The organism is Flavobacterium sp. (assembly GCF_027531705.1).
In the GTDB taxonomy this organism is placed as follows: domain Bacteria; phylum Bacteroidota; class Bacteroidia; order Flavobacteriales; family Flavobacteriaceae; genus Flavobacterium.
Window position 1 is genome coordinate 115,343 of sequence record NZ_JAPZSP010000008.1, and the last position, 81,024, is coordinate 196,366.

General features: G+C 31.6%; 64 protein-coding genes and 8 tRNA genes (1 of these 72 running past the window's edge). 43 read left to right on the top strand and 29 right to left on the bottom strand.

Annotated features, from left to right (window positions below):
* Positions 1-1,380 carry the 5' portion of an SBBP repeat-containing protein gene (locus O9267_RS03700; protein WP_298176109.1) on the bottom strand. 1,710 nt of this gene lie to the left of the window's left edge, so only the first 1,380 of its 3,090 coding nucleotides appear in the window; the start codon lies at positions 1,378-1,380; its stop codon lies off the left edge, out of view.
* A gap of 156 nt (positions 1,381-1,536) precedes the next feature.
* Between O9267_RS03700 and O9267_RS03705 the strand changes: the two genes are divergently transcribed.
* The 6 genes from O9267_RS03705 to cmk all read left to right on the top strand — a co-directional run bounded on the left by O9267_RS03705 (position 1,537) and on the right by cmk (position 6,782).
* Complete coding sequence (locus O9267_RS03705) at positions 1,537-2,190, top strand: TatD family hydrolase (protein ID WP_298176112.1); 654 nt, start codon at positions 1,537-1,539, stop codon at positions 2,188-2,190.
* A gap of 22 nt (positions 2,191-2,212) precedes the next feature.
* Positions 2,213-2,929, top strand: coding sequence for a tRNA threonylcarbamoyladenosine dehydratase (locus tag O9267_RS03710; RefSeq protein ID WP_298176116.1), 717 nt, complete (start codon positions 2,213-2,215; stop codon positions 2,927-2,929).
* Positions 2,930-3,001: 72 nt separating this feature from the next.
* Positions 3,002-3,907 carry a ribonuclease Z gene (locus tag O9267_RS03715; protein ID WP_298176119.1) on the top strand — a complete coding sequence of 302 codons (906 nt, stop codon included), beginning with the start codon at positions 3,002-3,004 and terminating at the stop codon, positions 3,905-3,907.
* An 11-nt stretch (positions 3,908-3,918) separates the two neighbouring features.
* Positions 3,919-4,563: a pyridoxamine 5'-phosphate oxidase gene (gene pdxH / locus O9267_RS03720; RefSeq protein WP_298176121.1), complete on the top strand. Its 645-nt coding sequence runs from the start codon at positions 3,919-3,921 to the stop codon at positions 4,561-4,563.
* Positions 4,564-4,922: 359 nt separating this feature from the next.
* The gene (gene porQ / locus O9267_RS03725; RefSeq protein WP_298176126.1) at positions 4,923-5,948 is read left to right on the top strand and encodes a type IX secretion system protein PorQ; all 1,026 of its coding nucleotides are present in this window, start codon (positions 4,923-4,925) and stop codon (positions 5,946-5,948) included.
* 147 nt (positions 5,949-6,095) lie between these two features.
* Positions 6,096-6,782, top strand: coding sequence for a (d)CMP kinase (gene cmk / locus O9267_RS03730; RefSeq protein ID WP_298176129.1), 687 nt, complete (start codon positions 6,096-6,098; stop codon positions 6,780-6,782).
* Here cmk and O9267_RS03735 read toward each other — a convergent pair.
* The gene (locus O9267_RS03735; protein ID WP_298176132.1) at positions 6,779-9,241 is read right to left on the bottom strand and encodes an FG-GAP-like repeat-containing protein; all 2,463 of its coding nucleotides are present in this window, start codon (positions 9,239-9,241) and stop codon (positions 6,779-6,781) included. The two genes, cmk and O9267_RS03735, sit on opposite strands and share 4 nt — an antisense overlap.
* A gap of 290 nt (positions 9,242-9,531) precedes the next feature.
* Here O9267_RS03735 and O9267_RS03740 point away from each other — a divergent pair, with 290 nt between their 5' ends.
* The 3 genes from O9267_RS03740 (at position 9,532) to rpsA (ending at position 14,233) form a co-directional block, all read left to right on the top strand.
* Positions 9,532-10,785 (top strand): nucleoside permease, encoded by a 1,254-nt coding sequence (locus tag O9267_RS03740; protein ID WP_298176135.1) that lies wholly within the window; start codon positions 9,532-9,534, stop codon positions 10,783-10,785.
* Positions 10,786-10,877: 92 nt separating this feature from the next.
* The gene (locus O9267_RS03745) at positions 10,878-12,242 is read left to right on the top strand and encodes a T9SS type A sorting domain-containing protein (RefSeq protein ID WP_298176138.1); all 1,365 of its coding nucleotides are present in this window, start codon (positions 10,878-10,880) and stop codon (positions 12,240-12,242) included.
* 218 nt (positions 12,243-12,460) lie between these two features.
* Positions 12,461-14,233 carry a 30S ribosomal protein S1 gene (rpsA, locus tag O9267_RS03750; RefSeq protein WP_298176142.1) on the top strand — a complete coding sequence of 591 codons (1,773 nt, stop codon included), beginning with the start codon at positions 12,461-12,463 and terminating at the stop codon, positions 14,231-14,233.
* Between the two features lie 54 nt (positions 14,234-14,287).
* On the opposite strand, the gene O9267_RS03755 is transcribed toward rpsA, so the two are convergent.
* The 3 genes from O9267_RS03755 to O9267_RS03765 all read right to left on the bottom strand — a co-directional run bounded on the left by O9267_RS03755 (position 14,288) and on the right by O9267_RS03765 (position 16,464).
* On the bottom strand, positions 14,288-15,004 hold the full coding sequence (locus O9267_RS03755) for a hypothetical protein (RefSeq protein WP_298176145.1): 717 nt from the start codon (positions 15,002-15,004) through the stop codon (positions 14,288-14,290).
* A 96-nt stretch (positions 15,005-15,100) separates the two neighbouring features.
* Entirely contained in the window at positions 15,101-15,802 is a 702-nt protein-coding gene (locus O9267_RS03760; protein WP_298176147.1) for a potassium channel family protein, read from the bottom strand.
* A complete protein-coding gene (locus O9267_RS03765; RefSeq protein ID WP_298176149.1) occupies positions 15,802-16,464 on the bottom strand; it encodes a fused MFS/spermidine synthase in 663 nt (220 codons plus the stop codon). Before O9267_RS03765 ends, O9267_RS03760 begins: the two co-directional genes overlap by 1 nt.
* Positions 16,465-16,524: 60 nt before the next feature.
* Between O9267_RS03765 and O9267_RS03770 the strand changes: the two genes are divergently transcribed.
* The 4 genes from O9267_RS03770 (at position 16,525) to O9267_RS03785 (ending at position 19,944) form a co-directional block, all read left to right on the top strand.
* Complete coding sequence (locus tag O9267_RS03770) at positions 16,525-17,076, top strand: 1-acyl-sn-glycerol-3-phosphate acyltransferase (RefSeq protein ID WP_298176151.1); 552 nt, start codon at positions 16,525-16,527, stop codon at positions 17,074-17,076.
* A 56-nt stretch (positions 17,077-17,132) separates the two neighbouring features.
* Positions 17,133-18,143: a hypothetical protein gene (locus tag O9267_RS03775; RefSeq protein WP_298176153.1), complete on the top strand. Its 1,011-nt coding sequence runs from the start codon at positions 17,133-17,135 to the stop codon at positions 18,141-18,143.
* Positions 18,144-18,248: 105 nt separating this feature from the next.
* Complete coding sequence (locus O9267_RS03780) at positions 18,249-19,388, top strand: M14 metallopeptidase family protein (RefSeq protein WP_298176156.1); 1,140 nt, start codon at positions 18,249-18,251, stop codon at positions 19,386-19,388.
* Positions 19,389-19,464: 76 nt separating this feature from the next.
* Complete coding sequence (locus O9267_RS03785; RefSeq protein WP_035127172.1) at positions 19,465-19,944, top strand: winged helix-turn-helix transcriptional regulator; 480 nt, start codon at positions 19,465-19,467, stop codon at positions 19,942-19,944.
* 66 nt (positions 19,945-20,010) lie between these two features.
* On the opposite strand, the gene O9267_RS03790 is transcribed toward O9267_RS03785, so the two are convergent.
* Positions 20,011-20,655: an endonuclease III gene (locus O9267_RS03790; RefSeq protein ID WP_298176159.1), complete on the bottom strand. Its 645-nt coding sequence runs from the start codon at positions 20,653-20,655 to the stop codon at positions 20,011-20,013.
* 2 nt (positions 20,656-20,657) lie between these two features.
* Positions 20,658-21,521 carry an alpha/beta hydrolase gene (locus O9267_RS03795; protein WP_298176162.1) on the bottom strand — a complete coding sequence of 288 codons (864 nt, stop codon included), beginning with the start codon at positions 21,519-21,521 and terminating at the stop codon, positions 20,658-20,660.
* A 75-nt stretch (positions 21,522-21,596) separates the two neighbouring features.
* Between O9267_RS03795 and O9267_RS03800 the strand changes: the two genes are divergently transcribed.
* From O9267_RS03800 to O9267_RS03845, 10 genes are all read left to right on the top strand, one after another.
* Positions 21,597-23,537 (top strand): alpha-1,4-glucan--maltose-1-phosphate maltosyltransferase, encoded by a 1,941-nt coding sequence (locus tag O9267_RS03800; RefSeq protein ID WP_298176164.1) that lies wholly within the window; start codon positions 21,597-21,599, stop codon positions 23,535-23,537.
* 23 nt (positions 23,538-23,560) lie between these two features.
* Entirely contained in the window at positions 23,561-25,183 is a 1,623-nt protein-coding gene (locus tag O9267_RS03805) for a trehalose synthase (protein ID WP_298176166.1), read from the top strand.
* 143 nt (positions 25,184-25,326) lie between these two features.
* Positions 25,327-26,199: a hypothetical protein gene (locus O9267_RS03810; RefSeq protein ID WP_298176169.1), complete on the top strand. Its 873-nt coding sequence runs from the start codon at positions 25,327-25,329 to the stop codon at positions 26,197-26,199.
* Positions 26,200-26,384: 185 nt separating this feature from the next.
* Positions 26,385-28,289: a 1,4-alpha-glucan branching protein GlgB gene (gene glgB / locus O9267_RS03815; RefSeq protein ID WP_298176172.1), complete on the top strand. Its 1,905-nt coding sequence runs from the start codon at positions 26,385-26,387 to the stop codon at positions 28,287-28,289.
* Positions 28,290-28,441: 152 nt separating this feature from the next.
* A complete protein-coding gene (locus O9267_RS03820) occupies positions 28,442-30,835 on the top strand; it encodes a glycoside hydrolase family 31 protein (RefSeq protein ID WP_298176175.1) in 2,394 nt (797 codons plus the stop codon).
* A gap of 34 nt (positions 30,836-30,869) precedes the next feature.
* A complete protein-coding gene (locus O9267_RS03825) occupies positions 30,870-31,688 on the top strand; it encodes a M48 family metallopeptidase (RefSeq protein ID WP_298176178.1) in 819 nt (272 codons plus the stop codon).
* Positions 31,689-31,761: 73 nt separating this feature from the next.
* Positions 31,762-33,075: an MFS transporter gene (locus tag O9267_RS03830; RefSeq protein WP_298176180.1), complete on the top strand. Its 1,314-nt coding sequence runs from the start codon at positions 31,762-31,764 to the stop codon at positions 33,073-33,075.
* 67 nt (positions 33,076-33,142) lie between these two features.
* Complete coding sequence (locus tag O9267_RS03835) at positions 33,143-34,267, top strand: fibronectin type III domain-containing protein (protein ID WP_298176183.1); 1,125 nt, start codon at positions 33,143-33,145, stop codon at positions 34,265-34,267.
* 186 nt (positions 34,268-34,453) lie between these two features.
* Positions 34,454-36,907, top strand: coding sequence for an endopeptidase La (lon, locus tag O9267_RS03840; protein WP_298176184.1), 2,454 nt, complete (start codon positions 34,454-34,456; stop codon positions 36,905-36,907).
* 117 nt (positions 36,908-37,024) lie between these two features.
* Complete coding sequence (locus O9267_RS03845) at positions 37,025-39,823, top strand: T9SS type A sorting domain-containing protein (RefSeq protein ID WP_298176186.1); 2,799 nt, start codon at positions 37,025-37,027, stop codon at positions 39,821-39,823.
* 88 nt (positions 39,824-39,911) lie between these two features.
* Here O9267_RS03845 and lpxD read toward each other — a convergent pair whose 3' ends face one another.
* Together lpxD and prfB are read right to left on the bottom strand one after the other, a co-directional pair.
* Entirely contained in the window at positions 39,912-40,910 is a 999-nt protein-coding gene (gene lpxD, locus O9267_RS03850; RefSeq protein ID WP_298176188.1) for a UDP-3-O-(3-hydroxymyristoyl)glucosamine N-acyltransferase, read from the bottom strand.
* A gap of 132 nt (positions 40,911-41,042) precedes the next feature.
* A protein-coding gene (gene prfB, locus O9267_RS03855; protein ID WP_298176189.1) for a peptide chain release factor 2 occupies positions 41,043-42,141 on the bottom strand; the annotation gives its coding sequence in 2 pieces (ribosomal slippage) (positions 41,043-42,077 and positions 42,079-42,141; 1,098 coding nt in all).
* A gap of 197 nt (positions 42,142-42,338) precedes the next feature.
* Here prfB and O9267_RS03860 point away from each other — a divergent pair.
* Positions 42,339-43,367, top strand: a complete 1,029-nt coding sequence (locus tag O9267_RS03860; protein ID WP_298176190.1) for a GntG family PLP-dependent aldolase — start codon at positions 42,339-42,341, stop codon at positions 43,365-43,367.
* An 11-nt stretch (positions 43,368-43,378) separates the two neighbouring features.
* On the opposite strand, the gene O9267_RS03865 is transcribed toward O9267_RS03860, so the two are convergent.
* Positions 43,379-43,702: a YbaB/EbfC family nucleoid-associated protein gene (locus O9267_RS03865; protein WP_298176191.1), complete on the bottom strand. Its 324-nt coding sequence runs from the start codon at positions 43,700-43,702 to the stop codon at positions 43,379-43,381.
* Between the two features lie 146 nt (positions 43,703-43,848).
* Between O9267_RS03865 and O9267_RS03870 the strand changes: the two genes are divergently transcribed.
* Together O9267_RS03870 and O9267_RS03875 are read left to right on the top strand one after the other, a co-directional pair.
* Positions 43,849-45,906: a S9 family peptidase gene (locus O9267_RS03870; RefSeq protein WP_298176269.1), complete on the top strand. Its 2,058-nt coding sequence runs from the start codon at positions 43,849-43,851 to the stop codon at positions 45,904-45,906.
* Positions 45,907-45,983: 77 nt separating this feature from the next.
* The gene (locus tag O9267_RS03875) at positions 45,984-47,024 is read left to right on the top strand and encodes a cysteine synthase family protein (RefSeq protein WP_298176192.1); all 1,041 of its coding nucleotides are present in this window, start codon (positions 45,984-45,986) and stop codon (positions 47,022-47,024) included.
* A 44-nt stretch (positions 47,025-47,068) separates the two neighbouring features.
* On the opposite strand, the gene O9267_RS03880 is transcribed toward O9267_RS03875, so the two are convergent.
* Positions 47,069-48,010 (bottom strand): hydrogen peroxide-inducible genes activator, encoded by a 942-nt coding sequence (locus tag O9267_RS03880; protein WP_298176194.1) that lies wholly within the window; start codon positions 48,008-48,010, stop codon positions 47,069-47,071.
* Positions 48,011-48,173: 163 nt separating this feature from the next.
* On the opposite strand from O9267_RS03880, the gene O9267_RS03885 reads away from it, so the two are divergent.
* The 5 genes from O9267_RS03885 (at position 48,174) to can (ending at position 52,385) form a co-directional block, all read left to right on the top strand.
* Positions 48,174-48,461, top strand: a complete 288-nt coding sequence (locus O9267_RS03885; RefSeq protein ID WP_298176196.1) for a hypothetical protein — start codon at positions 48,174-48,176, stop codon at positions 48,459-48,461.
* A gap of 66 nt (positions 48,462-48,527) precedes the next feature.
* Positions 48,528-50,309, top strand: a complete 1,782-nt coding sequence (locus O9267_RS03890; protein ID WP_298176198.1) for a SulP family inorganic anion transporter — start codon at positions 48,528-48,530, stop codon at positions 50,307-50,309.
* Positions 50,310-50,320: 11 nt separating this feature from the next.
* A complete protein-coding gene (locus O9267_RS03895; protein WP_298176200.1) occupies positions 50,321-50,992 on the top strand; it encodes a DUF2490 domain-containing protein in 672 nt (223 codons plus the stop codon).
* A gap of 25 nt (positions 50,993-51,017) precedes the next feature.
* Complete coding sequence (locus O9267_RS03900) at positions 51,018-51,662, top strand: carbonic anhydrase family protein (protein ID WP_298176201.1); 645 nt, start codon at positions 51,018-51,020, stop codon at positions 51,660-51,662.
* 81 nt (positions 51,663-51,743) lie between these two features.
* Positions 51,744-52,385, top strand: coding sequence for a carbonate dehydratase (gene can / locus O9267_RS03905; RefSeq protein WP_298176203.1), 642 nt, complete (start codon positions 51,744-51,746; stop codon positions 52,383-52,385).
* On the opposite strand, the gene O9267_RS03910 is transcribed toward can, so the two are convergent.
* The 9 genes from O9267_RS03910 to O9267_RS03950 all read right to left on the bottom strand — a co-directional run bounded on the left by O9267_RS03910 (position 52,382) and on the right by O9267_RS03950 (position 67,499).
* Positions 52,382-53,575, bottom strand: a complete 1,194-nt coding sequence (locus tag O9267_RS03910; protein ID WP_298176205.1) for an LETM1-related biofilm-associated protein — start codon at positions 53,573-53,575, stop codon at positions 52,382-52,384. The genes can and O9267_RS03910 overlap by 4 nt on opposite strands.
* A 51-nt stretch (positions 53,576-53,626) precedes the next feature.
* Positions 53,627-54,196, bottom strand: coding sequence for a YdeI/OmpD-associated family protein (locus tag O9267_RS03915; RefSeq protein ID WP_298176207.1), 570 nt, complete (start codon positions 54,194-54,196; stop codon positions 53,627-53,629).
* A 125-nt stretch (positions 54,197-54,321) separates the two neighbouring features.
* Positions 54,322-56,112, bottom strand: coding sequence for an acyl-CoA dehydrogenase family protein (locus O9267_RS03920; protein WP_298176210.1), 1,791 nt, complete (start codon positions 56,110-56,112; stop codon positions 54,322-54,324).
* Between the two features lie 40 nt (positions 56,113-56,152).
* A complete protein-coding gene (locus O9267_RS03925) occupies positions 56,153-56,557 on the bottom strand; it encodes a four helix bundle protein (protein WP_298176213.1) in 405 nt (134 codons plus the stop codon).
* 71 nt (positions 56,558-56,628) lie between these two features.
* A complete protein-coding gene (locus tag O9267_RS03930) occupies positions 56,629-57,810 on the bottom strand; it encodes an acetyl-CoA C-acyltransferase (RefSeq protein ID WP_298176216.1) in 1,182 nt (393 codons plus the stop codon).
* 54 nt (positions 57,811-57,864) lie between these two features.
* Positions 57,865-58,218 carry a four helix bundle protein gene (locus O9267_RS03935; RefSeq protein ID WP_169524909.1) on the bottom strand — a complete coding sequence of 118 codons (354 nt, stop codon included), beginning with the start codon at positions 58,216-58,218 and terminating at the stop codon, positions 57,865-57,867.
* Positions 58,219-58,259: 41 nt separating this feature from the next.
* Positions 58,260-60,650 carry a 3-hydroxyacyl-CoA dehydrogenase/enoyl-CoA hydratase family protein gene (locus tag O9267_RS03940; RefSeq protein WP_298176223.1) on the bottom strand — a complete coding sequence of 797 codons (2,391 nt, stop codon included), beginning with the start codon at positions 60,648-60,650 and terminating at the stop codon, positions 58,260-58,262.
* Positions 60,651-60,802: 152 nt separating this feature from the next.
* On the bottom strand, positions 60,803-61,234 hold the full coding sequence (locus O9267_RS03945) for a MarR family transcriptional regulator (protein ID WP_298176226.1): 432 nt from the start codon (positions 61,232-61,234) through the stop codon (positions 60,803-60,805).
* Positions 61,235-61,607: 373 nt separating this feature from the next.
* A complete protein-coding gene (locus O9267_RS03950; RefSeq protein ID WP_298176229.1) occupies positions 61,608-67,499 on the bottom strand; it encodes an InlB B-repeat-containing protein in 5,892 nt (1,963 codons plus the stop codon).
* Between the two features lie 973 nt (positions 67,500-68,472).
* Between O9267_RS03950 and O9267_RS03955 the strand changes: the two genes are divergently transcribed.
* The 10 genes from O9267_RS03955 (at position 68,473) to O9267_RS04000 (ending at position 71,431) form a co-directional block, all read left to right on the top strand.
* Positions 68,473-68,547, top strand: a tRNA-Asn gene (locus O9267_RS03955).
* Between the two features lie 3 nt (positions 68,548-68,550).
* Positions 68,551-68,623 (top strand) — tRNA-Arg (locus O9267_RS03960).
* A gap of 5 nt (positions 68,624-68,628) precedes the next feature.
* A tRNA-Arg gene (locus O9267_RS03965) sits at positions 68,629-68,702 on the top strand.
* Between the two features lie 24 nt (positions 68,703-68,726).
* Positions 68,727-68,799: transfer RNA gene (locus O9267_RS03970), tRNA-Asp, on the top strand.
* A gap of 87 nt (positions 68,800-68,886) precedes the next feature.
* Positions 68,887-68,958, top strand: a tRNA-Pro gene (locus O9267_RS03975).
* A gap of 97 nt (positions 68,959-69,055) precedes the next feature.
* Positions 69,056-69,128, top strand: a tRNA-Gln gene (locus tag O9267_RS03980).
* A gap of 6 nt (positions 69,129-69,134) precedes the next feature.
* Positions 69,135-69,207 (top strand) — tRNA-Leu (locus O9267_RS03985).
* A gap of 8 nt (positions 69,208-69,215) precedes the next feature.
* Positions 69,216-69,288, top strand: a tRNA-Phe gene (locus O9267_RS03990).
* A gap of 35 nt (positions 69,289-69,323) precedes the next feature.
* On the top strand, positions 69,324-69,659 hold the full coding sequence (locus tag O9267_RS03995) for an HIRAN domain-containing protein (RefSeq protein ID WP_298176232.1): 336 nt from the start codon (positions 69,324-69,326) through the stop codon (positions 69,657-69,659).
* 674 nt (positions 69,660-70,333) lie between these two features.
* Complete coding sequence (locus tag O9267_RS04000; protein WP_298176235.1) at positions 70,334-71,431, top strand: slipin family protein; 1,098 nt, start codon at positions 70,334-70,336, stop codon at positions 71,429-71,431.
* Positions 71,432-71,514: 83 nt separating this feature from the next.
* Here O9267_RS04000 and O9267_RS04005 read toward each other — a convergent pair whose 3' ends face one another.
* From O9267_RS04005 to O9267_RS04045, 9 genes are all read right to left on the bottom strand, one after another.
* Complete coding sequence (locus O9267_RS04005) at positions 71,515-72,027, bottom strand: hypothetical protein (RefSeq protein ID WP_298176237.1); 513 nt, start codon at positions 72,025-72,027, stop codon at positions 71,515-71,517.
* 118 nt (positions 72,028-72,145) lie between these two features.
* Positions 72,146-72,478, bottom strand: a complete 333-nt coding sequence (locus O9267_RS04010) for a nuclear transport factor 2 family protein (RefSeq protein ID WP_298176239.1) — start codon at positions 72,476-72,478, stop codon at positions 72,146-72,148.
* A gap of 6 nt (positions 72,479-72,484) precedes the next feature.
* The gene (locus O9267_RS04015) at positions 72,485-73,339 is read right to left on the bottom strand and encodes a transposase (RefSeq protein WP_298176242.1); all 855 of its coding nucleotides are present in this window, start codon (positions 73,337-73,339) and stop codon (positions 72,485-72,487) included.
* Positions 73,340-73,358: 19 nt separating this feature from the next.
* Entirely contained in the window at positions 73,359-76,418 is a 3,060-nt protein-coding gene (locus O9267_RS04020) for an N-6 DNA methylase (protein ID WP_298176244.1), read from the bottom strand.
* A 135-nt stretch (positions 76,419-76,553) separates the two neighbouring features.
* Positions 76,554-76,991, bottom strand: a complete 438-nt coding sequence (locus O9267_RS04025) for a VOC family protein (protein WP_298176247.1) — start codon at positions 76,989-76,991, stop codon at positions 76,554-76,556.
* Between the two features lie 11 nt (positions 76,992-77,002).
* Positions 77,003-77,443 (bottom strand): SRPBCC family protein, encoded by a 441-nt coding sequence (locus tag O9267_RS04030; protein WP_298176250.1) that lies wholly within the window; start codon positions 77,441-77,443, stop codon positions 77,003-77,005.
* Positions 77,444-77,448: 5 nt separating this feature from the next.
* Positions 77,449-77,907 carry a DUF1569 domain-containing protein gene (locus O9267_RS04035; RefSeq protein WP_366521978.1) on the bottom strand — a complete coding sequence of 153 codons (459 nt, stop codon included), beginning with the start codon at positions 77,905-77,907 and terminating at the stop codon, positions 77,449-77,451.
* Positions 77,908-77,982: 75 nt separating this feature from the next.
* Positions 77,983-78,363: a VOC family protein gene (locus tag O9267_RS04040; protein WP_298176253.1), complete on the bottom strand. Its 381-nt coding sequence runs from the start codon at positions 78,361-78,363 to the stop codon at positions 77,983-77,985.
* Positions 78,364-78,556: 193 nt separating this feature from the next.
* Positions 78,557-78,949 (bottom strand): hypothetical protein, encoded by a 393-nt coding sequence (locus tag O9267_RS04045; protein WP_298176255.1) that lies wholly within the window; start codon positions 78,947-78,949, stop codon positions 78,557-78,559.
* 231 nt (positions 78,950-79,180) lie between these two features.
* Between O9267_RS04045 and O9267_RS04050 the strand changes: the two genes are divergently transcribed.
* Both O9267_RS04050 and O9267_RS04055 read left to right on the top strand, forming a co-directional pair.
* Entirely contained in the window at positions 79,181-79,912 is a 732-nt protein-coding gene (locus tag O9267_RS04050) for a phosphodiester glycosidase family protein (protein WP_298176258.1), read from the top strand.
* Between the two features lie 7 nt (positions 79,913-79,919).
* Positions 79,920-81,024 (top strand): phosphoenolpyruvate carboxylase (locus O9267_RS04055; protein WP_298176262.1); only part of this gene is annotated, 1,105 nt, incomplete at its 3' end.

Here is an 81,024-nt window from a genome sequence, read left to right on the forward strand (position 1 = left end):
GCCAATAAAGGTTGAATAAATTAGAGCCGTTCCTGTTGAATTTAATTTGCTAACAAAAACATCACCGTTTCCGCCAGCATTTACATTTTGAAATACTCCCGAAGTAGTTTGAAAATCTGCTGAATTTGATAAGCCAGTAATGTATGCATTATGCATTGAGTCAATAACAATTGAGTTTCCAAAATCCCAATCAGTTCCTCCTAAATAAGTAGAATATAGTAAAGAAGTACCTGTTGGGTTTAGTTTGCATACAAAAACATCATAGCTACCAAAAAAACCAGCCTTGGTTGTTTGTATAGCATTTGAAGTTACATCAAAATCAAAAGAAGTTGTATTGCCGACAATATAAGCATTACCTAGTTCATCAACTTTAATGCAATTGCTTACATCATCTTCATTTCCGCCAATGTAGGTTGAATATAGTAGTGTAGTTCCGGAAGAATTGAGTTTACTTACAAAGGCATCATAATTTCCGCCATCATTTACTGTTTGAAAAGCTCCTAAAGTAGTGTCATAATTTATAGAAGATGTCCACCCTGTAACATAAACATTATTTGAAGAGTCTATAGTTAATGAAGTTCCAACATCATCATGATTACCACCTATGAAGGTTGAATAGAGTAGTGGGTCAATAATTAATTCTTCATTTTTATTATAATTTTCTAATTTAATTTTCCAATTGTCTTTAATTTTTATAAAGGTTGCTTCAACTTTGTTTTTCTTACTTTTTTGATAGCAATATAAGTCTGAATTTTTCGCTTCTCCAAAACATGTTTCAAATACTAATTCATTTTTTTTATTTAAGTAAGTTTCTTTACTGCTTCCATCAATACTGAATGATATTTGGTTAGGATCAGCATTTGGCTGAACAATATAATCGTAACGCAACAAACCATTGTCAAAATAGTATCTCATATCAATACCATTATAAACTTCTTTTAAAATAATTTCTTTATATAATCCAACATTGGTAGCATGTTTACTCGAATTCTTTCCGATAAAATAGTTGTAATGATTAGTTAGTTTTTGTTTGCCCTCGGTATGATTTGTTTGATTATTTCCTTTGTGTATATACCCGATTCGATGACCAATTTGTTTTTTCTTTTTATAAGTAAGATCATGAGTAGAATAATCTTCATTTAATTCATTTTTATAAAACTCATATTGCATTCCATTTTTTGTAATCCAAACATTCAAGCCGCCCATTTGAGTTAGATACAATACATCGCTAGACCATTGCCCTTTATTTTCTATAAAATAATGGTTATCAATGTTTTTCGAAAAATCCAAAGAAGCATTTATTGTTGAATGTGTTTGACTTTTAGCAGTTGCTATAACTGATAAAAAGAATATATAAAAGATAAGCTCGTTTTTTTTCATATATTTTTGCTTTGTGCTAATTTAACTTTTTTATTTAATGTATGAAATTTTTGACGAGTAAATTTCAAATTATACTGTTTACATACAAATTAATAATATAGTTAAGTTCTAATTTATTGCTATTTTTGCATCAAAAATTAATATTACTTTTTTTTAATGCAATTCATCAATCTTCATACACATCAATTCACGAATGATTCTAGCATTTTAGAGATTGTCAATCAATATCCGTGGGAATTTGACGAAACAATTTCAACATATTCTATTGGAATTCATCCTTGGTATATTAACGAAAATCGATTAGAAAACGATTTGAAATTGATTGATGAAAAGTTAAAATCAAAAGAATGTTTGGCACTTGGAGAATGCGGATTAGACAAACGAATTGAAATACCGCTTGAAATTCAAAAAGAAGTTTTTATAAAACAAATTTTAATAGCCGAAAAGCACCAAAAACCATTAATTTTGCATTGTGTTGCTGCATTTCAAGAAGTAATTGAAATTAAAAAGCAGTTGAAAGTTAAAGTTCCAATGATAATTCACGGATTTTCAAAAAATGAACAAATAGCAAAGCAATTAATTGATAACGGATTTTATATTTCATTTGGAAAATATTTAATGCAAAAACCTGAATTAAAAAGTATTTTTCAATCCATTCCAAATGATAGATTTTTTCTTGAAACAGATACTATTATTGAGCCTTTAAACGAAGTTTATCAATTAGCAGCAGATTACAAAAACATAAAATTAACTGAAATAATAGAAACTGTAAATAACAATTTCACTACAGTTTTTAAATCTAATATCTAATATAAAAATTTACAATTTATAAATGGCAAAGTGGCAAGAAAGAGCAGAACTCTTATTTAAAGAAGAAGGATTAACAAATTTAAAAAAAGCAAATGTTTTAGTGGTTGGACTTGGCGGCGTTGGATCATTTGCAGCCGAATTTTTAGCAAGAGCAGGCGTTGGTTCAATGACGATTGTAGATGGTGATACGGTTGATATCACCAACATTAACAGACAATTACCAGCATTGCATTCAACAGTTGGTTTACCAAAAGTACATGTTGTTGGAGACAGATTGATGGATATAAATCCTGAGTTGAAATTGATTCGTGTGCAAGAATTTCTTTCGCCAGAACGAGCTTTTGAGATTGTATCTGAAGAGTTTAATTATGTTTTAGACTGCATCGACAGTGTTACACCAAAATTAAATTTGATTATCGCTGCCAAAAGAAAACGTGTAAAAATAATTTCATCAATGGGCGCTGGCGGAAAAATGGAAGCTTCAAAAGTAAAAGTTGCCGATATTACCAATACTGTAAATTGTATGTTTGCCAAAACCATTAGAAGAAGGTTAAAAGAACATAAAATTGATAAACTAAAAGTTGTTTTTTCTTCTGAAATTCAAGACGAAACAAGTTTGAAAATGACAGATGGTTCAAATTACAAAAAATCTTTTTACGGAACAAATAGCTATATGCCAGGACTTTTTGGGTTATATGCAGCAGAAACGGTAATTAGATATTTAATAAAGAAAGTTTAGGAGTTTAGAAGGTTAAAGTGTAAACTTTAAATCTTCTAAACTTTTAAACTACTAAACTTTTAAACTTAAAATGTGAAATTAACAATTTTAGGCTGTTATGCAGCTACACCAAGAACGTTTACCAATCCAACTTCGCAAGTTTTAGAAATACGAAACAGATTATTTCTAATTGATTGCGGTGAAGGAACTCAAGTGCAATTGCGAAAAAACAAAGTGAAATTTTCAAAGATTAATCACATTTTCATTTCTCATTTGCATGGTGATCATTTTTATGGGTTAATAGGTTTAGTTTCAACATTTATGCTATTAGGTAGAACTACAGATTTGCATATTTATGGACCAAAAGGAGTTAAAGAAATAATATTATTGCAGTTAAAATTATCTAATTCCTGGACAAATTATGGTTTGTATTTTCACGAGCTTGAATCAACCGAAAGTGAAGTGATTTATGAAGATGAAAAAGTGCTTGTAAAAACAATTCCGCTTCAACATCGTGTTTATACTAATGGGTTTTTATTTCAAGAAAAAATTGGCGATAGAAAGCTAAATATCGATACCATTAATGAATATGGAATTGAAACTTGCTATTATCAAAAGATAAAAAACGGCAAAAATATCACTTTAGATAACGGAACCGAAATTGAAAATGAGTTGTTGACTTTTGATCCAATTCCAACTAAAAGTTACGCATTTTGTTCTGACACGGCATATGATGAACGCATTATTACGATTATAAAAAATGTTGATATTTTATACCACGAATCCACTTTTTTAGATACTGAAGAAGCTTTGGCAAACAAAACAATGCATTCCACTGCTAAACAAGCGGCAACTATTGCTAGAGAAGCCAATGTAAAACAACTTTTGTTGGGACATTATTCGACAAGATACGATTCAATCATTAAATTTGCAGAAGAAGCAACAACGATTTTTCCAAATGTATTATTGGCAGATGATGGAAAAACTTTTGAATTTTAATTTATACTAAAATGGAAGATTTAAGCAATTACCGAAAATCATACGAAAAAAGTCAGTTGATTGAAACCGATATTCCCGAAGATCCAATTAATCTTTTTCACAAATGGTTTTATGAAGTAGAAGATTTTGGTGGTGTTGATGAAGTAAATGCGATGACAGTTTCTACAATTGGTTTAGACGGTTTTCCAAAATCGCGAGTTGTTTTACTTAAAAAATATAATGAAGAAGGCTTTATTTTTTACACCAACTATGATTCCGAAAAAGGTAAAGCAATAACGGCTAATCCTAATGTTTGTTTATCTTTCTTTTGGCATAGTATGGAGCGACAAGTTATTATCAAAGGAATTGCTGAAAAAGCATCCACAATCATTTCTGATAATTATTTTGCCTCTAGACCTGATGGAAGCAAATTAGGCGCAATAGTTTCTAACCAAAGCGAAGTTATTGAATCTAGAGCGATTCTGGAAAATAAATTGAAAGAATTAGAACACCAATTTGAAGGAAAACAAATTGATAGACCCACTAATTGGGGCGGCTTTTTGATAAGACCAATTCAAGTTGAATTTTGGCAAGGAAGACCAAACCGTCTTCATGACAGAATTAGATTTACATTACAAGATGATTACTTTTGGAAAATTGAAAGATTAGCTCCTTAGGTAAGTTTTTTATTTCAAAATAATTAAAATGATGTATTTCATCGATTTTATTTTTACTTTATCGGTTTTTTAATATATATTCGTGTCAGAATTAATAACAATATTTATTGAAATAAAGTTTTAAACAATTTCCCCAAGTTGAATTAAACGTAAACCTACTGCTATTTTGTTAATATTGAAATTAATTTTATGGTTTTAATGTCATAAAACTAAAAATTGGGAAGGATAAAGCATTCATTGTTTTATCCTTTTTTATTTGAATTAACTTTTCAAAAAAAGATTTTTACAATTTGTCTTGTTAGCTTTAAAAATAATATCTTCGCATTTACGTTATCATTAGCATAATGTATAGCAATTGTATGTCAAAAAAAATAATTTTTTCCTTTTTTATACTAATTAACACACTGGTTTTTAGTCAAATTGGTGGTAAAACAACTTACCAATTTCTAAACTTGGTAAATTCTCCTAGACAAGCTGCTTTAGGTGGAAAAACCATCACTATTTATGATTATGATGTAAACCAAGCCAATTTCAATCCTGCAACTATAAATCCTGATATGGATAATAGACTATCAGTTAATTACGGAAGCTATTTTGGTGAAGTTACCTACGGAACTGCTTCGTATGCTTATACCTACGATCGTCACGTGCAAACATTTCAGGCAGGAATTAACTATGTAAATTATGGAAATATAGACGGTTATGACGAAATTGGAAACCCAACTTCATCCTTTACCGGAAGCGAAATTGCTCTTTCATTTGGCTACGCATACAACGTTCCTTTCACTGATTTGCATATTGGCGCAAGCGGAAAATTAATTTCATCAACTTTAGAAAGTTACCAGTCTTATGGTGGTGCGCTCGATATTGGCGCCATATACATCGATGAAAAAAACGATATTAATTATGCGCTTGTTGTTCGTAATATAGGCACACAGTTTAAAGCTTATAATGAAGTAAATGAGAAATTACCATTAGAAATTATGGCAGGAATTTCTCAAGAAGTTGAAAATGTGCCTATACGTTGGCATTTAACTTTAGAAAATCTTCAACAATGGAATCTTGCTTTTTCAAATCCTAACAGAGCGCAAAGCACTTTAGATGGAGAAACCACTCAAGAAAAAGTTTCTTTTTTCAACAATGCACTGCGACATGTGGTTTTTGGTGGCGAATTATTTCCCAGAAAAGGCTTTAATCTTCGCTTAGGCTATAATTTTAGGAGAGGTGAGGAGCTTAAGTTAGAAGAACAACGAAATTTTTCAGGAATTTCACTTGGTTTTGGACTCAAAATGGGACGATTAAAATTTGATTATTCCTATTCCAGATATACTTTGGCAGGAAATACAAGTTTATTCGGATTATCAATTAATTTTGCTGAACAATAATTAGAAACATCACTTTTGGGCATTTTTATAAACCATATTCCCGCTTTCCACAGTATCTCGCCTCATAAAAATGAGACGAGGATACTTGCTGCAATCGGGGTTGTTTTCAATCTTTAGGCATTCTTTATAACTTATACAAAACAACTTTTGAAAAAAATTACAATAGCCATCGACGGATTTTCCTCAACTGGAAAAAGCACATTAGCCAAGCAATTAGCAAAACATTTAGGTTACATTTATGTTGATACTGGTGCCATGTATCGTGCTGTAACTTTTTTTGCTATGCAAAACGGCTATATTTCAAATGAGTTTTTTGACAAAGACACACTAAAAAATAGTTTACCATTTATCAAACTACATTTTCAATTCAATGCCGACTTAGGTTTTGCCGAAATGTATCTAAACGATGTCAATGTCGAAAAAGAAATCCGTACCATCGAAGTTTCCAATTTTGTTAGCAAAGTAGCCGAAGTTTCCGAAGTTCGTTCTAAACTAGTCGAGCAACAACAAGAAATGGGAAAAGACAAAGCAATCGTTATGGACGGTCGTGATATTGGAACCGTAGTTTTTCCCGATGCCGAACTCAAAATTTTCATGACCGCAAGTGCCGAAACTCGTGCACAAAGACGCTTTGACGAACTACAAGCCAAAGGCGATTCAGTTACCTATGAAGAGGTGCTAAAAAACGTTCAAGACCGCGATTATATTGATACTCACAGAGACGATTCGCCATTAGTAATAGCTGAAGACGCCATCGAAATTGACAATTCCTATCTATCAAGAGAAGAACAGTTTCAAGCTGTTTTAGAATTAGTTGAAGAAGTTTTAAATTAGTTCTTAATTATTTTTCGAGAATATTCCTTTGAGTCTGATTTTAATTTAATAACATAAACTCCCTTAGATAGAAAACATAAATCAATAGAAGTTTTGCTTATTTTTTTTTCACAATAAATTAATTTACCAAATTCGTCTAAAATATTTACATCATAATAAAGTGAATTGTCTTTGGGTATTTCCCAATTTAATTTTTCAGTAAAAGGAACAGGGTAGATTACTAGTTCGTCGGGAATTATATTATTAACAATCGATAATGTAGAAGAATTAAGGTAAAAAGAAGTATATTTTGTTGAACCATTATAACCAACAACTATGTCCTTTTTATTATCATCATTTAAATCATCTATTGCTAAAAGACTAAAATAATTCCATGTGTTTTGCAAATCAATTGAAATTTTATTTTCAAAACTAATACCATTATTATTTATTAAATAATATAAATCAGAAATATCGGGTATACCAGAAATTGTGTAAACTCCTATTAAGTCTTTAAATCCATCTTCATTTAAATCTATAAAATTAATATCATCTGCTTTTATATTTTGAATATATAACGGGCTTTCAAATGAAGTTGAGGGCATTCCATTATTTTTAATAAGATAAATACCAGTATAGTTAATTTCTTTAATACCTCCAAAAATATCTTTATCGCCATCATTATCAAAATCTTCAATTTTTATACATTTTAAATTTGATACAGCCGATATCGCGTTTATAGTAAAAATTCCACTTCCATTATTTTGGTGTAAATGAAAGCTACCGTTGACTGAAGAATAACTAACAATATCAATGTCATTGTCATTATCCATATCTTGACATTCTATCAAATAAGGAGTGTAATAATTGCCTATCAGTCCTATTGTGGTTAAACTTCCAAAAGTTGTTCCTGTTAAATTAGGAATCCATGCTAAAGCTATTAAACCAGTTGGACCAGTTTTTCCAAATGTTAAAACAATGTCTTTTAATAAATCATTATTTATATTAACTACTTCAATATTAAATGAATTGTACTGCAGAGGCAAACTATATCCTAGACTAAAATTACCATTGCCATCATTATAATGAACTTCTAGAACAGTTTTTCTAGCGGCAACTACATCTAAATCATTATCATTGTCAACATCAACTACTTCAATATCATATGTTTGCAATGTACTAGTGTAGTTTGATATTTTTTTGTATGAAGTGAATTCTCCATTTCCTTTGTTTTTGTTCCAAACAACTGCATTTAATGAAGAGATAATATCTTTTTTTCCATCATTGTCAATATCTGCAACTTTAACTTTATAAGTAAAACTGTTGTAAAAACTTATAATTGTTTCAGAGTAAGAGTTAGAACTATTATTAATATATGATAAAAGTGTATTGTCATTATCGTTTGGATCGGAGTCATAAGAAGAGATAATAAAATCAGTTTTGGAATCATTATTTAAGTCGTCGGCAATAAAACAGTTTATAGGGGTGACAGATATTAGAGAAATATAGCTTCCAAATGTTCCATCTGAAAATCTTTTTAAATAAGAAATACCAGATGAAGATAAACCAACTAAATCAGTAAGTCCATCTTCATCAATATCTTTAAATTTTATATCAGAAAATGAGCTTGAAAGTATATTAGATTGAGTTATTCCAAAACTATTTCCAAAAGCACTAATTTTTTTTAATAGACTAGTTCCTGAAGTTGAAAGATAATCTTTAAAGCCATCATTATTTATGTCTTCAAATTCAAAAGATATACCTGAGTTTGCATTTGCAAGTTGAGTTTTTATTCCAAAAACACCATTGCCTAAGTTTTTTTGCCAATAAACATTACTATTTTCATCTCCAATTATAACTTCGGGCAGGTTGTCATTATTTAAATCTCTACATACTAATTTAGTAATATTATAGGCATTAGTAGTATATATTATTTGAGGATTCATGAAAGTACCATTTCCATTATTTCTTAACCACACAACTGAATCATTTGCATTTAGATTAAGAACAATATCATTAATTCCGTCATAATCAACATCACATATATAAGAGCGATTTGGACCATTGGTGATATTCATTAATATTGCCATTGGTGAAAAGGTAAAATTGCCTAAATTTCTAAACCAATTTATTTTATTACCAAAATAATTTGAAGTGATAATGTCTTTTAATCCATCGTTATCTATATCAATAACTGACACTCCGCTCGGGTATTCACTTTGGTTTTGTAATATTGATGTAGGAATGCTAAAGGTAAAATCTCCATTTGAATTCTGGTATAATGTTATTAGACCTAGATTTAATGAGATTGAGATTAGGTCTTTTTGATTATCTCCATTTAAATCTTCAATAATAATCTCTGAATTTAAAGATGGCGTTTGATATTGCTCCAATATAACTTTTTCTGATTCAAAATTAATTTGACTAAAGGCTAAATTGCAGAATAATAATGACATACTTAATCTTGCTCTTAAATTCATAATGTAGTTTTATTTATTCTTACAAATTTATCTTTTTTTTTGACATAAGCAAAGTTAGTCATTATTATTAGAAGCATTGTTTAAAAATACTATTGCATTTTTTTTTATAATCATATAATGGTAGTAATTACAAGCATATGAAACTCGCATACAGACATGAGATTTTATCCATCAACGACAATTTTATTAAAGTCATAAAAAGTAAATTTACAACCTGAAACCTTTTTTTTGCATTTCTCATTTTTAATGTTAGTTTTACAATCTATTTACATTAAAAAAACGATTTCGTTATGAGTTTAAAATTTAGATTGACTCTTATGAGTTTTCTCCAGTTTTTTGTTTGGGGAGCGTGGTTGATAACAGTTGCCAATTACTGGTTTGGAACCAAACAATGGAGTGGAGCAGAATTTGGAGCCATTTTTTCAACACTTGGAATTTCTTCTATTTTCATGCCAGCTATTACAGGAATTATTGCTGACAAATGGGTAAATGCCGAAAAATTATATGGTTTTCTTCATATTTTAGGTGGATTGGCGTTGTGTTATATTCCTCAAGTTGAAGATCCAACTACTTTTTATTATGTAATTTTTGCCGCAATGCTTTGTTACATGCCGACAATTTCTCTGTCAAATTCAATTGCTTATAACATTCTTAAAAACAATAATTATGACGTTGTAAAAGTTTTTCCGCCTATTAGAGTTTGGGGAACAATTGGTTTTATTGCCGCCATGTGGATAACCAATCTAACTGGAAATAAAGCTTCATATAATATGTTTTATTTATCAGCTTTAGCAGCTTTTATTCTTGGATTTTATTCTTTTACATTGCCTAAATGTCCACCGCAAAAATTAATTTCAAGCGATGCCTCTTTTGCTGAAAAATTTGGCTTAAGTGCTTTTAAACTGTTTGGAACATACAAAATGGCATTGTTCTTTATCTTTTCAATGTTTTTGGGAGGTGCTTTGCAACTTACAAATATGTATGGAGATGTTTATTTATCTGAATTTTCAAAAGTTCCAGAATATGCCGATTCTATTGTTGTGAAATATTCAACTATTATTATGTCGATTTCTCAAATATCAGAAACCTTGTTTATATTGGCAATTCCTTTCTTCTTAAAACGATTTGGAATTAAGCAAGTGATGCTTATTTCAATGTTGGCTTGGGTTTTACGTTTTGGTTTATTTGCCTACGGAAATCCAGTTGACGGTTTATGGATGATTATTACTTCTTGTATAGTTTACGGAATGGCATTTGATTTTTTCAATATTTCAGGTTCATTATTTGTAGAAACCACAACCGATTCTAAAATTCGTTCATCAGCACAAGGACTATTCATGATGATGTCTAACGGATTCGGAGCCTTTTTTGGCGGAATTATAAGCGGAATAGTTATTGACAACTATTTCACACATGATGGAGCAAGAGATTGGCATGGAATATGGCTTGCTTTTGCAGGTTATGCTTTAGTAGTTGCAGTTCTATTCGCTATTTTCTTCAAACACAAGCACAATCCAGACGAAGTGGCCAACGTGAGTCATTAAAAATATAAATTTTCAAAACCCTTTCAAAATAAACGTGAAAGGGTTTTTTCTTACACATTATTTTGTATATTTGTTTTATTAAATATTTGATTATGAGAAATATCTACTTTATACTTTTTGCATTTTGTTTTGGGTTTTCGTTGAATGCGCAGATTATTAATTTTCCTGATTTGGGTTTTAAAGCAAAATTATTAGAAGCCGATGTAATAAATAATCAAATTGCGATGGATTCAAATAACATTTTTTTAAAAATTGATTCAAATGACGATGGGGAAATTGATGTGAATGAAGCTTTAGAAGTCAATTCATTATATCTTTACGGAAATACTATTTCTTCAATAGAAGGAATTGCTTATTTTTCAAACTTAACTTCTTTATATTGTATAGAAAATCAATTAGTAAATTTGAATTTAACAGGTTTGAATAATTTAACACAGTTTACATGTCAATATAATAATCTCATCACTTCAATTGATTTAAGTAGTTTAACAAATCTTTTAAATGTTTCTTGTACCAATAATAATCAGTTGAATAATTTAAATGTTAATGGATTGGTTAATTTACAAGATTTAAGATGTAGTAGTAATAATTTATCTACTTTAGATGTAAATGATTTAATAAATCTTAAAATATTAATTTTCTACAATAATAATATTAGTTCTATTGATTTGCATAATTTAATTCTTTTAGAATCTTTGGAAACCAGTTTGAATCCTTTATCAAATATAGATGTTTCTCAGAACATAAATTTAGAAGTGTTTTCCTGTGTAAGTAACAATTTATCTCAATTAAATTTTTTACAAAATCAAGACTTAATTGATATTAGATGTGATTATAATAATTTAACAAGTTTAAATGTTACTCAAAATATTGGTCTCACAAACATTAGTTGTAGTTCAAATCAATTAACAGAATTAGATCTTTCACAAAATATTAATTTAATTTCTTTAGATATAGAAACTAACTATATAAATAGTTTGGAATTATCAAATAACAGTTCACTTAATTGGTTAGACTGTGGATCAAATCAATTAACAAACTTATTTATTAAAAATGGTATAACTGAAAGCTTTATTGCTTTGAATAATAACCCGAATTTGCAATATGTTTGTGCCGATACAGCGCAAATAATTCAAGTTCAAGATATAGTAGCCACTTATGGATATACTAATTGTGTTGTTAATTCTAATTGTTCTTTGGCTAACCAAGATTTTGACTTTGTTGATTATTTTTCAATAAATCCAAATCCTGCAAAAGATATTTTGACAATTCAAACCAAAGAAAATGTTGAAGTTTCTTCTATAAACATTTACAATACTTTAGGGCAATTGGTTTTACTAATTCCAAATGCAAAAGATATTTCAACCATTGATGTTTCAAGTTTAAAAAAAGGAAATTATTTTATAAAAGTACTATCTGATAAAGGTGTTTCTAGCACAAAATTTATCAAAGAATAATTATTTAAACATAAATTATAGTAAACCCTTTCTGAAATCAAACTCAATAAGGGTTTTTCTTTGAAAAATATTTTGTAATTAATAAATTATGATTACTTTTGCAGTCCAAAATGCAGAGTAGAGTTTCGTTTGGAAATCAATTATTTAAGTAAAAACACTTTTGTTTTTCTATCGCTTAAAGAAACTCATGAAAAACAAAATACAAATTTTTTATCAGCATGTCTGAATTAAACAAAGAACAACAGGATTTTTTAGCAGGTTTTAACTGGCACAACTACTCAGAAGGAATTGATGCAGTAGACGAAAAAAACTTACAAGAGTTTGAAGATTTAGTATCTAAAACTTTTATTTCTACTGACCAAGAAGAAGTAGTAGAAGGTGTAGTAGTTAGAATTACTGAAAGAGACGCGATTGTTGACATTAACGCAAAATCGGAAGGTGTAATTTCACTTAACGAATTTCGTTACAATCCAAACTTAAAAGTTGGAGACAAAGTAGAAGTATTAATCGACATCCGTGAGGATAAAACAGGTCAATTAGTATTATCTCACAGAAAAGCAAGAACTATCAAATCATGGGATAGAGTTATTGCTGCTAACGAAACTGGAGAAATCGTTCAAGGTTTTGTTAAATGTAGAACTAAAGGTGGTATGATTGTAGATGTTTTCGGAATTGAAGCATTCTTACCAGGTTCACAAATTGATGTGAAACCAATCCGTGATTACGATGTATATGTAAACAAAATGATGGAATTCAAAGTGGTAAAAATTAACCACGAATTCAAAAACGTTGTAGTTTCTCATAAAGCGCTTATCGAAGCAGATATCGAAGTTCAGAAAAAAGAAATCATAGGTCAATTACAAAAAGGACAAGTATTAGAAGGTGTTGTTAAAAACATTACTTCTTATGGTGTGTTCATTGACTTAGGTGGTGTTGATGGATTAATCCACATTACTGACCTTTCTTGGTCTAGAATCAATCACCCAAGTGAAGTTCTTGAACTAGATCAAAAATTAAATGTTGTAATCCTTGATTTTGATGATGAGAAAACAAGAATTCAATTAGGTTTAAAACAATTAAACGCTCACCCATGGGATGCTCTTGGAGCTGACTTAAAAGTTGGTGACAAAGTGAAAGGTAAAGTAGTAGTTATCGCTGATTACGGTGCTTTCATTGAAGTTGCTGAAGGTGTTGAAGGTTTAATTCACGTTTCAGAAATGTCTTGGTCTACTCACTTAAGAAGTGCTCAAGATTTTGTAAAAGTTGGTGATGAAGTAGAAGCTGTTGTTTTAACTTTAGATAGAGATGACCGTAAAATGTCATTAGGTATCAAACAAATGACACAAGATCCATGGACTGATATTACAGCTAAATATCCAGTAGGTTCTAAACATACAGGAACTGTAAGAAACTTTACAAACTTTGGTATTTTCGTAGAATTAGAGGAAGGAATTGATGGATTAATTTACATCTCTGACTTATCTTGGACTAGGAAAATCAAACATCCATCTGAATTTGTAAACGTTGGTGAAAAATTAGACGTTGTAGTCTTAGAATTAGATGTTGATGGACGTAAATTATCTTTGGGTCACAAACAAACTACTGCTAATCCTTGGGATCAATACGAAGATTCTTTCGCTGTAGGAACTATTCACAATGGTGAAATTTCTGAAATCGTTGACAAAGGTGCTACAGTTGAATTTGGTGATGATATCGTTGCTTTTATTCCAACTCGTCACTTAGAAAAAGAAGACGGTAAAAAATTGAAAAAAGGCGATACTGCTGATTTCAAAGTTATCGAATTCAACAAAGAATTCAAAAGAGTTGTAGCTTCTCACACGGCTATCTTCCGTGAAGAAGAGGAAAAAGTAGTAAAAGCTGCTGCAGAAACTGCAACAACTAATGCTCCTGCTCAAACTCTTGGAGATAACAACGAAATTCTTGCTGGTCTTAAAGCCAAAATGGAAAAAGAAAAGAAAGAGAAAAAATAATTTCTCTCGATTTTATAAACAAAAAGCTCTACAGAAATGTAGAGCTTTTTTTTATTAGTTTTCTTTAAACGGACTATTCCAAATAACGGTATTGAAATTTTTACCCATCATAAAAAAGTAATAGGCAATAACCGCTACAATTGACTTAAAGCTAAATATAAAAACGATTAACTGTGCCATTGGTACTGATTTACTCAAATTATTTGTTGGAACCAAAAATGATATGATAGCACTTACTATTAAACAGAACACCGTAAATGTTCCCAAATTTTTAATAGGTAATACAGAATATTTTCTCAAAGGATTTATTTCATTTCCCCATTTATGTATCAAGTAGTAGTAATTAGTATCAATTGGAACAAATAGTAATGGGTCATCGTATTTTTTTAATAAAAAGGCACTGCTAGGAGCCATTATTTTAAAACCTTTTAGTTTTGTATTGTGTTTCTTTTCAAGAAATCTAATCTTAGAAATTGCTTCTTCTGGTATTTCATTGTTAAATAATATACTGTCCAGAAATCGCAAACGATAATCTACACAAACATCTTGAATTGAGTTAATGTGATAAACGTTCTCTTTTTCTAGTTCAAAATAGTTAAAGTTATTAGTAATTGTTTTACTTTCAGTATTCAGCTCATTTTTTATACTATCTCTTTCAATTTCATTTTGATGTAAAATTGAATAAACTTCTTCCAAAGTTTGGTTTTGGGATAGTAATTTCATTCTGCTATCGTCAAGAGCATTCACTAGTGTGCTAGGTTTTTTTGTCATGATTAACAATTATTAGTACTCACACTAAAGTAGTGAATAGTAATTTTTTATCAAAAAATAACAGTTCTTTTTTTGATTAAACTACTGTTAAATAGCTTATTCATTATCAAAATAACCTTTTGTTTTAACTTTTGTAGAAAAGAAATTCAAAAACAAAACCACAAAGGATAAGAAAAACATAGCTTGAATGCTAACTAATATTTTTCCGTAAGTTGTAATTGGATAATAATCGCCAAAACCAATCGAATTTGAACTTACAATGCTAAAATAAACCGAATCAAACCAATGTTCAAAAGGTTTATTCATGTTGTCACCTAATGTGTAAAGCACGCCAAATGCAATCACAATTTCCAAATAATTGAAAAACAAAAGCAACATAGAGCGTTTATAAGAACGAGGTTTTGAGAATAAATCGGATGCAAATATTAAAGTCGGAATGTATAGAACAGTTTCTAAAAGAACATATAACATTATCCAAATTAGAAACTCATTGTTCTGCCAATGATTTCGCAAAATTAAAATCGGGAAAATCATCTTCAAAATAATATAAATATCCATTGCCAAATCTTGGTATTCATACTTGATTTTACATGCTAAATATTTTATATAAACACCAGGAAAAAGCAACTGCGAAACAGAAAGAAATAATCTGACAATCTTTTCAATTCCATTGTCATCTTGATGGTCGTTGTTCCAGATAGATTTTATATTCAAAATTCTCTTTTGAATAGAATTGTATTTGGGTTTGTAATCTCTAGAAACTTTACCAACCAGAAGTTTCCTTAAAATCGATCTCATTATCTAAGTTTTTTTATAGTAAACAGTTCATTGTGAATTTCAACTTTTGGATACATTCGTAAAGAGTATTTTCCGCCAAATTTCTTTTTGTAATCAACGTTTCTAATTCTATCTTTTTCATTGATTACCATTGTATTAAATAGAATGAAACCATTTACTTTTAGCAAAGAATTTACATGATTTATAAAAAAATCTTCAAACAAAAAATTAGGCATTTTGGTATCTTGAAAAATATCTATTACAATCAAATCATATTTTTCTTTGGTTTTCAAAACAAATTCAAATGCATCGTCAACAACCAATTCTAAATTCTTTATTTCATTCAATTTAAAATATTTATTCGCAATTTCAACAACTTGAGCATCAATTTCAATACCTGTTATTTTTCCTTTAAATTTTATTTCGTCAACAATCGTTTTTATAACGCTTCCGCCAGCAACACCAAGAATTAAGATGTTTTCAAATTTTTTAATACGTTCAAAACCAATATATTTCAATCCTTTTCTCAATATTCGTTGCAAACTTCCATAAGAATAATTGGTGTTTTTCGAATCTAAAACTAACTCTCCATTGTTCCATGTAACCTCCAAAGTTTTACTTATAGTGGAGTTTTTCTTAATAACGTTTATTGGAATGAAGTAGCTTAAGAATCTTGATAGCATAAATAAAAATATTTTCTCAAAAATAATAGATTAATGCTAAATTTACGCAAAATATTTGAGATGAAGAAACGACTTTATGAATTTATTTTCTTCCGATTAATGGGATGGAAAATAACTGGCGCTAACAATCTAAATGTAAATAAATGTGTTTTTATGGTTTTGCCTCACACAAGTTGGCACGATTTCTATTTAGGATTATTTACAAGAGGAATTACCGAAGTGCCAATGCATTTTGTAGGTAAAAAAGAATTATTCAAATTCCCTTTTGGTTGGTATTTTAAATGGATGGGCGGAAAACCATTAGACCGAACAGGTGGTCTTAATAAGGTAGATGCCATTGCAAAAACTTTTGATGATTATGACGAATTACGATTAGCAATTGCGCCAGAAGGTACAAGAAAGTTGGTATCAGAATTAAAAACTGGGTTTTATTATATTGCTTTAAAAGCCAATGTGCCAATACTTCCAGTAGCTTTTGATTTTGGTAAAAAAGAAGTCAAAATCGGAGAACCATTTATCGCAACGGGCAATTATTTGGAAGATATGAATCAAGTTTTACCATTTTACGATGGCGTTGTTGGGAAGATTCCACAAAGACAATTTATAAGATAAATCCAAATTCATTTTGTTTTCGTAAATAAAGCTATAAACAAAAAAATATAGTATTTATGAAATCAAATCTTTTCTTTCTTGCAGTTTTTACTGCGTCATTTGTATCATGTAATAATGATGATGATATGCCTTCAACAATTCCTGTTGAATCAGAATTTAAATTAGTAACTGCCAGTAACACTTCGGGCAAAGTAACGTTATCTGACTTATCACAAATAACACCGTCGGTTATGAGTTTTATGATACCTTCAACAGATGCAGACGGTGTTTATTATGATAGTGATTTAGATGAAATAGTTCTAGCTTCTCGAACAAACAATGTATTAGAAGTCTATGGTAATGTTGATAATGCAATAATGAGTGCTTCTTCCTCATTAACTTTAAGTTACTCGAGTACTTCAAATTTTAATAACCCAAGAGAAATTGCAGTTTCTGGAAATAAAGTTGTTGTAACTCAAGATCAAAATGCAGCTAACTCAAATACTAATAAATTATTAGTGTATCAAAAAACATCCAATGGTTTTACATTACTAAATGATTACACAGTTGATTTTAAAAATTGGGGAATATTTTTAGATGGAAATACACTTTATGCAACGGCAGATTTAACTGGTGATATTATTGTATTTGAAAATTTCTTTTCGAATGCAAATGGTACTATAACTCCAACGAAAAGGATAACAATTGAGGGATTAGTTCGAACTCACGGAATTTTTTATTCAGCAAAAGACAACAGAATGATTTTAACAGATGTTGGTTCAGCAACGTCTGACAATGATGGTGGTTTAATTGTAATAAATAACTTTTCATCAATAGTAAGTTCAACTGCCAATTTAGGTACTATTTCAATGTCAAATCAAATGAGAGTTTACGGACCAAATTCCTCGCTTGGAAATCCAGTAGATGTTGCATATGATTATGAAACAAATAACATTTATATAGCCGAAAGATTGAAGGATGGTGGAAAACTTCTCACTTTCTCTATGCCTACAACAAATGCAGATATGATGCCTATCAATTCAAGATTAGAGCCCGGAATAAGCAGTGTATATCTTCTTAGAAAATAAATTTAAAATTAATTTTCTAGCCTTCAATAACTTATTTATTGAAGGCTTTTTTGTTTTCAGATAGTTCAAGTTGTTTACATTTGCATTTAATTATATTTACTAAATATGAATTACATTGAACTACATAAAGAACATAAAGCCAACTCGCTTTTTGGAAGATATATTACATTAAAAGATATTGAACCGATTTTATCGAAGTTTCCATCTGAAATAATTGGAAAATCGGTTTTAGGAAAGCCAATTTATAAATATACTATTGGGACTGGAAAAACAAAAATTTTCATGTGGTCGCAAATGCATGGAAACGAAAGCACAACGACAAAAGCTTTATTTGATTTCTTCAATGTAATTCATTCGCAAGAAGAAATAGGAGTGAAGTTGCTTCAAGAATTTACTTTTTGTTTTATTCCAATGGTGAATCCTGATGGAGCCGAATTATATACTCGTGAAAATGCCAATAAAGTTGATTTAAATAGAGATTCAGTCGATTTGTCTCAACCCGAAAGTCAATTACTTCGTATAACTTTTGAAGATTTTAAACCTGATTTTTGCTACAATCTTCATGATCAAAGAACCATTTTTGGCGCTGGAACTACTGGAAATGTAGCAACCGTTTCTTTTTTAGCACCTTCTTTCAATGAAAATCGCGATGTAAATGAAATTCGTTCCAAAGCTATGAATGTTATTGTGGCAATGAATGAAGAATTGCAAGAGCATATCCCTAATCAAGTTGGACGATTCGACGATGGTTTCAACATCATTTGTATTGGTGATATGTTTACTTTTTTAAATGTTCCTACTATTTTATTTGAAGCGGGTCATTATCAAGATGATTATTATAGAGAATATACGCGCAAAATGATTTTTATTTCATTAATTTCAGGATTAAAGTATATTTACGAAAACGATATAGTTAATAATGAAATCGCAGAATATTTATCAATTCCTCAAAATAATATCGCTTTTTATGATTTTCTTTATAAAAACATCAAAATAAATTATGATGGTAAAGAAATTATCACGAATTTTGCTGCACAATACAAAGAAGAACTTATTGATGGAAAAATCCAGTTTAACGCTTACATAGCTGAAATTGGAGAATTAAAAGGAAAGTTTGGTCATTATCTTTATAATGCTCACAAAATGTTATATTCTGATGAGAATGAGAACATTCCGAAATTAAATCAAAAAGCGAATTTTTGTTTAGGAAAAAATGTTAAAATTGTTAATGGTTTAAAAAAATAGCAATTTTTATTCTTTTTTACTAAATAAAATGCATTAATTTGTAATGTAAAAGATATAATAATATAAATTAGTAGTTATGAGTAAGTTTCGTTTAGATGAAGTAGATCACCAAATCCTTGATATGTTAATTGATAACACAAGAGTACCATTTACTGACATCGCAAAAAAATTATTAATTTCTGCAGGAACTGTTCACGTAAGAGTTAAGAAAATGGAAGATGCAGGAATCATTATGGGTTCTTCATTGACATTAGATTATGAAAAGTTAGGATATTCGTTCATCGCTTACGTTGGTGTTTTCTTGAATAATACATCACAAACTAAATTTGTTTTAGAAAGAATCAACGAAATTCCTTTCGTAACAGTTGCTCATGTAACTACAGGGAAATTCAATATTTTCTGTAAAATAAGAGCTAAAGATACTAAACATGCTAAAGATGTTATCTTCATGATTGATGATATCGAAGGTGTTTACAGAACAGAAACGATGATTTCACTTGAGGAAAGTATCAACGACAAAAAACGTTTGATGCACACCATTTTCAAAGACATTTAATTTTCTAATGAAAATCAATTTATACAAACCTCAAGTTTTTTGCTTGAGGTTTTTTTATTTTGTAATTTATAGATTTTTATGAGGGAAAAGGCAATGCTCGTTTATTGAACATTCTGAGCATCTTGGATTAGTCGGACGACAAGTTTCTCTTCCTAAAAATGAAATTGCCATTCCAATTTCTCCCCAAATTTCCTTTGGTAGTAATTGCATTAACTGTTTTTCAACTTTGTTACCATCTTTAGCTTCATCACAAAGACCAATTCTTGGTGCAACTCTTATAACATGTAAATCTGCAATTATACCTTCTGCTGGTACTTTCATTTCTCGCATTATTACATTTGCAGATTTTCTTCCGATTCCTTTTAAAGCGATTAAATCATTCAGATTAGTTGGAATGTTTTTATCGCTCTTTAATGTTTGAGCAATTTCAATTAACCAACTAGATTTGGTATTGAAGTTTCTAACTTTGCTAACATAAGGAAATAAATCTTCAATTGTTGCAATTGATAATACTTCCAAATTTGGAAATTCTGCAAAAAAAGCAGGAGCAATTTTATTAATATTTGCATCTGAATCTTGAGCAGATAAAATAACGGCTACCATTAATTGATATAAATTTTCATAATCTAAAGGATGCTTTTTATCTTTATATTTATCGATTAGCGGTTGCAATTTTTCAGCCCAACCATTTGTATTTTCAAATAATTCCATAATTATTCTTTTATAAATTCCATAATTCGTTTTATAACTTCCGTATTTCCTAAAATTTTTCGATGACCTAAGTTTTTGGTAATCATCAATTCTGAAATATTTAAGTTTTCTTTAATGTTATAAGCTGCTTTAACATTTACATCCACATCATTTTCATCGTGTATTATTAAAACAGGAATTGAAACTTCTTTAGCAGCATTTGAAGCAGAATAATAATCCATTTTAACTTTATATTTTTTCTCGAAATGATCTCTTAATTTGATTCCAATTTCAGCTTTTAATTTTAACTTCTTAATAAAATCATCAATTATGTCTTGAATAATATCGCCACTTCCAATAATTACTGCTTTTTTAACGTTTAAATTTTCTCTAATCGCATTCAAAATCGACATTCCTCCAAGTGAGTGTCCTATTGCAAATTCAAAAGGGCCATATTGTTTTTCCAATTCTAAAATTGAAGCAATAAATTCAATCATTATTGACGAATTTCCTTTTGATTTCCCGTGTGCAGGAGCATCAAAACTAATTGTCGAATATCCTAATTTTACTAATTCATCTGCAATCTTAACTAATTGAGTTCCTCTGCCAGACCAACCGTGAACTAACAGAATTTTCTTTTCGCTTTTTCCATAATGGTAAACCACAATTTCTTTATTTATCGACGGAATAAAAACGGTTTCTTGAATACTTTCTTTATCCATTTGAAATTCGCGTTTCGGAATTTTATGTTTTATGGGTGTTGTAAATAATTTTGCTGCAAACTTTGTTGCTAATTTTGGTGAAATTGCCTCAAATAATTTAGCGGTTATCAATATTACCTTCGGAATTTTCAATGTTTGGGCTTGTATTTCTTTATTTTTTGACATTTCAATAAATTTTAATGCAAGTTACTTTAATTTGTCTTTTTTTTATACATTAGACATCATTAAATAAAAGTTAAAATGCAAAATCAAAGACGCGTAATAATTGAAAATGTATTGCCTCAATTAGACAATGGGGCATTTTTTATAAAAAGAATTGTTGGACAAAAAGTTACTGTAACTGCCGATATTCTATCAGATGGACACGATGTAATGGAGGCTGTTGTTCAATATAAATATGAAAAGGACAAAAAATGGTCAGAAGTTAGAATGAATGCTTTGCCAAATGATGCTTTCGAAGCTACTTTTTCAGTAGAAAAACAAGGTTATTACTCTTATTTTGTCGAAGCTTGGGTTGATTATGCTCTAAATTGGCAATACGGTATTGGTAAAAAAATAAACGACAACCAACACGTAAAATCGGAATTGTTAGAAGGAGTAGAGTACATCAAACCTTTATTATCAAAAGTTTCAGCTTCAGATAAAAAATATTTGAATGAAGTTGTTGATTTATTTTCAAATGAAGTTAATTATGACAAAGCTATCATTGAAGCAGTTTCTGATAAATTAAAAACGATCTTCAAAGAAAATCCAGCCAAATTTTTAGCCAATCAAACACAAGAATTAAGAGTTTATGTAGATAGACAAAAAGCATTATTCAGCACTTGGTATGAATTTTTTCCACGTTCGGCTTCAAGTGTAGATGGTAAACACGGAACTTTTAAAGATTGTGAGCAGATTTTACCTAAAGTTGCTAAAATGGGATTTGATACTTTGTATTTTCCACCAGTTCACCCAATTGGAGAAGTAAATCGTAAAGGAAAAAATAATGCTACTGACGCTCAACCAGGCGATGTTGGTTCGCCTTGGGGAATTGGTTCGCAATATGGTGGTCACAAATCGATTCATCCTGAATTAGGAACTATTGATGATTTCAAATCATTAGTCAAAAAAGCAAAATCATTAAATATTGAGGTTGCAATGGACTTTGCGCTTCAAGCTGCACCAGATCATCCTTATGTTAAAGAATTTCCACAATGGTTCAAATGGCGTCCAGATGGAACTGTGCAATATGCCGAAAATCCACCAAAAAAATATCAAGATATTCTGCCAATTTACTTTGAAAGTGATGATTGGAAAAACCTTTGGAAAGAGTTATTAGATTGTGCTTTATTTTGGGTTGAAGAATGTGGAATTAGAGTTTTCAGAGTTGATAATCCACACACTAAACCATTTTATTTTTGGGGTTGGCTTATTGCAGAAGTTAAGAAGAAATATCCAGATGTATTGTTTTTAGCAGAAGCTTTTACTCGTCCTAAAATTATGCACGAGTTAGCTAAACAAGGTTTCACCCAATCTTATTCTTATTACACTTGGCGAAATACTAAAGCAGAATTGCAAGAGTATTTAACCGAACTTACTCAAACCAATCAAAAAGAATTCTTCCGTCCAAATTTTTGGCCAAATACTCCAGATATCAATCCGTTTCCATTGCAAGGTGCGAATGAAAGTACGCACTTACAAAAATATTTTTTAGCAGCCACATTGTCTTCATCTGTTGGGATTTACGGACCAATATTTGAATATATGGTTTCAGATGCGATTCCAGGAAAAGAAGAATATATGGATAGTGAAAAATACCAAATTCGTCTTTGGGATTGGCAAAAAGAAAATAAAATCACTATGCTAATTTCTAAAATTAATCAAATTAGAAAAGAGCAATCTTCACTGCAACAAACCAATAATATTGAATTCTGTGATACTGATAACGACCAAGTTATTGCCTATTACAAATTTGATGACAACAAAGAAAATGAAACCTTAATGATTGCAAGTTTAGATGCTTATTATGCTAAACAAGCTTGGATTAAATTGCCATTAAAGTCTCTAGGAATTCAAGAAGGACAATCTATTACAGTTATAGATTTAATTACAGGAAACAGCTATAATTGGGATAAAGAATGGAATTTTGTTGAGTTGCATCCAGTTTTACCTTTTCACTTATTTAAAATTCTGAAGTAATTATTAATAATAAATTTACTGTCATGAAAAACGACAATCAAGATACTTTCACAACCACATTCAAATTTAAAAACGAATGGAAAGATGCTTTCAAAGACGATGAATTCATTAAAATATTTTCGTCTGATATTTTAGAAAACTATATCATCAACAAAAGGTGGTATGGAGGTAAAGCTAGTACTCTAAAGTATATTGAAGTCGTAGATCATTTCAAAATTACTTCTAAAAAGAATACCTATTATGGTGTTTTGCTTGAAGTGAATTTTAAAGAAGCATTTTTCCAACATTATTTTATGCCAGTAGCTTTTATGACTACAGATGAGCTAGATACTAATACCATTATTGCTCCTGCAAAGTTTGGAAATATTGATGGTTATTTGGTTGATGCCTTGCATCAAGATGATTTCAGAAAGTTGTTGTTTGATAATATTGCACAATCTACCGAAAGTAAAGGATTAAAATTGATTTTTCATAAAGGCTCTAATTTGGTTGATAAGGAATATAAGTCTTCCAAATTCATGGGTGTTGAACAAAGTAATACTTCGATTATTTATAACGATGCATTTGTATTGAAAATCTTCAGAAGAATTTATGTTAGCACCAATCCTGATTATGAAATTAGCCGTTTCTTGACAGAAAGAATGCACTATGAAAATACGCCAGCTTATACAGGAAGTATAAATTTGGCTTTGCCAGAAGGAAATATCACTTTAGGTTTGATGCAAGAATTAGTTCCAAATCAAGGCGATGCTTGGAAATTTATGTTAGAACAAATGGATGGTGTTTTTGATAATCTTTCCAGAAAGAAAATAAAAATCGACAAACTTCCAAATGTAGAATTGTTCAAACGATTAAAAATCAACGAAATCCCACCAGAAATTATTGATTGGGTTGGTTTGAGTTTATTTTTAAGAGTACAGACTTTAGCATTGCGAACAGCCGAAATGCATATTGCACTCGGAAGTGATATTCACGAAACTGCATTTACTCCAACTACTTACAATGGTGATTACACCGTTTGGTTAAAAAACAGACTTTTATATCAATTCCAAAACCGATTGAATATTATTGAAAATAGTTTGCATAAACTCGACGGAATGGCACTCGATTTAGCACATCAATTCCTCGAAAACAAAAAGTTAATTCGTAAACATTTTGTAGATTTTGATTGGACTAAAATGAAATCGGAACGCATCAGAATTCACGGAGATTTTCATCTTGGTCAAGTTTTAGTAAATGGCGATGATTTCTATCTGCTTGATTTTGAAGGTGAACCAGAAAGCACCATTCGTGATAGAAAAGTAAAACAGCCACCATTAAAAGACGTTGCCGGAATGTTCCGTTCTTTTCATTACGCGATTTACGCAACCATTTTCAACAACGCCGATAAATATCCTTACGAGCAAGAAGATTTATTCAAAGCAGGAGAATTATTGTTTAAATACTTAGTCGGAGCTTTCCTTGAAACCTACATCGAAAAAGCCCAATCAGGCAACTTAAATATAGGTTACAGCCACGAAATCAACTTTTTACTAAAATATTGCATCCTTGAAAAAGCCGTTTACGAGTTGGGTTACGAACTCAATTCTCGTCCGCGTTGGGCAGTAATTCCTTTGCGTGGAATTCAGACTATTATGGGATATTAGAAGCGAATGGCTTGGGCATTTTCGATAATGGCAATTCCCGCTTTTCGCTCCAATCTTTTCCTTTTTAAAGAAAAAAGGAAAAGGATTTCCACTACAATCGGGGCTAATTTGGTTTTGTATTGAAAGTTAGATAAAAAAAATATATGGAAGAAAAATTAAAAGATGTGTATGAAAATATAAAAGATAGATTATCAAATCCTTTGATTTTTTCTTTTATAAGTTCTTGGTTGATTTGTAATTGGAGAATTCCTGTTGCTCTTATTTGGTATGATAAATCTCAATTTAGTGGTTGTGGTTGTAATACTATTTTTGATTATATTGAATTAACATATGCTAAATATGGAAACACTTGGTTGCCTGTTCTTATTGCTTTTGGGTATACTTTGTTAATTCCTTTTATTAAAAATGCAATAAGAATTGTATCTGCTCAAGCTCAAAAATGGGGCGAAGAGAAAGAAATAAAGATTTTAGATGGAAGTAAGATAGGAATTGATAAATACTTGACATTAAGGGAAAGTTACCTGGAAAAAACGAAAAGATTAGAAGAAATTATTTCAAGTGAGAGTAAATATATTGTAGAATTAGATGCAAAATCAAAAGAAATAGATGAATTAAAATTAAATAATGATTCACTGAATGAAAGAATAAATGAAGCAAATGATTTTTTGTTAAATTATAAAGATGCTAAAGTTTTGAATGGGAAATGGTTTTTTAAAAGGTTTAATGAAAAGAATCAATTAAGTATTGAAGAAAAATATAATATTGTTGAAAATCAAATTCAAGTAAAACAAAAGAATGGAAATGATTTCTATTTAAAATATAACATTATTTTCTATTATCACATAGTAAGAGAAAAGAGAATCCAATTTGTAAAAGAAGTACATGATTATGATCAATCAAAAATAGGTGATAGATATATTATTTGTGATTTGACTTATGGTAAAGATAAAATTATCGGAACAGAAAATAAATTGAAAGTGGAATATATAAAAGATAATGATGAGTTACCTTTTTAAATATAATTTCGCAAACGACAAAACCAATCTAGCCCTGATTGGAGTGGCCATTTCGTCTTTTGGCACGAAGTAGAACTGAAAGCAGGAATAGGGAAACCTAAAATGCCCAAACCATTCGCTCCAAATAAAAAAATAATATCAATTGCAATATCAATATCAATTGCAAAAAAATAAACAATAAAAAAATGAACCAAGTACAACCACATTCCTTATTCACCGATTTCGACATCGATTTATTCAAAGCAGGAAAACATTTTCAACTATACGAAAAATTAGGCGCGCATCTTATTGAATTAGATGGAGTTAAAGGCGTCTATTTTGCCGTTTGGGCACCATCAGCGCGTTCGGTTTCTGTTGTTGGTGATTTCAATTTTTGGGTTCAAGGCGAGCATCAATTAAACGTTCGTTGGGACGAATCCGGAATATGGGAAGGTTTCATTCCTGGAATTGATAAGGGGACAACCTATAAATATAAAATTCAATCCAACAATGGCGGTTTAATCACTGAAAAAGCCGATCCATTTGCTTTATACTGTGAACATCCACCACATACAGCATCAGTAATTTGGGATCTAGATTACAAATGGAAAGACACAAAATGGATGGAAATCCGTAAAGAGAAAAACGGATTAGACAAACCATTTTCGGTTTACGAAGTACATTTAGGTTCATGGAAACGCAATGCCGATGGCAAGTTTTTGACTTATATTGAATTGGCAGACCAATTAGTCTCGTATGTAAAAGAAACAGGTTTTACACACGTTGAATTTATGCCAATTATGGAATATCCTTACGATCCATCTTGGGGCTATCAATTGGTAGGTTATTTTGCTCCAACATCACGTTTTGGAAAACCACAAGATTTTATGCTTTTGGTTGATAAATTGCACCAAGCTGGAATTGGAGTAATTTTAGATTGGGTGCCATCACATTTCCCAGATGATGCACACGGATTAGGATTTTTCGATGGTTCCAATTTATACGAACATCCAGACAGAAGAAAAGGCTATCATCCCGATTGGAAAAGTTTGGTTTTCAATTATGGACGAAATGAAGTGCGTTCGTTCTTGATAAGTAATGCCATTTTTTGGCTAAAAAATTATCACGTTGATGGACTTCGAGTTGATGCTGTTGCGTCAATGTTATATTTGGATTATTCAAGAAAAGAAGGCGAGTGGGAACCAAATATTTATGGAGGAAGAGAAAATTTAGATACCATCAGTTTTCTAAAAGATTTCAACGAGGCAGTTTATGCTAATTTTCCAGATGTTCAAACTATTGCTGAAGAAAGTACAAGTTTTCCAATGGTTTCTCGTCCAACATTCCTTGGTGGTTTAGGTTTCGGAATGAAATGGATGATGGGCTGGATGCACGATACTTTGCAATATTTTGCTAAAGAAAGTGTGTATAGAAAATACCATCAAAATGACATAACTTTTTCTATGACTTATGCATTTACAGAGAATTTTATGTTACCACTTTCACATGATGAAGTAGTCTACGGGAAACATTCCATTCAAGGAAGAATGCCAGGCGATGAATGGCAACGTTTTGCAAATCTTCGTTTACTTTATGGATATATGTTCACGCATCCAGGGACAAAATTATTGTTTATGGGTAGCGAATTCGGACAAACATCCGAGTGGAATTTTGAAAGCAGTTTAGATTGGCATTTATTACAATATGGTTTCCATGATGGAATAAAAAAATGCATTACCGATTTGAATGATTTATATAAAACACATCCTGCATTATATGAAAAACAATTTTCGGCAGAAGGTTTTGAATGGATCAATTATTCCGACAATGAAAATTCTGTTTTAGCCTATATCCGTAAAGGAAATAAAGAAAAAGAGAACTTAATTGTAGTGTGCAATATGACTCCAGTTATTCATGAAAACTACAGAATCGGACTTCCAACAAAAGGAAAACTAACAGAAATTTTCAATTCCGATAGAGCAGAATATAACGGAAGTGGAGTTAATAACGCAAAAACAATAAAAATTGAAGCAACTCCATGGAATGGAAGAGAATTTTCAGCAGAAATTATTCTTGCACCGTTAGGGATTTCAGTTTTTAAAATTTCATAATACTTTCTAGACCTGTCAGGTTTTTATAACTTGATAGGTCTAGTTTTATATTTATATTCAACCGCAAACGTTATAGTTAAAAAAACCTTTAATTCATTGTTAATTTATAGGTTACAACTTTGTAAATTTGACGATTGTCAAAAAAACAACCTATGATTATTAATACCGAACTAGAACGCAAAGGTGATTTATTTCCATCCAATATTATTTCATATAAACAAGAAGTTGATTCTATAGATTTTCATACTGATAATGATGTAATTCTAAGAGTTACGGTTCTTAGAGACAGTATGATTCGATTTAGAATGACTGTCAAAGGATACTTTAGCAATGACTTTTCGTATGCAATTGATAAAACACAATCACACGGATTTAATATTTTAGAAGTAACTGAAGAAAAGGATCATTATAGAGTTAAAACTTCTAAAGTATACGTTGTAGTCCAAAAGCATGATTGCCGTGTTGGAATCTATGAATTAGACGGAACCACAATTCTTGAAGACGAATTAGGTTTCCATTGGGAAGAATGTTACGAATATGGTGGAAATATTGTAAAAATGAGCAAAGCTTCTCACGACGGCGAAAGTTTTTACGGACTTGGCGATAAAGCAACTCATCTAAATCTGAAAGGAAAACGTTTAGAAAATTGGGCAACCGATCAATATGCATTTCATAAAGATCAAGAACCATTATATAAAGTTGTTCCGTTTTATATAGGGTTGCATCACAATAAAGCTTACGGAATTTTCTTTGACAATACATTTCGTTCTTATTTTGATTTTAGTCATGAAAGAAAAAATGTAACTAGTTTTTGGGCAGATGGCGGTGAGATGAATTACTACTTTATTTACGGTCCAAAAATGAGCGATGTAGTAACAACTTACACACATCTAACAGGAAAACCAGAATTGCCGCCACTTTGGGCGTTGGGTTATCACCAATCAAAATGGAGCTATTATCCTGAAAACAGAGTAAAAGAAGTTGCTAACAAATTCCGAGAACTTCAAATTCCATGTGATGCCATTTATTTAGATATTGATTACATGGATGGTTTCCGCTGTTTTACATGGAATAAAGAGTATTTTCCAAATCCAAAACAAATGGTAGCAGATTTAGCAAAAGATGGATTTAAAACTATTGTAATTATTGATCCCGGAATCAAAATTGACAAAGAATATTCAGTTTATAAAGAAGCTTTAGAAAAAGATTATTTTTGTAAAAGAGCCGACGGACCATATATGAAAGGTAAAGTTTGGCCAGGCGAATGTAATTTTCCTGATTTTACAAATCCAGAAGTTCGCGATTGGTGGGCTGGATTACATAAAGAATTAATTGCTGAAATAGGAGTTAAAGGCGTTTGGAATGATATGAATGAACCTGCTGTAATGGAAGTACCAACCAAAACGGCTCCATTAGATATGCGTCATAATTACGATGGAAATAATTGCAGTCATAGAAAAGCTCACAATATTTATGGAACGCAAATGGCACGTGCTACTTATGAAGGAGTTAAGCGATTTGCTTATCCAAAACGACCTTTTGTAATTACGCGTTCTGCATATTCTGGTGCGCAAAAATACACATCGTCTTGGACTGGTGATAACGTAGCAACTTGGGAACATTTATGGATTGCTAATGTGCAAACGCAAAGAATGTCCATTTCTGGAATGGGTTTCACAGGCTCAGATATAGGCGGATTTGCCGAACAACCTTCTGCTGAATTATACGCTCGCTGGATTCAATTAGGTGTTTTTCACCCTTTTTGTAGAACGCATTCATCTGGACATCATGGCGATCAAGAACCTTGGAGTTTTGGAGAAGAAGTAATTGATATTACTAGAAAATTTGTTGAATTACGTTATAAATTATTGCCTTATTTATATACAATGTTCTGGCAATATGTAAATGATGGTGTTCCAATGTTGAAACCATTAGTATATTTTGACCAAAATGATCCGCAAACGCATTACAGAACTGATGAATTTGTTTTTGGAAATCAAATTTTAGTTTGTCCAATTCTTGAACCAAATGCTCTTGGTAGAAGAATGTATTTGCCAGAAGGTAATTGGTATAATTACTGGACAAATGAGTTAGTTTCAGGTAAAAAAGAACTTTGGGTTGCAACCGATTATGACCAAATTCCTTTATTTGTTAAAGAAGGCGCAATTATTCCAAAGTATCCAGTTCAGCAATATGTTGGACAAATTGAAAATCCTGAACTTACTTTAGACGTTTATTATAAGTTAGGAAAGGAAAAATCGTTTGTTTACGAAGATGCACAAGATGGTTATGATTATAACAAAGGAAGATTTAGTCATAAAACTTTCACTTTGAATGGTAAAGAAAATGAATTGTTTATTCATCAACATAAAGAGGGAACTTTTGAAACAATTCACCAAACTATAAAATTAAATTTAAAAGCTATTCCATTCAAAGTAATTGGTATAGAAATTGATAATGAGAAATTAAATTTAGATCAAGTTTCATTCGATGGATTTTCTTTAGTGGTTGATAAAGATTTTACTGAAATTCATTTGATTGGATAATTTTTTTTACATTTGTTTAACAAAATTTTATACTATGAATAAAAGAAATTTATTAATTGGGTTTGGTATTGTAGCATTAGTTTTTGCTTGCGCTAAGAATCCTTTTACAGGAAAAAGTACAATGGCTTTGGTTCCTAATGCTGAAATATTTCCAATGGCATTTCAACAGTACAATCAATTTTTGTCTGAAAATAAGGTCGTGAAAAATACTGTAGAATCTAAAAAAATTGAAACTGTAGGTACAAAAATAAAAGTGGCAGCAGAACGCTGGTTAGCTGCAAATGGTCATTCAGATTATTTAAATGGATACAATTGGGAATATAATTTAGTAGATAATAAAGAAGTAAATGCATGGTGTATGCCAGGCGGAAAAATAGTTTTTTACACAGGTATTCTACCAATTTGTAAGGATGACGCAGGGATTGCAGCTGTTATGGGACATGAAGTTGCACATGCATTAGCAAACCACGGACAACAAAGAATGAGTGCAGGAATGCTTCAGCAACTTGGACAAGTTGGTGCTGCAGTAGCAGTTGGGAATCAAGACCCACAAACTCAACAAATTGTAATGCAGGCATATGGGATAGGTTCGCAAGTTGGAGGAATGTTACCTTTTAGTAGAAAACACGAAAGTGAAGCGGATATGATTGGATTGACATTAATGGCAATTGCTGGTTACAACCCTCAAAATGCTGTCGCTGTTTGGGAACGTATGTCAGCACAATCAGGTGGACAAGCTCCACCAGAAATTTTAAGCACACATCCAAGTAACCAAACAAGAATTGATCATCTTACTTCACTAATTCCACAGGCGAAAGTTGAAGCAGCTAAGTTTGGCGTTACGTTTAAATAACATATAAGTTACAAAAAAAGAGTATATTTGAATCCCGAGAAATCGGGATTTTTTATTTTAAAAAAGCAAAAAAATGGCAAATCTCGAAAAAGGAAATCCAAAATTAATTAACGCTTGGGCTTTTTATGACTGGGCAAATTCAGTTTATAGTTTAGTAATTGCTACGGCAGTTTTCCCCATTTATTATGAATCAATTACTGGTAAAAACGGTGGAATTGTCCACTTTTTAGGAACTGAATTTCATAATTCAACGTTATTATCATATTCACTTTCATTTTCATTTTTGATAGTAGCTTTTATTTCTCCAATTCTTTCTGCAATAGCAGATTACACAGGAAATAAAAAGCGATTTATGCAGTTTTTCTGTTACTTAGGTTCACTTTCTGTAATGAGTTTATTTTTTTTTACAGGTGTTGAAAATTTATGGATAGGAATTGTTTTTACTATTTTAGCTAGTATTGGTTTCTGGGGAAGTTTTGTTTTTTATAATTCGTATTTGCCCGAAATAGCACATCCTGAGCAACAAGATAGGGTGAGTGCTAAAGGCTTCATGTTTGGATATACTGGTTCGGTTTTATTATTAGCCTTCAATTTGGTAATGGTCATGAAACCAGAATTATTTGGAATTACCGATGAAAGTTTGCCAGCGAGAATTTCATTCCTAATGGTTGGTCTTTGGTGGATGGGTTTTGCACAAGTAACTTTTTATCATTTACCAAACAACGTATTTCATAAAAAACCTGAAAAAGATTTTATTTTTAAAGGATTTAAAGAATTAAGAGAAGTTTTGAGAGCATTAAAAGCGCAAATGAGTTTAAAACTATTTCTTTCAGCTTTCTTTTTTTATAGTGTTGGTGTTCAAACAATTATTTTATTATTAGGTATTTATGTTAAAAAAGAATTGAATATTGATACAAGTAAACTAATTATAATTATACTTTTAATTCAAATTGTTGCTATTTTAGGAGCTTTTTTATTTTCAAGAATTTCCGATAGAATTGGTAATATAAGAACCTTGAAAATTACTATTGCGATATGGGGAATTGTCTGCTTGGCAATTTATTTTACAAATGCAAAAAGCGAATTTATAGATTTACAAGTATATTTACTTGGAGCAGGAATCGGAATGGTTTTAGGTGCCATTCAATCTATTTCTCGTTCAACATATTCCAAATTATTGCCTGAAACCGAAGACCACGCGACCTACTTTAGTTTTTATGACGTAACCGAAAAAATAGCAATTGTATTAGGAACTTTTATTTTTGGATTTGTAGGTGCTATTTCAGATTCGCTAAAAAACTCAATTTTTATATTGGCAATATTCTTTTTACTAGGATACATAGTTTTAAGTTTTATGAAAAAAGTTGAAATTAATTCTGGTAAATAAAAATACTAGAGCAAAAATTTATAATTAAAAAGGAATATATTTATATTTGGCAAAAAATAATAATTTTATGAAAAACACACAGTTAATTAGAGTTGTAATACTACTTTTTTCATTAGCAATTTTTAATTCTTGTGACGTTGGTGTTGAGCCATTAGATCCAGCATTAGTAACTACTGATGATAACAATAATGAATGCCCGCAACCAACAAATTTTGTTGCTAGTAATTTTATTAACAATAGCGTTAATTTGACTTGGAATCCAGGTAATAATGAAACAAGTTGGCAAATAGAGTATGGTTTAAGTGGTTTCGAAATGGGATCAGGAACAAAAGTAATTTCTACTAATACTTCTATGACGATTGCTAATTTGGTTTCTACTAATAGTTATGATTTTTATATAAAATCTATATGTGGAAGTGAAGTTTTTGGGGATTCTTACGGACCAATTACTGTCGTACCAGTAAACGCAAATTGCAGTAATCCTTCTAATTTAACGGTAGTTAGAAACCCAACTAATGCAGCATTGGCAACAGTAAGTTGGACAGCTGGTGGAAATGAAAATGCTTGGGAAATTCAGTATGGAAATGCCGGATTTATAATTGGACAAGGATCTATTGTTCAAGCAAGTTCAATTCCTAAAATAGTTGACGGATTGACTAATGGAAGCTATAGTTTTTACGTAAGAGCAAAATGTTCTGCAACTGAATATAGTAATTGGGTTGGTCCAGTTAATTTAGCTGCAGTTTCAACTGGAGGAACCGGAATTGTTGGAAATTATTTGCTAACTGGTTTTACATCCTCTGTACCGATTGACATTAACGGGAACGGAACATCATCAAATAATGTTTTAAGTGAAACTGTTTGTTACAATGATTTGAAATTAATATTACTTGCAAATAATTCTTTTGCTTTGGATTCGAAAGGAACAGATATAGTTTTTGAGGTTGTAAATGGTGTTGAAATAGAATCTATTGAATGTTATGTAGATCCAGTAGAAACAGGAACATGGGTTTTGAATGGCAACATTTTAACGTTAACATATTCTGATAGTACAACAGATAATTATACTTATAATTCTGCAAATAACACATTAAAAGCGACTGTAAGTGATGGAACTATTGTTGGAACAACAGACCAAGGAGGTCCAATAACATTAACAACAGACTTAACATTCACTTTTACTAAGCAATAATAATTTAATAATATTTTCAAAATCCGTCTTCATGACGGATTTTTTTATGGCATAAAGTTTGACCTTTTAACACACCAAACGAATATATAAGCGTTACATCGATTTTAATTAGTTTTGATGTGTCGAAATACTACATTTGTTTTACAATCAAACATTTTTAATGTCATATTGACTTACTCATTATATATGTCACAACATAAAATATTTACACTTGACAATTTGTCATTGCAGGAAATTGATTCTGAAGCCGAATTAATTCCACTTTTAACGCCCGAAGATGAGGAAGAAATGATCAATGAACAACTTCCTGATTCATTGCCTATTTTACCATTACGAAACACTGTTTTATTTCCAGGTGTTGTAATTCCAATTACTGCTGGTAGAGATAAATCTATAAAACTTATTAATGATGCAAATGCTGGTGATAAAATCATTGGTGTTGTAGCGCAATTAAATGAAGAAGACGAAGATCCAACTCAAAATGATATTAATAAAATAGGAACTGTAGCAAGTATTCTCAGAGTATTAAAAATGCCTGATGGAAATGTTACCGTTATTCTTCAAGGGAAAAAACGTTTTGAAATTGACGAAGTAACTTCTGAAAGCCCATATTTAAGAGCGACTATCAAAGAAGTTGAAGAAAAAAGACCAAGCAAACACGATACTGAATTTAAAGCGATTTTAGAATCAATAAAAGAGTTGGCTATTCAGATTATTAAAGAAAGTCCAAATATTCCAACAGAAGCTACTTTTGCTATCAAAAACATTGAGAGCCAATCATTTTTAATCAATTTTGTTTCTTCTAACATGAATTTATCTGTTCAAGAAAAACAAAATTTGTTGACGATAAATGCTTTAAAAGAAAGAGCTTTAGAAACGTTGCGTTTTATGAATATTGAAATGCAAAAGTTGGAGTTAAAAAATGATATTCAATCTAAAGTTCGTTTTGATTTAGACCAGCAACAACGTGAATATTTCTTGCATCAACAAATGAAAACCATTCAGGAAGAATTGGGTGGCGTTTCGCAAGAACAAGAAATTGAAGAAATGCGTCAAAAAGCTAAAACGAAAAAATGGGATGACAAAACCGAAAAGCATTTTGAAAAAGAACTTTCCAAAATGCAACGAATGAATCCTAACGCACCCGATTTTGGAATTCAACGCAATTACCTTGAATTATTTTTAGAATTGCCTTGGGGTGAATATACCAAAGATAATTTCGATTTAAAACGAGCACAAAAAATTCTCGACAAAGACCATTTTGGTTTGGACGATGTTAAGAAAAGAATGATAGAACATTTGGCAGTTTTAAAATTGCGAAATGACATGAAATCGCCAATTATCTGCTTAACTGGACCTCCGGGAGTTGGAAAAACTTCTATTGGTAAATCGGTAGCAGAAGCTTTGGGAAGAGAATATGTTCGTATTTCGTTAGGTGGATTGAGAGACGAAGCAGAAATTCGCGGGCACAGAAAAACCTATATTGGCGCAATGCCAGGACGAATTATCCAAAGTTTGAAAAAAGCAGGAACATCCAATCCAGTATTTGTTTTAGACGAAATTGATAAACTAACTAGCAATAATCAAGGCGATCCATCTTCGGCATTATTAGAAGTTTTGGATCCTGAGCAAAACAATGCTTTTTATGATAATTTCCTCGAAATGGGATATGACTTGTCAAAAGTTATGTTTATTGCAACTTCTAATAATATGGCAACCATTCAACCAGCTTTAAAAGACAGAATGGAAGTTATAAAAATGTCAGGTTATACAGTTGAAGAAAAAATTGAAATTGCACGTCAACATTTATTTCCAAAACAACTAAAAGAACACGGATTAAAACTAAAAGACTTGACTATTGGAAAAAAGCAATTAGAAAAAATAATTGTTGGATATACTCGTGAATCAGGAGTTCGTGGTTTGGAAGCTAAAATTGCACAAGTGATTAGAAATGCAGCTAAATCGGTCGCGATGGAAGAAGCTTATAATGTAAAAGTGACTGATGAAGATATTATTCAAGCATTAGGAGTTCCTAGATTAGAAAGAGATAAATCAGAAAATAATGAAGTGGCTGGTGTTGTAACAGGATTAGCTTGGACAAGTGTTGGTGGCGATATTCTATTTATTGAATCTTTGATTTCTAAAGGAAAAGGAACCATGACCATTACAGGAAATTTAGGAACTGTAATGAAAGAATCGGCGACAATTGCTTTAGAATATATCAAAGCCAATGCTGAATTACTTGGTTTAGATGCTGAAGTAATTGCAAAATACAACATTCATATTCACGTTCCCGAAGGTGCAACGCCAAAAGATGGACCGAGTGCTGGAATTGCAATGTTAACGTCGTTAGTTTCTTTGTTCACACAAAAAAGAGTTAAGAAAAGTTTAGCAATGACTGGCGAAATCACATTAAGAGGAAAAGTGCTTCCTGTTGGTGGAATAAAAGAAAAGATTCTAGCCGCCAAGCGCGCTAACATAAAAGAAATAATTCTTTGCAAAGAAAACAAAGCAGATATAGACGAAATAAAACCTGAATATATCGAAGGATTAACATTTCACTACGTAAAAGAAATGAGCGAAGTTTTAGCTATTGCCATTACTAAGGATAAAGTTAAGAATGCTAAGGTTATTGATTAATGATTTTAATCATGTTAATAAAAAAAGTCGCAAAGAGTTAAATTCTTGCGACTTTTTTATTCTTTTTAGATTAGTAAGAAAAATGGCTATATATTTGTAATCAAATAATTTAAGAGTATGAAAAAATATTATTTTTTGATTGTTGGTTTTTTATTTTTTGGGATTGTTAATGGGCAAATTGTGGATATTCCAGATATTAATTTTAAGGCAAAGCTGATTCAAGATGGAATAGATTTAAATGAAGATGGTCAAATACAAGTTTCAGAAGCAAATGAAGTATTATATTTACTTTTAAATTTTGAAGAAATTTATAATTTGGAAGGAATAAAATCTTTTGTAAATCTTCAGGAGTTATATTGTGGAGGTACTCAGTTAGCCTCTATAGATGTTAGCGGAATGTCAAATCTTCGGGTATTATATTGTCCAAATAACATTCAATTGGAGTCAATCAATTTAATGGGGCTTACTGCTTTACAAAATTTAGATTGTTCTTATTCTCCAATTTTAACTTCATTAAATTTGGATGGGTTAGTAAATTTAACATATTTGAATTGTAGTGATAGTCAATTAGGTTCTTTGAATCTTTCTAGCCAGTCAAATCTTCAATATTTATTCTGTTACTTTAATCAGTTAACTTCTTTAAACTTAGATGGGTTAGTAAACCTTATTGATGTTGATGTTTCTTCCAATTTACTTTCTTCAATAAGTTTGAATGGATTATCTAATCTTGAATTTTTAAGATGTTCTTCAAATCAGTTAAGTTCTATTAATTTAACAGAATTAGTAAATCTAAAAGAATTACATTGTACTTATAATCAAATATCTTCACTGACTTTGGGTGGATTAGTTAATCTTGAAACTATCAATTCTCAAAACAATCTTCTTTCTTCTCTAAATCTTGTGGGGTTGAATAATTTGAAAAAGATAAATTGTGATAATAATCAATTTTTGAGTTTAAATATTAATGGATTATTAAATTTGGAAGAAATTCATTTTGATAATAATTTATTAAGTAATTTAAGTTTGATTAATTTATCAAGTTTATCTGGTTTATATCTAAATAATAATCAGCTTACTTCACTTGACATTAGTAATCTCAGTAATCTTCTAAATGTTGAATGTAATACTAATCAATTAGCAACAATTGAGTTAGGTGGTTTAGTAAATCTCATCACTCTTGAATGTAGTAATAATCAACTTACCATTCTTGAATTAGAAGATTTAGAAGATTTAGTAAATTTAGAGTGCAATAATAATTTGTTAATCAATATTAATTTTGGCGAGATTTCAAATCTCACAGACCTTTATTGTCAAGACAATCAGTTAATTTCTTTGGATTTAAAAAATTTTAAAGATTTCGATTATCTTGTTTGTAATAATAATCAACTGCAATCTTTATTTTTAAAAAACGGAAAAGTTAATGCAAATTTATATTTTTCGGGTAATCCAAATATTGAATACTTATGTGTTGATGAAATTGAATTGGATTTCATACAAGGAAAACTATTGAGTTATGGTTATACAAATTGTCAAGTAAACAGTTACTGCTCTTTCGTTCCTGGAGGTGTTTTTTACACAATTCAAGGTGTTGATAAGTTTGATATTAACAATGATGGTTGTAATCAGTTTGATAGTTCTTATCCAAATATGAAGTATGATATAAGTAATGGTTCAATTACAGGAAGTATTTTTTCAAATTTTTCTGGAAATTACTTTATTCCTGTTCAATCTGGGACATATGTTATTACACCCGTCATAGGAAATTCTGGTTATTACAGTGTTTTTCCAACTTCTACAACAGTAACTTTCCCCGAAACAATTAGTCCAGCAGTAAGAGATTTTTGCATAACAGCAAATGGAATTCATAATGATTTAGAAGTTTTTGTATTACCTATAAATATTGCGCGACCAGGATTTGATTCCTCCTACAAAATCTCATATAAAAATAAAGGGACAAATGCGCAATCAGGTTCTATAAATTTAGTATACAATGATGCTGTTTTAGATTTGGTTTCAGCAAACCCAGCATTATCAACTCAAACAGTAAATAATTTATCTTGGGATTTTTCAAATTTATTACCATTTGAAACAAGAGAAATTTTGGTTGTCCTAAACGTTAATTCCCCAACAGAAACACCATCTATAAATGGTGGAGATTTATTAAACTATATAGCAAATATAACAGCTGGTGTAGACGAAACACCACTAGACAATATTTCAACTTTAAACCAAACAGTTGTAAACTCTTTCGATCCAAACGATAAAACCTGTCTTGAAGGTGCAACAATAACTCCAAGTCAAGTTGGAAAAGAGGTACATTATATGATTCGTTTTGAAAACATTGGAAATGCAAATGCTGAAAATATTGTAGTGAAAGATATGATTGACACAACCAAGTTTGATGTTAATTCATTAATTCCAATTAGCGGAAGTCATCCATTTGTGACTAGAATTACTAATACTAATAAAGTTGAGTTTATTTTTGAAAACATTCAATTACCATTTGATGATGCCAATAATGATGGTTATGTAGCTTTCAAGATTAAAACCAAACCTAATTTAGTTTTAGGCAATACTTTTAGCAACACAGCAAGTATTTATTTTGATTACAATTTCCCAATTATTACCAATACAGCTACAACTACTGTATTAAATGTGTTGGCAAATCAAGATTTTAAATTTGAAAATTATATTTTAATTAACCCAAATCCCGCAAAAGAAACTTTAAATATTAATGCCCAAAACATTGAAGTTTCTTCAATTAGTATTTTCAATACTTTAGGACAATTAGTTCAAGTTAAACCAAATGCTAAAGAAACCAAAACAATTGACGTTTCTGAATTAAAATCTGGCAACTATTTTATCAAAGTTGTTTCGGACAAAGGAACGAGCAGTAGTAAATTTATTAAAGAATAGATGATTTTAATTTTCACAATAAAAAAAGGTCACAGAGAATATTCTTTGTGACCTTTGTGCTTTCTTAGTGTTCTTTGTGGTTAAAAAACTATCTCGAACTTTCCTTAACCAATCTTTTTAAAATTGCCCATTGTTTAAGAGCTTCTCTAGCTTCAACTGCTGGATAACCTAGCATTGTTTTCCCGGCTTCGATGTCACCAGTAACTCCTGAACCTGCGCCGACTATGGCACCATCACCAATAGTTGTGTGGTCTTTTATGGAAGCGCTTCCGCCAATGATTACACCATTTCCTAGCGTAACAGAACCAGCTAAACCAGAATTTCCTGCCATGATACAGAATTTTCCAAGTTTAGAATTATGACCAATTTGAACTAAATTATCTATTTTGCAACCATCACCCAAAACAGTTGAACTGAATTTTCCTCTGTCAACACAAGAATTAGCTCCAATTTCAACACCATTTCCAATAATAACATTTCCAATTTGAGGAATTTTTACCAAACCTCGTTGCGGATCTGGACGAAATCCAAAACCATCAGCACCAATGGTACAATTTGGATGTAAAATGCAATGATTTCCAATATGACATCGTTCTCTAACAACGGTTCCTGACCATATAGTCGTATTGCTACCAATTGTACATTCATCAAGAATGGTAACATTTGGATAAATAATAGAGTTTTCGCCAATAGAAACATTTGGACCGATATAGCAACCAGCTCCAACTTTAGTTCCATTTCCAATTGTAGCAGAAGAATCTATTGTAGCAGTTGGATGAATTTGTGTAGCAAAAACTGGTGGAGCAGGGGCATAGAGTTCTAAAACCTGTGACATGGCTAAATCGGCATTTTTTACCTTAATAAAAGCTTTATTTTCACCTGGTTCAATAGAGATATCTTCGTTTACAACTGCTGCACAAGCGTTTGAAGTTGCCCAATATTTTTCGTATTTTTTATTTCCGATAAAAGAAATTTCGGTCGAATTAGCCATTTCCAGTTGTTCTGGAGCTGTTATTTTTGCAGAAGTTGAGCCAACGATTTCGCCTTTTAAAACTTCATTTATTTCTTGTATCGAATATGTTTTCATGTATGATTTTGTAAAATTTTATTCAAATAAATGAAAAATTCCTTAAAAATTATAGATAAATTTTAAGATTTAATTAAAAATATTGAAAATTGATTACTTCGAAATAACAAACTGAGGCAAAAAAAACGAACTTTATTCACTATCTTTTTGTCCCATCATCATCAAGAATGCTTTCAAGAATTCATCGATTTCTCCATTCATAACGCCATCAACATTACTGGTTTCTTTGCCTGTACGGACATCTTTAACTAATTTGTATGGTTGCATTACGTAATTTCTTATTTGCGAACCCCATTCAATTTTCATTTTTCCAGCTTCGATGTCGCTTCTTTGTTCTTGTTGTTTTTTGAGTTCTATTTCGTACAACTGCGATTTCAACATTTGCATAGCTCGTTGGCGGTTATCTTGTTGCGAACGCGTTTCTGAACACTGAATTTGAATGCCTGTTGGTTTATGAAATAATTGAACTTTGGTTTCAACTTTATTTACATTTTGTCCACCAGCACCACTTGAACGAGAAGTAATTATCTCAATATCTGCTGGATTTATTTCAATTTCGATAGTATCGTCAACCAAAGGATAGACGTAAACAGACGCAAAAGAAGTGTGTCGTTTTGCATTACTATCAAATGGTGAAATACGAACCAAACGATGAACGCCATTTTCACCTTTTAGGTAACCAAAAGCAAAATCACCTTCTATTTCTAACGTTACAGTTTTAATTCCAGCTACATCGCCTTCTTGGTAGTTTAGCTCTTTTATTTTGTAACCTTGTTTTTCTGCCCACATCATATACATACGCATAAGCATGGACGCCCAGTCGCAACTTTCGGTTCCGCCAGCACCAGCCGTTATTTGTAATACAGCACTCAAACTATCACCTTCTTCTGAAAGCATGTTTTTGAATTCTATATTTTCAATATGATTATTGGTTAGATCGTATTGTTCGTCTAATTCTTGTTCGGTAAGTTCACCTTCTTTGAAAAACTCGTAGGCCAATTGCAATTCGTCTGCCATTTCTATAGCATGATTGTAATCTTCGACCCATTTTTTCTTGGAGCGAAGGTTTTTAACAAGCAATTCTGCTTCTTTGGCATTGTTCCAAAAATTGGGTGCGAAGGTCTTTTCTTCTTCGTTTGTTATTTCGATAAGCTTGGCATCAATGTCAAAGATACCTCCTCAACGCACCAAGGCGCTCTACAATACCTTTTATTTGTTCGGTATTTGTCATAAATGTTGTAGTTTTGTAGTGACGAAACTAGCCCCGATTACCTCACAAAACTCTTATTTTTTATTTGAGTTCGGTGAACACTTCGTGTTTGAAGTGTAAATCCTTTTCTTTTTTTCTTTAAAAAAGAAAAGATTGCAACGGATAGCGGGAATAGCTCCAAAAATTAAAAAAGCAAATGTAAACTTTCTGATTATTATATGGAAATAAATTTAGTTAGCGATACCGTAACCAAACCTAGCAATGAAATGTTGCAATATATGTTTAAGGCAAAAGTAGGTGATGATGTATATAAGCAAGACCCAACGGTAAATGAATTGGAAGCAACAGTAGCAGATTTGTTTGGAATGGAAGCCGCTTTGTTTTTTCCGAGTGGTACTATGGCTAATCAAACGGCTATTAAGTTGCACACCAATCCTGGTGATGAAATTATTTGCGATAAATGGTCGCATGTTTACTTATATGAAGGCGGCGGAGCAGGAGCAAACAGTGGTGTTTCTTTTCAGTTATTGGATGGAAATAGAGGAATGATTATGGCTGAGCAAGTTAAAAGCGGAATTAATGATCCTGAATTTTACCATGCGCCAATGTCAAAATTGGTTAGTATAGAAAACACGACCAATAAAGGTGGCGGTGCTTGTTACGATATTGAAGAATTAAAAAAAATCAAAAAAGTTTGTATCGAAAACAATTTGAAATATCATCTTGACGGCGCACGTTTATGGAATGCTTTGATTGCAAAAAAACAACATCCAAAACAGTTTGGGGAATTGTTTGATACAATTTCGGTTTGTTTTTCTAAAGGATTGGGAGCGCCTGTAGGTTCTATGTTGGTTTCAGATAAAGAAACGATTAAACGAGCTTTACGAATCAGAAAAATATTTGGTGGCGGAATGCGACAATCAGGTTATTTGGCAGCTGCAGCGATTTATGCAATGCAAAATAACATTAACCGACTAGAAGAAGATCATCGTAGAGCAAAAGAAATTGGTCAACTATTGAAGCAATTGCCTTGGATTGAAAAAGTAGAGCCAGTTGAAACTAATATTTTGATTTTTTCGGTAAAAGCTCCATTAAATGAAAAGATTGTCGTTGAAAAATTAAAGCAAAAAAGCATTCACATTAGTTCGATGGGACAAGGTAAAATGAGAATTGTAACGCATTTAGACTACAAAGAAGTAATGCATACTTATGTATTGGAAACGTTGCAGAAAATGAAGTTTGATTAATTTCCGAAAATTTACTTAAACATATCCATACCAGGAATGGATGGCATTCCTTCTTTGGCAACAGCGGATAGTTCGGTTTCATTTATATTAGTAGCTTTTTCTATAGCTTTGTTTAAAACTAAAATTAGGTAATCTTCTAGTTGTTCTTTGTCTTCAAGCAAAGATTCATCAACGGTAATTGATTTTATTTTTCTATTGGCTGTTAGTGTAACTTTTAGCAATCCGTCGTTACTTTGCTCATCAACTAACACTGTATCAAGTCTTTTTTTAGTTTCTTCTACTTTTTGTTGGGTTTCTTTTAATTTGCCCATCATTCCCATTAAATCTCCAAACATAGTTTTAAGTTTTATTTAATAAATTCTTTTTGCAAAAATAGTACATTGCACTACTAAATTAAACAAAAAATATGAAAAATAGATTACTTCTTTTGTTTTCATGCTTTACTTTTGTCGTTGGAAATTCTCAAAATATAAATTCTAAAATGCAAGAAAAAAATACACCGCCAATAGCTAAAAGAATACCTCATAAATTAGAAAAACACGGCCATGTAAGAAATGACGAATACTATTGGCTAAACGATAGAGAAAACCCTGAAGTAATCGATTATCTTAATAAAGAGAACGATTATTACAAAAAAGAAACGGCAAACACGGTTGATTTTCAGAAAGATTTATTTGAAGAAATGAAGTCTCGTATTAAGGAAGATGATCAATCGGTTCCTTATTTGTATAACGGTTATTATTACATAACGCGTCACGAGAAAGGCAAAGATTACCCAATTTACTCAAGAAAAAAAGGTTCGCTCGAAGCTAAAGAAGAAATTCTTTTTGATTGTAACGAATTAGCAAAAGGACAATCCTATTTTCAATTGGGTGGATTAAGTATAAGCGAAGACAACAAATGGGCTGCTTTTAGTGTTGATTTGGTTTCAAGAAGGCAATATACTCTACAATTCAAGAATTTAGAAACCAATGAAATTCTACCCACCAAAATCATCAATACATCTGGTGGTGCGACTTGGGCAGCAGATAATAAAACTGTTTTTTATTCTAGAAATGATGAAGTTACGCTTCGTACCGATAAAATTTTCAAGCACAAATTAGTTTCAGATTCGGCTGATGATCAATTGGTGTTTTTTGAAAAAGATGAAACTTTTCATTGTAATATATACAAATCTAAATCTCAAAAATATTTGATTATTGAATCTGGTAGCACACTAACAAGCGAATACCAAACACTTTTAGCCAATAATCCTGATGGAAAATTTAAAGTTTTTCAGAAAAGAACTCGTGGCTTAGAATATTCTATTTCGCATTATGGTGATAGTTTTTATATCTTAACAAATAAAGATAAAGCTACCAACTTTAAATTGATGAAAACCAATGAAAACAATACTTCAAAGGAGAATTGGGTTGATTTAATTCCGCATGATAAAGATGTTTTACTAGAAAAAATTGATATTTTCAAAGATTATTTGGTGGTTTCAGAACGTTCAAATGGTTTGAGTAAAATCAAAATTATGCCTTGGAAAGGAGAAGCCTATTTTTTACCATTTGAAATTGAAACCTATACAGCTTACACAACTTCAAATGTTGATTTTAATACCGAAATTTTGCGTTATGGCTATCAATCAATGGCTACACCAGCTTCGGTGATTGATTTTAATATGCGAACTAAAACCAAAACAATACTGAAAGAACAAGAAGTACAAGGCGGTAAGTTTGATAAAAATAATTACGAAGAAAAACGCATTTGGGCAACAGCAACCGATGGAACAAAAGTGCCAATTTCAATTGTTTACAGAAAAGGGATAAAAAAAGACGGAAATAATCCACTTTTATTAAATGCTTATGGCTCTTACGGATATTCATCTGAACCTTATTTTTCGACTTCTAATTTGAGTTTACTAGATAGAGGTTTTATTCTCGGAATTGCACATGTTCGCGGTGGAGAAGACCTCGGAAGACAATGGTATGATGATGGAAAATTATTAAAAAAGAAAAATACTTTTACCGATTTTATAGATTGCACTAAGTTTTTAATTGATGAAAAATACACTTCAAGCCAACACATGTATGCCGAAGGTGGTTCAGCTGGCGGATTGCTAATGGGAGCAATTGCTAACATGTCGCCAGAAAGCTATAACGGAATTATAGCGCAAGTTCCTTTTGTAGATGTTGTAACAACAATGTTAGACGATACAATTCCGCTTACAACTGGAGAATATGACGAATGGGGAAATCCTAATGAGAAAAAATACTATGATTACATGCTGTCTTATTCGCCTTATGACAATGTAAAAGCGCAAGATTATCCCAATTTATATGTTTCAACAGGTTTACATGATTCACAAGTACAGTATTGGGAACCAGCTAAATGGGTCGCAAAATTGAGGTTGTTGAAAACTAATGATAAAAAATTATTTTTAGATACAAACATGGATGCAGGACATGGTGGCGCATCTGGAAGGTTTGAAGCACTAAAAGAATTAGCAAAAGAATTCACTTTTTTATTAGATTTAGAAGGAATAAAAAGATAGTTAAAAAAAAATTATTAAATTTGCAGAGTTTTGAGGTTATTAAAACAATATAAAGTTTGCCTTGACTAAATTATTTTATGAAAGATCAGATAAAAGCTTATAATAGTGTCTTAGATTTAATAGGGAATACTCCTCTTATTAAAATCAATAAAATTACTACTAATCTAAAAGGTAATTTTTACGCAAAAGTCGAGGCATTCAATCCTGGACATTCTACAAAAGATAGAATTGCTTTATATATTATTGAAGAAGCAGAAAAAGCAGGGATATTAACACCTGGTGATACTATTATTGAGACAACATCTGGCAATACTGGATTTAGTATTGCAATGGTTAGCATTATTAAAGGATATAATTGCATCTTAGCTGTAAGTTCTAAATCTTCTGCTGATAAAATTGATATGTTACGTAGCATGGGGGCAAAGGTTTATGTTTGCCCAGCAAACGTTTCTGCTGATGATGAGCGTTCGTATTATAATGTGGCAAAAAGGCTTCACGAAGAAACTAAAGGTTCTGTTTACATCAACCAATATTTTAACCAATTAAATGTTGATGCTCATTACAAAACTACAGGTCCAGAAATTTGGGAACAAACGAATGGTAAAATCACACACCTAGTAGCTTGTAGCGGAACAGGTGGAACTATTTCTGGTGCTGCTAAGTTTTTAAAAGAAAAAAATCCAAATATTAAGATTCTTGGAGTTGATGCTTTTGGTTCTGTGTTGAAAAAATACCACGAAACAAAAGAGTTTGACAACGACGAGATTTATCCATACAGAATTGAAGGTTTAGGGAAAAATCTTATTCCAACAGCAACCGATTTTGATGTTATAGATAAATTCATAAAAGTTACAGACGAAGAAAGTGCTCATACCGCAAGAGAATTAGCTAAAACAGAAGGCTTATTTGTTGGGTATACTTCTGGAGCAGCTATGCAAGCCATAAAACAATACGCTGAAGATGGAGAATTTGACGAAAACAGTAATGTTGTTGCCATTTTCCCAGATCATGGTTCTCGTTATATGAGCAAAGTATTTAGCGATGAATGGATGAAAGAACAAGGTTTTTTTGATAGCGTAAATGTTGAAGAAACACTCAAGATAGAATATATCAAATAAAAATATTTATTAAAAAAATGGAGTCTTAATTAGACTCCATTTTTTTATTTGCCTGATTTTGGACTTATTATCTGAACATTATTAAAAACGATTGCACCTTTTATAACACCAGCAATAGTAGTTCGTAAGGCATCAATAATGTGAATTTTTAATTCGTTTTTTGGATAAATCAAACTCACTTCTCTTGCAGGTTTTGGTTCTTTAAAATGGCGAAGTTTGTTCATATCTTTTTCTTTCAGTTCTAAAGTATGCAAGTAGGGTAGTAATGTTGTCCCTAAACCTTCATCGGCTAACTTTATAAGTGTTTCAAAACTTCCGCTTTCTAGTTGAAAATGATTGTGATCTAGATTGTTGCTGTTTTTGCAAAGATTTAAAACATTATCTCTAAAACAATGTCCGTCTTGCAAAAGCAAAATTTCATCCAAATTCAAGTCGCTAATTTCTATTTCTTTTTTACTAAAAGTTGCATGGTTCTCAGGAATATAGGCTACAAATGGCTCGTAGTACAAAACGATTTCCTTAATTTTTTCTTCATGCAAAGGTGTAGCAGCAATTGCAGCATCAAGATGACCGTTATTTAATTTGAAAATAATATCATCGGTATGAAGTTCTTCAATTTTTAATTTCACTTTTGGATATTTCTTAATGAAATTATTCAAAAACATGGGCAATAGAGTAGGTGTAATTGTCGGAATGATACCTAATCTAAATTCACCACCAATGAATCCTTTTTGTTGATCTACAATATCTTGAATTCTATCGGCTTCATTAACGATATTTTTGGATTGATTTACAATCTTCTGACCAATTTCGGTTAATTGAATTGGTTTTTTTGATCTATCAAAAAGCTGAACATCTAATTCTTCTTCTACTTTTTGAATTTGCATGCTCAATGTAGGTTGTGTAACAAAGCATTTTTCGGCTGCTAGTGTAAAATTTTTGTATTCGGCTACTGCCAAAACGTATTTAAGCTGTGTAATTGTCATTGCATAATAAAATTTGATGCAAATATAAAAACTATAAGATTAATTTATACTATCATTTTTTTATTTATTAAAATGAAATAATCAATAATAAGCCTTTTTTATTTATTTGTTAAATTTTTTACAATACCTTACATTTATCTTTTTGAAAAGCTATTTTTGCAATATGAAATTAGTAGCAAGAATTTTACTGGTTCTTTTTATTACTTTTCTTTCAACACCTACAGTGGTAACGTTGATTGAAAAGAATACTGATATTTCATTATTTTATAGTTTTGCAGAAGAAGAAATTCACAAAGACTTAAAAGAAATTAAAGCTGACTTTAAACAACAATTTGATTATCCTTTTTTGGATGCTAAAATCAAGTTGAACTCTAAAATTGTTTCTGAAAACTTGTCAAGTCACGACAATGTTTCTGAAGAAATATTCTCACCACCACCAGAATTGGTTTAATACATCTCGACTTTTCGTTTTCAAATTGTTTGAAAGCTACTTTATGTATTAAATTAATTTATTGGTATGACAAAAAAAATCAACCTTTTTGCTAACCTTAAATCTGATTTTGCTTCAGGTTTAGTGGTTTTTTTGGTGGCATTGCCGCTTTGTTTAGGAATTGCGATGGCAAGTGGTGCTCCTTTGTTTTCTGGAATTATTTCTGGTATTATTGGTGGTATCGTTGTTGGGTATTTAAGCCAATCTCACTTGAGTGTTTCTGGTCCAGCTGCAGGATTAACTGCAATAGTTCTAACTTCTATTACCGATTTAGGAGCTTTCAATATTTTTTTATTAGCTGTTGTATTAGCGGGTTTAATTCAATTAGTATTAGGATTCTTAAAAGCGGGTTCAATATCTAATTATTTTCCAAATAATGTTATTGAAGGAATGCTTGCGGGTATTGGTGTTATTATATTATTAAAGCAAATTCCTCATGCTTTTGGATATGATGCCGATTATGAAGGCGACATGTCTTTTAATCAGGCTGACAATCAAAATACATTTTCTGAAATATTGAACATGGTTGATAAAGTAAATTTTGGTGCTGTAATTATTACATTAGTATCTTTATTAATTTTAATAATATGGCCAAAAATTGAATTATTCAAAAAAATTAAAGTTGTGCCACCTGCATTAGTTGCGGTTATTGTGAGTATTTTAATCAATGAATTTTTTATTCAATCGGGTTCAAGTTTACAAGTGTTAAAAGAGCATTTAGTTAGTTTGCCTGTTCCACAATCTGTTGATGATTTTAAAGCAATAATTGTATTTCCTGATTTTTCTCAATTTGCAAATCCTAAAGTATGGATTGTTGCAATGACAATTGCAATTGTTGCATCTATTGAAACTTTATTATGTATTGAAGCTTCTGACAGAATGGACGCTCAAAAAAGATATACTAATACTAATGTTGAGTTAAAAGCTCAAGGTATTGGTAATCTAATAAGTGGTCTTTTAGGTGGTTTACCAATGACTTCTGTTGTAGTAAGAACTACAGCAAATAATGCAGCTGGTGCAAAATCTAAAATGTCAACAATTATTCACGGAATATTATTGTTAGTTAGTGTTTTATCAATACCTTTTTTATTGAATAAAATTCCACTTGCAACACTTGCAGCGGTTTTATTAATGATTGGTTATAAATTAGCTGTACCAAATATCAAACATTTTGCTAAATACATGCCTAGTGCAATGAATGTTATGGTAGCAATTATAGTTGGACTTTTGATAGCTGTTAAAAATTCAGATAATTTATATTTAAAAGTTGCATTAGGTGTTGCAGTTATTGCACTCATAATTTACATCTATTTCAAAGCTAAAAATGACAGAGAATTTGCAGTTAAAATTAATCGTAACCAATATTTATATTTTCCGTTTTTTGCTACCATAATTGCAGTAGTTTTCACTGATTTGCTAAAAGGAGTTGCGTTAGGTATGATCATTAGTGTGTATTTTGTTTTAAAAGGCAATATGCAACGTGCGTATGTTTATAGAAATGGTGAATATAAAGATGGTGATGTCATTCATATTGATTTAGCAGAAGAAGTTTCGTTTTTGAATAAAGCGGCAATTAAACAAACATTAACAAACATTCCAGAAAATTCTAATGTAATAATTGATGCATCTAAAACAGTTTATATCGATTATGATGTATTAACATTAATTAAAGAATTCAAAAAAGCACATTCTAAAACCGAAAACATTAAAGTTAAATTAGTAGGTTTCAAAAAAGTTTACAATATCCAAGAAACTGGAGAAGAAGATAAACATGTTTTTGTTGAAGCAAAAGATAAACCGGTTAAATAGTTAATAAAATAATGACTAATCTAGTTAGATTCTATTTAATTGTGTGCATTAGTTTCACAAGTATTTCATTTGCTCAAAAGTCTGAAGTAGGAAATTGGTTAATCTATTTTGGAAATCAAGCTATAAACAAAAAATGGAATTGGCATAACGAAGTTCAATATCGAAGTTTTAACTTTATTGATGATACCAATCAATTGCTTTTAAGAACTGGAATTGGTTATAATTTGTCAGAAAACAATAATAACCTTTTGTTAGGCTACGGATTCATCAATACACAACGTTATGTTGCAAATTCTGATGAGAAAGATAGTTTTAACGAGCATCGTATTTATCAGCAGTTTATTACACGCCAAAATTTTGGAAGAGTTTATTTGCAACATCGTTATCGATTAGAAGAACGATTTCTTCCGGATGATTTTCAATTGCGTTTTCGTTATTTCTTAGCTTTAAATTTGCCATTAAATAAAAAAACAATGGAAAAAGATGCAATTTATTTATCAGCCTATAATGAAATGTTTATTAATACCGAAAGTCCAATTTTTGATCGCAATCGATTATACGGTGCTTTAGGATATGTAATAAACAAAAACTTTAAAGTTGAAGCCGGATTTATGGCTCAAACTTTAGAAAAAACAAATCGCAATCAATTTCAAATTGTGATTTTTAATAATTTACCCTTTTAATAAAAATTAAATAAAAAAATATATAATGAAAGCACATAACAAAGAAACCCAAGCAAATATGACTCCAAAAAAAGCGTTGGAGTTTTTAAAAGAAGGAAACACAAGATTTATGAGCAATTTAAAAGCTCATAGAGATTTATTAGAACAAGTTAATGATACTCGTGATGGGCAATGGCCATTTGCTACGATTTTAAGTTGTATTGATAGTAGAACATCAGCCGAATTAATTTTTGACCAAGGTTTAGGTGATGTTTTTTCGGTAAGAATTGCTGGAAATATTGTGAATACTGATATTCTAGGAAGTATGGAATTTGCTTGTAAAGTAGCTGGTTCTAAACTTATTGTAGTGCTTGGACATAGTAAATGTGGAGCTGTAAAAGGTGCTTGCGACCATGTTGAAATGGGTAATTTAACTGAGTTATTATCAAAAATTCAACCAGCAATTTATCAAGAAAAGACAACAACCACTGATAGAAGTTCAAAAAACTCAGAATTTGTAGAAAATGTTGCCGAGATTAATGTAAAACGAAACGTTAAAAGTATTTTAGACCGTAGTGATATTTTAAAACAAATGGTTGAAAATGGAGAAATAGGTATTGTAGGAGCAATGCATAATCTTGAAACAGGAGAAGTTGCTTTTTATGAAGATGCATCTTTTATTAAAGGTTAAGTTTAATTAATTATTTATTCAAAACCATTAATCAATTAAAGATTAATGGTTTTTTTATATTTACATTTGAAAAAAAAATAAATGAGTCAATTCTACAAGCAACTTTTAGAGAATAATAAAAAATGGGTTGAGAGTCAATTGGCTCTTGATAAAGATTTTTTTAAGGATTTAGCAAAAGGTCAAAATCCACAATTATTATGGATTGGCTGTTCCGATAGTCGTGTTCCTGCTAACGAAATTGTAGGCGGAAAACCTGGTGATGTTTTTGTTCACAGAAATATTGCTAATATGGTGGTTCATAGTGATATGAATATGCTAAGCGTTTTAGATTATGCAGTAAATGTTTTGAAAGTAAAGCATGTTATTGTTTGCGGACATTATGGTTGTGGTGGTGTAAAAGCCGCTATGGAAAATAATTCTATTGGAATCATTGATAATTGGATTCGCCATATAAAAGACGTTTATCGTTTGCACAAAACAGAGTTAGATGCGGTTGTTGATGAAAAGGAAAGATTTAATAGATTCGTTGAAACAAATGTTCGTGAACAAGTTTTAGATTTGGCAAAAACATCTATAGTTCAATCGGCTTGGCAAAAAGGGCAACAGCTTAGTTTACACGGATGGGTTTATGGTTTAAATAATGGTTATGTAACTGATTTAAATGTGAATTTCAGCAGCAATAAAGATTTAGATGAAGTACACCAGTTATATTTTGATATTTAATCCTCCAAATTCTCATTAAAAGCTGAAGGCAATAATTGCGGAATAAATTTTATCAAAATAGGCAGTAATAATCCGCCACCAGGAAGTAAAAAAATAGTTAAAGACGGAATGCTTTTGCAAATGTCTAGTAGTTGTTTTTTTACTTTCTTTTTTTCTTCTGAACTCAAATCTTTTTGAGTTGATTTGGCTAGAAGTTTCATTAATTCCTTACTTTCTGAGATTTCTTTAGTCAATCGTTTTTGATTTCTTTTTATCAAAACCTGAACGCCAGTAGTAGTTTGATCGTAAAAATGCTTTACCGGATTGGAATAATTAAAATACTGAATTTCTTTTTTATGAAAAGTTATAAATTCATTAGTTGCATGAATACTTTCTGTTACAAATTCTTCAGAAATTGACATGACATCTGCTAATTTATGAAGGAAATAAATTTCTTCATTTTCAACTTTTCCATCGTTCCAGAGTGTTATTCCTGCTAAGTCGAGAAGATAATATTTTTCTAAATTATTGGTAAAATAATCCAAAGGCAATTCTTCAAGATTCTGAATATTTACTTTTGAAAATTTGGTATATCGAACAGATGCTTCAAAAAGTTTGATTAGCAAATCATCATGTTGCGATTTGACTGTTTTAATTTTTAACGAAAGTGAAACAATACTCATAATCGTTTCTTCCATTCGTTTTAAATATTTTTCTGGAATTTCACCTTTTTGTAGATATTGCTGAAACGCCAAAACATCGACAAATAGCAAGGCATTAGTAACAATATGCGAAAAGTTTTTGCTGATAATATCTTTGTTAGTTTGAACGCGTTCATTAATCAAAGTTTCCAATTTGGAGCTTGTCGAAGACGAAATAAATTTTCGGATAAAATCAAAATTTGAAGGTGTCATTTCTTTGTAAAAATCCACTGTTTTTTTGATAAAATCATTTGAATTGGTTTCTTTTTTATAAAATTGATATACATCATAAAGTGATGTCAATAAGGCAACTTTAGAAATTTCATCCGATTTCCATTGCGAAATATCAATTGTTTGCTTAGAATGTATCGAAATGATGTGTCCGTAGATAAAACCTGTTTCTCGAATACTTTTGTAAAGCAATAAATCATCAACTGAGGTCTCGTCGAACATTGTTTTTTGTTCAACAAAATACTTATCAATCCAACCGTTTGCTGATGGGTTTATCATTTCTTACTTTTGAAATGCAAAGCTATGTAAATTTAGGAAAGTGGAAGAATTTTAGGGTCTCGATTTTATGTTTTTCTCACAAAGTCGAATTATTTCTGTAATTCTTGAGTTGCGCGTTTCTTCGCGTTTGGCTTGGTTAAGCCAATACAAATAACTTTTTCGGTAAGATGGACTAAAGTTCTGATAATTATCGAAGGCAGTTTTATTATTCTGAAAAGCAAATTCTAAGTCTTTTGGTAGTTCCAAATTTTCAACAGCATCTAGTGATTCCCATGAACCATTTTTTTTGGCTATTTCAATTTTTCTCAAACCACTTTCGTGTAGCAAGTTTTCAGCTAGGAGTTTTTCGATATAAGTTTTATTTAGTTTACTCCAAACACTTTTGTCTTTTCTGGGCGTAAACATTTGCTTACGTCGTTCGTCATCAATTTTTTTGACTGTTGAATCTATCCAACCATAACAAATGGCAACTTGAACGGCTTCTTCCCAACGCATGCTTTCAAATTCACTTTTTACTCGATAAAACAACAAGTAAATACCTTTGGAAGAATGATGGTTATTGTGCAACCATTCTCGCCATTCTTGCGCATTTTTAAAATAAAGTTCTAGTTTTTCTTCCATTGGATATATGTAAAAATGACTATTTTTCTGCTGATTTTACAATTTTCAAATCTACTAAAATAATGCTAATTAAAAAGCCACTCAATTTCTCAAGTGGCTTTTTTAACAAATCAAATTAACCAAAATTAAAAGCAATAACTATTTTCGGCTACTAATTTTGCAGTGATTGTTTCTCTCAATCCTACAATATTAGGCATGTTGGTATATTTTGTAAAACGTCTTAATCCCATTAACATCATACGTTGTTCGTCGCCTTCTGCAAAAGAAATGATGCTCTCTTTTCCTCTAGAAGCTACTATATCAACGGCTTTGTATAAGTATAATTCAGCCATTGCAACTTGTTCTTTAACAGCTTCTTGACCTTTTGATTTTACTAATTTTTCAGTTCTTAAAATGGTGCTTTCAGCCATGTAAATTTCAATTAACATATCAGCTGCCGCCATTAATAGTTGTTGGTGTGCATCTAAATCCATTCCGTATTTTTGAACAGCTGCTCCAGCTACCATTAGGAATGCTTTTTTCAACTTGCCAACCATTTCTTTTTCTTCTGAAAATAATTCAGAATAATCTGGTGTGTCAAATGATGGAATTCCCATTAATTCTTCTTGAACTTTCATCGCTGGTCCAAGTAAATCAACGTGACCTTTCATCGCTTTTTTGATTAACATTCCAACCGATAACATTCTGTTGATTTCGTTCGTTCCTTCATAAATACGAGCAATACGAGCGTCTCTCCAAGCACTTTCCATTGGTGTATCTTCTGAGAATCCCATTCCACCATAAATTTGAATTCCTTCATCTGCACAGTTTTGAACATCTTCAGAAACGGCTACTTTAAGGATTGAACATTCGATAGCAAATTCTTCAACTCCTTTTAATTCAGCTTCTTGATGACTTGCACCTTCAGCTTCACGAAGTTTGATTCTGTTTTCAATATCTTTTGCTGCACGATAAGTAGCACTTTCTCCAGCATAAGCTGAAGTTGCCATTTCGGCTAATTTGTAACGAATAGCTCCAAATGATGAAATAGGTGTGTTAAACTGAACTCTTTCGTTTGCGTAGTTAACTGCATTTGAAGTCACACGACGTTGAGCATCTAAACAAGCTGCTGCTAATTTGATACGTCCAACATTTAAAGCGTTCATTGCAATTTTGAAACCTTCGCCACGAGCAGCTAACATATTTCCAACTGGAACTTTAGTATCAGCAAAGAAAACCTGACGAGTAGAAGAGGCACGAATTCCTAATTTATGTTCTTCTTCACCCATTGAAATTCCATTGCTCGGATCATTTTCAACGATGAAACCAGTAATGTTTTTATCATCTTCTATTCGAGCGAAAACAATGAAAACCGAACAGAAACCTGCATTAGAAATCCACATTTTTTGTCCTGTGATTTTATAATGCGTTCCATCTTCTGATAAAACTGCTTTCGTTTTCCCTGAATTCGCATCCGATCCTGCACCTGGTTCTGTTAAGCAATAAGCTCCGAACCATTCACCAGAAGCTAATTTTGGTACGTATTTTTGTTTTTGTTCTTCGGTTCCGTATAATGTAATTGGCATAGTTCCAATTCCGGTATGCGCACCAAAAGCTGTAGAAAACGAACCTGTTGCTCCTGAAATATAATCACAAACTAAACAAGTATCTACAAATCCCATTCCCATTCCGCCATAATTTTCTGGAACGGCAACGCTCAAAAAGCCCATTTCACCTGCTTTACGCATGGTTTCTTCTGTAAATGCATAATCTTTATGCTCAAAGCGGTCTTTGTTTGGCCAAATTTCTTTATCAACGAATTCTTTAACAGAATCACGCATCATGATTTGCTCTTCCGAGAAATCTTCTGGTGTGAAAACGTCTTCACACTTTGTTTCTTTAACTAGGAATTGTCCTCCTCTGGTTATATCGCTCATTTTTTTATATTTTATTTAGTTTAATAGTTATTTTATTTTTTTAGAAAATAGAAAATAGAGAATAGAAAATAGACGGGATTATTGAGAAGATACTTTTCTTTAATCCATTTTGGAACGACATTGTCATTCTTTGAAATTCTTCTATTTTCTTTTCTAATTTTATGAAGGTTTCTTCATCAATATATTTTCTATGTTTTGCAACAATTAATTGTGTTATTAATTCAAAAGATGAGCCTAAAGCAATATCAACAAAATGACTAAACGATTTGTCTGTTCTAGATGAACCTTCAGCAATATTACTTGGAATAGAAACAGAACAACGGCTCATTTGAGAACTTAAATCATATCTTTCATGTTTTGGAAACTCTAATAAAATATCAGAAATATCATTTGCAATTTCAATTCCTAATTGCCATACTTTCAAATTTTTATAATTATGTCTCATCTTTTTAAGAAATATTAAGTGTTAAGGAAAAAGTCTATTTTCTATATTCTATTTTCTATATTTCTTTTTTATTACAACAACTCGTATATTCCAGCAGAACCTTGTCCAGTTCCAACACACATACTCACAATTCCGTATTTAGATTTTCTTAATCGCATTTCGTCAAATAATTGAACCGATAGTTTGGCTCCTGTACAACCTAGTGGATGTCCAAGTGCAATCGCACCACCGTTTACGTTTACGATATCAGGATTTAAATTTAATTCGCGAGTTACTGCTAATGCTTGTGATGCAAATGCTTCATTTAATTCAATTAAATCAATATCATTTAATGTTAAACCTGCTTGTTTTAGTGCTTTTGGAATTGCTTTTACTGGACCAATTCCCATGATTCTTGGTTCAACACCTGCTGATGCAAAATTTACTAATCTTGCAATAGGAGTTACACCTAATTCTTTTACCATTTCTTCGCTCATGATAAGTACAAATGCCGCACCATCACTCATCTGTGAAGAGTTTCCAGCAGTTACGGAACCATCAGCTGCAAATACAGGTTTTAGTTTTCCTAAAGCGGCAATATTTGTGTCGGCTCTTGGACCTTCATCTTTATTTACTACGTAAGATTTGGTTTCTTTTTTACCATTTTCATTGATGAACGTTTGCTCTACAGTAATTGGAACAATTTGTTTATCAAATTTGCCTTCAGCTTGAGCTTTTAAAGCTTTTTGATGCGAATTGTAAGCAAACTCATCTTGATCTTCACGAGAAACGTTGAATTGTTTAGCAACTGCTTCAGCCGTTAAACCCATTCCCCAATAGTAATCTTCGTGACCTTCTTTTGCTACAGCGTAATCAGGTGTTGGTTTATAACCACCCATTGGGATAAAACTCATACTCTCAGCTCCACCGGCAATGATACAATCAGCCATTCCACTTTGGATTTTTGCTGTTGCCATTCCGATAGTTTCTAATCCAGAGGCACAATATCTATTTACTGTTACACCTGGAACGTCTGTAACTTTTAATCCCATTAAGGAAATTAAACGACCAACATTTAAACCTTGCTCAGCTTCTGGCATTGCGTTTCCAACCATTACGTCGTCAATTCGTTTTTTATCAAAATCTGGAAACTGTGCCATCATGTGTTCGATGGTTTCTGCTGCTAATTCGTCAGGACGTTTGAAACGAAAAACTCCTTTTGGCGCTTTTCCAACTGCTGTACGAAATCCGGATACTATATATGCTGTTTTCATATTTTATTGTATTAAGATTGGAGTATTAAGTATTAAGACTAACCAATCGTTATATTATACTTTTAATGTTTTTTGAAAAGAGAAATTCATATTTGAAACTTCTACTAATTTGTTAATTATAGGCTGTATTATTTCTTCTGATATTAGTTTTAACCTTTTTGCTAGTATTAGTTGAGTTATTAATTCAAAAGTAGAACCATTAGCTATTCCTAAAAATTGGATAAATTCTTTATTATGATTTCTACCAGAACCTTCAGCTATGTTAGAAGGAATTGAAACAGCACATTTTTTAATTTGATGTATTAAATTGAATTTTTCATCATCAGGTAAAAGCAAAGAAATTTCATAAACTTCAACAGCTATATCCATTGCTTTTTGCCAGATTTTTAGTTTTTCAAAATTGTGCATACTTTTTTAAGGTCTTAATACTTAATACTTCAGTCTTAATACTAATTTCTCAACGGTTTCCCTTTAGTTAACATAAACTGAATTCGCTCAAGAGTTTTTCTTTCGGTACACAAACTCAAGAAAGCTTCACGTTCGATGTCTAATAAATATTGTTCACTTACCAATGTTGGTTCAGACAAATCACCTCCAGCCATTACATACGCTAATTTATTGGCAATTTTCAAATCGTGTTCAGAGATGTATTTTCCGGCTACCATTTGGTTTGTTCCTACTAAGAACATTCCTAATGCTTGTTTACCTAACACTTTGATGTCGGTTCTTTTAACTGGTTGTGTGTAACCTTGGTCAGCCATTTGTAATGCTACTTGTTTAGCAACTGCAATTTGACGGTCTTTGTTTACCACAACGATGTCTTTTCCTTTTTGTAAAATTCCCAAGTCGAATGCTTCATAAGCTGAAGTTGCAACTTTTGCCATTCCGATAGTTAGGAAGTTTTCTTGAAGAACATTCAATTCCACATCATTTTTGCGGAACAAATCGGCTGCGCGAACTGCCATTTCTTTAGAACCACCACCGCCTGGAATTACACCAACTCCAAATTCTACCAAACCAATATATGTTTCAGCAGCGGCAACAACTTTATCAGCGTGCATACTCATTTCGCATCCACCACCAAGTGTCATTCCGTGAGGCGCAACGATTACTGGAATAGAGGAGTAGCGAACTCTCATCATTGTGTCTTGGAACATTTTGATAGCCATATTCAATTCGTCGTATTCTTGCTCGACTGCCATCATGAAAATCATTCCAATGTTAGCTCCAACAGAGAAATTAGTTCCTTGATTTCCAATTACTAATCCTTTATAATCTTTTTCAGCTAAATCAATTGCTTTGTTGATTGCGGTTAAAACGCCACCACCAATGGTATTCATTTTAGAGTGGAATTCTAAGTTCAAAATTCCGTCGCCTAAATCGATTACTGAAGCATCTGAGTTACCCCAAACTTTATGACTTTCTCTGATATTATCTAAAATAATGAAAGCATCTTGACCTGGTTTTTCTTCTTGAGATTTTGATGGAATGTTGTAGAAACACGTTTTACCATTTTTAACAGAGTAAAATGATTTATTTCCTGAAATCAACATATCAGTTACCCAAGCAGCTGGTTTGTAACCTTCCGCTTCCATGATTGCAATGGCTTTTTCTACACCAATAGCATCCCAAATTTCGAATGGTCCGTTTTCCCAACCGAAACCAGCTTTCATTGCGTCGTCGATTTTGTAGAATTCGTCAGTGATTTCTGGAACTCTGTTAGAACAGTAAGCAAACATTGCAGAGAAATTTTTTCTATAGAAATCTCCAGCTTTGTCTTTTCCTTTTACTAAAACTTTGAATCTATCAATTGGTTTGTCAATTGTTTTAGTTAATTCTAAAGTTGCGAACGATGTTTTTTTAGCTGCTCTATATTCTAAAGTATCTAAATCTAATGATAAAATTTCTTTACCTTCTTTTTTATAAAATCCTTGTCCTGTTTTGCTTCCTAGCCATTTGTTTTCCATCATTTTGTTGATGAAATCAGGTAGTTTGAACAAGTTGTGTGCTTCGTCATTCGGACAATTGTCATAAATTCCGTTAGCTACGTGAACTAAAGTATCTAAACCAACTACGTCAACCGTTCTGAAAGTAGCCGATTTTGGACGACCAATAACTGGACCTGTTAATTTATCAACTTCTTCAATGGTTAATCCCATTTCTTTCACTTGATGGAACAAACTTTGGATTCCGAAGATTCCGATTCTATTTCCTATAAAAGCTGGAGTGTCTTTGGCAATAACAGAGGTTTTTCCTAAGAATTTTGAGCCGTATTCAAATAAGAAATCCAATACTTCTTGAGAGGTTTTTGGACCTGGAATGATTTCGAATAATTTCAAATAACGTGCAGGATTGAAGAAATGCGTTCCACAGAAATGTGCTTGAAAATCATCGCTTCTTCCTTCACTCATAAAGTTAATTGGAATACCTGATGTATTTGAAGTTACCAAAGTTCCTGGTTTACGGAATTTGTCGATTTGTTCAAACACCAATTTCTTGATGTCTAAACGTTCCACCACTACTTCGATAATCCAATCGCAAGTTGCAATTTTGGACATATCATCAGTCGCGTTTCCTGTTGTAATTCGGCTAGCAAATTTCTGACTGTAAATAGGCGATGGGTTACTTTTTAAAGCATTTGCTAAATGGTCATTTACCACACGATTACGAACGACTTTACTTTCTAAAGTTAGTCCTTTCTTTTCCTCAATTTCGGTTAGTGCGTTTGGCACAATGTCTAAAAGGAGTACTTCCAAACCGATGTTAGCAAAATGACAAGCAATTCCTGAACCCATGATTCCAGAACCTACAACTGCCACTTTTTTAATTGTTCGTTTCATTTTTTATTAGATGAAAGAAGAAAGACCGCTGCGCTGCAAGAGGCAAGACTAACTTTCTTCATGTTATTATTATTTTATTATTTTTTTGAAGCAAGAGCCAATACTCTTTTATGCAAATGGTTTTCTTTCTTCTTGTTTCTTTTCTCTATTTTCTAAAAAATCTTCTTCTCAGTTATCAAATCATTTATTACATCGGCTACTTCCATAAAAACTGCAATTTTTTCATCCGATATATTTTTATGAATGGATTCATTAAATTTTAATACCGTTTCTTTTGATTGTGCTCTCATTTCTTTACCAAAATCGGTTAAATAAATTAAAACTCCTCTGCCGTCTTCTGGATTTTTTTTTCGAATAATCAATCCTTTTTCTTCTAACGTTTTTAAGGTTCTTGTTAATGAAGTGGGTTCCATTCCCATTCTGTTACTAATATAGGTAGATGGTGTTCCGTCTTCTTTATCTATGCTTAACAATGCAAATCCTATAGCCATAGAACCGTCAAACTTTGAAGCTTCTTCATTATACATTCTTGAAACTGCCTGCCAAGTTGCTCGTAGTACATAATCTATAGTTTTGTCTTTCATATTTTTACTATATCGTTTTAGTTTCGGATTCAAATATATAAAAAATTTATTATGCACGCATAGTATTTGTGTTAAATTTTATGCACGCATAATATTTTTTTAGGTTGGAGGTACGAAATACGATGTATGAAGAGAAGATAGAGAAAGTTAGAAGTTTGGTTTTTCAGTGGTTCTCGATACATCCGCCGCGGCGGACACTAGAAGTGATGGTAGTATGAGATAGAGTTTTTGTTTATCAAATATAACTACGTAAAAATAATAAAAAAACCAGTTGCAAAAATTACAACTGCTTTTCAATACTTTTAAAATTGATTTAAAAAAAAACCATTTCATCGAGACGAAATGGTTGATTATGTTAATTAAATTACGATATCTAAAAAATTATTTTTTTGGTTATTTTTTGTCCATCAGCAAAAGTAATTTTTACTACTAAAACTTCATTTGAGTTAGTCAAATTAATTTTTGAATAAGTAGCATCTACAGCTTCTTTTTCTATTAATAATCGTCCTCTGATGTCAAATACTTGTATTGAAGCCATTTCTTTTATTCCTGAATTAATGACTACAGAATCATTTTCTTTGTAAACTTTTATTGTATTTTGATTTATTTCGGATGACGGAGTGCCTAAAGTATTTTGATAAACTACTTCAAAACGATTGGCAAAAACTCCTAAGTCAGAAGTAAAAGTATAAGATTGATTTTTCAAATCGGTAATGCTATTTGTCAAATTATCTTTTAAATAAATAGCTTGTGAATCTGATGAAAACAATCCAGATGTTGCATCTATAGCTATTGTATATTCTCCCGCTGCAGGCACTTTGTATGACAGATAAACGATATCTGACGGTTGAAATTCAGGACGACCTTGAATTGTGAATTCGTTTCCACCTATTAGACTTGTTAGATAATATTCGGAGTTGATATTTTTTCCATCAATACCTCTATCAAATTCTAATGTAGCATCTGAAGTATATCCAACAGCCATTTGACTAAAAATAGTTGAAGGTGAAGTTAAGTTTAACCAATATAAACTAGATGTACTTGATTGATTTTCTGTATTTCTAAAAAATTGATTTGCATTCAAATCTCTTCTCATTTGATTGGTAAAGTTTAGTGTCGAATTACTTATTGAATTTACTAAGAAACCTTGACCTATATTAACAACCCAATCGGATTGGACTCCATTTACAAAGAATCCCGTACCGGTATCACCACCTAAAGCATTATTTTTTACATAAGCTAACTTGGTAATAGTTGCATAAGAAGTTTGTAGGTTATCATTCGTTTTTCTCCAAAAATATAAAGTGCCATCAATCGTAGGATTTGCGTCTATAAAATTATGAATGTTTAATCTAGACGGATATGGATTTCCTACTGCATTATAACCTGTTGTCATATTATAACTTTTTGGACCATTATTTGGATTACCATTAAAAACACCATTCCAAGCAGTTGGTATTGTTGCTGAATGGGTATTTCTAACCCTAATTAAGTAAGATTGTGCTTCATCAAAAGTTGTTACTAATGGATCTACTGATGAATATACATTTGAAAGTGTATTATAAGTGTAAAATCTATTAGACAAGGTTGCAGGAGAAAATTCTTTTAATGTTTGTGCTCCTGTTACAGGAGAACTCCATAAAGTATAATCTAATCTTTTTACAAGAGAACTTTCTCTGTTAACAACTATTGTTCCAGAGTTTGAAGTATTTGTAGTTTGCAATAAGTTAGCATTATTTGCTAGTATGAAACTACTTCCGGTAGCAACAGTTAAGGCACCATATAAGTTTACATCAATAGACGCATCAACATTCACTACTGCATTATTAGTTACATTTATTGTACAAGCCGCAAAATCTGAACCAATTGTATAGTTTGCTTCAAAAGTTACTACTGAGGTTGCAGTAGGAGGCAAGTTAGTCCATTCAATACCAGTCCAAGTTGTAGCAGTATTAACATAAATTACTTTTACAGCATTTGATGCTTGGTAGCAAGTAGCTGCATTTTCTCTTACTTGACAATAATATTGATAACCATCAACACCAGCTGTTGAACTAATTGTCAAGGTTTCGGTAGTTGCTCCTGTATATATTCCTGTATCAGTTAACGCTACCCACGTTGCACTTAGAGGAGCAACCGCATACCATTGATATTCTAATTCTTGTGTATCACTAGCACCATTATATCCTTCGGTAGCTACAACAGATAGTTGTGTACTACAACTTACACCAAAAGAAGGTTGAACTGTTATAGTTGGCGGTGTTGCGATAGAAAAAACATAATTATTTATTTCTGTATAATCTTCGTCTGCACATGTAGCCCAGTCTGAAATTACCCAATCAGAATTAGAATATACTGTGTTAGGAACAACTGCAGTATTAATTCTGCTAAATCCTACACCAGCAGAACCAAGGTTTAATGAATTTGCCCATGAAGCATTTCCAGAAACACCCCAACTATCTATATGAGATGTTGAATTATATAATCGTATGTGATCATGCCCATTAGCGGGAAAATTAATTCCTCCTAAAGTAGTGTTTATTTGATTTGCAGAAGTTCCATTACTTGCATCATTCAAACCTGAACATGAATTATAGGGTGGTGTTGCATCTGCACCAATTGCTAATACAAAAGTTTGACCATTCAAAATTGTTCCACCTGTTAATGGCAAGGTACTGTTAACAGTTGCACTACCATTATTAAATAGTTGTATCGAATAATCGCTTATGTTTTTTGTAGTACCAGTTGCATTGTATATTTCAACATAGGTAAGCGAACCTAAATTAGAATCAGTAACCTGGCTAATAAACAAATCGGTTGGAGTAGAAGGATTAGTACTTCCTTCTGCTTGACAAGAAGTTATTTCATTAGTAATTACTGTAAAAAATGTGCTAACTGAACATCCTTGAGAATTTAAGGTTACTAAACTTCCTGTTGATGCACCAGATGGAACTATTACAGATAATTGTGTAGCAGATAATTGAGTTGGTATTGCACTAACTCCATTAAAAGTGACTGTTGCTCCTGTCAAATTACCAGAAGATGCAGTTATGATAACTTCAGTTCCTACTGGTCCAGACGCTGGTGTTAAAGTATTGGTGTAAGTTCCGCAATTTCCAGTTCCTTGTACTTCGAAAGTATAGGGATTTTCATTGCTATCATCATTTGCCAATGTAATAATACCATTGCGAACTCCAGAAGTGTTAGGCGTAAATGCTACAGTAAAGGTTGTTGTTGTTCCAATAGCAATGTTTAAAGGAAAAACTAACCCTGAACCAATTACAAACTCTGATGAATTGGAAGTTATACCACTAATGGTTAAAACAGCTGTTCCTTCATTTCTTATTGTATATGTTTTAGGACTAGCAGCTGTATTTCCTATGTTTTGAGCAGCAAAAATAGTATCAAAGCCTGCACTAGCACTACTTCCTGATGGAATAGAGGCCAGTGTTGAACGCTCAACATCTATCTCGGGTGCAGGAGCAGTAACGCTTCCACTTAGAGCAACGTCAACTGTTGTTGCATTTGTACTAATACAATTTATATTTTCTAAATTATAATTTCCAATAATAAGTCCGGCTTTTAAACGAACATGAATAGTTGTTGGTGCAACATTTCCAGAAGTTGGTGTAAAACTTAGTGTATTCAAAAATGTTCCAGTTGCAGCAGTATTTATTTCATAATTTGTTGGAGCAGTCAAAACTAAATTAGCAGTCAAATTTGTTCCAGAAACCGTAAAAGTTTGATTGGTTGATGGACCAAATCCTTCAACATAAGTAAAACCAGTTAATGCTGTTACAGAACTAGTAATTGCTGGTGTTACTCCAGTTCCTTGTATAGAAAATGTATATGGGTTTTCTGAGTCAGTTGTATCATCATTTGCAATAGAAATTGTTGCCGATTTTAAACCAACACTAGCTGGATTAAAGGCAACTACAAATGTTAAAGATCCTAAACCAGCAATGGTCGTGGCAGATGGTTGTGTAGTTACTGAAAATTCAGAAGCATCAACACCAATTATTTCAACTATTGGTGTTCCAGTTAAATTTAGGTTAACACTTCCAATATTTTGAATAGTAAATGTTTTGCTCACTAAACCAGTTGATACATCAGTTGAACCAAAATCGGTATCATCAGCAACCGAGGGTGAACTATCACCATTTAAAATATCAATTGTATTTCCTATAATATTAATTTCTGGAAGTGTATTTACAGAACAAGTTAGAATAATATTATCAACAAAAGCTCTTCTTGCCGTTGTTGCAATAATCAAAGTTGAATTTGCTGGCACATTAATAAACGTAAACTGTTTGTTTTCAAAAGTTGGACTAGTAATAATAGCAGTATATGATTGTGTTTGTACCACTCCATTTAATGTCACTCTAATATCACCCTCAACAGTTGACCAACCTTTTACATCTAAACTAACAGTAACATTACCACTTACTCCTGATAGAGCAGCAGATGTAATTGAACCTGGTGCTGAACTAGATCCAATTCTAACCGCACCACCCGCTTGAAAGTCATTTGTTCCTATTGGAAAATTAGCATTGTTACTCCACGCTGTTCCAGAACCTGTTGTGGTAGTATTATTTCCAGTAAGTATCGAGGCAAAATTTTCTGAAAAACATGGTCCAACAAAAACACTCCATTGTGCATATAATGTCACATCAGCTGTTCCCATTGTGTAGGAAGCTCCATCTAAGTATGTTACTGAACCAATAGCAGATGTTGACCATCCATCAAAAGCATAACCAGTTCTTGTGTAACCATTTAAAGTTAAATTTGCAGAAGCTCCACTAGCAATGGTTTGATTACTCATTGAACCACCTGTAAAACCGTTACCATCAAAAGTTATTGAATAGGTAATAGCTGTCCATTGTGCAAATAGAGTAACATTAGCAGTTCCCATAGTATAAGAACCACCATCTAAATATGCAACTGCTCCACCTGCTGTTGTTGCCCAACCTGCAAAAGTGAATCCAGTTCTGGTATAAGTATTTGTATTTAAGTTTGCAGTAGCATCAGTTGCCAATGATTGTGAACTCATTGTTCCAGAACCACCATTAGCATCAAATGTAATAGTATTAGTATTAGGTGTCCATATTGCAAACAAAGTTGCATTAGCTGTAAATGGATATGAAGCTCCATTTGTGTACACAACCGCTCCACCAGCTGTTGTTGTCCAACCTGCAAAAGTATATCCAGTTCTCGTAAAGGCATTGTTAGTAAGAGGCGTTGCAATATTTGCCGTTTGATTTGCCATTGTTCCAGTACCACCATTTGCGTCAAATGTTACTGTAAAAGTACCAGCAGCTATCCATTGTGCATAAAGAGTAACGTTAGCAGTTCCCATGTTGTAAGAAGCACCGTTGGCATAGGCTACAGCTCCACCAGCTGTTGTTGACCAACCAGCAAAAGTGAATCCTGCTCTGGTAAAGGTGTTTGTATTTAAGTTGGCAGTTGCATTGGTTGCTATAGTTTGTGCTCCCATTGTTCCTGTTCCACCATTAGCATCAAAAGTTATAGTATTATTAGTAGGTGTCCATACAGCATACAAAGTTGCATTAGCTGTAAATGGATAAGAAGCTCCATTTGTATAGACAACCGCTCCAGCAGCAGTAGTTGCCCAACCTGCAAAAGTATATCCAGTTCTTGTAAAGGCGTTACTTGTAAGTGCAGTAGCTGAACTTGCCGTTTGATTTGCCATAGTACCAGTACCACCGTTTGCATCAAAAGTTACGGTATTGCCAGCTAATTTGTAAAGCTTAATGTTGGATTGACTTCCAGTGTAACATGCAAATCTAGGAGATGCTGAATTATACTGTAATAATCTCGTATTAAGTGCTACATTTCTTATTGAAAACACCCCAGTAGTTACAGTAAAGTTCCATCTCTGATTATTTGTAGTAGCTGTTGTTGATAATTGCACATTGTTTGAAGAACCAGTATATGATACATAACCTGTTATTGCTTCATTATAAATTGTTTTATTAGCACCATTTGTTTCAATCTTCCATACATTTGAAACGGAAGGATTTACTAATGTTCCAGTAGTCAAAGTTAATGTAGCAGGGGAAAAAAAGGTTGAGCTAACATAGGTATTAGACATCCCTTGGTTAGTAGTTCCATTAGCAATTAAAACATAATAACCATCAGTTAGTTCTGTAGTAGTTGTAATTTGAGTAAATGTTCCAGTACCTGTATACTGCCCCCAACTAAAGATAGTTGTTAAAAGAAATAACAATAATAGTTTTGTTTTCATAATAAGAAATTAAATAACTTAATTTATAAGTTGCAAAGTTAAAACCTGTATTGTTCTTTTCTGTTTATCAAATTGTTATGAAAAAATTAATTATTGCAACCATTTACTAACTTTTGGTTGCCTTGTGTTTTAATTCTTGTTTTATTTTGTTTTTTGGATTTAAAAAAAGTTGTAGTGTTCAAAATTAATCTTACATTTGCCGTCGAAATAAAAAACAAAAACACAGATGAAATCACTATTTAATCAAAATCATGATCGTTTAACAGGAATATATCCTGTTGGAATGTCTGGTCGTTGTATGTGTTTTTATGAAAAAACGAATTGATTTTAATTAAAATTCAAGTATAAATACAAAAAACGTCCTATGAAAATGGGACGTTTTTTTTGTTTTAGAGTGAAAAATTGAATGTAAAAATGAGTTACTGAAATAAATTTGATAAAAAAGTAAAAAAAATGTTTAATGAATTATAAAAATAACGAAATATAATCTTGAAAAGTAACCAAATGAGAGACAGTCATTTGACAATAATCAAGTTATCTGCAACTTAGCGGACAGGATTTTTATTGCTTAAAATTATCGTAAGAAATTGATAATCAATAAAATAAATTAAAAATAAATTTGGAAGTTAATTTTTTTTGACATTATCTTTGCACCAGAAAATTAGAATTTAGAAATCAGAAATTAGAAATCAGAAAAAAGAGAATAGAATATAGATTTTTACAGTATACAATATACAATTTTACATTATACAATAAAAAAATGAGAACACGATATAATTCGCAAGAACAAAATATAAAAACAATAACAATGATAGATTGTTTACAAAATAATAGACTAACTGTGAAACCGAGTTTTGACTTTGGGTTTCAGGATGTTTGGGTGCATAAATATAAGCAGATGGAATAGCAATATTCTAACGTTATGATATAAAGCACCTTTGATGAGGTGCTTTTTTTATGCCTATTAATTACTGATTTTGTAGCTCAACGGTAGAGCGGTGGTTTGTTAAACCAAGGGTTGTAGGTTCAAATCCTGCCAAAATCGCCAATTAATTCTGTAGCTCAATGGAGAGAGCACCAGTTTTCTAAACTGATGGTTGAAGGTTCGAATCCTTCCAGAATTACAAAAGATTTTGTAGCTCAATTGGAGAGAGCAACTGCCTACGAAGCAGTAGATTGAAGGTTCGAGTCCTTCCAAAATCACATAAGTTTTTTAGAAAGGAACTTGGCTTATTGGGGTTACTGGCTAACCTTCCCGACTGTCTCTCGGGAGAAACGGGTTCGATTCCCGTATAAGCCGCAAATGGTGTTTTTAGTTTATTAGGTAAAATGTCAAATTGTGAATTTGAAGAACAGGGTTCGATTCCCGAAAACACCCAAAATAAAACTGGGAAGATAACGGTGGTAGTTTACTCGCCTTGGACGCGAGAGGTTGCAAGTTCGAATCTTGCTTCTCAGATAAATATTGGAAGTGCGCCGAAGTTAGAGAGTCGGGCTTGTCTGTAAAACAAGTGTATGGGTACTGAGTAAGTGCAAGTCTTACTACTTCCACAAACTGATTCATAATGTAATTGGTTAGCATAAGAGACTTTGACTCTCTTTGTTCAGGTTCGAGTCCTGATGAATCAACAAAATGCGGGAATGGCGGAACGGATGACGCGGCGGACTTAGAATCCGTTTATTGAGAGTTCAAATCTCTCTTCCTGTACAAAAAAAGGAGCAGTGGTGTATGTGGTATGCACGCTAGTCTGAAGAACTAGAGGTATTCGTTCAACTCGAATCTGTTCCACAAGTAAGAGTGGTAAAATAAAAAAATTAGAAATTATGAAAATAGAACATTTAGCAAATTTTACAATCGCAGGTTTTACCTATTACGAAGGAGCTTTGGCATTCAATAAGCTCAAGATTGGTAAGCAAGTCGAATTAAAATTGGAGGAAGATAACAAGTTTGATGCACGTGCAGTAGCGATTTACCATCAAGAGTGCAAACTGGGATTTGTGCCCAAGAGCGACAATAGAATTATTTATAAACTTTTAAAAATGGGAATGCAAGACCATCTTAGAGCTCTTATTCAGCAAGTCGATTCGAGAGAACATCCCGAAAGTCAGGTAAGGATTGTAGTTCATCTGGTTAACCCTAATTTGCAGAAAGAAGTTTAATACTATAAAAATATCAAGCGAGTCTTGTTGGGTGTTTCTGTATAGCACTATTGTAGTACTCGTTTCGCAATTGCGAATGATGTGGTACTATTCAACTTGACTTGAAGGTTTTGATTATTTTCCAAAAAATAGTCGTCACCCTATAGGTCGTGGGTTCGATTCCCACTTTCGAGTAATCGGAATAGTTCAGATGGATAGAACAATAGATTTGGATACGCAGGTTCGAATCCTGCACGCAATTTTGATGCGTTTGACAGTGGTTGTCAACCAACAGACTCAAAATCTGTTCGACAGAGTAGCATAGCTCTTTAAATGAATGTACCAAAAAAAAGGAAAATGGTTTTGTCTTTGTCGGCAATCGAGAAAAAGTGTTCAAATATTGCACTCCTGATAAGACCTGAAAACAAATTTGATTTTTAGAATTTTGTTTTGCTTTTCCGTTTGATTACGACTAACGATTGCGTACAATTTTTAGCCTTAAAAAAGAACAGAAAACCATTGTAGCTGCACATTAATCACTTTGCTTTCCGTCATTGTCAGAGGATGAAGACAAACCGTTTTTTTATTTTTAAAAAATAGAAAATAGAGAATAGAAAATAGACTTTGTGGAAAAGTATTTTTAACAGAATATGATAACGATTACAAAGTTTTGATAGATTAAAAAAATTGAAATTATGATGAAAAGAATTAAAATTAATGCCTACCAAGTAGGTTTGGTATTTGAGAATAGAAAATTGGTTACCGTTTTGCAAGAAGGTACTTTTTGGATTTTTGGTAACAAAGATGTAATGGTTTACGAAATGAACCAATCTTTTGTAGCACCAGTAGAATTGACCATTTTATTGCAAAATGAAGTATTGGCTTCTATGTTGGAAGTAGTTGAGGTTGCTGATAACGAAATCGTATTGTTCTTTGTGAACGGTATGTTCAAAGAGGTTTTGACCACTGGTAGATACGCTTTTTGGAAAGGTTATGCAGACAATAAATTTATCAAAGCTGATTTGTCTAAAGTAAATATTACAGAGCAAATTCCAGTAAACTTATTGGAAAATGTAAAAGTAAGAGCATACACAAGAAGATTTCAGGTATTGAATTTTGAAAAAGCCTTGTTGTTTGTTAACGGTGCTTTTGTAAAAGAGTTGGCAGCTGGTACTTACTACTTTTGGAACAATGCCATTACGGTAGAAGTTAAAAACGTAGATGTAAGACAGCAACAAATGGAAATTTCTGGTCAAGAATTGTTAACCAAAGACAAAGCGGCTTTGAGAATCAACTTTTTTGTGAGATACCAAGTAGTTGATGTGTTGAAAGCTTTGGTAAACAACAAAGATTTTGAAAAACAATTGTACGTTTTGATGCAATTGGCATTGAGAGCTTTTGTAGGTAATTTTACGTTAGACGAATTGTTGGGCAAAAAAGATACTATTGCAGCAACAATCTTAGACGAAGCGACTAACAAAATTGCCGAATTAGGTTTGACTGTGTCAGATGCAGGTATTAGAGATATTATCTTGCCAGGTGATATGAAAGAAATCATGAATCAGGTGTTAGTAGCTGAAAAAAAAGCACAAGCTAACAGCATTATGAGACGTGAGGAAACTGCCGCCATGAGAAGTATGTTGAATACTGCCAAATTGATGGAAGAAAACGAAATGTTGTGGAAATTGAAAGAGATGGAATACGTTGAAAAAATTGCAGATAGAATTGGTGAAATCACTATTTCTGGTTCTGGTAACATCATCGGTCAATTGAAAGAGATTTTTGTTAAGTAGTGTTTGTTATGGAGATCTGAGGAACTCCGCCATAGAAAGAGGAATTCACTTTGGTGGATTCCTTTTTCGATTTTATTTTTTAACTAATTATAAGTTAAAGACAAATATAATGCTATGAATGCCCAAAAAGAGTTGAATATAATTATATTTAGAAATCCATTTTCTGTTAGATTTTTATCAAACATGAGCAATGCTAAACTAATGATTAACGATATTACTAATCCGACAGTTATATATAAAATGGCTCCATTCAAGCCAGACATTAATTTTTTACTATAGTCATTAGTTTTAGTTTTTACAGAAGTGATATTTTTTGTGATGTAACTTTGTTTAAGAGTCACGTAGTTTTCTTCAATATATATTTTTTGGGTAGAAAATTTATATCCTTTTTGAGTAAAATAGATGTAACCTAAAAAAGTTTTAGTTTCATTTGCACTGTATTTATTGCGATGAGTTTTATAAATTGAACTATAAGATTCTATTTTATCCTCAATTGTTTTTTGGGGTAATACATATGAATCAGCAAATAGCAAACCTATTAATAACAATACAATTGCAAGAATTTGAGTAGTTATTTTTCTGTATTTCTCAATCATTAACCTATAGATGAAGTAACTAAAAAAAGTGTTATTAACTATACTAGTTAGCTAGATAGAAAGCCAAATATAAATAAAAAAGGACACCATTGTAGATGTAGTTTTATTTTTACTCATACTACTTTAAATCTGCATCAACGGTTTCTATTTTTTGATTCTTAAATGTGAAATCAAATATTCCTTCAATTTTCCCTTCTGGGAATTCACCCGTAAATTCGACTTCCATATGTGCCGTGTTATCGAGAATAGTTAATTTTAAAAGCCTTGTTTGCGTTTTATACCCAATAAAATATTTAGTATAATAGTCTAGAATGCCTTCATGACCAACAAATTTTTTTCCTACTGACGGATCATAGAGTAGTGCATCGTTATTGTATTTTTCCAAATATTTTTCTGTGTCGTAGCTATTACTGATTTCTAGCCACTCTAATAAAAATGCTTTTATGTCCATTTAATTTTATTTTTTTTTATTAAAACAATCTTCTTCCCATTTTTTGGGATTATTTATGATATAGAATTTTATTCTATCATATTCGCCTTCATTTCTAATTATATGATCGTGGAATCTTTCTTGCCAATTGGAAATTCCTTTTACATTATTTAATTCATTTATTCTTCGTGATGAAAATGATTTTAATGCACGTATGAATTCAAAAACACCATGGATTTTAATTTTATTTTCGGCAATATTGGGATTATCATTGGAATCATTTTTATTATCGGCATCATTTTCAATATTGGCATTATTTTCAATATTGGCATCATTTTCAATATTGGCATTATTGCCATTTTTTCCATTATTGCCATTTTTGTCAGCACAGACGGGTTTGAAACCCGTCTCTTTCGATTCTTGAAATTCCGATTTTGATTCTTGAATTTCCGATTTCGATTCTGGCGATTCCGATTTTATTATTATTTCCGATTGCGATTTAATTGATTCTGGCGATTCTATTTTTTTTACGATTTTGAACATCGATTCTGATTTGGATGAAATCCTATATTCGGACGGAATTGATTTTTCTGAATCTTTATTGAAAATCGTATTATCTATTCCTACTATGCAATGAATATGATTGGGCATTATCTGAAATGCATCTATGATAATATTCGGATAATGATTGGGTAAATCTTTCCAACAATCGGCTACGATTTTACCATTTTCATTCAAAATCATTTCGCCATTTTTTACCATTCCAAACAGATGTTTTCTATTCTTGGTGCAAATGGTAATGAAATACAATCCTTCATTACTATAATTCCACCATTGAGCACGCGTGGTTTCTATGCGGTATTTGCCTTTGAATTTTGCCATCTATCAAATTTCAATATAATCAATTCTCCACAATTGCAATTTCTTCCTCATTCAATCCATACAATTCATACACCATGGCATCAATGGCTTTGTCGGTGGTGGCTATTTGGGTTTGTAGTGCGTTGGCTTTTTGTTTATTTTCTTCAAATAAATCTATCCAATCAAATTCGTCTTTTTTGGTTAAAGGTGTGCCTTTTTGGGCTTTGATGGCTTTGTTGATTTCTTTGATGAATTCCTCAAACGTTACATCATACCATTTCTCTAATTTACCCGATAATTTCTCCAACTTAAATTGTCCCGAAAAATACTTGCTGAATTTCAAACTAACTTCTTGTAACTCTTTATTCAACGATAACATTAAATCGGCTTTTTCAATGAAAGGTTGTTGGTCTATTTTTTTAATATTTGGAATAGGTAAATCTTTAATGTCTTTTGGATTAAGTTTAGGAAATGTTTTTTTTGAAAAATTAGAACATTTTATTGAAGCATACCAACTCAAAAGATTTGAATTCACAATTGATAATAAATACAAAACATCAAATTTTTTAATGTCATTTAAGATAAATGGGGTTATACTATGACCATAATAATATTTTTTATCAGTATATGACGCTTGAATTTTTTTATTTTGACCAGGAATTTCTCTAAACAAAATCCTTGGATTTTCAAAAAATTTTGGTTCTCTTGGTGCAGCTAACCAATCTCCATATTTTAGCCATTCATTTCCTTCTTCTAAAAAATATCTACTTAAATTTTTACCATCAAGCCATTTTCCACAAGATTCATCTATTTTTTCATTAAAGTGAAATGCTCTTTGTTTTATTGTTTCTTGTGAATGTCCTCTATAACTATCATATGCTGTAAGTCCTTGAACACATTCACCAATTTTTTCTAAACATATTGACTTCTTTAGAATAGTTTGAATAATGGCGTCATAGTTTTCGGATATTTCATATTCCAATATTAAATTTTTGGATTTTTTCCATCTCTGTGAAGAAAATTCTATCACAAGATCATTTTCAAATACAATATTAAATTTATAATTTTCAAGATAAATATTTTTTAAAGTTAAAATAGTGGAATTAACTTTTACATCTTGAAATACATCTTCACCACACAATTTAACTTCAATAATTTTAGAATTATTAATTAAATGTTTTCTAATATTTTCAGATTTTTCTAATCGCAAAAATAGTTCAGGTGTAATGAATGATAAATATCCATTCTGTTTTAGGATTTGTGTTCCTAATTCATAAAAATATAAATAGCTTTCAAATTTGTATTGATAACTAAAATATTTATTTGATATAAAATCTTTTTGTTGAATATCGAAAAAAGCTCCATAAGGCGGATTCCCAATCACCACATCAAAACCACCATTAGCAAACACTTGCGGAAATTCGTTGTGCCAATTAAAGGCTTTGTCGCCTGCAATCGTGGCATCGTCAATTAACGAGTTGCCACATTTTATATTGTTGTTTAAGCTGTTTAGTTTTCGGTTGCGTTGTGCCGTGCGTAACCATAATGAGAGTTTGGCAATTTCTACACTTTCTTCGTTGAGGTCCACACCAAAAAGGTTGTTTTCTAAAATGCTGCCTTCTACATCGCTCAATACCAAAGCATCACCAAATAGTTTGGCTTGCAATTCGTCAACATATTTATGCTCAGCAATTAAAAACTCCAACGCTTGGTTCAAAAAAGCGCCACTGCCACACGCTGGGTCAACAATGGTCAATTGCAACAACCATTTTCTGTAACTGTCTAGGGTTTCTATCAGTTTCTTTTTGGTGGCAACCGTTATACGTTTGTCGGTTGTGTATTTGGTTTCGTCAAGGGCTAACTCGGTTTTCTTTTCTTCACACAGTTTGCCAATGGTGTTGTCAACGATGTATTTGGTAATGTATTTTGGTGTGTAAAAAACGCCGTCTTTTTTACGCTTAGTTTTTGTTTTGTCAACTTCTTGACCTTCTATAGCGTTGGTAATTTCGTCAATTTCGTTCAACGAATTTTCAAAAATATGTCCGAGAATATTAACGTCCACTTCGCTTTCAAAATCGTATTCGCTCAATTTTTTGGTATGTTTAAAAAGCAAATCGTCATTGATAGTAATCGTGTCTAAAATATCATCCGGTTGAAACAAACCGCCGTTGTAGGCATAAATATCATATTGAGCCGTTACAATTTCGTTGGTATGTTTTCCAAACGCAGGCAAACTCACGCGTGCACCCGTATTCAAATCTTGAAAATACATTTTGTAGCGGTCGTACAACGAAACCGGAACGCGCGCTTCACGAAGTTTTTGCCATTCGAGATTGATGCTAAAAATCAAATTGGTAGGCAACAATTGTCTGTCTTCTGCAAAGAAAATGAATAGAAATCTATCCAATAACTTTTGGGTTTTCTTAAACAAAAGCAATCGATCGTACTGCGGATTGAGCTGTTCAATATCGTTGAACAATTCTTTTCTGAAAGCCGAATAATCTTTGTATAATTCTTTGGTGATTTTATCTTCGTTGGAGACACTTTCGTTTTTGATTTTCTTGGGCAAATCGGTTTGCATACTTTCCAAAGAAAGGCAAATGTACAGCAAATCAAATTCGGCACGAGAAAGCGTAAACAGATTAAATTCGATATGTTCGGTAGCATTATCAATATAAAAGCGCAGTTTTTCAAAATTGGAAATAATCACATAACTGCAATTCTTCTGATTGTTTTTATAACCAAACGCTTGGTTTTCTATTTTAGCTAAATCGGTTGTTTCAGTTCCTTTAAGTTCAATTACGGCGAGTACATTTTCGTTCAAAATAATGGCGCCGTCGGCTTTCTTGCTATTGGTTTCGTTTTTTTGTTCGGTTATAAGATTATAATCGGTGTTGGGATGTTGTGTGTAACCAAGCACTTGCACAAACAAATCGTTTAAGAAAATCGCTTGGTATTGTTCTTCTTTGCTGTTGCGAATGTTGTCTTGCTTGGTGGTATTGTGGAAAATGGTTGTAAATAATTGCCACTTTTCTTCCACCAATTTTTGGTCTAATGAATTGCTATATTTTTTTACAACGGTGTTCTGAAATAATGACATAATGTGAAATGAGAATGTTTTTCAAACTTATCAAATAAATCTGACTTTGGCAATTTTATTTAAAAGGGATTTAAAAGCGAAACACCTGACAATTTTCAAAAAGCTGTCAGGTGTAAAAGTATTTATTAAATAAAACTACGCTTGTGGTGCGTCGTAGTTCACCATCCAGTGAATACCAAATTTATCGGTAAACATTCCGAAGTATGCACCCCAAAATGTTTGGTTCATAGGCATGGTAACTTGTCCACCAGCCGAAAGTCCGTTAAATAATTTGTCGGCTTCGTCCTTGCTAGCTGTGTTTATAGAAACCGCGTAATTGTTACCTTGTTTGAAACTTGCTGACCATTCACCAGCTGTATCACTTCCCATAAGACAAGTTTCGGCGCTGATAGGTAAGGTAACATGCATTATTTTGTTACCATCTTCTTCGCTCATTGGCGGATAATCGTCGCTTGGAGGCATATCGTTAAAACGCCCTATGTATGGAAATTCTCCACCAAAAACCGATTGGTAAAACAAAAATGCTTCTTCGCAATTGCCATCAAACGTTAAGTATACATTTACAGTTGCCATAATTTTATTTTTTATTGATTAATTTCGGGTTCAACTAATTTGATAAGTTTCTCTAACGATTCTTGCCAACCCAAATAACACATTTCGGCAGGAATCATATCGGGAATTCCTTCTTGTGTTATAGAAATTTCAGTTCCGCACATCACACTTTTTAATGAAACAGTTGTTGTAATTTCGCCAGGTAAGTTTGGATCGTCAAAAACATCGGTGTATTTTAAGAACTCGTTGGTTTTTATGGCTACATATTTTCCGCCAAAAGAGTGACTATCTTGTGTTGTAAAGTTATAAAACGACATTTTGAAACTACCACCTTCTATAAAATCAAACTGCTGAATTTCGCATAAAAAACCATACGGTGGAATCCAAGATGCCATAGCTGTTGGGTTAGAAAAAGCTCTAAAAACCTTGTCTGTAGGCGCTTTTATAACTCTGTGTAATTGTATTGTACTCATTTTTCTTATACATTAAATTGTGATAAGTGATGATCTAAATGTTTATAAAACATATTGTTCCACTCTTGACTTGACATTTTTCCAAACGAAAAATTATCTTTTCCATCAAAGTGATTTGCTCCCAATTGTTGTGTTTTGTTAATGTTGTCAATTAGGTTGTTTTTTTCTCTTTCAAAATCTTTAGTGCCAGCAATAATAAACTCGGGTGCAGTTCTACCATTTTTTTGATAAGGTTTTTCACTTACCACCATTTTTTTAACAAACGTTTTGAGCATAAATTTTTTAAACGGACTAGGTTTAATAAAGCTGCCTGAATGGTAGGTAAAAAGGTAACTCACATTGCAATGCGCCAACATTTGATCAACACTCATCTTGCCCCAAAGAGGTTCAGAGTTTGGTTGTAGATTATTTATGCGACTTATAAGAGCGTCAGAAACTTGTTTATCGAATATATTTTGTATCATTTTTCTAATTAATTAGATTGACGTTAGGCACTTAACTTGTAAACAGAATCAACTATTTAGGAAGCAAAAAAGTTATTAGTTCATAGAATGAAAGCCAATTGTATTGCCTTCGGTATCAGTTGCAATGGCGCAGAATCCGTGTTCACCAATAGGCATTTTTTCTTGTAAAACCATTCCGCCTGCGTTAGTTACTCTAGCAATTTCAATGGCGCAATCATCACTTGCAAAATAGACCAATGTTCCGCCACTACCGGGTTGCATACTACTAGTTTTGCATAATGCTCCACTAATATTGTTGCCACCTTCAACCCAAGGAAAACTCACCATTTCTAAATCTCCAAATTCACCAGGAGTTTGCATTGGAATCATAGAGGTGGCTAAAACAGTTTCATAAAACTTTTGGGCACGCGCCATATCTGACACATAAATTTCTACCCAAGCAAATGGATTTTTCATATTGTCTATTTTTAGTTATTGTTTATGATGATGTTATTTCAAAAATAGTATTTTTTTTTAATTTAAAATAAAAAACCATAAAAAAACTTGTGTTTTTTATGGTTAAAAAAAGATAGTGAGACAATAAGTGTTGTCTTATATAAGAAAACCACAAGCATGAACTTGTGGTTTTTATATAAAAAATTGATGAGAATTATTTCATTTTTCCATTTACGAATCCGATAATACTACCAACTATGGCACCGCAAACTACTGTTAGTGCAACATCCATAATTAGTACTTTGTAGTCAGGTGTTAGATTATTTCCATAATAAAAGAAATTATGAAAAAGACTCATGAACAAAGCAATCACTGCACCAGCCGAGGCACCCGTTACAGCAGTTGCAATATGTGCCCATTTGGAAAAGATATACGAAATAAAGAATCCAAATGTCATACAACCTAAAAAGATAAACAACATATTCATCTTACTTTCGTCGGTTGCTGGGAAAAAGTCAGCAAAGAGAATACCCCAAAAAAGCCAACCCAAAAGAAAATCGACAATACCACCTACAATACCGCCAACAATAAAGTTTTTTGCATTCATAATTTTAAATAGTTTTATTGGTTAATAAAATAAAATTACTAAAAATTAAGAATTGTTTACTTCCTAAGTTCTTAAATTGTTAACTATTTTAAAATGTAAATTGTTTATAACCAATTGTATATAGATTACAGTGCAACCTTTATATTTTTAAGAAAAGTATTTCACAACTAAATAGTTATTGTTACATTTGGGATACCAAATAGTAAAAATTAATTTCTAAAAATAAGTTTCTTGGCAAGTAAAATCAAACTACTTTTTTTTCTTTTAATTACAGTAGGAGCTGCTACTTTGTTTTTTCAATTTGATATAAAAGATCAAGTTGATGAACAGTTTGTTGCTTATGTAGCCAATCCAAAAGAGCAAAATGTTTGCCTGTACTATAAAAATGAAAAAGGAATAAATTTTGGAAGTCTAAAAAACATTAAAACTTTTTTGAATAAAAAAAATAAGAGTTTACTTTTTGCTATGAATGGTGGCATGTACAAAAAAGACAAGTCACCACAAGGTTTGTTTATTGAAAAAAGCATCCAAAAAACACCTATTGATACGACTTCAGCAAGTGGAAATTTTTATTTGAAACCAAATGGTATTTTCTATATTACTAATGATAAGAAAGCTTTTGTTTGTAGAACAGAAGATTTTTTAAGCAATAAAAATATACAATACGCTACTCAATCGGGTCCAATGTTGTTGATTGATGGAGAAATTCACAAAGCGTTTAGTAAGAATTCAACCAATTTGAATATAAGAAATGGAGTAGGAGTTTTGCCAAACAACGATATTTTGTTTGTTATGTCTAAAAAAGAAATCAACTTTTACGAATTTGCAGATTATTTCAAAAATAAAGGATGCAAAAATGCACTGTATTTAGACGGATTTGTATCAAGAGTTTATTGTCCAAAAGAAAAATGGGAACAAACCGATGGAAATTTTGGAGTTATAATTGGAGTTGCTAAAAAATAAAACAAGTATGTACACACTACCAAAAATTGAACGTTTTAATCAAAATGTATTATCTAAATACCACATTTACAATAGTGTATTTATTACTTTGCCTTTTGATGCTATTGATAATACAGGAGTTTTATTGCCACTTTTTAGTGAAGTTTGTGATAATGGATTCAAGAATAATCTTTCGCCAGTTGAAATTGTCAATTCGTTTGCGCAAAAATATTTGGATAATGTTTCTGAAGAAGAAAAAATTGGTTTGATGTTTCGTTTTATTCAATATGTTGAACGTCAAATTGTTCTTTTTGATGCTATTGAAGATGCAGCTTTTCCGGTGGTGAATAACATGGAAGGAAAAGGTTCGCTGCGTGATGTAAAAGAACGTGCTGATACTAAAGAATTAAAACAAGAATTGATTTCATTTTTAGAAGATTTCAATGTTCGAACGGTTTTAACAGCGCATCCTACACAGTTTTATCCTGGTTCAGTCTTGGGAATAATTACCGATTTGACTGACGCCATTCGTGAAAATGATTTGAATAAAATTAAAGAACTATTAGCTCAATTAGGAAAAACACCTTTTATCAAGAAAGAAAAACCAACACCTTTTGATGAAGCAGTAAGCCTAATTTGGTATTTAGAAAATGTATTTTATCAAACATCTGGCGAAATGTTACAGTACATTCAGAAGAATATTTTTAAGGATAAACCTATTTCAAATTCGATTATAAATTTAGGATTTTGGCCAGGTGGTGATAGAGATGGAAATCCATTTGTGACAACTGAAATCACTTTAAAAGTTGCAGATAGATTGCGAACTTCAATTCTAAAATCATATTATTTGGATGTTAGAAAACTAAAAAGAAAACTAACATTTTCTGGAATTGACACCATAATTGCAGACATTGAAAATAAATTATATCGTTCTGTATTTTATTCAACAGGAACAATTTATATTGCTTTATCTGAACTAAAAGATAAACTAAATGAAATCAAGTTACTTTGTATAGAAAAACACCAATCGTTGTATTTAGATGACATAAATGATTTGATAAATAAAGTCAATTTATTTGGATTTCATTTTGCATCTTTAGATATACGTCAGAATAGTAAAATTCATAATAAAG

Excerpts from the sequence above, each read along its gene's own strand:
- lpxD (WP_298176188.1), bottom strand. The coding sequence starts at position 40,910 with ATGAAAACATATTCGATACAAGAAATAAATGAAGTTTTAAAAGGCGAA.
- O9267_RS03910 (WP_298176205.1), bottom strand. The coding sequence starts at position 53,575 with ATGATAAACCCATCAGCAAACGGTTGGATTGATAAGTATTTTGTTGAA.
- O9267_RS03895 (WP_298176200.1), top strand. The coding sequence starts at position 50,321 with ATGACTAATCTAGTTAGATTCTATTTAATTGTGTGCATTAGTTTCACA.
- O9267_RS03800 (WP_298176164.1), top strand. The coding sequence starts at position 21,597 with ATGCAAAATCAAAGACGCGTAATAATTGAAAATGTATTGCCTCAATTA.
- O9267_RS04030 (WP_298176250.1), bottom strand. The coding sequence starts at position 77,443 with ATGAGTACAATACAATTACACAGAGTTATAAAAGCGCCTACAGACAAG.
- O9267_RS03940 (WP_298176223.1), bottom strand. The coding sequence starts at position 60,650 with ATGAAACGAACAATTAAAAAAGTGGCAGTTGTAGGTTCTGGAATCATG.
- O9267_RS03885 (WP_298176196.1), top strand. The coding sequence starts at position 48,174 with ATGAAATTAGTAGCAAGAATTTTACTGGTTCTTTTTATTACTTTTCTT.
- O9267_RS03805 (WP_298176166.1), top strand. The coding sequence starts at position 23,561 with ATGAAAAACGACAATCAAGATACTTTCACAACCACATTCAAATTTAAA.
- rpsA (WP_298176142.1), top strand. The coding sequence starts at position 12,461 with ATGTCTGAATTAAACAAAGAACAACAGGATTTTTTAGCAGGTTTTAAC.
- O9267_RS03930 (WP_298176216.1), bottom strand. The coding sequence starts at position 57,810 with ATGAAAACAGCATATATAGTATCCGGATTTCGTACAGCAGTTGGAAAA.
- O9267_RS03860 (WP_298176190.1), top strand. The coding sequence starts at position 42,339 with ATGGAAATAAATTTAGTTAGCGATACCGTAACCAAACCTAGCAATGAA.
- O9267_RS03780 (WP_298176156.1), top strand. The coding sequence starts at position 18,249 with ATGAATTACATTGAACTACATAAAGAACATAAAGCCAACTCGCTTTTT.
- O9267_RS04000 (WP_298176235.1), top strand. The coding sequence starts at position 70,334 with ATGATGAAAAGAATTAAAATTAATGCCTACCAAGTAGGTTTGGTATTT.
- O9267_RS03790 (WP_298176159.1), bottom strand. The coding sequence starts at position 20,655 with ATGGAATTATTTGAAAATACAAATGGTTGGGCTGAAAAATTGCAACCG.
- O9267_RS03845 (WP_298176186.1), top strand. The coding sequence starts at position 37,025 with ATGAAAAAATATTATTTTTTGATTGTTGGTTTTTTATTTTTTGGGATT.
- O9267_RS04040 (WP_298176253.1), bottom strand. The coding sequence starts at position 78,363 with ATGAAAAATCCATTTGCTTGGGTAGAAATTTATGTGTCAGATATGGCG.
- porQ (WP_298176126.1), top strand. The coding sequence starts at position 4,923 with ATGTCAAAAAAAATAATTTTTTCCTTTTTTATACTAATTAACACACTG.
- O9267_RS04005 (WP_298176237.1), bottom strand. The coding sequence starts at position 72,027 with ATGATTGAGAAATACAGAAAAATAACTACTCAAATTCTTGCAATTGTA.
- pdxH (WP_298176121.1), top strand. The coding sequence starts at position 3,919 with ATGGAAGATTTAAGCAATTACCGAAAATCATACGAAAAAAGTCAGTTG.
- O9267_RS03830 (WP_298176180.1), top strand. The coding sequence starts at position 31,762 with ATGGCAAATCTCGAAAAAGGAAATCCAAAATTAATTAACGCTTGGGCT.
- O9267_RS03820 (WP_298176175.1), top strand. The coding sequence starts at position 28,442 with ATGATTATTAATACCGAACTAGAACGCAAAGGTGATTTATTTCCATCC.
- O9267_RS03735 (WP_298176132.1), bottom strand. The coding sequence starts at position 9,241 with ATGAATTTAAGAGCAAGATTAAGTATGTCATTATTATTCTGCAATTTA.
- O9267_RS03740 (WP_298176135.1), top strand. The coding sequence starts at position 9,532 with ATGAGTTTAAAATTTAGATTGACTCTTATGAGTTTTCTCCAGTTTTTT.
- O9267_RS04015 (WP_298176242.1), bottom strand. The coding sequence starts at position 73,339 with ATGGCAAAATTCAAAGGCAAATACCGCATAGAAACCACGCGTGCTCAA.
- O9267_RS03760 (WP_298176147.1), bottom strand. The coding sequence starts at position 15,802 with ATGAGATCGATTTTAAGGAAACTTCTGGTTGGTAAAGTTTCTAGAGAT.
- O9267_RS03920 (WP_298176210.1), bottom strand. The coding sequence starts at position 56,112 with ATGAGCGATATAACCAGAGGAGGACAATTCCTAGTTAAAGAAACAAAG.
- O9267_RS03710 (WP_298176116.1), top strand. The coding sequence starts at position 2,213 with ATGGCAAAGTGGCAAGAAAGAGCAGAACTCTTATTTAAAGAAGAAGGA.
- O9267_RS03785 (WP_035127172.1), top strand. The coding sequence starts at position 19,465 with ATGAGTAAGTTTCGTTTAGATGAAGTAGATCACCAAATCCTTGATATG.
- O9267_RS03765 (WP_298176149.1), bottom strand. The coding sequence starts at position 16,464 with ATGCTATCAAGATTCTTAAGCTACTTCATTCCAATAAACGTTATTAAG.
- glgB (WP_298176172.1), top strand. The coding sequence starts at position 26,385 with ATGAACCAAGTACAACCACATTCCTTATTCACCGATTTCGACATCGAT.
- O9267_RS04035 (WP_366521978.1), bottom strand. The coding sequence starts at position 77,907 with ATGATACAAAATATATTCGATAAACAAGTTTCTGACGCTCTTATAAGT.
- O9267_RS04020 (WP_298176244.1), bottom strand. The coding sequence starts at position 76,418 with ATGTCATTATTTCAGAACACCGTTGTAAAAAAATATAGCAATTCATTA.
- O9267_RS03880 (WP_298176194.1), bottom strand. The coding sequence starts at position 48,010 with ATGACAATTACACAGCTTAAATACGTTTTGGCAGTAGCCGAATACAAA.
- O9267_RS03870 (WP_298176269.1), top strand. The coding sequence starts at position 43,849 with ATGCAAGAAAAAAATACACCGCCAATAGCTAAAAGAATACCTCATAAA.
- O9267_RS03950 (WP_298176229.1), bottom strand. The coding sequence starts at position 67,499 with ATGAAAACAAAACTATTATTGTTATTTCTTTTAACAACTATCTTTAGT.
- O9267_RS03995 (WP_298176232.1), top strand. The coding sequence starts at position 69,324 with ATGAAAATAGAACATTTAGCAAATTTTACAATCGCAGGTTTTACCTAT.
- O9267_RS03875 (WP_298176192.1), top strand. The coding sequence starts at position 45,984 with ATGAAAGATCAGATAAAAGCTTATAATAGTGTCTTAGATTTAATAGGG.
- O9267_RS03935 (WP_169524909.1), bottom strand. The coding sequence starts at position 58,218 with ATGCACAATTTTGAAAAACTAAAAATCTGGCAAAAAGCAATGGATATA.
- O9267_RS03915 (WP_298176207.1), bottom strand. The coding sequence starts at position 54,196 with ATGGAAGAAAAACTAGAACTTTATTTTAAAAATGCGCAAGAATGGCGA.
- O9267_RS03925 (WP_298176213.1), bottom strand. The coding sequence starts at position 56,557 with ATGAGACATAATTATAAAAATTTGAAAGTATGGCAATTAGGAATTGAA.
- O9267_RS03945 (WP_298176226.1), bottom strand. The coding sequence starts at position 61,234 with ATGAAAGACAAAACTATAGATTATGTACTACGAGCAACTTGGCAGGCA.
- can (WP_298176203.1), top strand. The coding sequence starts at position 51,744 with ATGAGTCAATTCTACAAGCAACTTTTAGAGAATAATAAAAAATGGGTT.
- O9267_RS03900 (WP_298176201.1), top strand. The coding sequence starts at position 51,018 with ATGAAAGCACATAACAAAGAAACCCAAGCAAATATGACTCCAAAAAAA.
- O9267_RS03835 (WP_298176183.1), top strand. The coding sequence starts at position 33,143 with ATGAAAAACACACAGTTAATTAGAGTTGTAATACTACTTTTTTCATTA.
- O9267_RS03795 (WP_298176162.1), bottom strand. The coding sequence starts at position 21,521 with ATGTCAAAAAATAAAGAAATACAAGCCCAAACATTGAAAATTCCGAAG.
- O9267_RS03745 (WP_298176138.1), top strand. The coding sequence starts at position 10,878 with ATGAGAAATATCTACTTTATACTTTTTGCATTTTGTTTTGGGTTTTCG.
- O9267_RS03755 (WP_298176145.1), bottom strand. The coding sequence starts at position 15,004 with ATGACAAAAAAACCTAGCACACTAGTGAATGCTCTTGACGATAGCAGA.
- O9267_RS03770 (WP_298176151.1), top strand. The coding sequence starts at position 16,525 with ATGAAGAAACGACTTTATGAATTTATTTTCTTCCGATTAATGGGATGG.
- O9267_RS03810 (WP_298176169.1), top strand. The coding sequence starts at position 25,327 with ATGGAAGAAAAATTAAAAGATGTGTATGAAAATATAAAAGATAGATTA.
- O9267_RS04045 (WP_298176255.1), bottom strand. The coding sequence starts at position 78,949 with ATGAATGCAAAAAACTTTATTGTTGGCGGTATTGTAGGTGGTATTGTC.
- lon (WP_298176184.1), top strand. The coding sequence starts at position 34,454 with ATGTCACAACATAAAATATTTACACTTGACAATTTGTCATTGCAGGAA.
- O9267_RS04025 (WP_298176247.1), bottom strand. The coding sequence starts at position 76,991 with ATGGCAACTGTAAATGTATACTTAACGTTTGATGGCAATTGCGAAGAA.
- O9267_RS03775 (WP_298176153.1), top strand. The coding sequence starts at position 17,133 with ATGAAATCAAATCTTTTCTTTCTTGCAGTTTTTACTGCGTCATTTGTA.
- O9267_RS03825 (WP_298176178.1), top strand. The coding sequence starts at position 30,870 with ATGAATAAAAGAAATTTATTAATTGGGTTTGGTATTGTAGCATTAGTT.
- O9267_RS03890 (WP_298176198.1), top strand. The coding sequence starts at position 48,528 with ATGACAAAAAAAATCAACCTTTTTGCTAACCTTAAATCTGATTTTGCT.
- O9267_RS03705 (WP_298176112.1), top strand. The coding sequence starts at position 1,537 with ATGCAATTCATCAATCTTCATACACATCAATTCACGAATGATTCTAGC.
- O9267_RS04010 (WP_298176239.1), bottom strand. The coding sequence starts at position 72,478 with ATGGACATAAAAGCATTTTTATTAGAGTGGCTAGAAATCAGTAATAGC.
- O9267_RS03865 (WP_298176191.1), bottom strand. The coding sequence starts at position 43,702 with ATGTTTGGAGATTTAATGGGAATGATGGGCAAATTAAAAGAAACCCAA.